The 99,314-nt window shown below is 37.1% G+C and carries 99 protein-coding genes, 1 rRNA gene, 3 pseudogenes and 1 riboswitch (2 of these 104 running past the window's edge); of the genes and pseudogenes, 38 read left to right on the top strand and 65 right to left on the bottom strand.

Annotated elements, in window-relative coordinates; translation table 11 throughout:
• Together KHA94_RS20315 and KHA94_RS20310 are read right to left on the bottom strand one after the other, a co-directional pair.
• Positions 1 to 483: ribosomal RNA gene (locus KHA94_RS20315) — 16S ribosomal RNA — on the bottom strand; it reaches 1,068 nt to the left of the window's first position.
• Between the two features lie 432 nt (positions 484 to 915).
• Positions 916 to 1,791, bottom strand: a complete 876-nt coding sequence (locus tag KHA94_RS20310) for a nucleotidyltransferase-like protein (protein WP_213103897.1) — start codon at positions 1,789 to 1,791, stop codon at positions 916 to 918.
• A gap of 155 nt (positions 1,792 to 1,946) precedes the next feature.
• Between KHA94_RS20310 and KHA94_RS20305 the strand changes: the two genes are divergently transcribed.
• On the top strand, positions 1,947 to 2,294 hold the full coding sequence (locus KHA94_RS20305) for a YgzB family protein (protein WP_213103896.1): 348 nt from the start codon (positions 1,947 to 1,949) through the stop codon (positions 2,292 to 2,294).
• Positions 2,295 to 2,400: 106 nt separating this feature from the next.
• On the opposite strand, the gene perR is transcribed toward KHA94_RS20305, so the two are convergent.
• The 3 genes from perR to KHA94_RS20290 all read right to left on the bottom strand — a co-directional run bounded on the left by perR (position 2,401) and on the right by KHA94_RS20290 (position 4,292).
• Entirely contained in the window at positions 2,401 to 2,838 is a 438-nt protein-coding gene (gene perR, locus KHA94_RS20300; RefSeq protein ID WP_185150673.1) for a peroxide-responsive transcriptional repressor PerR, read from the bottom strand.
• A 506-nt stretch (positions 2,839 to 3,344) separates the two neighbouring features.
• Positions 3,345 to 3,815, bottom strand: coding sequence for a thioredoxin-dependent thiol peroxidase (bcp, locus tag KHA94_RS20295; protein ID WP_213103895.1), 471 nt, complete (start codon positions 3,813 to 3,815; stop codon positions 3,345 to 3,347).
• A 66-nt stretch (positions 3,816 to 3,881) separates the two neighbouring features.
• Positions 3,882 to 4,292, bottom strand: coding sequence for a two pore domain potassium channel family protein (locus KHA94_RS20290; RefSeq protein WP_213103894.1), 411 nt, complete (start codon positions 4,290 to 4,292; stop codon positions 3,882 to 3,884).
• A 197-nt stretch (positions 4,293 to 4,489) separates the two neighbouring features.
• Between KHA94_RS20290 and KHA94_RS20285 the strand changes: the two genes are divergently transcribed.
• Together KHA94_RS20285 and KHA94_RS20280 are read left to right on the top strand one after the other, a co-directional pair.
• Positions 4,490 to 5,785: a glutamate-1-semialdehyde 2,1-aminomutase gene (locus KHA94_RS20285; protein WP_213103893.1), complete on the top strand. Its 1,296-nt coding sequence runs from the start codon at positions 4,490 to 4,492 to the stop codon at positions 5,783 to 5,785.
• Between the two features lie 360 nt (positions 5,786 to 6,145).
• Complete coding sequence (locus KHA94_RS20280) at positions 6,146 to 7,213, top strand: FUSC family protein (protein ID WP_213103892.1); 1,068 nt, start codon at positions 6,146 to 6,148, stop codon at positions 7,211 to 7,213.
• Positions 7,214 to 7,332: 119 nt separating this feature from the next.
• Here the strand turns inward: KHA94_RS20280 and KHA94_RS20275 are convergent, their stop codons facing one another.
• The 5 genes from KHA94_RS20275 to fabL all read right to left on the bottom strand — a co-directional run bounded on the left by KHA94_RS20275 (position 7,333) and on the right by fabL (position 11,709).
• Positions 7,333 to 9,081, bottom strand: coding sequence for an ABC transporter ATP-binding protein (locus KHA94_RS20275; RefSeq protein WP_275950911.1), 1,749 nt, complete (start codon positions 9,079 to 9,081; stop codon positions 7,333 to 7,335).
• A gap of 95 nt (positions 9,082 to 9,176) precedes the next feature.
• A complete protein-coding gene (gene ntdP / locus KHA94_RS20270; RefSeq protein ID WP_213103891.1) occupies positions 9,177 to 9,707 on the bottom strand; it encodes a nucleoside tri-diphosphate phosphatase in 531 nt (176 codons plus the stop codon).
• A gap of 281 nt (positions 9,708 to 9,988) precedes the next feature.
• Positions 9,989 to 10,240, bottom strand: coding sequence for a YgaB family protein (locus tag KHA94_RS20265; protein ID WP_213103890.1), 252 nt, complete (start codon positions 10,238 to 10,240; stop codon positions 9,989 to 9,991).
• 260 nt (positions 10,241 to 10,500) lie between these two features.
• Positions 10,501 to 10,701: a gamma-type small acid-soluble spore protein gene (locus tag KHA94_RS20260; RefSeq protein WP_213103889.1), complete on the bottom strand. Its 201-nt coding sequence runs from the start codon at positions 10,699 to 10,701 to the stop codon at positions 10,501 to 10,503.
• Between the two features lie 258 nt (positions 10,702 to 10,959).
• A complete protein-coding gene (gene fabL / locus KHA94_RS20255) occupies positions 10,960 to 11,709 on the bottom strand; it encodes an enoyl-[acyl-carrier-protein] reductase FabL (protein ID WP_213103888.1) in 750 nt (249 codons plus the stop codon).
• Positions 11,710 to 11,863: 154 nt separating this feature from the next.
• Between fabL and KHA94_RS20250 the strand changes: the two genes are divergently transcribed.
• Positions 11,864 to 12,055 carry a hypothetical protein gene (locus KHA94_RS20250; RefSeq protein WP_213103887.1) on the top strand — a complete coding sequence of 64 codons (192 nt, stop codon included), beginning with the start codon at positions 11,864 to 11,866 and terminating at the stop codon, positions 12,053 to 12,055.
• Between the two features lie 241 nt (positions 12,056 to 12,296).
• On the opposite strand, the gene mutY is transcribed toward KHA94_RS20250, so the two are convergent.
• Complete coding sequence (gene mutY / locus KHA94_RS20245; protein WP_213103964.1) at positions 12,297 to 13,364, bottom strand: A/G-specific adenine glycosylase; 1,068 nt, start codon at positions 13,362 to 13,364, stop codon at positions 12,297 to 12,299.
• 564 nt (positions 13,365 to 13,928) lie between these two features.
• On the opposite strand from mutY, the gene KHA94_RS20240 reads away from it, so the two are divergent.
• The 3 genes from KHA94_RS20240 to KHA94_RS20230 all read left to right on the top strand — a co-directional run bounded on the left by KHA94_RS20240 (position 13,929) and on the right by KHA94_RS20230 (position 15,423).
• Complete coding sequence (locus KHA94_RS20240) at positions 13,929 to 14,909, top strand: metal-dependent hydrolase (RefSeq protein ID WP_213103886.1); 981 nt, start codon at positions 13,929 to 13,931, stop codon at positions 14,907 to 14,909.
• 175 nt (positions 14,910 to 15,084) lie between these two features.
• On the top strand, positions 15,085 to 15,255 hold the full coding sequence (locus KHA94_RS20235; RefSeq protein WP_057774920.1) for a small, acid-soluble spore protein K: 171 nt from the start codon (positions 15,085 to 15,087) through the stop codon (positions 15,253 to 15,255).
• 24 nt (positions 15,256 to 15,279) lie between these two features.
• Positions 15,280 to 15,423 (top strand): YpzG family protein, encoded by a 144-nt coding sequence (locus tag KHA94_RS20230; protein WP_213103885.1) that lies wholly within the window; start codon positions 15,280 to 15,282, stop codon positions 15,421 to 15,423.
• Between the two features lie 117 nt (positions 15,424 to 15,540).
• Here KHA94_RS20230 and KHA94_RS20225 read toward each other — a convergent pair whose 3' ends face one another.
• The gene (locus tag KHA94_RS20225) at positions 15,541 to 15,855 is read right to left on the bottom strand and encodes a YfhH family protein (RefSeq protein ID WP_249365622.1); all 315 of its coding nucleotides are present in this window, start codon (positions 15,853 to 15,855) and stop codon (positions 15,541 to 15,543) included.
• A gap of 187 nt (positions 15,856 to 16,042) precedes the next feature.
• On the opposite strand from KHA94_RS20225, the gene KHA94_RS20220 reads away from it, so the two are divergent.
• Positions 16,043 to 16,720 (top strand): SDR family NAD(P)-dependent oxidoreductase, encoded by a 678-nt coding sequence (locus KHA94_RS20220; protein WP_213103884.1) that lies wholly within the window; start codon positions 16,043 to 16,045, stop codon positions 16,718 to 16,720.
• Between the two features lie 41 nt (positions 16,721 to 16,761).
• On the opposite strand, the gene recX is transcribed toward KHA94_RS20220, so the two are convergent.
• A complete protein-coding gene (gene recX / locus KHA94_RS20215) occupies positions 16,762 to 17,562 on the bottom strand; it encodes a recombination regulator RecX (protein WP_213103883.1) in 801 nt (266 codons plus the stop codon).
• Positions 17,563 to 17,726: 164 nt separating this feature from the next.
• Between recX and KHA94_RS20210 the strand changes: the two genes are divergently transcribed.
• The 3 genes from KHA94_RS20210 (at position 17,727) to KHA94_RS20200 (ending at position 19,115) form a co-directional block, all read left to right on the top strand.
• Positions 17,727 to 18,629, top strand: coding sequence for a TIGR01777 family oxidoreductase (locus KHA94_RS20210; RefSeq protein ID WP_213103882.1), 903 nt, complete (start codon positions 17,727 to 17,729; stop codon positions 18,627 to 18,629).
• Positions 18,630 to 18,705: 76 nt separating this feature from the next.
• Positions 18,706 to 18,831, top strand: a complete 126-nt coding sequence (locus KHA94_RS20205) for a YfhE family protein (RefSeq protein WP_213103881.1) — start codon at positions 18,706 to 18,708, stop codon at positions 18,829 to 18,831.
• Between the two features lie 92 nt (positions 18,832 to 18,923).
• Positions 18,924 to 19,115: a YfhD family protein gene (locus tag KHA94_RS20200; RefSeq protein ID WP_213103880.1), complete on the top strand. Its 192-nt coding sequence runs from the start codon at positions 18,924 to 18,926 to the stop codon at positions 19,113 to 19,115.
• Between the two features lie 54 nt (positions 19,116 to 19,169).
• On the opposite strand, the gene KHA94_RS20195 is transcribed toward KHA94_RS20200, so the two are convergent.
• The 3 genes from KHA94_RS20195 to KHA94_RS20185 form a co-directional block, all read right to left on the bottom strand.
• A complete protein-coding gene (locus tag KHA94_RS20195; protein WP_213103879.1) occupies positions 19,170 to 19,667 on the bottom strand; it encodes a DoxX family protein in 498 nt (165 codons plus the stop codon).
• A gap of 391 nt (positions 19,668 to 20,058) precedes the next feature.
• On the bottom strand, positions 20,059 to 21,894 hold the full coding sequence (locus KHA94_RS20190) for an ABC transporter ATP-binding protein (protein ID WP_213103878.1): 1,836 nt from the start codon (positions 21,892 to 21,894) through the stop codon (positions 20,059 to 20,061).
• The gene (locus tag KHA94_RS20185) at positions 21,887 to 23,617 is read right to left on the bottom strand and encodes an ABC transporter ATP-binding protein (protein ID WP_213103877.1); all 1,731 of its coding nucleotides are present in this window, start codon (positions 23,615 to 23,617) and stop codon (positions 21,887 to 21,889) included. The genes KHA94_RS20190 and KHA94_RS20185 overlap by 8 nt, the downstream gene beginning before the upstream one ends.
• 246 nt (positions 23,618 to 23,863) lie before the next feature.
• On the opposite strand from KHA94_RS20185, the gene KHA94_RS26340 reads away from it, so the two are divergent.
• Positions 23,864 to 23,986 (top strand): hypothetical protein, encoded by a 123-nt coding sequence (locus KHA94_RS26340; protein WP_275950910.1) that lies wholly within the window; start codon positions 23,864 to 23,866, stop codon positions 23,984 to 23,986.
• 39 nt (positions 23,987 to 24,025) lie between these two features.
• On the opposite strand, the gene KHA94_RS20180 is transcribed toward KHA94_RS26340, so the two are convergent.
• Positions 24,026 to 24,508: a hypothetical protein gene (locus KHA94_RS20180; RefSeq protein ID WP_213103876.1), complete on the bottom strand. Its 483-nt coding sequence runs from the start codon at positions 24,506 to 24,508 to the stop codon at positions 24,026 to 24,028.
• A gap of 295 nt (positions 24,509 to 24,803) precedes the next feature.
• Between KHA94_RS20180 and KHA94_RS20175 the strand changes: the two are divergent.
• Positions 24,804 to 24,938: pseudogene (locus tag KHA94_RS20175) on the top strand (IS3 family transposase); the annotation flags it as partial.
• A gap of 202 nt (positions 24,939 to 25,140) precedes the next feature.
• Here KHA94_RS20175 and KHA94_RS26335 read toward each other — a convergent pair.
• The 4 genes from KHA94_RS26335 to KHA94_RS20160 form a co-directional block, all read right to left on the bottom strand.
• A complete protein-coding gene (locus tag KHA94_RS26335) occupies positions 25,141 to 25,266 on the bottom strand; it encodes a hypothetical protein (RefSeq protein ID WP_275950909.1) in 126 nt (41 codons plus the stop codon).
• A gap of 93 nt (positions 25,267 to 25,359) precedes the next feature.
• On the bottom strand, positions 25,360 to 26,055 hold the full coding sequence (locus tag KHA94_RS20170) for a potassium channel family protein (RefSeq protein ID WP_213103875.1): 696 nt from the start codon (positions 26,053 to 26,055) through the stop codon (positions 25,360 to 25,362).
• 504 nt (positions 26,056 to 26,559) lie between these two features.
• A complete protein-coding gene (locus tag KHA94_RS20165) occupies positions 26,560 to 27,063 on the bottom strand; it encodes a hypothetical protein (protein ID WP_213103874.1) in 504 nt (167 codons plus the stop codon).
• 132 nt (positions 27,064 to 27,195) lie between these two features.
• Positions 27,196 to 28,182 (bottom strand): diaminopimelate dehydrogenase, encoded by a 987-nt coding sequence (locus KHA94_RS20160; protein ID WP_213103873.1) that lies wholly within the window; start codon positions 28,180 to 28,182, stop codon positions 27,196 to 27,198.
• Positions 28,183 to 28,421: 239 nt separating this feature from the next.
• On the opposite strand from KHA94_RS20160, the gene KHA94_RS20155 reads away from it, so the two are divergent.
• The 3 genes from KHA94_RS20155 to KHA94_RS20145 all read left to right on the top strand — a co-directional run bounded on the left by KHA94_RS20155 (position 28,422) and on the right by KHA94_RS20145 (position 30,691).
• Positions 28,422 to 29,279, top strand: a complete 858-nt coding sequence (locus KHA94_RS20155) for a hypothetical protein (protein WP_213103872.1) — start codon at positions 28,422 to 28,424, stop codon at positions 29,277 to 29,279.
• Positions 29,276 to 29,851, top strand: a complete 576-nt coding sequence (locus KHA94_RS20150) for a hypothetical protein (protein WP_213103871.1) — start codon at positions 29,276 to 29,278, stop codon at positions 29,849 to 29,851. Before KHA94_RS20155 ends, KHA94_RS20150 begins: the two co-directional genes overlap by 4 nt.
• Before the next feature lie 285 nt (positions 29,852 to 30,136).
• Entirely contained in the window at positions 30,137 to 30,691 is a 555-nt protein-coding gene (locus KHA94_RS20145; RefSeq protein WP_213103870.1) for a GNAT family N-acetyltransferase, read from the top strand.
• Between the two features lie 85 nt (positions 30,692 to 30,776).
• Here the strand turns inward: KHA94_RS20145 and KHA94_RS20140 are convergent, their stop codons facing one another.
• Positions 30,777 to 32,705 carry an acyltransferase family protein gene (locus KHA94_RS20140; protein ID WP_213103869.1) on the bottom strand — a complete coding sequence of 643 codons (1,929 nt, stop codon included), beginning with the start codon at positions 32,703 to 32,705 and terminating at the stop codon, positions 30,777 to 30,779.
• Between the two features lie 317 nt (positions 32,706 to 33,022).
• Between KHA94_RS20140 and KHA94_RS20135 the strand changes: the two genes are divergently transcribed.
• The 3 genes from KHA94_RS20135 (at position 33,023) to KHA94_RS20125 (ending at position 35,198) form a co-directional block, all read left to right on the top strand.
• Complete coding sequence (locus KHA94_RS20135; protein WP_213103962.1) at positions 33,023 to 33,385, top strand: DUF1360 domain-containing protein; 363 nt, start codon at positions 33,023 to 33,025, stop codon at positions 33,383 to 33,385.
• Positions 33,386 to 33,574: 189 nt separating this feature from the next.
• A complete protein-coding gene (locus KHA94_RS20130; RefSeq protein ID WP_249365621.1) occupies positions 33,575 to 34,822 on the top strand; it encodes a CynX/NimT family MFS transporter in 1,248 nt (415 codons plus the stop codon).
• A gap of 124 nt (positions 34,823 to 34,946) precedes the next feature.
• Positions 34,947 to 35,198, top strand: coding sequence for a hypothetical protein (locus KHA94_RS20125; RefSeq protein ID WP_213103868.1), 252 nt, complete (start codon positions 34,947 to 34,949; stop codon positions 35,196 to 35,198).
• Between the two features lie 288 nt (positions 35,199 to 35,486).
• Here KHA94_RS20125 and brnQ read toward each other — a convergent pair whose 3' ends face one another.
• From brnQ to KHA94_RS20110, 3 genes are all read right to left on the bottom strand, one after another.
• Positions 35,487 to 36,833, bottom strand: a complete 1,347-nt coding sequence (brnQ, locus tag KHA94_RS20120; RefSeq protein ID WP_213103867.1) for a branched-chain amino acid transport system II carrier protein — start codon at positions 36,831 to 36,833, stop codon at positions 35,487 to 35,489.
• Positions 36,834 to 37,510: 677 nt separating this feature from the next.
• Positions 37,511 to 38,368, bottom strand: coding sequence for an AraC family transcriptional regulator (locus KHA94_RS20115; protein WP_213103866.1), 858 nt, complete (start codon positions 38,366 to 38,368; stop codon positions 37,511 to 37,513).
• Between the two features lie 514 nt (positions 38,369 to 38,882).
• A complete protein-coding gene (locus KHA94_RS20110) occupies positions 38,883 to 40,268 on the bottom strand; it encodes a protoporphyrinogen oxidase (protein WP_213103865.1) in 1,386 nt (461 codons plus the stop codon).
• 139 nt (positions 40,269 to 40,407) lie between these two features.
• Between KHA94_RS20110 and KHA94_RS20105 the strand changes: the two genes are divergently transcribed.
• Entirely contained in the window at positions 40,408 to 40,782 is a 375-nt protein-coding gene (locus tag KHA94_RS20105) for a DoxX family protein (RefSeq protein ID WP_213103864.1), read from the top strand.
• 134 nt (positions 40,783 to 40,916) lie between these two features.
• On the opposite strand, the gene KHA94_RS20100 is transcribed toward KHA94_RS20105, so the two are convergent.
• The 17 genes from KHA94_RS20100 to KHA94_RS20020 form a co-directional block, all read right to left on the bottom strand.
• Positions 40,917 to 41,477: a hypothetical protein gene (locus tag KHA94_RS20100; RefSeq protein ID WP_213103863.1), complete on the bottom strand. Its 561-nt coding sequence runs from the start codon at positions 41,475 to 41,477 to the stop codon at positions 40,917 to 40,919.
• Positions 41,478 to 41,552: 75 nt separating this feature from the next.
• On the bottom strand, positions 41,553 to 42,743 hold the full coding sequence (locus tag KHA94_RS20095; protein WP_249365620.1) for an anhydro-N-acetylmuramic acid kinase: 1,191 nt from the start codon (positions 42,741 to 42,743) through the stop codon (positions 41,553 to 41,555).
• Between the two features lie 29 nt (positions 42,744 to 42,772).
• Complete coding sequence (locus KHA94_RS20090; protein ID WP_249365619.1) at positions 42,773 to 43,621, bottom strand: MurR/RpiR family transcriptional regulator; 849 nt, start codon at positions 43,619 to 43,621, stop codon at positions 42,773 to 42,775.
• Between the two features lie 93 nt (positions 43,622 to 43,714).
• Positions 43,715 to 44,662: a GNAT family N-acetyltransferase gene (locus KHA94_RS20085; RefSeq protein WP_213103861.1), complete on the bottom strand. Its 948-nt coding sequence runs from the start codon at positions 44,660 to 44,662 to the stop codon at positions 43,715 to 43,717.
• A gap of 52 nt (positions 44,663 to 44,714) precedes the next feature.
• Positions 44,715 to 45,860: an exo-beta-N-acetylmuramidase NamZ family protein gene (locus KHA94_RS20080; protein WP_213103860.1), complete on the bottom strand. Its 1,146-nt coding sequence runs from the start codon at positions 45,858 to 45,860 to the stop codon at positions 44,715 to 44,717.
• Between the two features lie 62 nt (positions 45,861 to 45,922).
• Positions 45,923 to 46,624, bottom strand: a complete 702-nt coding sequence (locus tag KHA94_RS20075; RefSeq protein ID WP_213103859.1) for a PIG-L deacetylase family protein — start codon at positions 46,622 to 46,624, stop codon at positions 45,923 to 45,925.
• 148 nt (positions 46,625 to 46,772) lie between these two features.
• Entirely contained in the window at positions 46,773 to 47,741 is a 969-nt protein-coding gene (locus tag KHA94_RS20070; RefSeq protein WP_213103858.1) for an N-acetylglucosamine kinase, read from the bottom strand.
• A gap of 137 nt (positions 47,742 to 47,878) precedes the next feature.
• Complete coding sequence (locus KHA94_RS20065; RefSeq protein WP_213103857.1) at positions 47,879 to 48,955, bottom strand: MupG family TIM beta-alpha barrel fold protein; 1,077 nt, start codon at positions 48,953 to 48,955, stop codon at positions 47,879 to 47,881.
• Positions 48,952 to 49,635, bottom strand: a complete 684-nt coding sequence (locus KHA94_RS20060) for a YesL family protein (RefSeq protein WP_213103856.1) — start codon at positions 49,633 to 49,635, stop codon at positions 48,952 to 48,954. Before KHA94_RS20060 ends, KHA94_RS20065 begins: the two co-directional genes overlap by 4 nt.
• 34 nt (positions 49,636 to 49,669) lie before the next feature.
• A complete protein-coding gene (locus KHA94_RS20055) occupies positions 49,670 to 50,770 on the bottom strand; it encodes an ABC transporter ATP-binding protein (RefSeq protein ID WP_213103855.1) in 1,101 nt (366 codons plus the stop codon).
• An 11-nt stretch (positions 50,771 to 50,781) separates the two neighbouring features.
• Positions 50,782 to 51,678 carry a carbohydrate ABC transporter permease gene (locus tag KHA94_RS20050; RefSeq protein ID WP_213103854.1) on the bottom strand — a complete coding sequence of 299 codons (897 nt, stop codon included), beginning with the start codon at positions 51,676 to 51,678 and terminating at the stop codon, positions 50,782 to 50,784.
• Between the two features lie 11 nt (positions 51,679 to 51,689).
• A complete protein-coding gene (locus tag KHA94_RS20045) occupies positions 51,690 to 52,613 on the bottom strand; it encodes a carbohydrate ABC transporter permease (RefSeq protein ID WP_213103853.1) in 924 nt (307 codons plus the stop codon).
• A gap of 79 nt (positions 52,614 to 52,692) precedes the next feature.
• Positions 52,693 to 54,066 carry an ABC transporter substrate-binding protein gene (locus tag KHA94_RS20040; RefSeq protein ID WP_213103852.1) on the bottom strand — a complete coding sequence of 458 codons (1,374 nt, stop codon included), beginning with the start codon at positions 54,064 to 54,066 and terminating at the stop codon, positions 52,693 to 52,695.
• Between the two features lie 103 nt (positions 54,067 to 54,169).
• Entirely contained in the window at positions 54,170 to 55,780 is a 1,611-nt protein-coding gene (nagZ, locus tag KHA94_RS20035) for a beta-N-acetylhexosaminidase (protein ID WP_213103851.1), read from the bottom strand.
• Between the two features lie 87 nt (positions 55,781 to 55,867).
• Positions 55,868 to 56,905 (bottom strand): serine hydrolase domain-containing protein, encoded by a 1,038-nt coding sequence (locus KHA94_RS20030; protein ID WP_213103850.1) that lies wholly within the window; start codon positions 56,903 to 56,905, stop codon positions 55,868 to 55,870.
• Positions 56,895 to 57,824 (bottom strand): N-acetylmuramic acid 6-phosphate etherase, encoded by a 930-nt coding sequence (gene murQ / locus KHA94_RS20025; RefSeq protein WP_213103849.1) that lies wholly within the window; start codon positions 57,822 to 57,824, stop codon positions 56,895 to 56,897. The genes KHA94_RS20030 and murQ overlap by 11 nt, the downstream gene beginning before the upstream one ends.
• Positions 57,825 to 57,863: 39 nt before the next feature.
• Positions 57,864 to 58,832 (bottom strand): GNAT family N-acetyltransferase, encoded by a 969-nt coding sequence (locus tag KHA94_RS20020; RefSeq protein ID WP_213103848.1) that lies wholly within the window; start codon positions 58,830 to 58,832, stop codon positions 57,864 to 57,866.
• A gap of 426 nt (positions 58,833 to 59,258) precedes the next feature.
• Between KHA94_RS20020 and KHA94_RS20015 the strand changes: the two genes are divergently transcribed.
• The gene (locus KHA94_RS20015; RefSeq protein WP_213103847.1) at positions 59,259 to 60,155 is read left to right on the top strand and encodes a PucR family transcriptional regulator; all 897 of its coding nucleotides are present in this window, start codon (positions 59,259 to 59,261) and stop codon (positions 60,153 to 60,155) included.
• 88 nt (positions 60,156 to 60,243) lie between these two features.
• On the opposite strand, the gene KHA94_RS20010 is transcribed toward KHA94_RS20015, so the two are convergent.
• Complete coding sequence (locus tag KHA94_RS20010) at positions 60,244 to 61,476, bottom strand: ATP-binding protein (RefSeq protein WP_213103846.1); 1,233 nt, start codon at positions 61,474 to 61,476, stop codon at positions 60,244 to 60,246.
• A 442-nt stretch (positions 61,477 to 61,918) separates the two neighbouring features.
• On the opposite strand from KHA94_RS20010, the gene KHA94_RS20005 reads away from it, so the two are divergent.
• Complete coding sequence (locus KHA94_RS20005) at positions 61,919 to 63,016, top strand: ABC transporter ATP-binding protein (RefSeq protein WP_213103845.1); 1,098 nt, start codon at positions 61,919 to 61,921, stop codon at positions 63,014 to 63,016.
• A gap of 42 nt (positions 63,017 to 63,058) precedes the next feature.
• On the opposite strand, the gene nagA is transcribed toward KHA94_RS20005, so the two are convergent.
• The 3 genes from nagA to KHA94_RS19990 all read right to left on the bottom strand — a co-directional run bounded on the left by nagA (position 63,059) and on the right by KHA94_RS19990 (position 66,242).
• Positions 63,059 to 64,285, bottom strand: a complete 1,227-nt coding sequence (nagA, locus tag KHA94_RS20000) for an N-acetylglucosamine-6-phosphate deacetylase (protein ID WP_213103844.1) — start codon at positions 64,283 to 64,285, stop codon at positions 63,059 to 63,061.
• 234 nt (positions 64,286 to 64,519) lie between these two features.
• Complete coding sequence (locus KHA94_RS19995) at positions 64,520 to 65,536, bottom strand: hypothetical protein (protein ID WP_213103843.1); 1,017 nt, start codon at positions 65,534 to 65,536, stop codon at positions 64,520 to 64,522.
• Between the two features lie 265 nt (positions 65,537 to 65,801).
• Positions 65,802 to 66,242 carry an NUDIX hydrolase gene (locus tag KHA94_RS19990; protein WP_213103842.1) on the bottom strand — a complete coding sequence of 147 codons (441 nt, stop codon included), beginning with the start codon at positions 66,240 to 66,242 and terminating at the stop codon, positions 65,802 to 65,804.
• 317 nt (positions 66,243 to 66,559) lie between these two features.
• Between KHA94_RS19990 and KHA94_RS19985 the strand changes: the two genes are divergently transcribed.
• Positions 66,560 to 66,904, top strand: a complete 345-nt coding sequence (locus KHA94_RS19985; protein ID WP_213103841.1) for a DoxX family protein — start codon at positions 66,560 to 66,562, stop codon at positions 66,902 to 66,904.
• Positions 66,905 to 67,120: 216 nt separating this feature from the next.
• Here the strand turns inward: KHA94_RS19985 and KHA94_RS19980 are convergent, their stop codons facing one another.
• A complete protein-coding gene (locus tag KHA94_RS19980; protein ID WP_213103840.1) occupies positions 67,121 to 67,933 on the bottom strand; it encodes a DUF2262 domain-containing protein in 813 nt (270 codons plus the stop codon).
• A 211-nt stretch (positions 67,934 to 68,144) separates the two neighbouring features.
• On the opposite strand from KHA94_RS19980, the gene KHA94_RS19975 reads away from it, so the two are divergent.
• A complete protein-coding gene (locus KHA94_RS19975) occupies positions 68,145 to 69,548 on the top strand; it encodes a trypsin-like peptidase domain-containing protein (RefSeq protein WP_213103839.1) in 1,404 nt (467 codons plus the stop codon).
• Between the two features lie 90 nt (positions 69,549 to 69,638).
• Here KHA94_RS19975 and KHA94_RS19970 read toward each other — a convergent pair whose 3' ends face one another.
• The 3 genes from KHA94_RS19970 to KHA94_RS19960 all read right to left on the bottom strand — a co-directional run bounded on the left by KHA94_RS19970 (position 69,639) and on the right by KHA94_RS19960 (position 70,954).
• On the bottom strand, positions 69,639 to 70,034 hold the full coding sequence (locus tag KHA94_RS19970; protein ID WP_213103838.1) for a VOC family protein: 396 nt from the start codon (positions 70,032 to 70,034) through the stop codon (positions 69,639 to 69,641).
• 45 nt (positions 70,035 to 70,079) lie between these two features.
• Positions 70,080 to 70,451, bottom strand: coding sequence for a VOC family protein (locus KHA94_RS19965; protein WP_213103837.1), 372 nt, complete (start codon positions 70,449 to 70,451; stop codon positions 70,080 to 70,082).
• Between the two features lie 80 nt (positions 70,452 to 70,531).
• Positions 70,532 to 70,954: a DUF1801 domain-containing protein gene (locus tag KHA94_RS19960; RefSeq protein ID WP_213103836.1), complete on the bottom strand. Its 423-nt coding sequence runs from the start codon at positions 70,952 to 70,954 to the stop codon at positions 70,532 to 70,534.
• 292 nt (positions 70,955 to 71,246) lie between these two features.
• Positions 71,247 to 71,356, top strand: a riboswitch (TPP riboswitch).
• 98 nt (positions 71,357 to 71,454) lie between these two features.
• Between KHA94_RS19960 and KHA94_RS19955 the strand changes: the two genes are divergently transcribed.
• The 5 genes from KHA94_RS19955 to KHA94_RS19935 are packed head-to-tail and all read left to right on the top strand — an operon-like array spanning position 71,455 to position 75,030.
• Positions 71,455 to 72,450, top strand: coding sequence for an ABC transporter substrate-binding protein (locus tag KHA94_RS19955; protein WP_213103835.1), 996 nt, complete (start codon positions 71,455 to 71,457; stop codon positions 72,448 to 72,450).
• 13 nt (positions 72,451 to 72,463) lie between these two features.
• A complete protein-coding gene (locus KHA94_RS19950; RefSeq protein ID WP_213103834.1) occupies positions 72,464 to 72,754 on the top strand; it encodes a thiamine-binding protein in 291 nt (96 codons plus the stop codon).
• Complete coding sequence (locus KHA94_RS19945) at positions 72,754 to 73,515, top strand: ABC transporter permease (protein ID WP_213103833.1); 762 nt, start codon at positions 72,754 to 72,756, stop codon at positions 73,513 to 73,515. The genes KHA94_RS19950 and KHA94_RS19945 overlap by 1 nt, the downstream gene beginning before the upstream one ends.
• Before the next feature lies 1 nt (position 73,516).
• Positions 73,517 to 74,266: an ABC transporter ATP-binding protein gene (locus tag KHA94_RS19940; RefSeq protein ID WP_213103832.1), complete on the top strand. Its 750-nt coding sequence runs from the start codon at positions 73,517 to 73,519 to the stop codon at positions 74,264 to 74,266.
• Entirely contained in the window at positions 74,263 to 75,030 is a 768-nt protein-coding gene (locus KHA94_RS19935; protein ID WP_213103831.1) for a TatD family hydrolase, read from the top strand. The genes KHA94_RS19940 and KHA94_RS19935 overlap by 4 nt, the downstream gene beginning before the upstream one ends.
• 347 nt (positions 75,031 to 75,377) lie before the next feature.
• Here KHA94_RS19935 and KHA94_RS19930 read toward each other — a convergent pair whose 3' ends face one another.
• From KHA94_RS19930 to sstT, 3 genes are all read right to left on the bottom strand, one after another.
• Positions 75,378 to 76,085 carry a M48 family metallopeptidase gene (locus tag KHA94_RS19930; RefSeq protein ID WP_213103959.1) on the bottom strand — a complete coding sequence of 236 codons (708 nt, stop codon included), beginning with the start codon at positions 76,083 to 76,085 and terminating at the stop codon, positions 75,378 to 75,380.
• 190 nt (positions 76,086 to 76,275) lie between these two features.
• Positions 76,276 to 77,283: a hypothetical protein gene (locus KHA94_RS19925; protein ID WP_213103830.1), complete on the bottom strand. Its 1,008-nt coding sequence runs from the start codon at positions 77,281 to 77,283 to the stop codon at positions 76,276 to 76,278.
• Between the two features lie 323 nt (positions 77,284 to 77,606).
• Entirely contained in the window at positions 77,607 to 78,845 is a 1,239-nt protein-coding gene (gene sstT, locus KHA94_RS19920; protein WP_213103829.1) for a serine/threonine transporter SstT, read from the bottom strand.
• A 406-nt stretch (positions 78,846 to 79,251) separates the two neighbouring features.
• Between sstT and KHA94_RS19915 the strand changes: the two genes are divergently transcribed.
• Positions 79,252 to 79,761: a sigma-70 family RNA polymerase sigma factor gene (locus KHA94_RS19915; protein ID WP_338030830.1), complete on the top strand. Its 510-nt coding sequence runs from the start codon at positions 79,252 to 79,254 to the stop codon at positions 79,759 to 79,761.
• Positions 79,762 to 81,066 (top strand): DUF4179 domain-containing protein, encoded by a 1,305-nt coding sequence (locus KHA94_RS19910; protein ID WP_213103828.1) that lies wholly within the window; start codon positions 79,762 to 79,764, stop codon positions 81,064 to 81,066.
• 118 nt (positions 81,067 to 81,184) lie between these two features.
• Here KHA94_RS19910 and KHA94_RS19905 read toward each other — a convergent pair whose 3' ends face one another.
• Positions 81,185 to 81,511 (bottom strand): FtsW/RodA/SpoVE family cell cycle protein, encoded by a 327-nt coding sequence (locus KHA94_RS19905; protein WP_213103827.1) that lies wholly within the window; start codon positions 81,509 to 81,511, stop codon positions 81,185 to 81,187.
• Between the two features lie 60 nt (positions 81,512 to 81,571).
• Between KHA94_RS19905 and KHA94_RS26725 the strand changes: the two are divergent.
• Positions 81,572 to 82,245 (top strand): annotated as a pseudogene (locus KHA94_RS26725) (IS91 family transposase); the annotation flags it as partial.
• Between the two features lie 302 nt (positions 82,246 to 82,547).
• Here KHA94_RS26725 and KHA94_RS19890 read toward each other — a convergent pair.
• From KHA94_RS19890 to KHA94_RS19870, 5 genes are all read right to left on the bottom strand, one after another.
• Positions 82,548 to 84,242 carry a CocE/NonD family hydrolase gene (locus KHA94_RS19890; RefSeq protein WP_249365656.1) on the bottom strand — a complete coding sequence of 565 codons (1,695 nt, stop codon included), beginning with the start codon at positions 84,240 to 84,242 and terminating at the stop codon, positions 82,548 to 82,550.
• A gap of 123 nt (positions 84,243 to 84,365) precedes the next feature.
• Positions 84,366 to 85,052: an ABC transporter permease gene (locus KHA94_RS19885; protein ID WP_213103825.1), complete on the bottom strand. Its 687-nt coding sequence runs from the start codon at positions 85,050 to 85,052 to the stop codon at positions 84,366 to 84,368.
• Positions 85,053 to 85,063: 11 nt separating this feature from the next.
• Positions 85,064 to 85,987, bottom strand: coding sequence for an osmoprotectant ABC transporter substrate-binding protein (locus KHA94_RS19880; protein ID WP_213103824.1), 924 nt, complete (start codon positions 85,985 to 85,987; stop codon positions 85,064 to 85,066).
• 15 nt (positions 85,988 to 86,002) lie between these two features.
• Positions 86,003 to 86,656, bottom strand: coding sequence for an ABC transporter permease (locus KHA94_RS19875; protein WP_213103823.1), 654 nt, complete (start codon positions 86,654 to 86,656; stop codon positions 86,003 to 86,005).
• Positions 86,657 to 86,668: 12 nt separating this feature from the next.
• Positions 86,669 to 87,808 (bottom strand): betaine/proline/choline family ABC transporter ATP-binding protein, encoded by a 1,140-nt coding sequence (locus KHA94_RS19870; protein WP_213103822.1) that lies wholly within the window; start codon positions 87,806 to 87,808, stop codon positions 86,669 to 86,671.
• Positions 87,809 to 88,079: 271 nt separating this feature from the next.
• On the opposite strand from KHA94_RS19870, the gene KHA94_RS19865 reads away from it, so the two are divergent.
• The 5 genes from KHA94_RS19865 to KHA94_RS19845 all read left to right on the top strand — a co-directional run bounded on the left by KHA94_RS19865 (position 88,080) and on the right by KHA94_RS19845 (position 91,767).
• A complete protein-coding gene (locus KHA94_RS19865; RefSeq protein WP_213103821.1) occupies positions 88,080 to 88,637 on the top strand; it encodes a GbsR/MarR family transcriptional regulator in 558 nt (185 codons plus the stop codon).
• Between the two features lie 277 nt (positions 88,638 to 88,914).
• On the top strand, positions 88,915 to 89,811 hold the full coding sequence (locus tag KHA94_RS19860; protein ID WP_213103820.1) for a beta-keto acid cleavage family enzyme: 897 nt from the start codon (positions 88,915 to 88,917) through the stop codon (positions 89,809 to 89,811).
• Positions 89,812 to 89,816: 5 nt separating this feature from the next.
• Positions 89,817 to 90,773 carry an L-carnitine dehydrogenase gene (locus KHA94_RS19855; RefSeq protein ID WP_213103956.1) on the top strand — a complete coding sequence of 319 codons (957 nt, stop codon included), beginning with the start codon at positions 89,817 to 89,819 and terminating at the stop codon, positions 90,771 to 90,773.
• Positions 90,774 to 90,818: 45 nt separating this feature from the next.
• Positions 90,819 to 91,286 (top strand): thioesterase family protein, encoded by a 468-nt coding sequence (locus tag KHA94_RS19850; RefSeq protein ID WP_213103819.1) that lies wholly within the window; start codon positions 90,819 to 90,821, stop codon positions 91,284 to 91,286.
• A gap of 178 nt (positions 91,287 to 91,464) precedes the next feature.
• A complete protein-coding gene (locus KHA94_RS19845; protein ID WP_213103955.1) occupies positions 91,465 to 91,767 on the top strand; it encodes a monooxygenase in 303 nt (100 codons plus the stop codon).
• 166 nt (positions 91,768 to 91,933) lie between these two features.
• Here the strand turns inward: KHA94_RS19845 and KHA94_RS19840 are convergent, their stop codons facing one another.
• Both KHA94_RS19840 and KHA94_RS19835 read right to left on the bottom strand, forming a co-directional pair.
• Positions 91,934 to 92,215: a permease prefix domain 1-containing protein gene (locus tag KHA94_RS19840; RefSeq protein ID WP_213103818.1), complete on the bottom strand. Its 282-nt coding sequence runs from the start codon at positions 92,213 to 92,215 to the stop codon at positions 91,934 to 91,936.
• Between the two features lie 27 nt (positions 92,216 to 92,242).
• Positions 92,243 to 92,530: a helix-turn-helix transcriptional regulator gene (locus KHA94_RS19835; RefSeq protein WP_275950908.1), complete on the bottom strand. Its 288-nt coding sequence runs from the start codon at positions 92,528 to 92,530 to the stop codon at positions 92,243 to 92,245.
• Between the two features lie 74 nt (positions 92,531 to 92,604).
• Between KHA94_RS19835 and KHA94_RS19830 the strand changes: the two genes are divergently transcribed.
• Positions 92,605 to 93,063: a YhfM domain-containing protein gene (locus KHA94_RS19830; protein ID WP_213103816.1), complete on the top strand. Its 459-nt coding sequence runs from the start codon at positions 92,605 to 92,607 to the stop codon at positions 93,061 to 93,063.
• A gap of 21 nt (positions 93,064 to 93,084) precedes the next feature.
• Here the strand turns inward: KHA94_RS19830 and KHA94_RS19825 are convergent.
• From KHA94_RS19825 to KHA94_RS19810, 4 genes and pseudogenes are all read right to left on the bottom strand, one after another.
• A pseudogene (locus tag KHA94_RS19825) lies at positions 93,085 to 93,342 on the bottom strand (IS1595 family transposase); the annotation flags it as partial.
• Between the two features lie 197 nt (positions 93,343 to 93,539).
• Positions 93,540 to 95,024, bottom strand: a complete 1,485-nt coding sequence (locus KHA94_RS19820; RefSeq protein ID WP_249365616.1) for an aldehyde dehydrogenase family protein — start codon at positions 95,022 to 95,024, stop codon at positions 93,540 to 93,542.
• A 1,641-nt stretch (positions 95,025 to 96,665) separates the two neighbouring features.
• The gene (locus tag KHA94_RS19815; protein WP_213103815.1) at positions 96,666 to 98,030 is read right to left on the bottom strand and encodes an MATE family efflux transporter; all 1,365 of its coding nucleotides are present in this window, start codon (positions 98,028 to 98,030) and stop codon (positions 96,666 to 96,668) included.
• Between the two features lie 280 nt (positions 98,031 to 98,310).
• Positions 98,311 to 99,314, bottom strand: the 3' portion of a protein-coding gene (locus KHA94_RS19810) for a S8 family serine peptidase (protein ID WP_213103814.1). It continues 3,148 nt past the right edge of the window; 1,004 of the gene's 4,152 nt are visible here — the last part of the coding sequence; the start codon falls outside the window, past its right edge — the gene reads right to left on this strand; the stop codon is at positions 98,311 to 98,313.

Genomic DNA, 99,314 nt, shown 5'->3' with positions numbered 1-99,314 from the left:
TACCGCCCTATTCGAACGGTACTTGTTCTTCCCTAACAACAGAGTTTTACGATCCGAAAACCTTCATCACTCACGCGGCGTTGCTCCGTCAGACTTTCGTCCATTGCGGAAGATTCCCTACTGCTGCCTCCCGTAGGAGTCTGGGCCGTGTCTCAGTCCCAGTGTGGCCGATCACCCTCTCAGGTCGGCTACGCATCGTTGCCTTGGTGAGCCGTTACCTCACCAACTAGCTAATGCGCCGCGGGCCCATCTGTAAGTGATAGCCGAAGCCATCTTTCAGCTTTCCTACATGTGTAGAAAAGAATTATCCGGTATTAGCTCCGGTTTCCCGAAGTTATCCCAGTCTTACAGGCAGGTTGCCCACGTGTTACTCACCCGTCCGCCGCTAACTTGCGAGAGCAAGCTCTCACAAGTCCGCTCGACTTGCATGTATTAGGCACGCCGCCAGCGTTCGTCCTGAGCCAGGATCAAACTCTCCAATAAGATGAGACTTCCATTACGGGATGTCTTCCCCCGAAATGGTTAGTCGAATCGATCGGGTATTTACGGGCAGTTATCCGAAAGGATATTACTGCTCGTTAATACGCGATAAAGAGTTGATATAGCTCACTTGCACACGGATGTGCTGACGTCGATGTTGCCACAGGACGTGGCGTTCTTAATCGACGATCATTTATAGTCTTAAAAAAGTCTTAGAATTTACGTTGACGTTTTTGTTCGTTCAGTTTTCAAAGAACAATATTTTCCGTTTATCGCTCAGAAGCGACTTTTCTAATATAACATGTGTCGTTGTTACTGTCAACACTATTTTAAAAAAATCATCCGTCAGCAGCTCTTTGTTTATGCTTACAAATCGCAGCGACGGATATTAATATAACAAGTAATAATAAAAAGGTCAATAACATTTTTGTTTTTTTACGATAATTTTTTTCCGAGTTTATAGTAACGATGAAAAATATCTTGACCTTTAGTTTCAATATTAACTATTTCGACAACATGCTTATCAATTAAATATTCAAGAAGCATGCCCAGATCAACAGAATAGAATATCAATTCCTCGTGTTTCATCAGCTCACTAATAGACCAAAATTCTTTTTCTGATAGCACATCAACAAAGTGACTGATTCCACTCTTCGTTTTAGAATGAATTAAAAATTCACTTGCTAGGAAGAGCAGTTCTAATCTTTTCTCTAATGGCTCATGACTATACACCAGTTCTTCATATAACTTTAATATTTCTGGTTCAATCTGCTTAACCTGCTGCCAAACGGTAACCTCCGGATGAAAACCGTGCTCAATAATGGCAAGTCTTGCAAGATGGTGAAGGGAGTGAACAACATGATTATATGTATCTAAATAATGTCCGTTTTCAAAAAATGCTCTTCCGTCCATATAGCGGCGAATTAATTTTGCAAATTCTATTCCCATTTTCAGCTTCCGCCCATTAAACGGGAACTCCCTTAATTCTGTTTTTAGATTGTGAATATATTCATTTCGTTCAAATAATATTTTTCCGTTATATAACCAATCAAAAATTTTCTTGTTAGATCCTAGCAAAAGCCATTCATGTAATTGTTGGTCTGTAACCATATATAAAGCAGATTTCTTATCGTTATAAGTATAATGCTTAACAAATACGTGAGTTTCAGCTTCCTTCACGAGAATAAGTAGGACTGCATCAAACGTGTCAGTAGCTGGAATGTTTTTTTGTTGCTTATTAATTATTATAACCCCTAGGGTGTTCGCTTGACTTGCCCGTTCCTGGTAAATAGGCCGGAGAATGTCTTCCATTATCATTCCTCCATTTTATTGATTAACTATATGTTCGACAATTTTTTTAAATAATCCTCCTTAAGTAGAGAGAAAAAGATAACTTTTATTAACTTTAATTTTTGTTTATCATCTAACAACCGTTATGATATAGTTATTCCTTAGGAGGGACAAGGATGGCTAAATATTCTAGTAAAATTAATAAAATACGATCATTTGCCCTTGGTTTAATATTTGTTGGTTTTCTTGTCATGTACATAGGTATCTTCTTTAGAAATTCCCCTCTTGCTATGACAATATTTATGCTTTTGGGATTGCTCTTTATTATTGCAAGCACTGGAGTATATTTTTGGATTGGGATGCTTTCAACTAAAACGATACAGGTAGTTTGTCCAAATTGCGGCAAACACACAAAAATGCTTGGGCGTGTAGATATGTGCATGTATTGTAAAGAGCCGTTAACACTTGATCAAAACTTAGAGGGCATGGAATTCGACGAAAAATATAACAAGAAGAAAAAATAAAACTCGGCAAAAGGCCGAGTTTTATTTTTCACAAAAAGCCCATGAAAAATGAATAAGCTGTCAGCAACTTGGCCACCAGCTTAGTTTTAGTTTGAGCATATTAATATTAATGCGCTTCTTTACTAGCACAATCTGGGCAGGTTCCATAAATCTCCATACGATGATGGCTTATTTTAAACCCTGTCACATGAGAGGCTAAATGCTCAACTTCATCAAGTCCTGGATAATGGAAATCAACAATCTTACCACATTTTTCACAAATCACATGATAGTGATGTGTTGTTACAAAATCAAATCGGCTTGATGCGTCTCCATAGGTTAATTCTTTAACAAGTCCAACCTCACGAAATACTCTTAAATTATTGTAAACTGTTGCCACACTCATATTAGGAAACTTTCCTTCTAGAGCTTTATAAATATCATCTGCAGTTGGGTGCGACATAGAGTTTATTAAAAATTCAAGTATCGCATGACGCTGTGGTGTTATGCGAACTCCGGTATCCTTTAAAGTATCTAGCGCTTCTTTTAATTGAATATGCGCCACCGCCATGCACCTCTTTTCTAACAAGAATTATTACTTTATAATCTTTATAATTAGTTTACTCACTATTTGCTACTTTTGTCAACATTACAACCTACATTACATTAAAGATGTCCAAAGCATCCTTCATTATCATTGAAGTTATGTTTACTAACCCCCTTCTTTATTTCACTTATCTTGTTTTAATATATGAATGATAAGTATGTTTAAAAACCTCCTTTTGAAAAACTTGACGTTCGCCAAGTCCTTCAGTCGAATGCTTAATTTTCCTTATGCGACCTTTTTGACAGAGTTTAAATCAAAACATCATCATTTTCACTTTAGTACGCTAACAACTTAAATTTTTCTTCTAGCCAAAGAAAAAAAGGCGAATCAATTAAGATCCGCTTTATCATTTATCTGAGGAGGTATGCCCTAATAAAATGATATTCAAAACTTTGGTTTATGAATGGACAGAAGCCTTGTTTATAAAAAAATAGGCAAAAACTAAATATGGTTGCAATTTAAAATTATGAAAGACTTTCCTGAATATATTTCAGGGCTTCTTCGACATGTCCTTTAACTTTAACCTTTCTCCATTCCTTGACTAGCTTGCCGTCCTTTTCAATTATGAAAGTACTGCGTTCAATCCCCATATATTCTTTCCCAAAATTTTTCTTTAGCTTCCAGACATCATATGCTTCTGCAGCCTTATGTTCCTCATCTGCAAGAAGGATAAAAGGTAAATCATATTTTTCTATAAATTTTTCATGCCGTTTCATTGGATCTGGACTTATTCCAATGATAACTGCATTCACTTCTGAAAAACGATCATGCTGATCCCGAAAATCACAAGCTTGGGTTGTACAACCAGGTGTCATATCCTTTGGATAGAAATAAAGAACGATATTTTTTCCACGATAATCGGACAACTTAACCGCTTCGCCTGTACTTGCAAAAAGCGTAAAATCTGGAGCTAATTCTCCTAAAGTAACTGACATCGAAATCCCTCCAATGGGTTTTTCTTAAGCCTATCCAATTTTCAATGGAAACTCAACTTATCTATCCTACAATTTATTTTCCATGTCAAACACTGCCCTAAAAACGAAAGCAGCCGGAATGGTATAACCAATTAATGCCTCAAGCACCGAGATCATTCTTCCAATTCCAATAGGTGCAATATCACCATATCCTACTGAAAATAGTGTAACTGCACTGAAATAAAAACCCGTTTCTAATTGACTAAGGAAATTTTCATCAAATCCTATCGTCCCATCCATAAAAACAGAATACCCATTAAATTCCAGAAGGATATATATTAATCCGAACCCGAGCATGAGAGTTACATATATAAATGCTAAATACATAAAGTTTTCAAATGAAAGCTTCTTTCCTTGTAATCGGTGAGGTATAAATAAGGTTCTCAAACTCATAATCATACAAAAAACGATAAGTACTAGGAATATATAAAAAACCATTACACTCCCTCTCTTCTCTCTCATCTGATATACTATACGCCTTATGAGCAAATGGTATGACAGCTTGTCAAAGAAAAGCGCTGAAGCTAATCAATTCTCAAACTCACAAAAAGTTCAAAGCATCCATTCAAAAAAACATGGTAATATAATAAAGGTTGCAAAAACTCTATTTCCGATCATTGAAGGAGGATCTATATATGCAATTTACCAATTCAGAGCGAATACATAAGCAGGCACTTGAACATATTGTTGGTGGTGTAAACAGCCCTTCTCGTTCATATAAAGCAGTAGGCGGAGGGGCACCTGTTGTCATGGAAAAAGGGCAAGGGGCGTACTTTTGGGATGTGGATGGAAATCAATATATCGATTATTTGGCAGCATACGGACCTATTATTACTGGACATGCCCATCCACATATTACAGAGGCGATTAAGACTGCTGCAGAAAATGGCGTTCTTTATGGAACACCAACTCCACATGAAGTGAAATTTGCCGAAATACTGAAGGAAGCTATGCCAGCATTAGAAAAGGTACGTTTCGTGAATTCTGGAACGGAAGCAGTTATGACAACGATACGTGTAGCACGTGCTTATACGGGTCGAGATAAAATTATTAAATTCGCAGGCTGCTATCACGGACATTCTGACCTTGTTCTTGTTGCTGCAGGATCCGGTCCTTCCACACTAGGTACTCCAGATTCCGCTGGCGTTCCGAAGAGCATCGCTCAAGAAGTAATTACAGTTCCATTTAATGATATCGAGCCATTTAAAGAAGCATTAGAAAAATGGGGAAGCGAGATCGCGGCAGTTCTTGTAGAGCCAATCGTTGGGAACTTCGGAATTGTTGAACCAAAGCCAGGCTTCCTCGAGCAAGTAAATGAATTAACACACGCTGCAGGAGCACTTGTTATTTATGATGAAGTCATAACCGCATTCCGCTTCATGTATGGCGGAGCACAGGATCTTTTAGGCGTAATGCCCGATTTAACTGCAATGGGAAAAATAATTGGCGGAGGATTGCCAATTGGTGCCTATGGCGGCAAAAAAGAAATTATGGAAAAAGTTGCTCCGTTAGGCCCAGCGTACCAAGCTGGTACAATGGCAGGAAATCCAGCATCAATTTTGTCAGGTATTGCATGCCTTGAAGTTCTTAAGCAAAAGGGCGTTTATGAATACCTTGATCAATTAGGTGCAATGCTTGAAGAAGGTATTGAAGCTGCTGCTAAGGAGAATAATATTCCGATAACGATAAATCGCTTAAAAGGAGCTTTAACTGTTTATTTTTCTGATGTAAAAGTTGAAAACTATGAACAAGCAGAAAACACGGATGGAGAAATGTTTGCGAAATTCTTCAAACTCATGCTTAAACAAGGAATCAATCTAGCACCATCGAAGTATGAAGCATGGTTTATTACGATTGCCCATACAGAAGATGACATTCAAGCGACCATTCAAGCAGTAAATCACGCATTTCAAGCATTAAAGGATGCATAATTCCTATTATATTTAATACGATTTTAAGGAGCGATTATTCGCTCCTTTTTCTTTTGCTAATAGGAACTCATAGGACTTAAATGAGTCTATTTCTACAGGCATTCGTTGAAAACGACTTTGCCAAATTATCTATTCTACCTTTCAGAGGAGCCACACAGGATTAACCAATTTGTTAAAAATTTTAATGAAATTCCATTGTACTTCTTTATTTATCCATGTATAGTACATTCATGTTATCTAACAATTTAATCTTGAATCGATTTCAATCATTTTTCGTATATAGATATGTTACAATGAGTGTTCTTACATTCATATTACAAACAGAGGAAAGCTCTTCTGAAAGAAAGGAAACAAATTAGTATGAAGCTTGGTGCCCGCATTTTGAAAACGGGAATCGCAATTGTTCTATCATTATTTTTAGCAGAATTATTTCAGATGCCATCACCTGTATTTGCGGCAATTGCAGCTATTTTCGCAATACAGCCGACTATTTATCGATCCTTCTTGTCGATCATCGAACAAGTGCAAGGGAATGCAATTGGAGCCATTGTCGCAATTGTGTTTGTCCTTGTATTTGGTAATCATATATTCATTATCGGATTGGCAGCTATTGTTGTCATAACGATTAACTTAAAGCTTAAAATTGAAAATACAATTGGATTGGCACTTGTTACATTGATCGCCATTATGGAAACGCCAGGTGATACCTTCATCCAATTCGCGCTTATCCGCTTTTCTACTATTATGTTAGGGGTATTTTCTGCTTTTATCGTTAATCTTCTATTCTTACCGCCTAGATATGAAAAAAAGCTTTACTTTAAACTCTCAGACATTACGGAAGAAACAACAAAATGGATTCGATTAACAATAAGACATGCTTCTGAACATAAATTATTGAAAAACGATATTGGAAAAATGAAAGAAACAGTCAGAAGCCTTGATCATTTATATTTAATGTATAAGGAAGAAAGAAATTATTTCAAAAAAGATACGATCGCTAAGTCACGAAAGCTAGTTATTTATCGCCAAATGATATCTACAATAAAAAGATCACTAGAAACATTACGAAAATTGCATCGCTTTGAAAATGATCTTCAGGAAATGCCGGCAGACTTTCAATATGTTGTTCAGCAGCAGCTAGATTGTCTCATTCATTATCACGAGCATGTAATGTTGAAATTTATTGGAAAGGTTCGTCCACAAGTGGTTTTTGAAGAAGGTGACATTTTTCTAAATAGAAAAGAGCTTTTCAATCTTTTCTTTTCACAGCAAAAAGAAGCTAAATTAGAGGATGATGCGATTTTACCCCATACGATGCAAATCATCTCAGCCATAATTGACTATAATGAACAAGTTGAACATCTTGATAAATTAATTTCTAGTTTTCAAACCTATCATAAAAAGTCTAATGAAGTAACAATTGAATAGAGATCTGTCTTAGAAGGGTATATTTGCTCAAGAATTGAAAGCAGATATGCTGCTATATTGCATGAAAACAGAAGGGCTGTCTCAAAGCCGAAAATTCAGCTTATGAGACAGCCCCTATTTTAATTCTCAAGCTGCTGTACTTGGAATAACTTATAATAATTCCCCTGTTTCTTCATTAACTCCTCATGACTTCCAATTTCTGAAATTTCGCCGTGTTCAATTAAAATAATGCGATCTGCATGTGTAATGGTTGAAAGTCGATGAGCAACAATGAAGGTAGTCCGATCTTTCGCTAGCTGTTCGAGTGCTTCCTGTATTAAATGTTCGCTTTCTAAATCTAAGGCAGATGTTGCTTCATCTAAAACTAAAATTGGCGGGTTCTTTAAAAATACTCTTGCAATGGCTACCCTTTGCTTTTGCCCCCCAGAGAGCTTCACTCCACGCTCTCCAACCTTTGTGTCATAGCCATTTGGCAAGTTCATAATAAACTCATGAGCATTAGCAGCCTTGGCCGCTGCAATGACCTCTTCTTCTGTTGCATCCGGTTTCCCTAAGAGAATATTGGTTTTGACTGATTCACTGAAAAGAATATTATCTTGTAAAACCATCCCGATTTTATCCCGTAAAGATCTTACCTTAAATGAACGGATATCTTTCCCGTCTAATAAAATGCTCCCTTTTGTTACATCATAAAACCTAGGAATCAATCCTACTAGTGATGATTTTCCACCGCCGCTCATTCCTACAAGCGCAATCGTTTCTCCTTTTTTTATATGAAGAGAAATATTTTTTAATACTAGATCTTCCTTTTCATCGTAAGCAAAGCTAACCTGCTCGAAATTGATATCTCCTTTAATATTTGTGCATTCAGCAGCATTTGGAGAATCATCAATATCATATTTCTCATCAATTAATTCAAACACCCTGTCCATCGAAGCTATCGATTGTGTAAGTGTTGTGGATGAATTTACTAATCTTCTAAGAGGGCTGTACAATTTATCGATATAGGCAATGAAAGCCATCATCGTTCCCATAGAGAGGTTACCTTGAATAACTTGGTAACCTGAATAGCTGATGACGAGTAAAGGTGCGATATCTGTTATTGTGTTTACAACAGCAAATGCCTTTGCATTCCATTTCGTCTGATCGATAGCTTTAATTAAAAAATTTCCGTTTTGCTTATTAAACTGGGTTTGTTCATAGTCTTCAATGGCAAAGCTCTTAATTACTGCCATTCCTTGGACACGTTCATGGAGATAACCTTGGACTTCTGCAAGTGCCTGTGACCGAGCCCTTGTTAGCTTTCTTAAATTACCGAAAAAGTACTTCACAGAAAACCCATAAAAAGGAAAAAGAATTAACGAAACGATCGTTAAAGTGATGTCCATTTGCATCATAATCACGACTGCTATCACAATGGTGGCAATATCAAGCCATAGGTTCATTAGTCCTGTAATGACAAACGTCTTTGTTTGCTCAACATCATTAATAACTCTAGAAATAACCTCTCCAGCTCTTGTGTTAGAATAATATTTAAAGCTTAGCTTTTGTATATGTGTAAATAGCCTATCTCGTATATCATATAAAATTTTACTAGCTACCCATTGTGCAAAATATTGTCGATAATATTCTATTGGAGGACGAATGATAGCAAATATTAAAATCATTATTCCCATCATTTTCAATAAGCTGCTTGTCTTATCAGCACTGCTTAAATCAGGATTTCCTATAACATCATCAATGACAAATTTGATTAATAGCGGAATCAATAGAGGAATCGCAAATTTTATGATTCCAATTATAATTGTTAATATGATCTGAAGGCGATAAGGCTTAACAAAATGCATGTAACGCCGGATGCTGCCCAACTTTTTTCCCCCTCTAAACACTTTCCTCTTTTGGCCATATAAAAACCTGTTGATACAACGTCAACAGGCGTTACTTATGGTACCCATCCATTTTTTCATCGTCTGTATGTAAGATATCTTTCATACCAAATATCAATAAAATCCGGTGCAAAAGGACCTTTTCTTTGGCGAATCCAATGAATTAATTGATCTACATTGAATTTTAGAATCCGGTCAATGGGCTCGGGATAATTCATTTCCAAACGATGTCTTTCATATTCATCCTCGTCAAGTAAATTGAAAGTCATATCAGGAAACACTTTAATATCAAGATCATAATCAATATATTTCACTGCTTCCCCATCAAAAATAAATGGAGAGCTCAAATTACAATAATAATAAATCCCATCTTCCCGAATCATCCCAATCACATTAAACCAATATTGGGAATGAAAATAACAAATCGCCGGCTCTCTCGTAACCCATGTCCTTCCATCCGATTCTGTTACAACAGTCCGGTCATTTCCGCCAATTACTAAATTTTGAGTCCCTTTTAATACAGTTGTTTCCTCCCAGACGCGATGGATGTGCCCATTATGTTTATAGCTATGGATTTGTACTGGTTCTCCTTCACTGGGTACTGCCATTCTTTTTCCCCTACTTTCATTTCACCGGGCTTTGCAACCTATTCAAATAAGAAAAACGCTGCGTATCTTTTTTTAGAGACGAGAGGTTAGACATGAGATAATCTAAATTTGACGATTTTTTAATATCCCAACTATAATCCCCTTTAATTTTTCAAATGACTAAAGGCAACAAAGAACGAATCCTTTTTCTATTATTATAACGGTTTTAAGCAAATTTTAAAACAAAGAGCCATTGAAAAACATCAATGGCCTTAAGAAAAATTAATATTAGATAAATTTTTTTATACTGTTACTTTTACTTTTTGATAGGAGCGAATGACTTCTTCTGTCTGGTTTTCAAATAATAGATGAATTTCTTTTAATTCACTCTTCAAATTTGCAATTTCAATTTGAATACTTTCTAGCTCTGTTTTCTGCTGTAAAGAATTTAGTTCTTCTTCTATTTCCTCACAACGCTCAAGCTCACTTTGGAGAAATAATAGTTTTTCCATTATTTGCAGTTGCTCAGATACTAAATAGTTAAAGTTTTTCATCCTTTGTCACCGTCCCGTTAATTATTCATGTCTATGTATTCGCTCATAACTTTACGAACCCTTTGACTACTTCTGTAGACTAGATAGAAGTTTTGTCGAAAAGAAAAGCGAAAGAATCAAATTTTAGATTGTTCCTTTTAAGTTCAAAGGAGCTTTAAGACGGGCCGGCGAGAAGATTTTTTTCTTTAAATCCAACAAAGTAATGCTTTATCCCAAAAAGAAGGTGCCCTTTCGAATGAGGAGCACCTTCTTTGTAAGTATTATTGGCCTTGTTGACCTGCGTTTTGAGCTTTTTTTGCTTCAGCTTGTTGGTTTTGTTGTTTTACATCTTGAGCATTGGTTTCACTTGCAAACTCAGTACCGAATTGGCCTTGAGCAGCACCGCCAGCTGATTGAGCATTTTGTTGTCTTACTTCTTGAATGTTAGTTCCAGCTGTAGATTGATTTGGTTGTTTTGCCATGATTATCACCTCCACGCTCTTTAATTTATCCAAGCGCAGAAATATTATCCTTAGATTTTAAAAAACTAGGGCAAGAAAATTTATGTAATGTGAAACTTCAATCCAAGGGTCGACGACGTACACGATATGCTAGTGCCAAAATTGCCAGAGGACAAGGAAAGCTGAGGCAGGGAGATATCACCTATCTATAGAAAATAAACCCATTTCGAATCAAGCAAAAATTAGAATAACTTGGCATTCGCCAAGTTTCTTTTGTTTTTATACAAGTAATGATATGCCACCATCAACAATGATTGTTTGACCGCGAATCATACTTGATGCATCTGCCAATAAGAACATAACGGTATTTACGATATCATCTATTTCAACCATTCTGCCAGCAGGTGTTTTGGTTTTTGCTTCAGCAAGCATTTCTTCCCTGTTTGGAAAATGCTTTAATGCTTTAGTATCTACTGCACCACCGGAAACAGCATTAACAATAATATTCTTAGGGGCAAGTTCAACGGCTAAGTATCTCGTTAAAGCCTCTAATGCAGCTTTAGAAACCCCAACGGTTGTATAATTTTCTAGATACCGAATGGAACCTAAGGAGCTAATGCTTACAATTTTACCTCCATTATTTTTTTCCATTAGCTTAGCTGCTTCTTGTGCACAAAATAGTAATGCTTTGCTGTTAATATTCATTGTCCAATCCCAATGAGACTCCTGCAGCTCCATCGCAGGTCGCTGAACACCTGAAGCTGCATTACTGACAAATACATCCAGACGTCCAAATTCTCTGTCGATTTCTTGAAATAAGAATTTGATCTTTTCAACATCCCCAACATTTGCCTTTACCGTTAAAACCTTTCTGCCCATTGCTTCAATTTCAGCAGCAACTTCCCCAGCTGCTGTTTTACTTCTTGCGAAATTGATGACGATATCATAGCCTTCTTTTGCTAATCTCAATGCAGTTGCTTTTCCAATTCCTCTGCTGCTTCCAGTTACTAATGCTACTTTTTGTGTCATTACTAACAATCCTTTCTTCAGCGATTGCACTAGAAATATAATTTTTTTGTGCACCACCTTTTTCCTCAATTGCTTAACATTTTATCTTTTTCATGTATATCTAGCAATCCGTTTCAAACAATACATATAAGGGAGTTATGAAAGGAAGAGGATTATGTATAATGGTCGAGACATGACAGAACTTTCAATGATATCAAAAAAAGACTGGAATGATCATGAACTAGCCTATTTTCACCATTCCTTCCAACAGATCGTTCCTTATCTGAATGCGGAGGGGCAATCGATTCAAAGAGAAATTGTGGAGGAAATCCAAAACCGTGGGGGATTAAGGAATACTAGAGAATAAAATGCATCTTCAATCCTGTGGGGCTCTTAGCCCCTTTAATTTGTGATAAAAGCTCTATAAAAAAGATGGGTATTAGCATCACAAACTCGGAAAATTCGACTTATGTGATGTTTATTTGTTAAGAGGAAGATTTATGAGACCACTAAACAAAGAAAATTTGCAAAAAGCAGTCTCATGAGAGTCTCATAAGAGTCTAAAGAACCCCAAAATTAAAGCACACGATTGCAAAGCCCCATCTTTTTTAAGTAAAACTCTCTTTATATTTCTTTAGAATCTTTTGGTGTGAAACGGAAAATGCATATTGCTCTATTTCACTTATCGTTACGAATTTTAATTCCTCTGTTTCCTTTTCAATCGACTGAATACTTCCTTTATACGCATTGATATTCCATGTTAAATGGGAAAAAATATGCTCAATCTGACCGATCATCTCATCTATTTGAACATCTGCATCATAATCGATTTTGAACGCATTCTTTAATTGATCTTTTTCATGTTCAAAAGGGAGCATGACTTCTACATTTAGGAATTCCCATAAATTCGCTAACAACCCAGTATTAGGCCTTTTATGGATGAGTATCCTTCCATCCTTATCTGTTAATACCGCAGCTGCTATCCGAACATGTCGGTTTTTTTTGTTTTTCGTTTTCACCGGGAGCTCGTTTTGTGTCCCTTCATTAAAAGCATCACAATGTTCACGAACTGGGCATAAAAGACAGCTTGGTGAAGTTGGTGTACAAATTAATGCGCCAAGCTCCATTAGTGCCTGATTAAAGTATGATGGATTATCATGGGAAATTAGCTGCCTTACCGCCTCTTCAAAAATCTTTCTTGTCGATGGCTTAGCGATATCACCCCAAATGGATAATATTCTGGAGAGTACCCGCATAACATTACCATCAACAGCCGGTTCGGGTACACCGTAAGCAATGCTTAAAATAGCACCAGCCGTATAGGGGCCTACTCCTTTTAAAGAAGAAATTTCCTTTTGGTTATTAGGCACTTTCCCCTCATATTTTTCATGGACTTCCTTTACGGCTGATTGGAGATTTCTTACTCGAGAATAATACCCAAGTCCTTCCCAAGCCTTTAACACTATTTCTTCATCAGCTTCTGATAATGCCTGAATCGTCGGAAACTGTTCTATAAATCGCTGAAAATACGGAATGACCGTGTCTACGCGTGTTTGCTGCAACATAATTTCGGATACCCAAACTTTATAAGGATCCTGATCTTTTCGCCATGGCAAGTCCCTTTTTTCAGCTTTAAACCATGTAATTAAGTCCTGCTGAAAGCTATTTATATTCATTTTATTGAGTTGATCAATTTCATTCTTATTATCCAACGCTATTCCTCCAAGAAGTTTTCAATAAAGTGAAACCTCCATCAGTGGGGTTTTCCGACGCACAGGATGTGCTAGTGCAGACGTTACGACAGGACGTCGTGTCTTTAGTCTGCGTTCATCCCCCACTGATGGTTAGTTGCGGCCCACAGGAAGTGGGTCACGCAGACGTTGCCACACGATGTGGCGCTTTTAGTCTGTGTTCATTTTATGGGCCTTTACGGGCAGTTTATCCCCACTTAGGTTTCTTTGATTCTCTCGCAACCTTGTAGTGGGGGTCTTACTGCCCGTTAATCTGCGACAAAAAAGGATTGTTTTCCTTTGCTAGGATAAACAACTGTTTAAATGAGAAAATATGATTATCATTTCATTTTTGAATGGTTTGAATTTTTTTCCTAAATACGCACAAGCATATGAACTTTTTTCTTCAATTTTAGCAACTCATATAAATGTAACCTATTTTTAACTGGTCGAACAACATAAATAAGACTAAAATTAAGATAGAAGAATTTCTAAAGGAGGTTATTCCTCTTGGATACCGGTACACATATTGTCATGGGTCTTGCCCTAGCTGGTATTGCGACACTTGATCCTGTAGTGGCAGAAAATTCTGCTGCAACAACTAGTGTTATGATTGGGACGATCGTTGGTTCACAAATACCAGATATCGACACCATCTTGAAGCTTAGAAGTAATGCTGTTTATATACGAAATCATCGCGGTATCACTCATTCTATTCCCGCTGTCCTGCTTTGGCCATTAGCCATTATTGCTATTCTTTATCCATTCTTCCCTGAAGCAAATCTGTTCCATTTATGGATGTGGACATTTATTGCTGTTTTCCTGCATGTTTTTGTTGATATATTTAATGCTTATGGAACACAAGCATTAAGACCTTTTTCATCGAAATGGGTCGCATTAGGTGTCATAAATACCTTTGATCCTTATATATTTGGGATTCATATTATCGGACTAATAATATGGGCTTTGGGTGCTAATCCCGGATATATTTTTATTGCTATATATGCCATTTTGTTTATTTATTATGTGCTCCGATTTAGAGAAAAGCATAAGGTCTATAAAGAAGTTAAAAGGATGATTCCTGACGCCACTGAGATCATCATTGCTCCTACAATGAAATTTAATAAATGGCGAATTGCCGTCATGAACAGGCATCAATTTTTTGTTGGTCGCGCTGTAAATTCAGATGTGGAAATTATTGATCAATTTGACCGTGTGCCTGTACCTAAGATTCCTATTTTAGATGCGGCAAAAAAGGATAAAAACCTTTCTGCTTTTTTATCATTTTCACCTGTTTACCGGTGGGAAATCGATGAATATGATGATTACTATGAGGTTCGCTTTATTGACCTCCGCTACCGCAGCAATGACTATTATCCATTTGTTGCCGTTGTTCAGTTAGACACTGATTTAAAAATTTTGACTTCCTATACAGGCTGGATTTTTAGTGAAGAAAAGTTAAGAAAAAAACTTGATATTTTACCTAGTTAACTTTTTTTACAAGCTAAAAAAGGGAACAAACCATTAGAGTTGGCTTGTTCCCTTTTTCCAATTACTAACCATTATACTGTACGAAGAAAAACAAATACTATATATACGTGAATAGCAATTACTCATCGTGCTTGCTATTCACGCTTTTTATTTTCGGGTAGGAGGCGGCTATATTATGCGTAATAAGGTGACGAACTTCCCAAATCAGAATAATAATAAATTCGAGGGTGAACCACGAGCAAAAGCTGAATATGCTTCCAAAAGAGCAGATGGAACAACCAACACACACCCTCAAGAGCGTATGCGTGCATCAACAAACCGAGATAGCGATACACCTGAATTTTAAATGAATACATGAGGAGGCTTAGTGATGGCAAAACCAAAGAATTTTTTTAATTCAAAAATCAAAGCACCTTGGTATCGGCCAAAACGTTCCCATTCACAAGTAAATGGAGAGACACAGCTTACTCAAGACCTCATTATTTTAGAAGCCATGACAAGAAAAAGATCATAAGCAGAAAGAGGATGTCTCATCCTCTTTCTCAGTTTAACTTAATTTTACGATAAAATTTACTGCTTAGAAAATCTAGGCATTCGCCGAAAGGATAAGACGAGTGCCAAGTTTTTCTAATTATTTTTTCAGCATAGAGATAGGAAGAGCTTCCTCACCATTGCTTCCTTTCAATCGAAACCCCCAAGCAAAAACACCATTCATATAATCAATTTTAAAATATTCGCCTGGAGCTCCTTCAATCTCATAAATCTCTCCAGCTTTATAGTCATCAGGATTTAATAAATATGCTTTGGCCATCACTGCTTTTCTTTCTATAACAGCAAACTCATTCACCATTCCCATTTGTTCTGCCTTCCTTGCCTTTTCATTCAGTTGAGAAATTTCCTGCTGAAGTTCATAAGAAGTCATATCACTATACCTTTTCTCTTGCAAATCATTCACCTTCCCTTACATGTACATTTACTATAAACGAATGATGTTCAATATGTACATCCTAATAACATCTAAGTAAAAGTATATTGAAAAAAGATCTTTAAGAAAAGGAGTAAGATTGAAGGAAATCCTTCATCAATTTGATACAATATGATTCAAGATGATAATAAAAGGTGTGAAGACGAAAATGAAATCAATCATTATTACAGGAGCAGGTTCAGGATTAGGAAAGGAATTAGCCTCATCCTTTGGGCTTAAAGGATATCATATTATTTTAACGGGCAGAACAATGCAAAAGCTAAAATCCGTTGAGAAACAAATCGTGGCAAATAACGGCCATGCCGATTCCTTTTTAGTTGATATTACGAATCAATCTGCTATCAAGCAGTTTATAGATGAAGCGAATAGCAAATTTGACCTTTTTGGTTTGATTAATAATGCTGGAATAGGTCACTTTGGTCCATTTGAACAATTGACTAAACAAGAAATTGAAGAAATGTTGCTCACCAATGTATTTGGAACCATTAACATGTCACAGTCCTTCCTTTCGTCTATAAAAAATAATAAAGAAGGATTGATCATGAATATTATTTCAACGGCTGGACTTAAAGGTAAAGCTAATGAGGCAGGATATTGTGCAAGTAAGTTCGCAGTTCGGGGGCTTACTGAAAGCATGCAAAAGGAATATGAGAATTCAGGCATGCAAATAAAAGCTGTTTATATGGGAGGGATGGATACGCCTTTCTGGGATCAAAACGATCATATTCAAGACAAATCTCGTCTGCGATCACCTGCGGAAATTGCTACTATCATTTTGGAAAACATGGATCAGGAAACGATTATTATTGAATCAAAAGGAAAGTAATTTGCACCATGTAAAAATCACATGACGAAATCATATGATTTTTACATATCCTTATATTCTTGAATAATCTTTTCGATTAAATCGATCGAGAATCCTTTACGATATAAGGCTTGCTTCATTTTTTGCTCATATTCATAAGTATTAATGAGATTTGAATATTTGCGATGCATTTTTACTGCATGCTTTCGTAGTGCATCCATTTCTGCATCCTCAGCTTTATCTATTTCAGATTCAGCAACAACAGCTTGGATGAGTTCATGTGAATACCCTTTCCTCATAAGCATTTGCTCAAGCTTTTGCTTCATGATACGAGAAGAATCATTGGTATTTTTTTGGACAAACTTATCTCTAAGCTTTTTGGCAACCTCAAATTCTTTCTCATAAGGAAATTCCCGTAATGCAGCATCAATCAGCTGTTCAGAAATACCCTTTTCTTTTAATTCTCCACGTATTAATCCTGATCCTTTGTCTGTCGTATTCATGAATGTTCGAACAAAAGCAATGGCGTACTCTTTATCGTCTAAAAAGTGATATTCATATAATTTATGAACTACTTCCTGGATAATGATCTCATCCACTTCTTTATCCTTTAAATACTGGCGAACTTCTTTTTCTGATCTCATCCTTCTTGATAAATATTGGATAGCTGTGTTATAGGCTTTACGTATGTCATCTTGATAAGCAATCTCTGAAAGGGAAAATTCATCTACTTCCATCCCCTTTTTCAACTGGTGGGTGATCAATACGTCTTCATCAACACTAAAGGCATATTTTTCATCTAAAAAAATATTATAACGGTCACTTTTTTTTTGCTGTACAGATATTTTTGTAATAATAGGCATGATTATCACCTCACTTTTAATGTAACACATTAAGAAATACCGTGCCTGATTTTCTAAAAGTTAATGGTGGCTGTCTGCATGATCAAATACCAAGAATTAAAAGGTGTTAAGCCATTATTGTAGAAGTCATATGGTAAGAATTATGTATACGAGGAGGATTGTGTATGAAAATTGCTTTGACTGGTGGAACGGGATTTGTTGGCAGTGCTCTTACTAAGGAATTAATCAAAAATGGGCACGAGATATTTATTTTAACAAGAAGTAATCATTTAAAAAACAGTGCAAACCTTTCATTTGTTCAATGGCTGCATGATAAAAGCCTTCCTGAAAGAGAATTAGAAGGAATTGATGTTTTCATCAATTTAGCAGGAGAATCGATAAACAGTGGAAGATGGACGGAAGACCGTAAGAAAAAAATATTGACCAGCCGTATTACAGCAACAAAGGAAGTGCTGCGCATTTGCGGCCAATTGAGAAAGAGGCCTTCCTTATTAATTAACGCGAGTGCTGTCGGTTTTTATGGAACATCTTTAGAGAAGACTTTTACAGAGAGTTCAAGGGAGCATGGAAAAGACTTTCTTGCTGCCACTGTTCAACAATGGGAGGCTGAAGCTTTTAAAGCAAGAGAATTAAATATAAGGGTTGTTTGTTGTCGCTTTGGCATTATTCTAGATAAAACAGATGGAGCATTGCCGCGGATTGCCCTTCCTTACAAATTATTTGCTGGTGGAACAGTAGGATCAGGAAATCAATGGGTGTCATGGATTCATTTAAAGGATGTCATAAATGGAATAATATTTGCCATAAATCAAACTGATTTTGAAGGGCCCGTCAACTTTACCTCTCCAAATCCGGTATCTATGAGAGAATTTGGTCAGACGCTTGGCGAGGTTTTACACCGGCCACATTGGATTCCTGCACCAGTTTTTGCCCTGAAAGCTGTATTAGGAGAAATGAGCCTTCTCGTACTCGAAGGCCAAAAGGTTCTTCCAGCAGCCTTGACATCTCATGGCTATTCATTTCAATACGATCATTTAAAACCTGCTTTAGTAGACTTCTACAAGTAATGAGTATCAAACTTTTCTAAAAAGGGAAAAATAAGGGTGGTGTGAAGTTTTATCAAAAATTGAAAGGATGATCCAAATGGATAAGAAAACGAAGGATAAGAAGAAACGATCATTATCTGCTACTCAGGAGGTCCTTTACTCACGCGAATTTAAAATGGCTGACCGGGCTGGCGGCTATGTGGACAAACATTCGAAGCATTAATTTCCACAAATAGTTTTTTGTGAAGTGTAGAAAATAATGTATGGAAGCCTTTATTTAGTTTCCGTACTTTTATGCTGAAAGGGGTTTTTGACATGGGGCGTTCACGCGGACAAAGATCTCGGGATAAAAACAAAGCATCACTCCCACAAGTACCTAAAAATATGAAATCCGATGGCATTGATGAAGAATTCTCTGAAGAGCTTGCAGATCGAGATGATCTTGAAGCTCAGGCTCGTGCAAATGCTGCAAACCAAAGAGTAAAAGAAAAGCAAAGGAATAAATAAATGAAATAAAAAGCCGGGGAACCCCGGCTTCTTATTTCTAATCCTGTATTTTATTTAAGCAGTTTGCTTATTAATTTCTTGTCCACCTTTGCCTAGGCGATTCTTAATATATGGGATTGCAAAGCGGTCAACACCCCAGTAATATGCACCACTTCCTGCAAAGAGTAGAATAATTGCTTCAGTGTATAACATAGGGTTAGTGCTTGTAGTTCCTGCTAATAAAAAGTTAAGGTTCATGAATGCACCAGCGATTAAAGCCGGAATTGTAGCTGCCCCTAGAATTAATCCTAAACCTACTAGGACTTCACCATATGCTACTAATGTACTGAATAAATCCGCGTTTGGTAAAGCAAAGTTTTCTAAAAATGCTGCATACCAGCCTTGAACTGCAGGATGATCTCCCGTTGCTTGAGCAATTGCCCCTTGCATGAATCCACTCGCATCAAAGCCATCAGTTACTTTATGCCATCCAGCAGTAAGCCATTGATATCCTAGCCAAATTCTTAATATTGTCCATAATACCGCTACTTGCGGAGTTTTCCACCATTTCATGGTAATCATCTCCTGATTTCAAAATATATTGTGACGGATTCACAATACTTATTAAAAAATTTTTACCTTATAAAGGTTATAAAGCCGGCCAGCTTTTTCAAAGAAAGAAAATTGTCAACTTCGTGAATGTTTTAACTTTCTTTCTACACTTTTAATATACTCGATAAAATCCCTAGTGCCAATGGACTTCACCATTTCTTCACAAATAATTTACAGTATATGACTATTCTGTGAACATAATTTACTAATCACCTTTTGATAGCATGAGTAACTAACTAGAATTTCCTTTCAGTAATTGAGAGCCACAGGGATATTGAATAAATAATAAAGACAGGCATTAGATATATTGCTACAGCCTGTCTTAGATCAATTTAATTTTTTTCATAATTTATCAAATATTAGTTGATGCTTCAGCATTACTATGCAGCTGAAAATAAACTCCTTCCTGCTTTATAAGAAAGTCATGCGTGCCCTCTTCAACAATTCTTCCTTTATCAAGAACAAAAATACGATTTGCATTTTGGACGGTGTTTAAACGGTGGGCAATCACAAAGCATGTTCTTCCCTTCATTAATTCTTTTAGGACTGCTTGAATCTTTAATTCAGTCACAGTATCAATGCTGCTTGTTGCTTCATCCAAAATTAAAATAGTCGGATTGGCAAGAAATGCTCTAGCAATTGATAATAGCTGCTTTTGCCCCTGACTAATACCGCTTCCATCTTGATTTAAAACTGAATCATATTGATGAGGGAGCTTCATAATAAATGAATGTGCATTTGCCAATTTTGCTGCCGTTACGACTTCCTCTTCTGTTGCTGACAGTCTTCCATAACGAATATTTTCTATTACAGTACCTTGAAATAAGAATGAATCTTGTAAAACAAAACCCATATGCTGTCTTAGGCTTTCCCTTTTTATATCAGAAATATCTTGACCATCGATTAATATACACCCACTATCCACCTCATAAAATCGAGAGAGCAAATTAATCATTGTTGTTTTCCCTGCACCTGTAGAACCAACAAATGCCGCCGTTTCACCAGGGAAAACGTGGAGATCAATATTCTTAACAGTTTGATTTTCCTCTTCATAAGAAAAAGTTACGTTCCTAAATTCGACGTCTCCCCTTACATCATTTAGCTCCCGAAGATCATTCTCATGCAGAAACTCATCCTCTTCATCTAGTATTTCAAACACTCTTTCCGCACCAGCAATAGCGGAAAGCAATGTATTAAACTGGTTGGCAAGATCATTAAGAGGACGTGTAAAGGAGCGTGAATACTCAGCAAAAATAACAATCACTCCGATTGATATCATGCCTTTTAAGGCTAGTATCCCTCCTATTCCCGCGATAATCGTGAAGCTAAAATTATTTAGAAAGTTCATCAGCTTTGGTATAAAACCAGAATAGGTTTGTGCCCAATAGCCTGCTCCTTTTAACCGTTCTGCTTTTTCCGTAAATTCAGCTATCACTTTCCTTTCCTGAGAAAAGGTTTTAATAATTCTTTGTCCTGAAATCGTTTCCTCTATGAAGCCATTTAATTCACCCAGATTTTTTTGCTGTTCCTTAAACAATTCTCCTGTTCTCTTCGTGATCCATTTCATCCCGAAAAACATAAGAGGAACGATAATCAATGTAAGTAAAGTTAATAATGGACTAAGCCAAAGCATGACTGATATCGTGCCAATAAGAGTAATTAGGCTCGAAAAAACTTGAATGACAGAGCTGTTTAAGGTTGAACTGACATTTTCAATATCATTTGTCATTCTGCTCATTAATTCCCCGTGCTGACGCTTATCGAAAAAAGCGATCGGCAGCTTATGCAAATGCTGAAATAACTTTGTTCTCATTTCATAGACTGTGTTTTGAGCGATGCCAATCATCCAGTAATTTTGAAACCAAATGGAAAGTGAGTACACAACATAGATTCCCGCAAGTCCAAGGAGAAGCGGAATAAACCCATCACTGCTCTTCTTTACAATATATTCATCGATTGCCATTCCCACCAAAAATGGTCCAAGTAAGCCCAATAAAGAACTAAGGAGTACCATAAAAAGAACAAGTAGTAAAAGCCCTTTATTAAAGGAAAGAAATTGCCAGATTCTTTTTAATGTTTGCTTGTAGTTGTTAGATTTTGGCCTCTTTTTGGTAGACGCTTCTTCTTTTTCCATATTTAATAAAGAATTTCTTTTATATTGAAACGGTCTTTTCAATTCATTAAGCATAATTTATTTTCTCCTCTCTCAATTGAGATCGGAAAATTTGTCTGTACAGCTCCGAGGATTCCAGTAACGATTCATGGTTCCCCTCATCTAATAGTCTCCCATTTTCTAAAAGCAGGATTTTATCAGCTTCCATTGCAGTACTTATTTTCTGGGTAATAATGAGTATTGTACATGTATATGCCTTTAACGCATGGAGCAATTTCGCTTCTGTTCGCATATCTAAGGCACTTGTACTATCATCAAGCAATAGAATCTTTGGTTTCCTTACGATTGCCCGCGCAATAGATAGCCTTTGTTTTTGGCCTCCTGATAGATTAACTCCTTTTTGACCAAGTTTAGTTTCAAGCTTATTTGGAAGATTGTTAATCGTTTCATAGATTTGCGCATTTTTAGCAGCATCAATGATCTCATCCATTGATGCATCTTCCTTTCCCCATGCAATATTTTCCTTGACTGTTCCAGTGAACAGTAATGCTTCCTGCGGCACAAAACCAATTTGACTCCGCAAATTCTCCTGCTTCATTTGGCGAACATCCATACCGTCGATCGAAACTTCTCCAGAACATGCATCATATAAACGGGGAATTAACTGAAACAAGCTGGTTTTGCCAGACCCAGTTGCTCCTAAGATGGCAACTGTTTCTCCTGGATGAGCAATGAAGCTAATATTTTCGAGTGCAAATGTTTTCGTCCCTGGATATTGGAAGGTCACATTTTTAAACTCAATCTTTCCCTTCTTAATCAGCAAGGATGAATCTGCATCCGCATGATCAGATAGATCCACCGCTGTATCAAGAACCTCCACAATCCGTTTAGAAGAGGCACGTGCCCGCGAAAAGGCCATAATTATAAAAGAAAAGATTGAAAAAGCACCTGTAATTCTAGTTGCATAGTTAACAATTGCAACAACTTCCCCTACCTTCACACTTCCAGTATTCACCTGAATATTCCCAAACCACAGAACACCAAGAATGCTTATATTCATAATAAATAGAAGGATAGGCATTGTAACTTCCATTAGTCTTAGCGCTTTCACTGTACGGACCTTCAATTCTTCATTCGCATCAGTAAATCGTTTTACCTCATATTTTCTTCTATTAAAAGTCTTTATTAACCTGATTCCGTTAAGATTTTCTCTCATCACATTATTCATAGAATCTAATTTTTCCTGTACCGTTTTAAATAGCATTCCGCCTTTATTCATTACCCAAGTTAAAAAAATAAACAAAAATGGTACAACTACAGATAAAATCAGTGCTAGCTTTACATTCACAACGAATGCCATGACAAGCCCCCCAATAATTAAGAGCGGGGCACGCAGCATAATTCTTAAACTCATAAATAATGTATTTTGAATTTGTGTAATATCGTTCGTCATCCTTGTAATAAGTGATGCAGCCGAGAACTTGTTAAAGTTTGCAAAAGAAAAGGATTGCACCTTTTCGAATAAACTCATTCTTACATCAAATCCGAAACTCTGACTGGCATGGGCTGAGTAAAAGGAATTGATGACTCCCGCTGCAAAGGAAATGAGCGAGAACCCTAGCATAATGACTCCCCATTTCATAACGATGGCCAAATCACTTTTTAAAATGCCATTATCAATAATCTTTGCCATTAAAAGAGGCTGAACAAGCTCAACTGCGAGCTCAGTGAATGTTAAAAATAATGCAATTGCAACAGCAATCCGGTATGGCTTTAAATAGGACAATACCTTTATCATGATGGAATCCCCCAAAGCATTTACTAGGTTATTAACGTATCTATATAAATAAATAATAATTCGAATCCCTAAATAAATAAGATAATAACATAATCATATCCCTTTTTACAGAATTTTTAAATAACTTAATTTTATATATGACTTATAGCTTTTCGGATATCTGCCTTGGGAATAGCATGTCTTGATTTGATTCATTTAAGCCCACTATTGGTTACCGATCGTGGAAAAAAGCAGGAGGGCATATCTTTGAAGGAACAAAAAAAACAATTCAAAACACTAGTAACGGGTTTCGTTTTGGGAGGGAAAATCCATAATAACAATTCAAATAACATAACAACCAATGATAATTTAAAAAAGCTTAATCACTAAAAAGAAGCACCCAATATGTGCTTCTTTTTGTTGGCTATATTAAAAAACTTCATTACCTATTTTAGTTGTTCTTTCTTCCCAATCACGAATTATTTTTAATCCTTCGATTGTTAATTCTCCTTTTTTCTCGATAACATCAGAGGCTTTATCATCATAAAACTTCAATATTAATGTGTATTTGTAATTAATTGTTCCGTCTTCATTTTCTTTCTCTTTCTCAAGTTTAACATCCTCTAATTCGATACTTTTATTTGTTTTCTTCGCAATATCGGGTGCTATTTGAAAAACTCGATTAGCCATTTGTTTTTCAAACTCTTCGTCTGAGAAGAATCCCTTCACCTTTTCACCAATTTCAATTCCAGATGGCGGGTTAGAAGGGTCTTTGATGTTGTATTGTTCCGCTTTATAATCTTTTACAAAATTTAATACATCCTCTTCTTTTATCTTTACTGTTTCTTTACTACAAGCGATTAAACTTATAATCATTATGAATAAAACCAATATTCCAAATGTTTTTTTCATACTACATCCTCCTCTATTTAATTCTGTGTTTTATATAAATACGATCCGACTGTAAAATAGTTTTATTTTTCTAATAAATACCCTCTATAACCAATAAATGTATTTATGATCGTAATATAAATATCTTTCATTTTTAATACCTTTTCTATAATACCTAATCTAAGGCCCCGTTCTCATGCTACCTGCTTTATGTGACCATAAAAGGGTTATGAAAATATTAACAGAATTCACAAATTAATAGCTAAAAAAAAACAGATGCCACTTTTAAAATGACATCTGTCTACTACTAAATATAGAATTTGAGAGTATGGAGCATTTTAAAGTAGAATTAGAGAAATATATTTACTACTATAATCACAAACGAATTAAGGCAAAATTAAAAGGCATGAGTCCAGTTAAGTACCGGACTCATGCTCAAGTAGCTGCCTAAATTTCTTGTCTAACTTTTTGGGTTCAGATCACTTAGGGCGGTTTTTCTCGTTTCTAATAAATTATAGCAAATTGACAAAATCACTGCATTAAAGCTCCATATCATGCGATTTTCTCTTTTTCGGTTTTGAATGCTGTTTATTTCTCTCTGATTGACGTTTTAAGCCTTCTAAAGAGAATTTGTTCTCTTTCCTAGTAAAAATTTATCTATAAACGCTTTTAAACGCTCTATAAGCCCCTCTAACGCTTTTGAGGGATTGTCTTAGCCTTTTCTTCGCTGCTTCCTCAATTAGCTTTAAATCATCTGCTGTTACTGAATAGGTTTTCATATATAAGACGCCCCTTTTTTATTTTAAGATTATCCCCTGTTTTAGTTGTGAGATAGCGGGCTGTGAAGCGATGGGTAACCCTTTAGCGTATATTCATAATTTCCTTTTCAAGAATAACTGGATAAACTCAATATCCTCTTTTGTTATGTCTTCAATCTCATCAATCGACTGAATTACTTTCATGACTTGCTTATCTCGAGAATCTTTAGGCTTATTACTAAAATAATTAGTAACTGCAGATGTGAATATACCGATAATCGCAATCCCTACCATTAGTAATACAGCAGCCATTAATCGACCTAATACGGTAACAGGCGCAATATCTCCATATCCAACTGTAGTTATTGTAATCAAACCCCACCACAACGCTTCACCGTAAGTTTCAATCGCCGGTTCAACTATAGCAATCGGTATTGGTATGACAAATAACATTGCGACACCAAACTTGAAAGCTGTGTCTAATCCATTCGTTTTTAACACCGCATAAAAATGTTTTAAATAACGAGAACTGATGCCAAGCAATTGAAGAACTTTAAATATACGGACGAGTCTAGCCGCTATTAAAAGGGAATCGAAAGGGATTATAGCTACTAACTCTAAGGGATGTTTCTTTACATAGTGCCACTTGTTTTCTGCTCGTGCAAAACGAACAAAGTAATCCACTACGAATATGAGCCAAATAGTTTGTTGAAAAATCACAAATCGTTTATCAACCATGAGAGCAAGGAATACTGAGATAAGGATCAAAACAATCATAAAAATTTCATATGTAATTACAAGCTTTTTCACTAAATCGACCGCCTATATCAAATAGTTTAATAGAAACAGTGTAGCACATGAGCGAAGAGAGCCAAACCATTTGGTATAGCCTGTTATACCAAATTGCATTTGGAACAGGCTCTGCGAGGCTGTGTCGGCGTCCGCCGAAGCACGCTGCAGCGTACAAAAGACCTTGGGGGGTTCGGGTACTGTGAGGTTATCAATCTAAATTCGCTCCTTATGCTCCCTTCGGTCCGCTACCGCAAATTTAATTGACAACCGCCATGTGTCGCCCTTCTCCCTCAAGTGTCCGCCGAGCAAAAAAAGACACGAGAATAATCTCTCGTATCTCTTGTATCTCACTCTTTTTCTTTGTCAATCTCGGCATTATATTCCTTCAAATTTTTTTCGTATTCTGCCATTTATTTATTGAGATAGTCTCTGTTTATCGTGTATTTTATCGGCTCATCCTTTTCGGTACCTGGCTCTTTATTAGAAATATGTAAAATTTCCGCTTACATGGACCTGCATTCTTTATTCGTTTTTGTAGGCCTCGTATTCTGATAGGATAAACAAATGGAAGATTCGTATTTCTTTTGGGTCACCTAAGGGTGATTCATCTTCAACAATTATAGGCTTTCTATTTGAATCTAACATGATCCAGTTAGATGCCAAAGTATTAAAAATACTATTTATATTCTCACTAGATAACTTAACATTTTCAATTTTGCCTGGGGATGCAGTAAAATCAGTTCCTGCCTCTAAGCCAAAGCATTCCTTCATCCATATCTGCAATCCGCCTAATGTATTAAACTTCATTTTATAGCCATTTTTAATCGTATCCTCTAAATTCTCCCCATGTTTTTCTGCATATGTAAAAAATTCATCATAATGATAATGTTGATCTTCTGCCATTTTCAGCGGGGACGTATCATTTGATTTCAAGCAAGACAATAATTCTTCGTCAGACACACCAAATCTACGGGCCCTTTCTAGTAAAATAGCAGTCATTTGAGAAAGCTTTGTTTTTTGACTCATAAATGATTCCTTCTTTCAAATGGCATTTTTTATTAAAATATTAACACAATTCACATATTAATAGATAAAAAAACAGATGCCGCTTGTTAAATGACATCTGTCTCATATCAAATCTTCGGAGAAAATCTATTATTATAGAAGATCTCTTCTTAATTCTTCAGCCGTTTTATGTGACAAGTAAACCGGTGGTACTTCAAAAACTGATTTTGCTCCAGCTTGTCCCTTTGTATTTAATCGATAAGCAGCGCGTGCATAGGCAACCAATACGCTAGAAGTGAATTCTGGATTGCTGTCTAGATTTAATGAAAATTCTATAATTTGTTTATTCCCATCACCTGTTTTTCCGCCTCGGATAACAAATCCGCCATGTGGAAGCTTGGAATGATTTGCTTTTAATTCTTCTTCGGAAATAAAATGTACCTCTGTTATATAATCAGCAAAATAATTTGGCATTGTTTTGATAGTTTCTTCAATCTTTGCTTGGTCATATCCTTCTTCGGCAACTACATAGCAAACGCGTAAATGCTTTTCAGCAGTTGAAAGTTCAGGGTTGTCTCCGCTTCTAACTTTATTAACTGCTTCTTCTATCGGGACAGTGTACTGAACAGCGCCCTTTACTCCTTCTATTCTGCGAATAGCATCTGAATGTCCTTGGCTCACACCTTTTCCCCAGAAGGTATAAGTTTCACCGACTGGCAAAATAGCTTCTGCCATTAAGCGATTGATTGAAAATAATCCAGGGTCCCAGCCGACAGAGATAATACTGGTTTTCCCGCTTTCTTTTGCAGCTTTATCAACTGAATCGAAATATTCTGGAATTTTCGCATGTGTATCAAAGCTATCAACCGTATTAAACAGTTGTGCAAACTGAGGGCCTTGTTCAGGTAGGTCGGTTGCAGATCCTCCACATAAAATCATGACGTCAATTTTGTTCTTATAATCTTCAGCTTCGGAAATATGTAAAACCTTAGCATTTGTACCCTCTACAGAAACGCTCTCTGGAGAACGTCTAGTGAAAATGCTAACTAACTCCATATCAGTAGTTTGATTTATAGCCGCTACAACCCCTCGACCAAGATTACCATAACCAACAATTCCTACATTGATTTGACTGTTCATTTTATTCCCTCCATAGCTGCAAATATTAAAGGACATTGGTGCCTTGTTGTTTTTCATATTACCTTTTTTTATTCCGACATACAATAACAACTTTAACACAATAAAGTAATAATATGCTCGCTTATTCTGATGTGCCCTACTTCCATCCATAAAAATCACAAAAATAACAAATGAAGGAAATGAGTTTTTAATATTGAATATATACACATATAAAGAAAAATATTTGAAAGGAATGCACTATGAAAATCAAAACATCTTTCCTTTATGCAGGAATGGCAATTGTATTATTAAGTTTATTTGGAAATTACATCGTATATAAATCTAGCCAGCTAAAAGAGCCAATCATGCTGAAGCATTATTATCATATTACTAATCGAGGTAGTATTTTGGAGCTTCATTATATCGCTAACCTCAGCAATGATATAGACATTCAATGGATAACGATTCCAGGATTTGATGATGGTTTATACGGTCAGCCATCATACAGTCAAACCTATACTCATTACCAGTTAAAAACATTACATATTAAGCTTGATGATCGATTTATGGATTTATTGAATGGAAAATCATTTACATTTGATCAAGTTACTGCCCATCTCTCAAATGGAAAGAACCTTACCATGCCAATCGGTGAAATTACAATATTTAATCCAGAATCCTCCACATTGAAAGTTCAAAGTTCAGGCAGTTCAAGTGATAACAGTGGTTTCGAGATATTAAAAGCAGATCATGATTTTGAAGTAACCGGTTTGGATCTTCCATTTGCAGAAGCGTTAGAATCCGCTCTTTCTTTAAAGCTACATAATGCTCGAATGGATCTTCAAGAGTTCAACAGAGAGAAAACAATTAAGGATTCGATCCCGATTAGTTCCGAACCATTTCCTATAACCGTGGAAAAAGGAAAACATTTTCATATTAATTATAAGTTTTCATTTGCCGAAAATGACCCTCACAGATTTAACTTCTATCGCATCGACGCAAAACTACAAGGTAAAGGACAAATTGGACAGGAGTTTACTGATACTTTCTACCTCTCTTATCGACCATATCTCGAAGAAAAAGATGTGAGAACCATCGTTAAGGAGGCAAAAAAATGACAAAAATACCTTCTTCCATCAACAAAATCTTTTGGGGCTTACTAATAGTCCTTATAGACTTCAATATTATTATTGATATAATGCCAGATATCATCGGTTATTTCGTCATTACATCCGGGCTAGGACAATTGCAGCCCTACTCTCAGTATTTTTCGAAGGCAAAATTTTTTTCAATCCTTTTAGCCTTTTTTTCTTTAACTGCCATCATCCAAGGACCTGGTATCCCATTAAATCAATTCCAGCCATCCGATTTTTCGCTATTCTTCATGCTTTCTACAACATTCCTAGGTCTTCTGCACATCGTTCTCATATTTTTTACTTTCAAAGGATTCATTGACATGGCAAAGAAAGATGGTCTTGTGCAGCTTTCCGAAATTGCACAAAAAAGATTGTTCATCTATATTATCGGAGCCTTCCTACCAAAGGCAGCTGTACCATTTGTTTGGAATGTCGACGATACCGGTGCTTTTTACATTCTGAGCCTTAGTGTAATCATTACAGTTATTATGGAGATTATGATCCTTATTCTGATTAGAGATTTTCGAAAGCGATATATGTGGGTTGATCAATAATGATGGAAGTTTCGATTTAGGATCATATAGTAAGATCGTTCGATAAAGTGAAACTTCCATCAGTGGGGGTTTTCTTTCATCCCCCACTGATGGTTAGTTGAACCAATCACGCTCAAAACGCCACGTCCTGTGGCTTTCGCCTGACTAGGACATCGTGTCCGTCGTCGGGCCTTTACAGGCAGTTGATCCCCCACTTAGGTTTATTTAATTCTCTCGCAACCTTGAAGTGGGGGGGCTTACTGCCCGTTAATCTGCGATAAATAATAAAATTATGGTGGTTTTAATATGGGAGAAATTCAACAAAAGCAATTTCTTACTAAAAACGGGAATAAACTTGTCATTCGAACTGCTTTGCCAGAAGATGCAGATAAAGTATTGGCATTCATAAGAAATATTATCATCGAAGCACCGTATTTGCTCACAACAAAAGCAGAATTTAATGTAACGAGTGATCAGCAGAAACGATTATTGCAGGAAGTAGTTGAGGACAATGGAAAAATAGCTATTTTAGCAGAATATGAAGGAGAAATTATTGGGTTTCTAGACTTTCATAATGGAAGAAAGAAGCGGATCGAACATCAGGGATCTTTCGGGATGAGTGTGAGAAAAGACTTCAGAAATCAAGGTGTAGGAAGAGCTTTAGTCTCAGTTTTACTAGCTTGGGCAAAGGAAAACTCGTTAATAGAAAAGGTTTGTCTTGAGGTATTCTCTGAAAATATACAAGCCATTCGCTTATACAAGAGTATTGGATTTGAAGAGGAAGGTTTGAAAAGAAGAGCGATAAAATTAAGTGATCAAACGTATCATGACTTAATCATAATGGCTTATTTTGTGAAATAGTATTTAGTTGTTTTGTTCAATGAGTGGAATTCAGTGAGGGAATTGATCCCCCACTGAGCCACTTCCCGTTAAGATTATTATTGACTTAACGAGTAGTATTCATTATTGCTTGATTAATAAGGTTTGTTAAAGTATTTATCCCTTTTGGCTGTAGATGCACACCGTCTGCGGCAAAATATTCCGGATGGCCAATCGCTGCAGAATACCAATCAACCAATGTAATATTGTCATTTTCTTGGGCTTTTTTACTGAACACAGTATTCACTTTACTTTCCCATGAGCGGGGGACACGAGTATTTACCAAATAAATATGAGCATTCGAAAAAGCGCCAAGTAGTGTGTCAATTTGATTATTAGTAAAGTAACCATTTGTTCCTAGCATAATGATGACTGCTTTATCTGGATGATTGAAATCTATGTAACTAGGTACCAAATCAACTGCTTGTGACACTTGTCTCCCGACTTTAGCATCAATCGTAATGTTTGGATACATCTTCTGCAAACTTGAAGCACTATCTATCAAGACAGAGTCTCCAATGGCAAGTATACCTGTATAAGATTGATGATCAGGTTGAACACTTGTATCATTTTTCTCTTGTTCGGATGTTTCATTGTTCTTCTCATTTTTTGGAGGTACAGCCTTTTCTTCCTCTTGAACAGGTGGAATTTCCTCTGCAATGCTTTCCTTCTTTTCAGAAGAATTCTTATTAGAACTTTTACTGCTAGAAGACTGCTCTTCATGATTTATTTTTACTTGAGTTGGATATGATTTCATTGATTCTAATTTTTCTTCACCTTTTACCACACCGGTGATACCAGCAGTAAATACTAAAAGGATTAGAGATATGAGTAAAGTTGATATCCCTCTAACAAAAGTGAATCTTTTCCAATTAATAAAATTGATTGTAAAATGCTGCCTAAAGAAAGTTCGGAATCCATGCTTTCGAATAGGCATTTCAATATAACGATAGGAAAGTTCCGCAATGATCAGTGTTATGACAAGCTGCAAACTAATACGCCATAATACTGGATTTCCTATATCATGAACAGGGGTTCCCAGCACAATAATCGGATAATGCCAAAGGTAGATCCCATAAGATCTTGAACCGATCCAACGAAGTGGCTTCCAAGAGAGTAATTTCCCTAAAAAGCTAGCAGGATGACAAACACAAGCTAGCAAGATGGCTGTATTTATACAAATGAGCAGCATCCCGCCTCTGTACAAAAACACTTGATATTCATCTACAAAAAATATGCAAAGAATTAAGATGCTAAAAGCAATCATACTTGTAATATTTAATGTATTACTATGCTTAGATGTAAGCTTTTTGGACGTGAGTCTTTTCATTGGCCAAACAAGAGCTAGGCAACAGCCAATAAGCAGTTCAAAAGATCGAGTATCTGTCCCATAATAGACGCGACTTGGATCCGTGCCTGGTTGATAGAGAATACCCATAAGCAAAGCCGAACATAATGCACAAATTAAGACGAAAATGGAAACCCTGCTTCTCTTTTTAAATACATATAGTCCAACTGCCAGCACAATAGGCCAAATTAAATAAAATTGTTCTTCAATCGATAACGACCATAGATTTTTCAAAGGCGAAGGTGAACCAAAACTATCAAAATATGAGAGTTCATGAAAAATGAACCACCAATTGCTTGCATAAAAAATAGAAGATATCGCATCTCCTCGCACAGTATCTAAAAGCTCTCTTTGAAATAATGTCACCCAAACGAAAGTAGCGATAATCATTACTAAGGAAGCAGGAAGTAAGCGTCGAATACGTCCAACCCAAAATTGGCGTAAATTTAATGTTAGATGATTACCTTGTGCGGGTAATAAGATTGAGGTTATTAAATAACCAGATAAAACAAAAAAGATGTCAACGCCAAGGAATCCTCCTCTAGCCCAACTAAAGTTAAAATGGTATGCCAATACAGACAGGACAGCAAAAGCTCGAAGTCCATCCAATCCAGGAATATAACGGTTTTGTGTTGTACCTTGTTGCATTAAAAATTCACCACTCATCTGTGAAATTTCTTCATGTTGTATTATTTCTTTTAAAACATTGTCAGTTTTTTTGCAGAAAACTAAATTATGCATGTATGTATAAAAAACTCTTCTTCACTTGAAAAGTCTCTATAATTCATTATGAATAACAGTACTTAATAGACGTTCCACTCAATCATTTAGTTTTAATTAGTTAATAAAAATGAAAAGTGTGTATTATTAAGGAGATTTCCCCCATTGAAAATAATCTTGCTCATTTCAGGTGATACTGAAAGAAAGATTTATTTGGGGGGAATTTCCTATTGGAGCTATCGTGGATGATGTTTATTATGGTTATTTTAGCAAGTTATCGTTTAACCCATTTAATTGTATTTGATAAAATAACTGAACCATTAAGGAATATTTTTTTAAAGAATAAAGAAAACGAAAAGCATGAAATCAAAAAAGTGCCAAAGTCCAAGCTCGGCTATCTTCTAACATGCTATTGGTGTACTGGTGTTTGGTCTGCTATCCTTCTCGGGACATTATTCATTTGTCTTCCTTCTATTTCAATATATGTTATTTTTATTCTTTCGATTGCAGGTGGACAAGCGATTTTAGAAACTTTTGTTGGCGTAAACATTAAAAAAACTGAGTATTATAATGAACAGATACAGCAAAACAAAGAAAACAATTCCTAATTCTTATTTGTTAAGGGAATGAATTCTTTTCTCGAGCTTCATTCCCCTCTGACAAATCTTTCGTTTAAGATCCCCCTCATTTTTTCGCCTCCCCTTTTTATCATGGAAATCTCATTTACTATATACAAAATTCAGAATCTTCATTATAATAGTTCGGATACCGAAAAATTTATAAATGAGGGATTTTGAATGAACAGCAATCCATTAATGGAGCCGAGTGCAAATCATTCGAAAAGTGCACTCTTAATGCTCGGAATAATATTTGTTGCTTTCACCTTAAGACCTGCCATTACGTCCGTCGGCCCATTAATAAGTGAAATCCGAGCTGATACAGGTATATCGAACGGGGTGGCAGGATTGCTTACTACACTCCCGCTCATTTCTTTTGGCCTCCTTTCACCATTTGTCCCTAAAATTGCCCGAAAATTCGGGATTGAATTAAGCATCTTCATTGGGTTATGTATTCTAGGAGCGGGTATCATTATTCGTTCTACAGATATGATTGCATTGCTTTTTTCCGGAACTATTTTTATTGGATTTGGAATAGCCATTTGCAATGTCTTGCTCCCAGGGATTGTAAAACAATCTTATCCAAAAAAAGTTGGACTTCTTACGGGAATATATACTTTATCAATGGGGATTTGTGCAGGTTTAGCACCTGGACTTAGCATTCCGCTATCAGAATCATTAGGATTAGGCTGGCGTATGTCACTTGGCATATGGATTCTTATTGTCATTATCGCCATTTGTTTTTGGATACCTCAAATCAAAAAACAAAGTTCTTCGCCAGTGCAATTAAAGAGCAAGCAAGCTGGGACTTCTATTTGGGTATCGAGCATTGCATGGCACGTAACATTGTTTATGGGTTTGCAATCACTGGTCTATTTCAGCGTAACCTCTTGGCTTCCTGAAATCCTTCAAAACCAAGGCTTTGACATTGCAATTGCAGGATGGATGGTAACCTTACTCCAGTTTTCTGGTCTTCCTGCAAATTTATTTATTCCCGTTCTTGCTGATCGCCTTCCTAATCAAAAAGGAATTGCCCTTGGAATTGGGCTCGTTAATTTTATAGGATTATTGGGCTTACTGATTAGTCAGAATAAAGTGTTGACTACCATTTGCATTATTTTAATTGGCATGGCACTTGGAGCTGCAATCAGTCATGGATTAACTCTCATTGGTTTACGTGCTGCTAATGCAGAGCAAGCTGCCAATCTATCGGGGATGGCACAATCGGTTGGCTACATATTGGCAGCCGTTGGTCCTTTCGTAATGGGATATTTATTTGATCTTTTTCATACATGGACACTTCCTTTAATGATGCTTTTGATCGTAACATTTTTATACACGATAACTGGAATATTAGCAGGAAGAGATCAATATGTCTTACAGGAAAAAACGAAGAATCGGAAAGAAGTATCATCGAAAATTGTGTAATATGGTTCGATTCAAAATCATGACTAGACACTCCGTGAAGAATGGGAAATGCTCGAGATAAGGTCGCAGTAAGATTTTTTTAGAATGTAATGTTCGAAACTAAAATAAGTAAGGAGACGGTGCAGTGAGCGAAATAGATAAACGAAACAGATTAAGTAAAGAACCTTTTGCTTATCAAATAACGAAAAAAGGAACGGTAGTAATCAATTACGAAGGTAAACAAATTAAAATTGTAAAGGATAGGGAGGCAGAGCGTCTTATAGCAAGAATCAAAGAAGTTGAAGATAATATAACAGAAGTACAGTTATTGTTAGCTAAAATTACGGGTAACTTTAAACGTGGTAATGAGAAATTTGGTAAAAATAAAAGAAAATAAACTAAGCCTTTACTTCGAAGGTCGCAAACAATGTTGGATGGTTTAACGATGGTGGCTAATGACTTTACATAGTTAGTCATTTTTCAAACATTCCTTGAATACATGTCTACAATGAAACAACATACTTTAATTCTGATTTTTTTATAAAAAGGTATTGATAACCCGCCTTATCGGTGAAGATGACTTTACGAATAGACTAAGATTTCAGTTATACTTTCTTATTTTTTGAAAAAGCCACCTATTATTAAAGAAAACTCTTTAATAATAGGTGGCTAATTTTAATCGATATTAAATAAATTGTTCTTCCTCTTTTTCTTTACTTCTTGGTTTAAACATGCCAATAATAATACCCAGAATTGCACCTATAAACGCAGGTAATAGCCAGCCTAATCCAACTTCATATAACGGTAGGATAGACGTAAATAATTGATCAACTGGTTTTACACCAAACCCAGCTGCATTTAATCCGTCAAATACACTTACGATAAATGTGAATAACATACTTAATTGATAAACTTCCTTTTTACCGTTAAATGCATTATGGAAGAAAGTTAGTATCAATAATACGATTGCTAATGGGTAAATGGTTGCTAACACTGGTTCTGAAATAGAAATCAATTGACTTAATCCGAAGTTTGCAACAGCAGCACTAAATACTGCAAAACTGATGACAAAACTTTTATAAGAAACTTTAGGCAAAATTTTATTAAAATAGGTAGCACAAGAGCTGATCAGACCGACACTTGTAGTCATACAAGCTACAATCATGACACCGCCAAGTATGACACCGCCAAATGAACCAAAGTAGACATTTGCTACTCCAGATAATACTGAACCGCCGTTATTTAACATACCTAATTCCGAAACACTACTTGCCCCCATAAATGCCAATGCACTATAAAAGAAAGCTAAAAGAGCAGCAGCAATTAAACCAGCCTTCATTGTAGATACCATAATCACTTTACCTGATTCCACACCTTTAGAGCGAAGGGCATTTATAACAATGACTCCAAACACGAAAGCTGATAAAACATCCATTGTTAAATATCCTTCTGAAAATCCATGAAAGAATGAATTTTCTGTATACCTTTCGATAGGTTCTTGGAAAGGACCAAGTGGGTTAAAAATAGCCACAACAATTAAGAGAAGTATAAAGCTTATTTTAATAGGTGTTAAATATTTACCCACGATATCAACAATTTTTGAAGAATTAAGCGATAAGAGCGCTGCCATGCTGAAGAAAAAGATAGAGAAAACAAATAGACCTATCGTACTCCAAGATTCTGGTAATAATGGACGAATACCAATTTCAAAGGATACAGATCCTGCTCTTGGTATAGCAAATAAAGGACCAATGGTTAAGTATAAAATAATTGAGAATATTAATCCGAACATCGGATGAACTCTACTTGCTAACGATTGAATGTCACTTTTCCTAGAGTAACCTAAAGCAATAACGGTTAATAGTGGTAATCCTACACCAGTAATGATAAATCCAGCTGTAGCTTCCCAGACATTTATACCTGCTTCCTGCCCCATCATAATTGGAAATATTAAATTACCTGCTCCAAAAAATAATGAAAATAACATTAACCCTAAAACAATAATATACGAAGTTGAAACCTTTTGAGTCAAAACTACTACCCCTCTCTCCTAACTTCCCCCTGATATATAATCAATTATTCTGAAAATTGTTATTTAGATATATTTTTTTAAAAGTTCTGGCCCTTTTTCGAACCATATTGATATATTGCTTTAATAAAATAACATAGTAGAATAATGAACACAATATATTATTTTCGTAAAATATTACATAATACATTCTATATGATGTTTAATTTCAGGTCCAACTATAAGTCTCTCTTCTTACTCAAAAAAAACAACTCTTTATCAAAAGTAAGAATCAATAGTCTTACTATGTATTTTGCAAGATAAAATTGGTTCTTACGTATTTAGGTGATTATAGTTGGGCTGGATTTCACAAGGGATTTTCACCAAAAAAACTACGTATTTCCAGCATGCAATATTTCTTCCTTTTATTGGCTATGTCTTTTTAAAACATTCAAAAGTTGAAAAGAGAAAATGATAATGACTCCTTTAACAGGTATAGCATTTTTATCAAGTTTTTTTGTTGCATTATTTAGGCAATAAGAGTCATGCGAAAGGATAGAATGCTGTTCAGCTAAAGGGAGCGATTGTGGAAGATCATGAGTAGAAAATGATCAAACTTTATTTAAAAGCAACAAAGGGGCTGTTTCATTGTTGATATCTCAACGATGAAACAGCCCCTCATCATATTTACCTTTTGGGTATTATTTTACTGGAATCCAAATCTCAGAATAGTAATCTTCCTTATTCGCATCATCATCTGAATACACCTCAAGCTCTGGTATTCCTGCCTGCTTATAGCCGCTCGTCGGAAACCACTCGGAGAAAATTTGCTTCCACTTATTCTGCATAGCTTCTGGCATTGGTCCATTCACTTCAAACACAACCCATTTGGCTGCAGGAATTTCCAATGATGAGAATCCTACCGGTACTTCCCCATCATATTCTACAGCAACCCAATAATCGATCGCTACACCTGGATTCGTTCCAGCTGAACAAACACCAAGCACACCTTTAATTTGACCATTGTTAATGCTTGCTAACTTATCGCATGTTCCGTCTGAATTAACCTGATCCCACATCATAGGAATACCTTTAAGATGCTCATCATTCACTACTGAAAATCCTTTTTTAATCCCTACTACTTTAAAGCTTTCTCTTTCTAACACATTGTATTTCATTGGTTCTGCTCCTTTCAGAATTACCTGTATGATTAGGCGTTCATAAAATTTCAGCTTTCCCATGTACTTCCTTGCATCACTTGGTGTAACTCCATGCTGCCTGCGAAAAGCTTTTGTGAAAGCCTCGGGAGTGTCATAGCCATACTTATAGGCTAAATCAATTATTTTGCAGTTTGTTCTTGATAATTCTTGTGCAGCTAAGGTCAGGCGGCGCCTGCGCATATACTCACCAATAGACATATCGGTTAAGATTGTAAAGGTACGCTGAAAGTGAAACGCCGACGCATTCGCTTCGCTTGCAATTCTTTCAATTGATATCTCTTCAAGCAAATGTTCTTCCATATAATCTATTGCCTTTTGAATCGATTCTACCCAAGCCATATCGCTCACTCCTTGATTTAATCCTAACAGGGGGCTGAAATATTATCCTGTCAATTTATGCTTTGTTTGGACAGTATCCTCAAAAGTCTCAATTTCCCTCTATGTTAATTCTTTTCAAATCATTAAATTTCCTTTTTAGATCGGAACTATTACTTATTTTTGCTGATGATAAAATCCCGATCGTTACCGGCATTTGGAAAAAGAACGATATCGGGCACGATTATCTCTTATTCGTTACCGCTAATCTGTTAAATGAACCATTTTGGGCACGATCATCCCTTATTCGTTACCACTATTCAGTTAAATGAACCACTTCGGGCACGATTATGCCTTATTCGTTACCACTATTCAGTTAAATGAACTACTTCGGGCACGATTATTACCTGTTTTCCTGTCTCTTAGACACTAGTTAGAGGGAATCTTATTCATATTCAGAAAAGAAGGGCTTGACCAACATAAAAAACAAAGCCCTAGCTAAAAACAAGACAGCTACAATATCAGCTGTCCTGTTTTTCTACAAAAGTTCAATAATTTTTTCCGCGACGGATGCTCCGTTTTCGATACAATCCGGGATGCCTACTCCATAATATGAGCAACCAGCGAGCCAAACTCCTGGATAGGAAACTGCGAGTTTGCTCTCTAGCTCTGCCACCGTTTGTGGATGGGAAATTAAATAATTCGGCATACTGTCAGTCCAATTTGTGATTTCCATTGCGATAGGGTCAGCGGTAATACCTAGACTTTTCTTTATATCACCGAGAGCTACCTGAAGTATTTCTTCTTCGTTCATATCTTTTAAAGCCGCATATGCAGGATGACTGCTTTTATAAAACAGCCTTACGAGCAAGTTTCTCGTTTCAGATGTATGCTCCCATTTTCTGCTTGTCCAAGTGCAGGCATTACAAGATAATTCACTCGTGTCAGAAGTGATAAAACCTGTTCCATCAGTAGGCAGAATGCTGTCAGGCACATCAAAGCCTATATACACACTAATAAGAGAACTCGTTTTTAATTGGGAAAAATCTTTTATAACCTCGTGGTTTGTAAATAGCTTTTCCGCCTCTGAATGAGGAATACTCAGCACCACATAATCCGCTTCAATTGTTTCCATATTGCTAAAAATAACTTGATAAGTATTGTCGCCTCTTTCAATTTTACTTACTTTTGTATTTTTTAATATTTCAACATCCTCAAGTTTTTCTTCGTAAGCATCAATAAGCTTTCCTAATCCATTTCTAAATGAGAGGAACTTCTTTTCGCCCCCGCCTTGAAACTTTTGCTTATTTGCTTCAAATCCTTTAATAATGCTGCCGTACTCTTCTTTATAATCAAGTATATACGGGAGTGTAGAGGCAATGGTTAGATCACTTAGCTTTCCTGAATAAACACCTGATAGTACAGGTGCAATTTGTTTTTCGACCAATTCTTTGCCGAAAAAATGTTCTAGAAATTCACCAATTGAATCGTTTTTCGTGAATGACTCATTTTTTGTATAAAAGTCCTTTAATGCCTCCACCTTTCCTTCTGCAGAAACAAGTGTGCTTTTTGCCAAAGACTCTACACTTGTTGGAATTCCGAATACGGCATCGGCAGGAATCGGTTTTAATTCACCATCCGTATAAATAAAGGATTTGCCTGATGCATTATAAACAATTTCACTTTCCAGATTGAGATCCTTTATAAATGACATGGTATTTGCTTTCCGAGCGACGATGGAGTCTGCTCCCGCTTCCATGACAAAACCGCTATCCTTCACAGTACGAATCTTCCCGCCAAGCTCACAGGATGCTTCTGCAAGAAAAAGCCTAACATCTGAGTGATTCGCTTTTTTCCATTTATGTAATTCGAACATGGCGGATAATCCAGTAATCCCTCCGCCAATGACTAGGACTGTTTTCATGATGTACACCTCTGTTTAGTTACCATTTTCAATTATTAAAAGTGTACCATAATTCCTTTTATATACCACATGTTCATCCTTTAACAATTTGTGACTGTTTGTCCTTATTGGTGCATACAGTTTTAATGAGAAGGAGGGGATGGTCATTAAGACTTCCATAATATCTATTAATCTTTTAAGGTATGCAGTGGCTTATGTTTTCATCGTATCTAGTATGTTGAAATTTTTTAATCCTGAAATGGGCGCTTACTTCGTTAATCTTGGATTGCCTTATCCGATTATTGTTATGTATATCGTTGCCATAACTGAATTCATTTGCGGTGCCTTCATATTAATGAATAGAAGTGTAAGCAATGCAACGATCCCTTTAATTGGTATTTTGATCACTGCGATTTTACTAACAAAAACTCCAATGATATCATCTGGCTTTATACAATTTGCAGCTAATGCAAGATTAGACATCGTTATGCTAATTTTGCTGTTTATTTTATATAGGCAGCCTTCGAGGAAATAGAATGATGGCGCAAAGATAAACGGAGTGTTTTATATAAATGGAAAAAGGCCTGCAGGAAAAGACGATTCTCGCGCAGGCTTTGTAATATTTCTTTTTTTGTCCACCAGTAAAAGATCACTATGGCACTCATACGGTTACTTATTTTTTCTCATTATCTTAAAAACAGAAATAAAAACAATAGCTATTACTAAAATCGCTGCAATCCAAATATATAGATGACTGCTTTCCTGTTTTTTAGTTAAATCTACTTCCTCAGTTGGCGGGCTTCCCTTACCGAGAATTTTTAAATCTTCTTGAGCAGAAGCTACTTTAGCAGTTCGATCACATATGCCTGTCACTAATGCCATTTCTCCATACATATCAGATTCATTAGCGTATACTAAATATTCAATACCCTCAATAAAACTAATTCCACAGTCCCCGTCATCTTGCCCAGTTGTAATATAGATCTGCGATTGTTTTACACCCTTCCATGTGTTCGTTACCTCAAAAAGAACTAACTTCGGGCTGTATCCCTTTGAACTTCTCTTTTCACTTACTTTAAGAACTTTTCCGCTAAATACGGCTTGAGATCTTTCAAATTCATCTTCTACACTCGGTAATTCAGCGCATGAGCAAGCATGAACATCTAAAGGATCTATGGCACAAAAATAAAAAATGAAGACTGAGAATATAAGGAAAGGGATTTTCTTCAAACAATCACCTCAATTATGGTTTAAGTAACTTTTATACTAAAAAATCGTTTTTCTAATTTTGAAGTCTTCTATATCTTACCTATCTTTTAATAGACTAGGAATGACGATTTTCCCCATGATTGTCTGCCTTTGTGCACCCGTTACGTTAGGAAGATTATTACAGTTCCCATGTAAACACTCATTCCCGAGGATGGCAAAGGAAATCGCCTCCTTTGCATCACTTGAGTAGCCGATGTCCTCCATTTTCAAGATTTTATATTTCTCGTACGCTGCTAATCCTTTTATGATTGCAGCATTATAAACTCCTCCGCCACTCACAATTACTTCAGATATTGAATTTTTCGGGAAAACATATTGCTCTAGATTGGAAATAACAGCCTCTACAGTATATTGCGTGACCGTTGCAATAATGTCTGAAAATGATATTCCCTGTGAGTTTGCTATATCCCATATTTCTCTTGCCATTTGTTCAGTATACTGCTCTCTTCCTGTACTTTTAGGAGGGGGCAATCGAATAAAAGGATCCTTTGCAATCAAGTCATTCAATATGGAATGATGAATAGAACCAGACATAGCAATATCTCCATTTTTATCAAAAGAAAAACGATTATTTGTCTCTATTTTGACAATTTCATCAATTAATACATTTCCCGGACCTGTATCAAAGCCATAAACACTTTTGGCTCCTCCTGCCTTTGGAAGAATAGTTATGTTGCTCATCCCTCCAATATTTAATAAGACTCTATCTTTTTCTTTACTATGAAAAAGCAAATAATCGGTAAAAGGGACTAAAGGTGCTCCTTGACCTCCAACTGCCATGTCTGATGGACGAAAATCTCCTACTGTTAAGCAGCCTGTTTCCTCCGCAATTACTGCTAGTTCTCCTATTTGCAGGGTAGCATGAAATTCTGGCATATGATAGATTGTCTGCCCATGTGAGCTGATGAAATCAACATCCTTTGGACAATATTTTGCCAGTGCGGTTATTTTCAAAGAGGCCTCTGCAAATTTATGACCTAAATAAACATTCATCCTGCAAATTTGATCGACAGATGAGGTAACAGGATCACATAAACTTTTAATTTTGCTTCTTTCATCCTCAGTGAAAGAAAATGTCTCAAAAGCAACTAATGTAACATTTGTATTTTCACCCTGTCCTTCTAGCTCTACAAGTGCAGCGTCGATTCCATCCATAGAAGTGCCAGACATTAATCCTATCGCTAGCTTCTTTTTTTTATCCATTTGCTTAGCTAGATAGTCTATCATCACATCACCCTATTACTTTAAAGGTCAGTTTATTTCTGACGCGATTTAATATTTTCCCTCAAAAAATCGATCGCTTGCCTTGTTTCATCTAAGTGCTTCACAGTCTCTTCAAACTGCTGAGAGGCGACGCACATAAAAAGAATATCGATCATATGTAATTGGGCAATCCTAGAAGACGTTGCTCCGCTTCGGAAAGCGGGCTCTCTTGTTGCAGACGTATAAAGCCGAATATCAGCTTGGTCAGAAACAAGCGATGCTCCATATTTGGTTAAGCTTATCGTCATTGCCCCCTTATGATTCGCTAGATCCAAGAGCTTAGCAACTTCAATGGTTTGACCTGAAAATGAAATGCCTACTACTACATCATTTTCATTCGCATTTGCAATAACGGTCGCAGCCATATGAAGATCAGAAAAAGCATTTGCTGATTTATTGATTCTTAAGAATTTTTGCTGAGCATCCTGAGCAATTATATTCGAGGCACCTACACCAAAAAAATGGATAGTATTCGCTTTTTGTATAACACTAACTGCTTTTGACAGCTCCTCTAAACTTAGAAGTTCTGCTGTTTCACGGATCGTTTGTATACTGTTGTTTGTCATTTTTTCAATAATTGAAACGGTTGATTCGTTTGGTTCAATATCTCTAAAACCTTGTTCATCTTTCTTTTGTAGATCTCCAGCAATCCGCAGCTTTAAATCCTGGAAGCTTTTTAAATCTAATGATTTACAAAGTCTGATCACTGCAGCACTGCTCGTTTTACTTTGTTTACCTAGCTCACTTGCTGTTAAAGAAAGGGACTCTCGTGGATTTTGTAATATGTATTTGGCAATTTTACTTTCGGATGGCGGGAGCTTATGGAGCATTTCGGTTAGCATCACAAGTCCCCCTGTCATAAATGACATGAACACCACATCTTTCTATTTAACTTTTTACTAAATAGGAGCAGGGTAGTCTGCTCCTGTTTTGAATTAAATCGTTTTTTTCATTACATGGAATGTACGTGTAATTTCAAAATCAGTCTTCTTGTACAAATAACCTGCAGAAGTCTTTTCACCTGTCCACAGGAACCAAGCATTATGCAGGCCCTCTGAACGCATTAAATGTATACATTCATTTAAAAGGATTTTTCCAAGCCCTTTCCCTTGCTGCTTTGGATCAACACCAAAAGGGCCGAACCGATCTGGAATCCCTTCATAGCCTCCGTAAATACAAAAACCAATAACCTTCTCCCCCTCACGAGCAACTAAAATCCGCTCAAGTGGCAGTCCCTGCAAAATCCCTTCGCGAATCGCTCTGCCCCAGTCAGGATTGAACTTAGTATTTGCAAATTGAATCACTTCATAAAGGTCCTTATCCTTAGCAGTACCAAAGGAATATCCCTCTGCTTCCCTTAGTTTCTTTAGCTCTTTTACAGCTTGCGGCACCTGGAATCCAACTAAATTACGGTCCATAGCGACAGGAGAATAAAGCTTTTGAAAACCTTGCTTTTTTAAAAAAACATATGCCTCAGGATATGTATCCTCATCAATTCCAGGAAGAATATAATTAGGAGCATAGGAAGCAAAGAACACATTCGTCCTGCCATTTTCTTTTAAAAACTGAACCGCGTCTTCAACCAGCTTCTTTCCTACACCTAAACAGCGATGGTTTGGATGAACAAAGAAGAATGGAATCCAGCCATTATCTTGCTCTAAGTCAGTTCCAAACATAGGCAGCAATCTTCTAACAGCATACACACAGCCCACTAACACATCATTATGAAATGCTAAACGCAAGCCTTCCGGATCAAAGTTCGCATCTAATAGTACTAAATTTCTGAATCTTTTCGAAGTAATTGAATCCTGTTCTAAACACTCATTCCAAAGACTTACAATCTTTATTTCATCCCCTGAATGATAAAAGCGATAAGTAAACATGTGATAACTCCCCTTTTATTTTAAACTATTAGGTTAGCTTTTCACTACTATCCTATTTATATAATTGATAGGGTTTTATTTGCTTCCTAAACCGTTCTAATTGCTCGCCGCAGCATTCTAAAAATTCATCTGTTTTCTTTTGAAGAATTTTATCTTTTATCTCCTTCGTTCCTGCTAATAAATCGATGGTATACTTCTCATTATGCTGGACAAATTTAAAATCATTCGGATACATTTCCGCAATCGTTTCTAATAACGTTAACCCCGTTCTTAATGAATGTATCGCGTAACGGTCTGCAACATGCAGTTGGACTCCCTCACAAACTTCGTCCCTATGCTTTTGGTATACCGGTTTAAAGGAAACTGGACGTGCCAACACACCTGCTATTTTTTGTTCATTTAATTTTTTTGCTAAACGATAACCGTCAATAAAAGGAGCCCCAATATATTCAAAAGGACGCGTTGTCCCTCTTCCTTCTGACAAATTCGTCCCCTCTACTAAACAGGTTCCGGGATAAAGAATACTCATATCTAATCCTGTCGTGTTAGGTGAAGGCTGCACCCAGAATAACCCCGTCTGATCGAAAAACATCTGTCGTTCCCATCCATCCATCTGAACGACCGTCAACTCACAATTAATACCCATTTCATGCTTATAAAATAAAGCAATTTCTCCTATAGTCATACCATGCCGATTTGGGATAGGGTAAAGACCGATAAAAGATCTGATCCCATCTTCTAACAAATTCCCTTCCATCACTGAACCCGAAATCGGATTTGGCCTGTCTAACACAACAAAATGTTTACCATATTCAGCACAAGCTTCCATTACATAAGCCATCGTGTAAATATAAGTGTAATATCTAGAGCCAATATCCTGGAGATCAAACACAATCACATCAACAGGATCTAACATCTCCTTACTTGGTTTCCTAGAGGCTCCGTATAAACTAAACACTGGTACACCCGTATATGGATCAATTGTGGATTCCACCGCTTCGCCTTCTTTTGCATCCCCGCGAATTCCATGCTCCGGTCCATATAAAGCTGCTAAATGTATATCCGGATGCTCATAAAATAGATCTATCGAGGGGACAAGCTTTTCATTTACCCCTGTCATATTCGTAACCAATCCAACTCGCATTCCTTTGAATGATTGAAATTGGTTTCCTAAAAAAAGATCAAGTCCAAGCCTCATCACTATTCCTCCTTTTATGCGCTTTGATAAAGAACATCTGCTTATTACAACCTTTGTTAAAATTAAACTTCGTATCCAGGAATAATGCCGCCTTTTCTCACGTTCGTTTCAGATGGGAATTTCAGTGTCTGAGCATACTTCGTACGATTCACGCATCCTCTTACTGTCCCAAGCGCCTTATAGTAGTCATAGTAACGAAAGGATTTTGAATTCATAATAAACCAATAATTAGACAATGCTTCTAAATAAGTATCAAATTCATCCGATACATCTACAAATATATCAGGCTCATACCCCTCCATATCCTCCCAGTTTTCACTATGATAAAATCCGTAATAATGAGGTGGCAAACCGTCTAAATCAAAGCCTGGAAGTCCTGCTTTCAATTGCGCTGCCTGAACAATTCTTGGACAAAGTGCATGATCTGGGTGAATACTTTTTTCCCAATGAGTAATGACTACATTTGGCTTTAATTTGCGCATTAGGGTTGCGACACAAGTAATAATTTCATCATTAAAGGTAAGCTCTGCATCTTTGTAATCAAGCGTGATCGTTTTAGCACCCAGAATTTCAGCTACCTTCTCAGATTCTCTCATTTTCTGTTCTCTATATTCCTCAACTGATACACCTGGAGGATTACCTTTTTCACCAGCCGTTAAATGTACAAATGTAACATCATGACCAGCTTTTGCATATTTATGGGCAATCGCACCCGCTTGAATTTCAGCATCACCGCAATGAGCACCTAATACGACTAAATGCATGTCATTTCCCCCTCATTTTTTTGTAATCCTATTTACTTCATAAATAATCTGAATTTAACGGAATCTAATTCGTTTTATGAAGCACTGAGTCACTTGTCCTTTATTGATTAAATTTGTTTCTCATAGAAGCTGCCTTTTTAACACGCCATCATTTTTGAAAATTACTTTCAAAATTTTCACCAATATTCACTCCTTGAGCTAGAATAGCAGCAATCACGGAGCCAGCTACAGGCGGTAAATCAGGCAATATTATCGTTGTTTTTAAGTATTCGAAATTAAGACTTTTTTCAATGACAGGAAGAAACCAATCAGCATTGTTATAAATACCCCCTACTAATACAATGGGAATTTCTTTTTTTGATTGATCATCCTTAAATAATTTTAGGATTAATCTGCGTATATTCATGCCCATTTCGATACCTGCTTGAAGTAGAATCTCCTTGGCAATTTCATCTCCATCCTCTGCCGCTTTCACAACCATTTTACTTAAAGAAGCAATCTTCTCTCTTGACTTATTAAAATCATAGATAACAGAAATCAGTTCTGGAACCTCTGCCATATTCCATGCACTTAATATCGCTGGAGTTAAAATTGTATTTTTCCCAAAGCCATCATATTCATCAAACATTGCTTTCAATGCCCGTTTTCCAATTGAAAAGCCGCTGCCTGGATCATCGAGCATAAATCCCCAGCCACCTGCTCTTGTTCGGATATTACTTTCGTTTATCCCAAAGGTAATCGCGCCCGTACCACTAATGTTAACAACCCCTGGTTTTCCCTGGGTACCTGAATATAAAGCATTGACCGCATCGTTATCGACCATTATTTGGCATCCAACTGGTAAATATTTTTGATATAATTCCATCATTTTTACTTTGTCTTCTTCACGGTCAACACCAGACATACCGGCAAAAAGACTGGTTAAGCCCGCAAATTTATCAGGTTCTTGTAGCTGTAACTCTGTCAGCAAGCACTTTATTTCTTTTTCTACTTTCTCATAACCAAGACTGTTGATATTGGTAGGGCCGACTGTTGCTTCAATGTGGATCCTTCCATCATAGTCACATAGCACGCCTTTAGTCTTTGTACCGCCACCATCTATACCGAGAACATACATTACTATCCTCCTGCCAGCTCATTTATTTTAAATTAATATGTAAATATATAAAATTTTATTTCAAGCACAATATATTTATCACTTTTAAGTGAAAGATATAAAAACTGCTGTCAACCTCGTCAGCAGCCACAACCCTTTTACATATAGAACCGAATCTTCGTTCCACCTGTTAAGTAATCTAAAATATACATATCCTCATCTACAATTCTTGCTACTACATTTACTCGCTCATCAGGAGGTAAATCAGTTTTTATGATTTGAAGCTCTCCCATATAACGATCATACAATTGATTATCAATCGTAATCGATCCCCTTCTTCGAGCTTGACTCTCTCCTCTGTTAACAATCATAAAATTCTTTTCCTCTGCCAAAATTCTGCCGGCAGAGGAGCGATAAACCCATTCGCTTTCGTCTCTCCTTAAAACATGTGGAATATCTATCAATAATCTCTTTTCTTCTTTCGATAAGTCTTTTGCCGGGACAAGCTTTATCCAAATATCTTGTTCCGCTAATGATTTTGTAAATAAGCTTAGCTCTTGTTTAGAAATAAAGGGATCTCCTATATAAACAACGTCTATTCCACCAACCAATTTATAAAAAGAGCTGCTAGAAGGTGCAAAAGACTTCCTATGATACTCTACTGTCGGCAATCCAGCAAATATCGGTCCTCTTTTAAATGCCTCCCCTGCAATAAAGGACCTTATAGGAATGTTATATTGATTGAAAAAATGGCTTTGATCCATTAGAAACTCTAATGAAATACCGCTTTCGATTCGAGGATAATAATTAAATGAAGCAAATAATTGGCTGTGATTAGTTGGCATGCTTTTAAATATAGATTGTTCTTCCTTGCTTAATAATGCATTAATTCCAATTTGAAGATCCTTTTCATTCCAAGTCATTTCAGCAATTTCTTCTAAGCTAAAACCATAATCTAAACGAATTCCGCTTAACCCAAAATCTTTAAAGATGCGGATATCTTTCAAATCCTTGCAGAATTCGTTAAACATTTTATGATTAATATCCGCTACGATCTTTAATCCTAGATCACGACACTTAGAAACCACCTTTAATACTTCTTCTATTTTTCCAAATTGAAATGACGTAAAGACTTCATCCAGCCCAAATTCCTTAGCCATATTTAAATAAAAAATGATTTTATCAATATCAGACTCATTGGAATGATAAAATGAAACCCCGCCTTTTATATTCATATTGTTTGCTCAACTCTATTTTCAGAAATACTTTCTTCTTTTTTTGCAAAATCAAGATTTTTGGATGCATTTAATACAAAGATTGCTAGCATTGAAATATACAATAAAAAGAATCCTATTACTGTAAGGCTAATTAATAGAGTAATACAGATGATTTGAACAAAAAGGCCGATTGTATACCAAGTATTCCCCATAAAAGCTTTGATCGATTTATTCATTGCTTTAATCACTTTACAATCTTCTGCTACTAAAATTGGAATCGTGTACACTTGTGTAGATAGGAATGTTAAACATAAATAGGTTTGAAACACGCTGAAGATAAAGATTAAATAGCTATTATTGATATTTATGTAGTACCACCATTGCGACAGAGGAATCAATACCGCTAAACTAAATAACAATCCAATACGAAATGAACGGGTAAAGTAATGAAAAAATGACTTTATAAACATCCCAAACTTATATTTTTTCCCTTCAGCTATTTGATTCATCACCGCAAATACAGCAGTTGTTGCTGGAATGAATGTAATAGCTAAGTAGGCAATTGCCCAGTAAAAAGGGAGTAAAAAAATAGCAGGAACGATAAATAACGACCAACATATGCTTATTCCCAGTACATTAAGGATATTTAGAAATATTTGATGTCCAGATTTTTTTAGTAGCTTGCTGATCGATAACATATTATCACCGTTCCTTTTCGGATTTTTTGAATCTTTATATGCGCTCTTGTGTGTTCGGATCAAATAAATGCATTTTTTCCATATTTATATACAATTTTACTTTAGAAAGGCTCTTCAGCTTTGCATCCGCACCGACTCTTCCTGTTACCTGATCTTCACCAATATTAAAGTAAAATAACAATTCAGCTCCAAGATGCTCCACTACCTTTAATGTAGGCTCAATAACATTATGATTTGGTTGATGATTTAATAGGTTTAAAGAAATAATATCCTCAGGCCTTATGCCTAAAACAACCTCTTCCTTCTGATAAGCTTTATATTTATCTAATAATCCTACTGGTACTGTAAGTGTATAGTCAGCTGTCATTAACTGATTTCCATCTAATCTTGCTTTAATAAAATTCATTGGAGGAGAGCCGATAAAGCCCGCCACAAACATATTATTAGGATTTTCGTAAAGCTCTTCAGGAGAAGCAATTTGTTGGATTTCTCCTCCATTCATAACAACAATTCTTTGTCCCAATGTCATGGCTTCTACTTGATCATGGGTTACATAAATAACTGTTGCTCCAAGTCTTTTATGCAACTCAGAAAGCTCTACTCGCATTTGCACCCTTAACTTAGCATCTAAGTTACTTAATGGTTCATCAAATAAGAAAACACTCGGATTTCGAACGATCGCTCTTCCGACCGCAATACGCTGCTTTTGTCCGCCGCTTAATTCACGTGGTTTACGATCAAGCAGGTTTTCAATACTTAAAATAGCAGCAGCCTCTTTTATTTTCGCCTCAATTTCGGCTTTTGGCGTTTTTAAGTTTTTCAGTCCAAATGCCAAGTTTTCTTTAATTGTCATATGAGGATACAGGGCATAGTCCTGAAAAACCATCGCAATATCCCTGTCTTTTGGATGCACTTTATTAACCAAGCGATTTCCAATAAAAATATCACCGCTGGACTGCCTTTCAAGCCCTGCTATCATACGTAATGAGGTCGTCTTTCCACAGCCAGATGGGCCAACAAATACTAAAAACTCTTTATCTTTAACGACAAAATTTGCATTATTTACAGCACGCACTTTTCCTTTTTTCTCATCTTCAAATTCTTTAATAACATTGACAAACTTAACTTCTGCCACAGAAATTCCTCCTAACCTTTAACCGCACCGATTGTAATACCACGTAAGAAGTACTTTTGTAATGCAAGGAATACGATAATCATTGGAACCGCACTGCATACTGCCCCGGCCATCATGGCTCCGTAATCTTGCAAGTTTTCAAATCTAAAGCTTGTTAAACCAACCTGGAGTGTCCTCATACTATTTGTATTAGTAATCAAAAATGGCCAGAAAAAGTTATTCCAATGACCTACAAACGTAAATATCCCTAGAACAGCCAGGCCTGGCTTGGCCATCGGAAGTATAATCTTCCGAAATATTCCGAATTCACTGCAAGCATCAATACGACCTGCATCAATTAATGAGCTTGGAAGGGAACTCATGAATTGCTTCATTAGGAATATACTTCCTACGCTGACCATTCCTGGAACGATCAATCCAAAATATGTATTTTCTAATTGCAAAGTATTTACCACTAGAATATACAGAGGGATAAGGGTGACTTGTCCAGGTATCATCATAGAGGATAGTAAAACCCAAAAGATTGTATTTCTGCCTGGGAATTTCAGCTTCGAAAATGCATAACCTGCTAATGAAGCGAAAAATACATTTATGATCGTACTAATGGATGCAACAATTGTACTATTTAAAAACCATCTCGCCATTCCACCAACTTCAAAGATTCTTTTATAAGCATCTAAAGTAGGTTTCTTTGGGAGCAGCTCAGGTGGAACGGCAGTGATAGCCGAAGAATCCTTAAAAGAAGAGCTTAACATCCATAATAGAGGTACAAACGTGAAAACAGCCCAAAGAACTAAAAAGATGTAGATAATGGTAAGTCCAATCTTTTTATATGTTTTTCTTCTAAAGTCTTTCTTTTCATCAAGTAATATTTGATATTGAGGATCGGTTACAGATTTAAGCTCCATATCATTTCCTCCTAGTATTCTACGTCACTAGACATATATTTAAATTGTAATACTGAGATAATTATAATGACAAAGCCCAATATAAAAGCCTCTGCAGATGCTAATCCAAATTGATAATACTGAAAAGCATGCTGATATATTAAGTATGCAATTGTTGTCGTTGCAAAGTTAGGACCACCTTGAGTCATAACATATGTAGCTTCAAAAACTTGGAAGGAACCAATAACTCCTGTAATTAACATATAGAGAGTCGTTGGCTTTAACAGGGGCCATGTAATATTCTTTAATTTTGACCACCAGCTTGCAGCATCAATATCAGCTGCTTCATAGAGTGATTTCGGTATACCACCCATTGCTGCTAAATACAAAATAACACCACTGCCGTGCCCGCCAATGTAAGTCATCAACATTATAGAAAATAGGGCCGAGTCTGAGCTGGCTAACCACATTTGTTGATCAAAACCAAACCATCCTAAAACAATATTCATTAATCCTGATTCTGTAGGATCAAACATCCATAACCAAATTAATGACATTGTAATTCCCGAAGTTACAGCAGGAAGATAAAAGGATGCCTTAAAAAATGTTTGAGAACGTTTATTTATAGGAAATATCATTAATGCTAAGAAAAAGGTGATAAGAATATTTACTGGAACAGTACCAACTGTATAAATCACCGTATTTTTCATTGATTTCCAAAAAATTTCATTTTCTAATAAATACTTATAGTTTTCGAATCCGATAAATTTTGACTCAAGAATGCCGTATTCTTGGAAACTCATGATAAAGGCCGTAATAAGTGGATACACTGTAAAAACAAGAAAAAGGAGAAAAGGAAGAGCAATAAATGCATAGCACCAACCATAATCCTTCATAAATTGTTTAAAGTTTACCCATGACCATTTTTTAGAAGTTTCACTTACTGTTGCGGCCATAGACTCATCTCCTTTTCGCCAAATCTTTATGTAATGAAAGCATATCCGCGTATATGTGCGCGGATATGCTTATAAAGTATTATTTCAATACACTTTCAGCTACCTGTGTCCATTGTTCAACCGTTTCTTCAGGCGATAATTCTCCTGCCAAGAATCCTTGGAATTTCGGTCTAATGCCATCATTTAAGATTTGATCTTGCTTTTGTGCAAGTTCTGGATCTAATTTTGCACCTGGAACAACATAATCTAAGGTTCTCTTAATAAACTGACCATTATCTGTATTTAATTGAAGTAAATCCTTATACATCTCTTGACCAGATTTTCGTGCTGGTGGAATAAATAGCGTTGCTGCAGTAATGCTCGATTTTGTACCTGTGATATGTTTTAATACTTTTGCTGCATTTTCGGTATGTTTGTCACCTTTATATTTCTTTTGTTTGAATAACCACATACCGCCACCACCACCGGTAGCAACTTCTTTTACGCCTTCATTATGAGGGAATGGCAATAGAGCAAAATCAATCTTTTCACCTTCTATTTTCCCAGCATCAATCTCTTTATTTCTATTATCGTTAAAACGTACTTGATATGGACCAGTTCGACCAAAGATACCTGTTTCTCCAGCAGTAAACATATCGATTACTTTTTGTTCATCTAGACCAGCTGTTTCTTTTGGCATAACACCATTGTCCATCATTTTTTTCACAAAGCTTAATGTTTCTACTGCTTCTTCGCCATCCCATTTGAATTCCCCATCTTCTGTCACAGATTTAGGGACACCATTATTTCTCATTAGATGAGTAAATGTCTCTTCGTTTTTACCTTGTGTAGCAAATCCGTATATCTTTTTGCCATCTTTTGTCGTCATTTTAGATATTTTCTCTGAAATTTCGTAAAATTCCTGCCATGTCCATCCATCTTTTTGGATTTTCGCTACATCAGCTCCAGCAGCTTCCAGCAGCGCTTTATTTCCTCCCCATGTATGGATAGAAATCCACTGTGAAATAGCCCAAAGCTTCCCATCAATCGAGAAATTATCAATAGCAAATTGCTCTAAATCTTTACGATCCTCAGCATCAATATAATCATCTAGTGGAACTGCCAACCCAGTTTTTATATATTTCGGTTTCATAGTAGAGAAAAAGATATCAGGAGGATTACCTGAGTTTAACGCGATATCAAACTTTTTGTCTCCTTCTTCCCAAGACAAGATTTCATACTCCACTTTAATATCTTTATTTTCTTTTTCAACTTCGGCTATTAATTCTTGTAAATGCTGCTCATAACTTTTTTGGTTAATTTCTGCATTTTCTCTATAGTGAGGATATGTCCAAATAGTAATGACATCTTTTCCATTTTTCTTATCCTTCGAATCCCCACTTGATTCTTTACTGCAGGCAGTTGCTGAAACAATTAGCAACATTGATAAAAAAATAACTAAAAGTTTCTTCATTTGGTTTCCCCCAATTTCTTTAAAAAGTTTAGAATCATAACTTTCTTACAAAATACTGGACCCCCTTCACCTCCTTAATCAAGAATTAACATTTAATGACTACCTAAATTTGTGAAATATTTTGTGGAATTGAAACAGGCAGCCTTCCTTCAACGGTTTCTCTTCCATAGATTGCACTGGCAGCCATTTTTAGAGCTGGAGTTGTAAATTCATATGTGCAAATATAACCAGGAACATTTGGCAAATAGGCTAAATCATATGGACTCCTTGTTGCTACAACTATGACTCTATTATTTGCTTCATATATTTTTTCTACCAATTTCGTCTGGCTGCTGCCTGCTTGTGCAGACAAGGTCGCTACAATGACTGTATCAAAAGCTTTTGCTTGCTGAGAAACCACTTCCATTTCCTCTTTTGTAGGAGGATTTGATAACTGAACTACGATAGCTGACTGATGAATTTCTTTAATACACTCACCTAACGAAAAAGTAGAATACCTCTTATCTTCCACTGCCATAGTAGAAGTGTTTTCTGGATAGACGAGCAGTACCCTATGATTTACATCTCCTTCTATTGGTAAAATACTCTCCTCATTCTTAACAATCGTTACTCCTTGGCGATAAATCTCCGTCGCCATTTCATGATGCTCTTTGCAGCCTACTAATTCTGGCACTTTTATATACTTATCAAGCTGTAAATCATTCCAATCCAGGTATTTTTCTTTTAACTTTTCTACACGATTGTGTGCTGAATTAATTTGTTCAAGCGGTATCTCACCTGTTTCCACTGCTCGAATAACTGCTTCTAAAGAATTGATTTGCGGTTCATAGGAATGAGAAACCATAATTAAATCTGCTCCAGCTTTTATTGCTTCTACTGCGCCTTTCGGGGTACCAATTGTTTCTGAAATAGCATTCATTTCCATGCAATCTGTCGTTACAACCCCATCAAAATGAAGGTCATCTCTTAGTAAACCCGTAATCACCTTATCGGATAAGGTAGCCGGAACACCTTTACGGCTTTCAATGGCTGGAAAATAGACATGTGCTGTCATGACGGCATCAGCACCATTACTAATACAATCCTTAAATGGTTTTAATTCAACATTTTGCAGCCGTTCCAAATCATGGTCAATAATTGGAAGATCTAAGTGCGAATCAATATTCGTATCACCATGTCCTGGAAAATGCTTTAATGTCGTCATAACACCTGATCTTTGCATCCCTTTCATAAGTTCTTGTCCAAATTCAGAGACATTTTCAGGTGTTTCGCCAAATGATCGAACACCAATGACTGGATTTTTAGGATTATTATTTACATCTAACACAGGAGAAAGATTCCAATTGATACCTAGCGCTTTTAACTCCTTACCTGTTGCATTTCCGATTTTATATGCATTTTCAGGATTATTCGTCGCCCCTAATAGCATTGCACCAGGAAAAACGGTTGTCCCATCCCCTAATCTGCGAACTGCTCCATTTTCTTGGTCTGTACATATCAACAATGGATGTTTATGTCCTGCTTCCTTCGCTTCTTTTTGTAATTCAATTGTTAGCTTTAGTACTTCTTCTGGTGTCCCAATATTTCTGCCAAATAAAATAATGGAGCCAAGATGATAGTCTCTTATTAACGTTTTTATTTCTTGAGTTACTTCTTTACCATAAAAACCAAAAACCATTAGCTGTCCTACTTTTTTCTTAATGGCTGTATCCATCAGATTGATTCCCCCATATTATTATTTTCCTTCACATCCAAATGCCTGAAATATCTATTCCTTTATTAAAAATGATAATTTTGTCATTTAAAGAGAGGATCGAATAATATTATGTAATCTAGGTCTTAAGCGTAAGATTGCATTCTTATTTTCCACATGAACTCGATTCGTCAATAAAATGACATTTAGCTTAATATCTGGATCAAACCATATGCTTGTCCCTGTATAACCTGTGTGGCCATAAGAGTTATTGGAAAATAAATCACCACAGGACGAACCCTGCTTTCCTTTTAGCATCCATCCTAAACCTCTATGCTCCCTATCAAAGAATGTAAAATTTACTTTTGATAAAACTAAGGCTGGACTTGAAATAATTTGTTTGCCATTAAATACACCTTCATTTTCGATCATTGATGAAAAATTCCCTAAATCATTTATGGTGGAAAATAATCCTGCGTGCCCGCTTATTCCCCCCATACTTTCAGCGTTTTCATCATGAACAATGCCTTGCTTATATCCTTGTAAAGCTTCACTGTACTCTGTTGCAGCATATCGAGATTGGCTATGTTTTAGATTGAAGCCTGTTTCCTTCATGTTTAAAGGATTAAATAATTCCCTTTCTACAAATTCTTCAAAATTTTCATTTACAACAATTTCTATAATTTTATAGAGTAATATGAGGCCAAGATCACTGTATAACACTCTTTCTCCTGCTCCAGAAACCAATGCTTCCTTGCAGATTCTATCTACTATTTCGTCTTTATGTAATCTTTCCTTGTAATACTGTCGATGTGCTGGAAGTCCTGATGTGTGGGCTAATAGATGTTTTAAAGTAATTTCTTTTGTGTGAAATGTTGAAAGGAAATACGCGATGGGGTCCTCAAGCCTAATTTCACCTGCATCAATTAGCTTTAATAAGACTGGTAAAGTTGCAACAACTTTTGTTAGGGAAGCAAGATCAAATATCGTATCTTTGCTCATTGGACTTTTTTCTGGATATAGAATACGGTTCCCAACTGCCTCTTGAAAAATAATATCATCACTGTAAGAGATATGAAGAACGGCGCCAGGTATATGTTCTAAATCAATTTCTTGCTGCAGGAATTGCAAAAGTTTATTTTTCACAAATGATCTTTCCCTCCTTTGCTTTTTCAATTGCCTTATGTACAAAACCATCGGTTAAATCGAGCAATTCATTTGCTTCTTCTAAAGATACATTAGCTAAAAGCATTACAATAGCTGGCTTAACTTTATGATCCGTATTCATTAATATTTCTGCTGCTTCTTCATAGGATACATTTGTAATGTTTTTCACTATGTTTCTAGCTCTTTCTACTAGCTTGTTATTACTTGCATGTAAATCAACCATTAAATTGCCATATACTTTTCCAAGCTTGATCATTGTCGCAGTTGTTAACATATTTAAGACCATTTTTTGTGCAGTCGCTGATTTTAATCTAGTAGAGCCTGTCAGTATTTCCGGACCAACTACAACTTCTATAGCTAAATCAGCATATTGACTTATTTCTGCATTTTCATTACAGGACAAAGCGATTGTTTTTGCTCCTAAATGACTAGCGTATTCTAAAGCACCCATTACATAGGGAGTCCGGCCACTAGCCGCAATTCCAACAACAACATCTAGTTTAGTTAACTGCTTCTCCATTAAATCTTGGGCACCAGCTTCCCTTCCATCCTCTGCTCCTTCTACTGCGGTAAAGACAGCATCTCTTCCTCCTGCAATAATACCTTGAACCATTTCATGAGGTGTACAAAATGTCGGTGGGCATTCTGATGCATCTAGTATTCCAATCCTTCCACTCGTTCCTGCACCGATATAAATTAATCTTCCGTCATTAGATAGGGATGAATATATTAACTCAATAGCCAATGAAATTTGAGGAAGCACTTTTTTTACTGAAATAGCAACAGTTTGATCCTCATTGTTCATGAGCTCAACAATTTCCATTGTAGAAAGTTGATCAATTTCCTTTGATCGATTATTCGATTGTTCTGTCATTAATGTTGAAAGATCTACTTTCATTTCCACACGCCCCTCTAAACTTTTACATGCATTATATTATTAAGAGTAATCCACTAAGTTTTTACTAAACTTTGTATAACTTTTCCATTTTTTATAACCTAATTTTCCATAAAACTCTACTAATCCAGTCCAATCAATAACAATCTGATTGACTCCATGGGATCTTAATGCTGCTATTCCTGCCTCTACTATTGCAATACCATAGCCTTTTTTTCTCTCTTCTGAATCCACTCCAAGTGGCCCGATACCGCCTAATTCACCATTCAATAAAGGCGACCAGTATACATTCTGGGCAATAAAGGGTGATTTTGAATCATTTACTCGGCAAAATCCTATTATTCTATTATTCTTTTTTAAGACAACGAATTCTCGGCCTGTTCCACCTTTTTTAAAATAATGTATGGCCTCATACTCCCATCTTCCTGGAAAACAGCGATTCAGGAATGATAAAAGTTCATCTTTTTCTTCTTCCTTTAGCATAGAAAATTCAACTTCATCTAAATCAGGTATTTGCGCATCTATTTTTTGCTCGTAATAAGCAATTAAATCGTGGTCGTATCCGTCGTTTATGTATCCCTTTTTTTCAAACCATGGATTAATATTTTTAAATTCAGCTGGAACGCCAGGAAAATAGTGCCAAGGATCTCTTCCAATGAAAACTTTCTTTACTCCTTCTTTAGCTAAAGCTGATTCTGCTTTTTCCAATAAAACAGTACCAATTCCTTTATTCCTCCAGTTTGAATCAACCAGTAGAGCTTGAATCCAACCATTCTCTTTATTCATTTGAATATTGAGGTTATCCTCATTCCACTTCTTCGCAACAATAAATCCAATTATTTCATTGTCATCATTAATAGCTATTGCAGAACCAGAAAAACAAATATTTAAATCCTTAAAGCTATTTTGTTTAAATAATTCTTTTCTCATCGGATATTGCTCTCTGAGTTCCTTATTCCAAAAATCCACTAATTCTTCTAATCGTTCTTCGTTCCACTCAATTAATTGCAACTTTACCCCTCCAATCTTGCTCATTCATAATTCAAAATAAAATGCTAAAGAAAATGATGTTTTTCTGTAATTTTATTTCAAAAAGTTCAAAAAAATTAGCAAGAGCCCTTGAACTGATGCATGATAACGTTTTTAATCTATATCACTGAATTTTCATAAAATTAATAATCTTACCACTAATGATAATAAATTATTAATTTTTTTTCAACATTTTAAATAAATTATTAAAATTTTATTTCATTTTGGTAAATTAGTCCTCTTTCTCATCATGTACAACATTCGAAAGATACAGCTCACACCACTCTTCTATTCTTTATGAACCCCTTCGTTGTGTTCTTTATAAGTAACATTTTTATCAATTTCAAAGTTTTGTAGTAAGATAAAAGAAATATAGGGAAGATAGAACTTCCATTGGAGAGATCGTAGATGTTAGATAAGTTACATAGCTATTATAAAAATTCCTTACTATTGTCAGAGAAGCCAAACTCTAGCTTCTATTCCCATTACCATTGGTTTAAAGAGGAAAATAGCACTAGTTGGTTAGGGATTCCATTAGAATCCATACATAATCAAGAACTTGAACTATTAAAAACACTTTTTCAGTATGAATACAATACGAAAAGCACTAACACGATAGAAAAAAAGTGGCATGACTTCCTTTTTTCAAGCGGAATGATTCCAGAAGCTGATTTTGAATCGTATTATCGTTTTATACAATTCCAATTATATGGATCGGAATGGGAACAAAATGATATAGAAGAAGCTATGTATGGCTTTTTCCACGACAATTCTATCGTAATTTGGAAAGATCGAGCGAGTGGAGTAATAATAGAGCAAAATCCTGACCAATCAATCAATGTGGAGTTACTACGATCCCTTTCTCAAACACTTGAAAGTGATTTTTTTCTTAAAGCTTTTTTTTACTGTGGAAAGGTACAAGCATTATCAATAGAATCACCAATCCTTTTTAAAGAGGAAAAGCATTTCTTTGAAAACGCTATACAGCTTATGCCCTCAGATCGAGTATATACTTTTGAAAAGTGCTTCCCATATTTGCTATCAGCTCAGCTGCCAAAAAATATGCAGGAATGGATGAGTTCGCAATTGCTCCAGATCATTGCGGATGAACCTGAATTACTGACGGCAGTTAAACGATTTTTGGAAAACAACTCTAATGCCACATTAACCGCAAAACAGCTATATGTTCACCGTAATACATTACAGTATAGATTAGATAAATTTATGCAAAAAACGGGGATAAACTTAAAAGATTTTAATAGTTCGATAACGGTTTATCTCGCTTGTCTTCTAAATAGTCAGTGAATTCTGATTCGGGAAGCATCGCCTAAAAACAACTTAACAAAGCAAAAAGCAGTGAGTCCCGTGTAGCATACGAGGCTCTCTGCTTTTTTTATTGAGAAATTGGCAAAATAATATCAATTTTTGTCCCTTTATACAATTCGCTCTCTACATTTATGAAGCCTTGATGATCTTCAATAATCTTTTTTGTCACGATAAGGCCAAGGCCTGTTCCATCTTCTTTTGTCGTATAAAAGGGTCTAAAAAGATTATCTAAATCAGACTGATCAATTCCACATCCTTGGTCAATAAAGCTTATTGAAATCTGATTATTAGGATAAACAGTGGAAAGGATTCTTATAATACCGCCATCCTGCATAGATTCAATCCCATTTTTTATTAGATTAATAAATACTTGTTTTAGCTGATTCTCATCACACTCTATTAATGGCAAATCCTCTTCCATTTCTAGAGATAACTTCATTTTCTTCTTTAAAGCAAGCAGTTGTGTAATGGAAAGAACATAAGTGAGAATATCCTTGACATTATGCTTTTCAAAATGAGTAGATCTTGGCTTTCCAAGTATGAGAAGATCATTGACGATTGAATTAATGCGAACAATTTCTTGCTCCATAATTAAGTAATAGTGTTGGTCACCTGGATGTTTTTCACGTTGCAGTTGAGTAAAACCTTGTAACGAAGCTAACGGATTTTTTATTTCGTGACTAATTGTAGCTGCAATCTGTCCAATATAGGCAAGCTTCTCCATCTGCCTTAGGTCTTCATGCGAATTGTGCAGTGCATGAATATAAGAAGAGAAACGTCTTAATAAAATATAAGAGATCGCAGACAGAATAATAATCAAAACAATTGGGATGAGCACTACCCCCGACTTTATCATAATTCCGACTAATAAGTATCTAAGTATAGAACCTAAAGTAACTACCCAATAGAAATGCTTATTGATAAAAATGGGAGAAAATAATACAAGAATCAATTCTACCGCGTTCCCACTATTGAAGTTGCTTGGATTATCTGCGAACATTACGGCGTCGCTTATGATTGAAAATATAATATAGCTTAATAAATACATATATTTTATGGCACTTAGCTTATTTATTTTAGCCAAAAAATAAGCAATAGGGATTAGTCCAATAAAGATCAAATACCCCCAATAGCCGATTGCATTTGGATATCCTGTGGCTGTTTTAAGAATATATTTTGGAAAAAAGAAATAGTAAATGAAATCAGACAAGGCATAAGTAATGTAAAAAGAAGTAATATATACAATAAGTGCTCGTTTTTCTTCATGAACTAATAAAAAGTTAATGTTTTTCTTTCTCATTGCGGTTCCTCATAACTTATAAAATTTCATAATAATAACTATCATTATTATAATATACCTTTAGCCCCAAAAATCTGCAAATTTACACTTTTATACGAAAATTTACATTAAATTAGCTAAAAACCCCTCTCAACCTTCTTTTCATTTAGGATTTGTGACGTATACTATGTGTTAGTGCCAACATTTGCACAGGACATGGAAAGCTGAGGCATTCGGGTTAAAAAGGACATGAACCGTGGAATTTTCCGGTTTGTTGTCTTTTTAGCAAGACTTCACACAAAGTCTATTTCGAGGACATTTCTACCGTTAGTCTGTACTAAAGCATACTCAAATGTGAACAGCGCCCAAAATGATGAAAGAAAGTTTGTGCAGACAGCCCATATTCATTTTCCTTCTATTTGGTTTACAATTAATTAAATATTTCAAAAAGGGGCTGTATGAATTGGCTGAATTGAAACTCGATCATATTTACAAGGTCTACGATAATAAGGTTACAGCCGTTGAGGATTTTAACCTTGATATTCTTGATAAGGAATTTATTGTTTTTGTAGGTCCTTCTGGATGTGGTAAATCAACTACTTTACGAATGATTGCTGGTCTTGAAGAGATTTCAAAAGGCAATTTTTACATTGATGGAAAAAAGGTAAATGATGTAGCTCCAAAGGATAGAGACATTGCGATGGTATTTCAGAACTACGCCCTTTACCCTCATATGACTGTATACGACAATATGGCATTTGGTTTAAAGCTGCGTAAATTTTCTAAGGCTGAAATTGAGCGTCGTGTAAAAGAAGCAGCTAAAATTCTTGGTCTTGAAGATTATTTATCCCGAAAGCCGAAAGCTCTTTCCGGAGGTCAGCGTCAGCGTGTCGCATTAGGAAGAGCGATTGTTCGTGATGCAAAAGTATTTTTAATGGACGAACCGCTTTCTAACCTTGATGCTAAGCTTCGTGTACAAATGCGTTCAGAGATTATTAAGCTTCATCAACGGTTACAAACGACAACCATTTATGTTACACATGACCAGACGGAAGCCATGACCATGGCAACACGGATCGTAGTTATGAAGGACGGCTTGATTCAACAAGTCGGAGCTCCTAAAGAAGTTTACGACAACCCTGAAAATGTTTTTGTTGGTGGATTTATTGGTTCTCCAGCAATGAATTTTATTACAGGAAATCTTGAAGACAGCGGATTTAAAGTAGGAAATATGACACTTTCTATTTCTGAGAAAAAAATGAAGCTTCTGCGTGAAAAAGGCTATATGGGCAAAAACATTATTCTTGGTGTTCGTCCTGAAGATATTCATAATGATTCTACTTTTATTGAAGTTGCAAAGGGAGCAGCTATTAGCGCTCAAGTTGATGTTTCCGAACTCACTGGAGCAGAATTAATGATCTATTCAAGTATTGAAGGACAAAATTTTGTTGCACGTTTAGACGCTAATACCAATATTCAAAGCGGACAAAAAATTGAACTTGCCTTTAATATGGATAAAATCCATTTCTTTGATGCAGAAACAGAATTAAGAATTCGATAATAAGAATATAACGAAAAAGAGGAGCTCCTAATGATAAAACCATTAACGAGATCCTCTTTTTTGTATCATGGGTTCTTGACTCCCTTTGTCATAAGCGATTGTTCCATTGCAAAGAGTCATGTAAACATCAAAATTTTCATCCAAAATGACTAAATCGGCGTCCTTACCAACTGCAAGACTTCCTTTTCTATCAAATACATTTAATTGCCTTGCTGGATTAGCTGATCCCATTTGAACAACTTCCTCTAGCGTGCAGCCGGTAAAAGACATCATATTTTTTAAGGCTTGACCAAGCTTTAACATGCTTCCAGCTAAGGTTCCATCACTCAACATTGCCTTTCCATCTTGAACGGTTACATTTTGTCCACCTAAATCATACGTACCGTTTTTCAAGCATTTTGCCCTCATAGAGTCGGTAATTAAGATGAGTCTATCCGTACCTACTAGCTTATGTACCAGTTTTACAACCTCAGGTCTGACGTGAATGCCATCCGTGATAAGCTCTGCCTTCAACTCTTCCCTTAAGAAAACAGCTCCCACTACCCCTGGCTCCCTGTGATGCAAGCCGCTCATTTGATTAAAAAGGTGAGTGGCATGCGTAGCTCCTGCGTCGATGGCCTCAATAGCTTCTGCATAGGTTGAATGTGAATGGCCAATTGAAGCAATAACACCGGTTTCTTTTAAATAGCGAATAAGCTCAAGTCCTCCATCTATTTCAGGAGCAAGTGTAACGAGTTTAATATTTCCTTTCGAAAGCTTCTGCCATTCTTTAAATAATTCCTTCTGAGGGTTGATAATATACTGGACAGGTTGTGCCCCAGCCATTTCTTTATTTACAAAGGGGCCTTCTAGATGAACGCCAAGGACCTCTGCTTTATTTTTCGAGGACTTTGTTTCAATATAATCCCCTACATTTATCAGTGCCTTTTCAATGACAATTTTTGAATGGGTCATTGTAGTCGCCAAAAAGCTTGTTGTTCCTTCCTTTGGAAGCGCAGTTGCCATCCTATCAAGGGCTTCTTTCGTTCCATCCATGACATCTGCTCCGTCTACTCCATGAATATGGACATCGATAAGACCAGGAATAACTGAATAATGCTCGGGTACGGCAAGTTCTTCATAGTCCTTAGTTTTGCCTAATTCCTTCATCGACCCTATTTCAGCTATTTTTCCTGCTTCTATTTTGATATACCCATTCTTGATTATTCCAGCATCCGTATATATTTGTATATCTTTAAGTAAAAATTTACAAAAGTCTAGATCGTCCATTTCAACACATCCTTTAAAATACACACACTTTTCAAAAAATATAACATTATGTCTTTCATGCGTAAATCATTTTCTCTTAAATATTATTTTACGAAAAAAATTTATTTAGAAGTTTAACAATACAAAAAGCGTAGGAAAAAACAAAATGTTTTTTCTTCCCACGCTCTTATTTAGTGGCCTGATTAGACAGCCATGCTTTTTTCAATTATGAATAAATGCTAGGAACTTATTCATTTATTCTTTGAAATGTTGACGCGCTAAAGCAGCTACTTCTTCCGGTACTTTATATGTAAGCGGCTCTTGATGAAGGGCTTGGAAAAAATTCATATCACTTGTGCCAAGTAATCCAATTGTAAATCGTGGAATAAGTCGTACATGAATCGGCTGATTGGAATCTGCATCCATTGAGGCCATTAATGCCATGTTAAAGCTCGCGAACCCTTGCTCTGACATCGTTGCAAACATTGCCTTTAAGCCATCGGCAAAATCTGCCCAATCCTGTTCAGTAATATCATTAATCGTATACTTGCCACGGAAAATTCCTACAAAATCATTTTGACTTTTTGGTGCAAATGCATGCATCCAAGCGACACTTCCCTTTTCCCCAATCCATCTTTCGGCAAGTGATTTTTCTATTTCATATAGAGAAGTAAAATAATCATTATCACCTTTATAAGCATCTGCTTTTTGACTTACAAGTGCCTGATAGTTCGTTGGTGAATCAGAACCGCTGACCTGAATATGTGGATGAAGGACACTCCCACCTGAATAAGGGAGATAATTCCAGTTAATAGATACATAGCGTACCTCTGAATCAATTTCAGCTATTTTTTGAATATAATTCTGTGCTGCTATGAATGCATCCATTATTAATTTCTGTGTAAATTCTTCTACTCGAACATAATGCTGTTCAGAGAAAATGACAACCCCATTATGCTTGCTATAAGGGAAAAGATTTGGGAACAGAACCGCTTCTCCTTGTGAAATTCGACCTTGTTCAGTAATATCCTTTGGAAAAATTGGCGTCAGCTTTAGTAAATTTTCCGGGCAGAACGGACATTTCGCTCCACCCGTTTCCGCAGCCATATCTGTATAATCTGGAGGAGTAAATGTTATCCCAGGATTAAAAATAAGTCGAGATGATTCCCCTGTCAGTGGATCAAAACGAACCTCCGTTTTTCTTTCAATCGCATTTCCTTGCTTATCATAAAACATAAACCACTCTTCTTTTTTCTGAAAATTGATTCCCATTATTCCTCCCCCTTAATGGATAATTAGAAAAACTCGGCGTTCGCCAAGTCCTTTTTGGCAAATGCCTTAGTTTTTCTTATGCGATCTTAATAGCAGATATTTAATTGAAAACTCTCTTTACTTTATTACGTTAATAAACTTAAACTTTCCGATTAGCTAAAAAGAGTACCACAATGATAACTTTAATTTTTTTCGAGATACTCTTACATTGAATAATACCATATTTTGTATATGTGATGATCAATATTTAAACAAATCCGAAACTCTATATCTTTAAACCTTCTTTAACCGCCAAAATCTGATGATCGTGAAAAAATAATTCTTCAATCCTTTCTACATCTACCCATTCTAAGTAGTGGTCGTCATCAATCGGTTCTTGCACATTGTTTAGGAACTGTGCCAAGTAAAAATAACCATCACTTAATATTGGTTCTCTTTTTGTTGAGAGAAAATACCTCATGACTTTTCCTATATATCTACCTATCAATACCTCATATCCTGTTTCCTCTAAAACCTCTCTGCTGAGACACTCCTCGAATGTTTCACTATTTTCAATCCCGCCGCCAGGTAAAAAATAATGTCCTCTTGTTGTTCGAACAGCAGCAATTTTATCTTTGGCAGAGTTAAAGATAACCGCATATACACCTTCTCTTATTTCATAATCAAGACCATCTATTTTTTCGCCAAATACCAAGTTATTTTCCATAAAAAACCACCATTTTAGATTTAAGATATCGACATTAAACTCTATTCTTTCAGTTTTTCTTTTTTCAATTCCATCTTAATTATTTCGTTCTATAAGATTGATAACTCTTATTACATTTTGTGCTTAAATCGGTCTGAAATTTTGTCAATACAAAGAAGATTTCAATAATGGCATCTAACTGTTCCTGCCTATTTTTTAAAATGGGTTCTAAAAGAACAATTATCGATAAAATGGGCATATCACGAATATAACATTGCAAGAAAAAATACATATATTAAACAAATGACAATTGTTTTTAATAAGGAAGGAGGGATAGAATGACGATTTTGGCACAGGTTTTACAAGGTTTATTAGCCGTTATGTTTTTAACAGCTGGGTTTGGAAAGGTGACAGGCTCAAAAATGCACCGTGAAGTCTTCGTTCATTATCGTTTACCACAGTGGTTTCGTGTAGTGACAGGGCTTGTGGAGCTAGCTGGTGCAGTTCTATTAATAATTGGTTATTGGCAACAGGATTACGCAATTGTCGGAGCCCTATTACTTGGTGTGACAGCGATTGGCGGAACCATTACGCATATACGTGTAAAAGATGGTTTTAAAGAAACATTTATGATTGTGTTATTAGGGATAATCTCTTTTATATTGCTATTTATTCTAATTTAACTATATACGTTTATGAAGAGTAGGTGGATTCCCTACTCTTCTGTTTTTAATTATTAGCTAGACTCTATAGCAGTTCATAAACCATTTTGTGCATAAAGCCCAGCACTTGTTGATTGCCAGTAGGTCACTTTATATTTCCCGCTAAGTTACCTTTTCAATTTTCTATCAATCTATTAATATCTTCTATCGTCCATTCATTCCTTTTTTATTATCCTTTTATCCTGCGATTTCAACCGAAGTAAAGTCCCCATTAATATTTCCATTTACAATGATAGAATGTCCCCAAAACATATCTCCATCAAAAAAGAACATCTCAAAATCACCATCTGGATAGACACTGATGCTGCTTAATTCCATGAAATTCATGAACATTTCTTTCGTAATCTCATCGATCTCTGCCTCATCATTATCCTGCAGCCATTCATTTGCTAACTCAACCAGTTCTTCTGAAGCATACTTTCTGATTTTCTGGTTCCATTCATCCTGATCCTTGAAAAGTATATATGTAGTTTCCAATGCTGACTTCATCATATTTTCATCTTCATCCCAATCAAAATACAAACTGCCTTCTTCTCTAGCCCAAGAAATGTTCTTTTCAAAAACTTTAATACTCTTATCCAGTTCAAAAGTGCCCAGCACCTCATCATTGTAAAAAACCGGCTTCATTGATTCCTGCAATATCATTTCCAATTCTTCATCTCTATATGTTGTTTCCAGAACCTTAACAAGCATTAATGATTTTTCTGCTCTTCGCACCTGTAATTTAACAACTGTATTCATTCTCAAAATGTCTCTTGATTGTTCCCATTCTTTATCATCAACCAACCATTCAAGCCGCAATTCTTCTTTAATAACAGGTTCATTGCTATGCATATTTTTCCACGCAATCAAATTAATTGACGCATTCCACATAATGTCTCCTCCTGCTCTTCCCGCGCCAATTCCTAATGCCCCAGTAACAGCTGCCACCTCAATAACATTTTCTGTGAATCTGTTTTCAAATCTACTTCTTTCACTCGTTTTACTCATTTTTACAGACATCCCTTTCGCCTCGATCAGGCACTATTCGCATTGAAAGTGCTTTATGAGTATTTTTAATAAAATTGAATTCTCTATTTTCCTCAATTACATGCTTAATTTACTATGAAAATATATTCCTATAAAAAATTCAAACTATGCACTGATATTAATTTTACTTATAATGACATTATACTAAATAATTGTAAACGGGAGAATGGATATGATAGTAAGAACGAAGGCCTTAAAGGTCAAACTTAAAGAAACACAAAATCCTCTCGAAGATTTTATGCTTATAAATAAAAATGATCATCATTCTGTTACGAAAGAAGTCCTTTTTGTCAGATATATTGGTATTCCTGATACCATCAAACTTTACACTGAAAATATTCTAAAAATGGACCAATATTTTTCTTCAAATGCGTCTGCTTATTTACGGTTGAATGGTCTTGAGAGAATATCAAATGTAGATGAGATTAATAGGCTATCAAACGTTTGGGAGAATTGGGAAACGATCGTTAATAATTCCATCACTGATCCTAAATCACTTAATCAAACAAATCTGTGCACGGGGTTAGACAACGAAATCCTTGAATGGACGAAAAAACTCACCTTTCTGCAGATACTATCCATGTATAAAAAAATCAATCCTCATTCCAGTGCAACTTTACTTAAAAATTTTGTTATTAAATTTTTGTGCTGGATCGAAATCTATTTGCCAAGACTTTTTAATACCGAAACTACTCCTAAAGTCGTTTTTATCGGGGATATTAAACAGCATGAATTATTATTTTTGTATTTCTTATCTAGACTTGGCTGTGACATATGCTATTTGAACCCAAAAGAGGATATTGTCCATTTGGATCATGAAATCGATACATACTCAACATTATATAAGTGCAGCAACCTGTATTCGGATAATGTAAAAATACCGGATTTTTCACCTGCACCGAATTTAGGACATACATCCAAACCCACAACACTGGAGCCGATTTCCCGACCTAAGGTATCCATTACTGTAAAACAGAACAAAGCTCTTGCAAAAACGGAAGAACTCAGTTATGAGCAGTTGGCTGGTCTGTCAAACTCTGTTGTCATGATTACAGTGTATGATAATGAAGATAATATTGTATGCGGCGGCTCTGGTGTTGTCATCCATAGTCAGGGGTATATTGTAACGAATCTACACGTGGTTGCGGGTGGGCATTATTATTCAGTGCTCTACGAAAATGAAACAGAAGAATATATTACTGATAATTTTATTAAATATCATCAGCTATATGACCTGGCTATTATTAAAGTGAATAAAAACTGCGCACCTCTCTCGGTAAAAACAGATGGTCAATTAGTTCGAGGGCAGAAGATTGTTGCCATCGGAAGTCCTTTAGGGTTATTTAATTCCGTTTCCGATGGTATTGTTTCCGGTTTCAGAGATATTGATAATATACCGATGATCCAATTCACTGCTCCGATTTCCAACGGAAGCTCAGGTGGTGCCCTGCTGGATATGAATGGGAGGCTAGTAGGCCTTATTACTGCAGGTTTTAATAAAGGACAAAATCTAAATCTGGCAGTACCTTCGGAGAAAATATATCATTTTGCAGAAAATTTTATTGAACATACTTAAATAAAGTGCCTGACCCCCAGCGAATTAAAACATTTTGGGGTCAGGCACCTTAGCCAGATATATTCTCAGTGATTCAATTTTTTTATTTCCTTATTTAGCATTAACATCAGGCTGATGTAACCCGAAGATATTTCCCTCTGTATCTAAATAATATCCCTGCCATGCCATTCCAGGTAAAGCATATTTTGGCATTGCGACTTTTCCGCCATTCTGAATGATTTTAGCTTCTGATGCATCATAATCTTCTACGCCGATTGTGCAAACATAGGCATTTAAAGCTTGATTTGCTTCAGGTGAAGCACTTTGACGTTGCATTAAAGCACCATTGATTCCTAGTTCATTTTCATCTCCTGTTACAACCCCGAAGTAAGGCATTCGAGCATATTCGCTCCAGTCTTGAAACGTCCAGCCAAATACCTCTCCATAAAATGTTTTTGCCTGTTCCATGTTATTTACGTGAATTTCAAAATGAACGACTCTTCCCATGATTAACCTCCTAGTATATTCAATAGATTTGTACTACTTTTATTTCTACCTGTGTTGATCGACAAGGATTAGATTGCCATCTGGATCCTCAATCATAAAGCTGCCTGGGCCTTCAGTTGCCACATTTGCTTCGTTAATAAAGTTAATTCCTTTTTCTCTAAGTTCCTCCTGTAATACCCTAACATCCTTAAAAGGATTTACTTCTTCAGCATTACTGTCCCACCCAGGATTAAAAGTTAAAATATTCTTTTCAAACATACCTTGAAAAAGGCCAATTATACTGTCTTCATTTTTCATGATTAACCAGTTTTGATCGATATTTCCACCAAAAACGTTAAAGCCAAGTTTCTCATAAAATGTTTTTGAAGCTTGAATATCCTTTACCGTTAAACTAACAGAAAATGCCCCAATACTCATATTTCTTCTCCTTTCACTAGATCGTTAGGATGCTTTTCCACCCTTATATCTTAAAAAATAACACTTGATTCATTTAAAAATCAATTTTTGGGATATTTTTTCGCAAAGTAGTTAACCGTTTTTTCAATTAACTTCTTTAATATTTCTAAATCTACGTCATCTAGTTTATTAATATAAATACAAGCTTTTCCTGATGTATGCTTGCCAAAACTCTCTAGTAATGTTTCTCGTTCTTTTTCTTCCATTGTAAGATATAGACTGATTTTTGCTTTGCGAGGTGAAAAGCCAACAAGTGGTGCATCTCCTGCGTGCCCAGATTCGTATACATAATGGTATGAACCGAACCCAATAATGCTAGGCCCCCACATCTTAGGCTGAAAACCTGTCACTTCCGTAAAGATATCCAACAAATCATATGCATCTTTCCTCTTTTTGACGTTATCGACTTTTTCGATAAATTCAATGACGCTACTATCAGTTTCTTTTGTCTTAAGTTCATACATCTTGGCTTTCCTCCTTTCATACTGATTTTTTAAAATTTATTATTCCCGCTTACTAATCACTTCTCCACTAGATTTTCAGTATTCAAATAAACTATACCGAGTATTAAATCCACTAGCAAGGAAAGGTACTATAGTACTTTCAACTGTATAATCTTGAGGGACATGCTCATTAATGTGATAAAAAATCTCCTTCTCAAGATAAACTTCTTAACACTAGCAAAAAGATTTCATATTTATGCTAGTACGCTTTCTTATTTTTGTTATAATAGAGTATCTGAAAAAATAAATAGCATTAGAATTGTAGGGGAACCGGTGTTACCGGTTGAGATTGGATCTGTGAGGTCCTGACCCTTTGAACCTGATCTGGTTAAGACCAGCGGAGGAAACATATTCGAATGAAGAATAGATATGTTTGTTCATGGACGCGCGGGTTCTCATCCGGGTGTTTTTTATTTTTTCTGGAGTTACCATGAATACAATTCACTTTGGAGGAAAATGTCATGAAAAGGTTAATTGCAACTATGATTACAACCTTGCTTCTCGCAGGATGTGCTGGAGGAAAGGAATCCGCAGATCATGTTAAGGAAAAGCAAGAACAAAATGAGAAGGTAACGGTTGTTCTTGATTGGACACCAAATACAAATCATACCGGTTTATATGTTGCACAGGATAAAGGATACTTTAAAGAAGAAGGCTTGGACGTTGAGATTATTATGCCTGGTGAAGCAGGAGCCGATCAGCTAGTTGCTTCAGGAAAAGCCGATTTTGGTGTAAGCTATCAGGAAAATATTACACAAGCTCGTGTTCAAGGGGTACCTTTAGTTTCAATCGCAGCAGTTATCCAGCATAATACGTCAGGATTTGCCTCTCCAGTGGAGAAAAATATTACTTCACCAAAGGATTTTGCTGGAAAAACATATGGAGGTTGGGGAGCTCCAATTGAAAAATCCGTTATTACTTCATTGATGCAACAGGAAAATGCCAATGTAGAAGATGTTTCCTTTGTGAATATGGGGGATACTGACTTTTTTACAGCGGTAAAACGAGATATTGATTTTGCTTGGATTTATTATGGCTGGACAGGCATTGAAGCAGAACTTCGCGGCGAAAAGATCAATATGGTCTATTTAACCGATTATAGTGAAAAGCTAGATTACTATACACCAGTACTTGCAACAAATGAAAAGAAGCTTCAATCTAATCCGGAACAAGTGAAGAAATTTTTAAAGGCTGTTTCTAAAGGCTACGAGTTTGCGATCGACCATCCATCTGAAGCAGCAGATAGTTTATTGAAAGCGGCTCCTGATCTTGATAAAGAGCTTGTTAAGAAAAGTCAAGAGTGGTTAGCAACACGTTATCAAGATGATGCTCCACGATGGGGTGAACAAAAACTAGAAGTTTGGGAAAACTATGCAAACTGGATGTATGAAAATAAATTATTGGAAAAAGAACTTGATGCCAAAAAAGCCTATACAAACGACTATTTACCACAGTAAGGAGACTAGCAGAATGAACAATGCACTAGTTAGTATACAAATAATTCCTAAAACAAAAAATGGAGAAGACGTCATTCCTTATGTAGATGAAGCGATTAAAATCATTGAAGAATCAGGAGTTACCTATGAAGTTCATCCATTAGAAACAACAATGGAAGGTGAGCTTTCAGAGCTATTTGACATTATTAAAAAAATGAATGAACGAATGATCGAAATCGGCAGTAAAAACGTGATTTCTCAAGTGAAAGTATTATATCAGCCATCAGGCATAGCCATGAATCAGTTAACGGAGAAGTATCGCTAATGAAGAAGAATCGATTTAAGGGATGGAGATCAGTTATCGTTCTCCTTCTCTTCTTTTTTATTTGGGAGCTTGCCGTTAAAATAGCCGATATTCCAGAATGGCTGCTTCCCGCTCCTTCAACCATTATGACCGAAGCAATTACAGGCTTTCCAAGCTTTTCAGAACATTTGCTTTCAACGATAAAATTGGGGATTACGGGGTTTGCACTCGGAGTTGGGTTCGGGCTTTTCGTCGCTGTTCTGCTCTATCTCCTGCCGTTTGTCCGAGAAGCTATTTATCCGTTTCTGATACTTTCACAAAATATTCCCGTCATCGTTCTAGCCCCATTATTAGTTATCTGGTTCGGTTTTGGGATATTGCCAAAAATGATTGTTATTACACTTGTTTGTTTTTTTCCAGTAACGATTGCAGCACTTGATGGATTTAAGCAAACATCTCCTGACTTAAGGCATTACATGAAAATGGCTGGTGCTACGAAGAGCCAATTGTTTTGGAAGCTGGAACTTCCGCATGCTCTTCCCTCCATTTTTTCAGGACTAAAAATCTCTGCCACGTACAGCATTATGGGTGCCGTGATTTCCGAATGGCTTGGGGCAAAATCAGGCATTGGTGTGTATATGACTTTAGCTTCGTCCTCATTCCGAACAGATCGTGTGTTTGTTGCCATCTTTGCAATCATGGCGTTAAGCCTAATATTCTTTGCGGCAATCGTTTTGATTGAACGACTTCTTATCCGCTGGCAGTCAAAAGGAGTAGACTAAAATGAGTGTCTTATCGATACAAGATATTTCGAAAAAATTTGCAGATGTAGATGTCATTAAGCATCTAAATTTACAAGTGAATGAAGGTGAGTTTGTTTCCATTCTTGGTCCTTCAGGCAGTGGAAAAAGTACGCTCTTTTCACTCATTGGCGGCATTCTTGCTCCTGATGAAGGTACGATTATACTGCAAGGCAAAAAAATCAACAGTCAAACAGGTGCAGTCAGCTATATGCCGCAGTCCCCTAGCTTGCTTCCGTGGAGAACCGTTTTACAAAACGTTCTTCTTGGTCAAGAGTTAAAAGGAACAAAGGATACAAGTAAAGCATTAGAAATGATTGAAAAAGCCGGGTTAGCTGAATATGCCCATTCTTATCCTCATGAGCTCTCTGGCGGCATGAAACAGCGGGTATCCTTTATTCGCGCTTTACTTAGCCCGCAGCCCATCATCTTACTTGATGAGCCGTTTTCAGCGTTAGATGAACTCACAAGACTGGACATGCAAAAATGGCTATTGTCCATCTGGGAAAACAATCGTCGAACTGTTTTATTTGTCACCCATAATCTTGAAGAAGCTTTGTTTTTATCCGATCGGATTGTGATTCTCTCCAATAAGCCTGCAACAATTGCAGCTGAATTTGTCATTCCTTTTACGAGACCGCGTAAAGAAGAGCTCTTATTAGAGGACGACTTTTTACAATGGAAACGTAAAATCTATTACGAACTAAAATCATTCATGGAGCAATCATCATGAAAAAAATCATTGATGCCCATATTCATCTTGATCAATACGAAAAACAAGATTTAAGCAGCATTATTGAAGGTGATCCATCAATAGAAGCACTCATTGCCGTCTCTTTTGACTTGAAATCATGTAAAGCTACGCAGGAAATTGCTTCATGCTATCAACAGGTATATCCTGCTTATGGCTATCACCCAGAGCAGCAGCTTCCACATGAAAAAGAGTTTGTCGAGCTTATCAATTGGATGGACAATCATCAAGACGAAATGATTGCAGTAGGCGAAGTGGGACTCCCTTTTTATTTGCGTCAAGAACAGGATCTGGAACGAGCCCCTTATCTTGAATTGTTAGAAGAAATGACCGTCAAGTCGAAAATATGGCAAAAACCGCTTGTACTTCACGCTGTATACGAAGACGCGAAAGTTGTTTGTGACCTTCTTGAAAAGCACTCTATTGCAAAAGCACATTTCCATTGGTTTAAGGGAGATAAGCATACGATTGACCGGATGATTCAGAATGGTTACTTTATATCCATCACTCCTGATGTACTCTATGAAAATGAAATTAAGGAGCTTGTCAAAAAGTATCCACTCGAGCAAATCATGGTTGAAACAGACGGCCCTTGGCCATTCGAAGGTCCTTTTACAGGTAGTCAAACCCACCCATATATGATGCATAAATCACTTGAGGAAATTTCTAATTTAAAGCGTATACCGATCACAAACGTTTATTCTATTGTTAGGAAAAATACAATTGATTTTTATAATTTAAGATAAAGGCAATGTTAAACTTCCCTGTTGATTTCCTCTGCAGGCACTTAGCGATCGCGGGCGGTCCGGAAGCCTCCTCGTCGCTATCGCTCCTGCGGGGTCTTCCTTTGACTCGATTCTCCCGCAGGACGTTGAATAATCTTCCTCGAATAAACATCGCACGAAGGAAATGCGTTAGCATTTTCGAGGAGCTCGCGCCTTCCGCTCCAATCAACAACAAAATAGTATTTTCAACACTGAGCTTTAACACAGCAAAGATGAAAAGGTAATAAACAAAAGAGCGAACTGTGAATAGTCACCGTTCGCTCTTTAAAAAGGTGCCTAACCCCCAGCGCATTCAGGAACACATTCTGCTAAACCGTCATTTTCCAGCTTGATAATGCCAGCCATCTTTCCTGCTCCTTATAATCGGGCATGATTTTTCCAACGAGGCGCCAGAAGGATCGATCGTGATTCAGATGCACCATATGGCACATTTCATGAACCACAACGTAGTCGATAACTTTTTGTGGTGCCATTGCGAGCTTCCAATTGAAGGTTAACTGCAGTTTTGAGTCACAGGTTCCCCACGTCGTTTTACTATCAGAAATACGGATAGAACGCGGTTTTACTTTAAAGTTGTTCTGATAAGAGGAGATACTTTTCGCAACTATTGCCTTGCATTGCTTATAGTAGAATCGCTTTAAAGCTTGTTTGATTTTTTCATCCTCAGGCTGCTTCACATAGATGTGCAACTTATCCCCTTCAAACACAACATAGTCCTGCGCTATATTACGATCATGATTGATCTGTATAGGATAGGCATTTCCTAAATAAAGAAAGCTCTCGTCATGTTCATAGACTCTCTCCTTAGGGCCAAGCATTCTATCCTTCATTTCTTTTGTTTTTTGCTGAATCATATCCCATTTTTCTTCTATTAATTGAACAACACATTCATCGGTTGTCCCTTTCGGAGCCTGGACTTCAATATTTCCATAGAAATCGAAATAAATGCCCATGGATGTCCGATTTTTGTATTTGATTTCAAAACGAATTGTCTCACCTAAGTAGGTATGTATCATTTCATCACCTGTAGTTAAGAATTTCTTGGCATATTTCTCAGAGATCTTTATTAAAGCCACTTTTTTTGCAGTGACTCCTGCTTAAACCAGAGTATATTATACTCTAATTTTCTCAAACTTCCATTAAAAAAAGGCACCTGTCCCCCTATATGTTTACGCATTTGGGGACAGGCACCTTAGCCAAAAAAAATTACTTTTCTCCATTAAGAATGAGATCCATTCTTTGAAGCTTCTTCTTAAGATCCGGGTGAATTTGATTCTCTTCATCTATAATCAAATCGTCACTATCATTTTCTTTAAACACATCATTAATATTCCTTAACTGATTCATTTGCCCTTCTGTTGGCGTATTTTTAATCATTTGGTTTAGCCATTCAATTGTGCTGCCTAAAGAAACACTAAGCTGCGGATTCAATTCTCTAGTAGTTTCAAACAATCTCTGGGCGTTCCAAAGGTTAGAAAGGATTGGGTCAAAGATCGCAGCACGATCCTGAATGTCCTGCAAATCGTTCTCACTAGCTTCCAAAGCTTTCACAGCTTTCTCTGTAAAAGCCTGTTCCATTAATTCGTAAGCATCCTTGAAAAAAGCATAGGAAGCAGGCGGATTATAATGATCATTTATATTTTCTTTTTTATACAAAGTTTCTTTAACAAATCCCTTTGCATTTTGATCGTATGAATATTTGTAAATGGATTTGTCAGAATGCATCATCTTTAGCATCACAATTCCGGGTTTTTCATCGAAGGTTGTCGTACTAAAATCGATTGACCCCAATTGAACATACTCATCAAAAAGGGGATAGGTTTTCTCACCATCTTTTACTACCAACATCCAGATCTGTCCATCGTCCCAGGCAAACACACCATTTTCTCCTTTATCTGCGTTCACATGTAGTTCAATTATTTCATCCTCTCCATCTTGATCGATATCAAGAGTTGTTTTCTTATATAGGGATTGCGGATATTTTTCAATCTCTTTTGCGAGAATAACAGAGTTATCATTGTTCGTCGTTTCCTCAAGGGTTTTCTTTTGTTCCTCCACCGTATTTTTTAATGCATCATTTTCAGATGAAAGCTGCACGATTTGCTTTTTTAATTCAGTTATTTCTTTCGCCGGGTCTGCATTTGTTTGATTGGTGCAGCCAGCGAGGATTCCGGCGGCTAATAAAAATACTATACCAGGTAAAAACCTTTTCACTTTCTATTCCCCCTTTACTTTAAAAAATGACATCTTTCTAATTGGACGAAAATAAAGGGAAAAAGTGTCAATAAATTCAAATATCGTCCATGATAGATCTCTATATATTTTTAATATTAACATAATTTAATTAAGAATTATGAATTAATTGACAGGTAAAAAAGATTAGCTACTCATTACACATCCCTTTACTTAACTATTGCTCTTTTAGCGGAAAAATTAGTGTCTATCTAAAGATATCTCCATCAGCAACTCATTTTGTTTAAAATTGTTTTCATAAAAAAACTGCATCCTAATTAGGATACAGTTCAATCACAAATTCTTTATGCAATTTTCTTAATATCGATTGTTTTTCCTTCTTTACGCCACTCTTTATATTCAGCTGCTGCTGTGAAAAGCACGTCTGTTGATGAGTTAAGTCCTGTTTCAAAAGAGTCTTGTAAAACTCCGATGATAAAGCCTACTCCAACTACTTGCATAGCAACATCAGCTGGGATTCCAAATAAGCTGCACGCTAGAGGAATCAGTAATAAGGATCCGCCAGCAACCCCAGAAGCACCACAAGCACATACAGCTGACAATACGCTAAGAATGATAGCTGTAGGAAGATCGACTTGAATGCCAAGAGTATGAACCGCTGCAAGAGTCAAAACAGAAATCGTAACCGCTGCACCACCCATGTTGATGGTTGCACCTAATGGAATAGATACTGAATAACTATCCTTATTTAAACCAAGATTCTCACATAATCTCATATTTACAGGAATGTTTGCAGCTGAGCTGCGTGTAAAGAATGCTGTAATACCGCTTTCCTTTATGCACTTAAACACAAGCGGGTATGGATTTTGTCTAATATACATAAATACAATGATTGGATTAATAACCAACGCCACAAAAACCATACAACCAATTAATACAGCAAGTAATTTTCCGTAGCTTAGTAGAGCATCCAATCCACTCGTCGTAATAGACTCAAATACTAGACCCATAATTCCTAATGGAGCTAGCTTAATTACCCATGTAACCATTTTGGAAACAGCATCAGAAAAATTAGAAATCATCGTTTTTGTCGAATCAGCGGCATTTCTTAAAGCCAAGCCAAGGAGTATTGCCCAAGATAAAATACCGATATAGTTCGCATTAAAAATAGCCTTCACTGGGTTATCAACAATATTCATCAGCAATGTTTTAAGAACCTCTACAACACCGCTAGGAGGTGTCACACCCTCTGCACCCTTTACAAGCGTTAAGCTTACAGGGAAAATAAAGCTAGCAATTACTGCAATCAATCCAGCTAAAAAAGTTCCTAAAAGATAAAGTATGATAACGGATTTCATATTCGTTTGTTGACCTCTCTTGTGCTGAGCGATGGCCGACATAACCAAAAAGAGTACCAGCACTGGTGCAATTGCTTTCAATGCACCTACAAAAAAAGAGCCAAAAATGACAATAGGCTTTGCTGCATCTGGAATCGTTAATGCCAGGACAATACCAATAATCAAACCTACGATTATTTGTTTTACTAGGCTTATTTGGTTCCACTTTTTCAGTAAGCTTTTCATAGATGTTCCTCCCTATAGTTAAAACCGATAACTTATTCCGTTCCATAAATACATTTGTCTTTATATGAAAAATATTATAAGGTGTTTTTTTATATACTACAATACTATTATCTTTATTAAAATTATTCATAATTAATTTAATATTCAGTTAAATAGTGCGATTCTTCTAGTTTCCTAGCAATTTCTTTGTTTTTTAAAAACTATTACAATAATAGTTTTCCAAATTTCATTATGTCATCCTTTTTCAAAATATGCCGATGATTATTGGAGAACTGATCTCAGATCAATTTTCGCAATTCATTGTAAAATTGCTTTTGTTTTCTGGCTTTGGTGACTAAAGAAAAGATAATGAACGATTTCACCTGCTGCAAAGTCTAATAAGTAGCAGGGGGAAGGAGGCAATGCTGTGGTTGAAATAGATATTGTAAAAAAAGCAATGAAAAGGAATGAGTACGCTCTTTTACAAGTGCTAGAAGCATATGAGGATGCAATGTATCGAACCGCGTTTGCTTATTTAAAAAATGAGCACGATGCGATTGAAGCCATTCAAGAAACGACTTACAGATGCTATAAAAAAATTCATACACTTAAAGAGCCGCGTTATGTCGGAACATGGCTTGTTCGAATATTACTCAATGTGTGCCACGATATGCATAAGAGAAAAAGTCGTATTGAGCTGCGGGAAACGTTGGAGGTCGAAGGACAGTACTATGATTCTCCCAAGCTAGAAATTGTTGAAGCGATTTCGCAATTGCCTCATGAACAGCAGCAATTAATTTATTTAAAATATTTTCAGGATTTGAAAAATATTGAGATTGCGAGCGCACAAAATATTCCTGAAGGAACCGTTAAATCTAGGCTGCACACAGCACTTCGGAAGCTGCGCCATTATTTTAGCGAGAGGAGGGAATTTTAAATGAATGAAAAAGAATATACCACTTTAAAAGACGAGCTTGATTCGATTCCGGTTCCGAAAGAAGCACTCTCTTATGCGAGGACAACCGGTTTAAAGAAAGGACAAAGTGAAAGACGAAATCGCAAAAGGTGGATAGAAGCTTTTACAATTACAGCCGCTCTTATCCTAATCTTTATTACAACAATCCGCGTATCCCCTGCTTTTGCTCAGGCAGTTGCGAAAATACCTGGCTTTGCTCCACTCGTTGAGATGATTGCTTATGATAAAGGAATGGAGGATATTTTAAAAAATGATTATTATGAAGAGCTTAATATAACGGAAACAAAAAATAATTTAACATTTACATTGCTCGGCATTATTGCGGATGAATCGGGAATGATTATTAACTATGAGCTTGATGCCCCATTCGAGATTCATGACCTCGACACGAAAGGCGTTGAGATTAGACAAAATAATAAAGATCTACTAGAAGCTGGTGGATTAACATATAGTTGGCCTGATAAGGAGCCAACAAATCATATAGAAGAGATCATAGAGGTAACCTCTAATAAAAATATCGACTACACAAATCCAAATTTCGAATTATCCATTACCTTTAAAGACAAGCATGAGACAACGTTCAATATTCCTTTTACTTTGCAAAAGAAAATCGCAAAAAGTAAATATTACAAATTGGATCAAACGATAGAAATCGACGAGCAAAAATTTACGGTAAAATCACTGAGGATTTCTCCGCTTCGTGCAAAGCTTGATATCGCCATCGATCCTACAAACACTATGCAAATTTTACAAATGAAAAGCATGCGTTTATTGGATGAGAAAGGCGAAGTATGGGGTACGATTACAAACGGATTTTCAGGTTTTGGAAGAATGCGAGACGCAGAAGCATCACTATTCTTTCAAAGCAATTATTTTAGAGAACCAAAAAGCTTGACGTTGCAAATCAATGATATTCAGGCATTGCCAAAAGGAAAGGATTATATCGAAGTTGATTTTCTAAAGAAAAAAGTTCTCTATATTCCCGATAATGTTAATGTAAATATTAACATTGATAGTTTTAATACAATTCGTGCTAACTATAAGACGAAAGAAGAAGATCATTTCTATCAAATGTTTTTCCAAGCGGTCGATGCACATGGCGAGGCTGTTGATTCTAATGGTTTTAGTCATAGCAATAGAGATGGGATGTCAGAATCAACCTATACATTTGACATAAGTAATAAAACAAATCCAATTCGGATTTATTTCAATAGCTACGAAAATTATTTAAAGGGATCTGCGACTGTGAATATTCCACTAGAATAGCTCAATATCGTATAAAGCTTCCAAATCAATTATAGTAATTAGCAAAAGAGGATAGATGAAGCAATCGCTCTCCCTATCCTCTTTCTTTATGAAATGCTTCTCTGTTATTTGGATTCATTTAGACTGATGCCTCGTATCTGACAATGTCTTTCCGACGATACACACTAAGAAAAATTCCGAAAATAAGCGAATTTAGTATTGTTGGCATTAATCCATAGCTAATAAATGGCAGCGGCATTGCCGTCATTGGCAATAAACCGATTGTCGTCGAAATATTGAAAATAAATTGGACTGAAAAAATGGCTGCCCCACCAACAATTAGAGTTTTTCCAAAGGGATCCTTGATTTTTTCTATACTAACAATCATACGGGCGAGTAATAATGCTAATATCAGTACTAGTATGCCCGCTAAAACCCACCCCGTAATGATAAGTGAAATTAACAAACACAAAATCCGTATGAGAATCTGGCAAAAAATCAATCTTATTTGTATTTACCATCCACACACATTCATACTGTGGTTTTAGCCGGGCGGTCTTACTCATACCAATCAGTGGTGTAACACGAGCCAAAAATTCTTCATACCTGTAAAGGTGTTATCCAAAAAGTTTCGCGGAAAATATCTCTACTATTTGAAGCAATAGTTTGAACAAAATCGACTTGAATTTTTTAATGAAGCAATAGATCCAAGAGTCTTTCAGAATTTTATAGACGAATGCTATAGCTTAAATTGGTACAGCTACACCAAAAGAACTTTTTCAGGTCCTTTAGCAGTCATGGAATACCTTGGGCGTTACACACACCGTAGCGCCATTGCAAATAATAGAATTGTTTCTGTGGGAAAAGAAACCGTTACGATTCAAGTGAAGGATTATAAAAACAATAACCAGAAGGATACAGTTACTATGAAGGGCGTTGAGTTTATACGAAGATTTTTAATGCATATTCTCCCGAAGGAATTTGTAAAAAATTCGTTACTATGGTCTTCTAGCTAATCGTAATAAGAAAACCAAACTCGTCCTTTGTAGGAAACTAACCAAAAGTCCCGTGTATAAGTCCAAATTTGAAGGGTTAAGTACTATTTAAGTTCTTTCAATACTCATTAATAAGGATGTAACTTTATGTCCAGCTTGTAAAAAGTCACACTTAAAAACCGCTTTATCAGGAGCCTCACCTTGATTGGATCAAACTGAATACCTTTTGAAAAAAGCCCCTTTAGTGGGGAGGGGGAAAGTTTACCAAAACTAACTATATTATTCTTAATAAAAAACATTTCGTCAAGTTGAAAATAGTACAGGAAACAAAGAATCAGAGGGAACCGCGACTTCATTCTTCTCAGGCAATCAAAAATTTTGCGTTTAGACCTTGCTCATAAGATAGAACAAAGGCACAGCTAGCTAAAAATCCACTAGTTGTGCCTTTTTGCGCGCAAAACTTCCGATTGTCCCCTATAAGAACCCTCCCCATGGTCAGTCACCTGGTCAACACTGAATGACCGGCAATAAAATATGTGATGGATAGATCTCTTGATGATAGATGGTTTGCTCTGCTGTTTTAAACTTCTCGCTTGATACCATGGTCTCACCTGTATTTAAATTGGTGTCATACCGCGGAAAATTACTGGATGAAATCTCAACTCGTATACAGTGGCCTGGGAGAAACACATTACTTGTCGGCCATAACTCAATCTCATAGTCCAAGATTTCATCTTTAATCCGTTCTCCCCGGTTCTCTCCGTTCCGATAGGTTGCTCGTACAATGCCGTCTGTTAGATTAAAAGCTGTGCCATCAGGGTGAACATCGATTAACTTCGCGGCAAAATCCGTATCCTCCGCACTCGTTTTTGCCCATAGCTTCACTTTCACAGGACCCGTCACTTCAAGAGCGTTTCCCAAAGGTTCACTTGTATAAACTAACACATCCTCTCTTTCCTCCAACTGACGTTGATCCTTCGGTCCCATAGTATGAACTCCTGCATACAAGGTTCCCCCGCCATTGGTTGGGACAGGATTTTCCGGATCATAAACGAAGGTATCCTCCGCTTCTTCCTTCATCGGTTTCTCCAAACTCAAGCCTCCATCGCCAAAACGAGTATTCGCCTTCCCCTTACTATGTAAATAATAGGGAATATAGGAAGCTCTCTCTAACGGCCATTCCTGTTCATCCCTCCATTCATTGATTCCCATGACAAACAATTGGATCGGTGCTTCATCCGCACCCACCGTTTCTTCACCCTTTAACCACTGATCAAACCAGCGAATATGAAGCCCGGTCAAATCATCTTTCCCATCAATCGAGTCGCCGGAAGCATGGAGGCCGAAATTCCTTTCGCCAATCACAGAGCTAAATACCCCATGCCCCCAAGGTCCGACGATTAATTTTTGCACCGCCTGCCCATTTTTCTGCATTTCCATATAGTTTTTTAATGTCGACTGTAAAAGATTATCGTACCAGCCGGCAATGTGATAGGCGGGAAGGTTTAGCTGTTTGTATTTGCCCAAAATACTCATCCGCTCCGCCATATCCTCCGTAACACTGCCATTCAGCAAATCATAGAAATAGCGGGCCACACCAAGCTCTTTCAGCGGTGGCCACTCGTGTACTGGCTTATAGGTGTACCACTCTTCAATCTGATTATAGTAATCAGCCATCTTTTCCATTTTCACAGCGTATTGTTCTGAATCCCCATATTTCCTTTTCAGCTGATCAGGGGCAATCGACTCCAGCGCCCATGTTTCTGAAGAGGCAACCAGAAACTTACCGCCGTTATCGACTGAATTATTCCGCCAATCATTTAACGTCATTGCCGGAACAATGGCCTCCAAATGCGGCGGCTGCTCCGTGGCAGCCAACAATTGCGTATATCCATAATAGGACAAACCGAACATGCCCACTTTTCCGTTGGAATAAGGCAAAGCAGCGGCCCATTCGACTGTATCATAGCCATCTTCTGCTTCATATAAAAATGGATAAAAATCGCCTTCCGAATGAAATCTGCCCCTGACATCTTGAACAATCACGATATAGCCATTTTGTACAAGCCGATTGGTATCAAGATAGCGATGCGAATAGAACGGCAAATCTTTATTATAAGGAAGACGTGTCAGCAGCACCGGAAACTTCCCCTCCTTTTTCGGGTGGTATATGTCTGCATACAGTGTAATACCGTCCCGCATTTGACAAGGCACATGTTTCTCGACTGAAATTTGTCCTATCTCCATTGTAAAAAATTCCTCCCTTTTTCTTTAAAAAATCCATCCCAAATCAACATCAGGATGGATTTCTTAATAAGCAATAACCTACGCGGCCTGTTCGTCTACTTGATTCTGAAGACTGCCTTTTCTTTTTTTAATCGGTGACAGCTTTCTCTCCAGCCACCCCATCACAATATCGGCAATCACGGCCATTAAAGCGGTTGGGATGGCACCTGCCAGAATAATCGGTGTTCCGTTCGTCACATTGGTACCACGCAGAATAATGTCGCCTAGTCCTCCCGCACCAATGAAGGTTCCGATGGTTGCAATCCCGATGGAAATGACTAATGCCGTCCTAAGCCCAGCCATGATCACGGACATGGCCATCGGCAGTTCGACCATACACAGAACCTGAAACCTAGTCATACCCATGGCTTTTCCTGATTCCAATAAAGCATGGTCGACATTGCGTATTCCTGTATAGGTATTTTTAATAATGGGTAATAAGGAATAGAGGAATAAGGAAAATACGACCGTATTGGTCCCGAGTCCCATGACAAGCATGAGTACAGCGAGCATCGCCAAAGCCGGAATGGTTTGGATGATATTCGCCAACGAAATCACCCAAGTGCTTAACTTATTGTACCTCGCAATCAAGATACCTACTGGGATAGCGACAATCGCAGCGAATAATACGCCGTAAGCGGCCATGAGGAAATGCCGATAGAATTGTACCCAAACATAACCAGCATTTTGTGAATAGTAGTTTAGAATATCATTGATGGTCTCCATGAAGTCACCTCCTATTTTTCATTTTCAAAATAATGATACTCTTCCAAAAATTCCTTCGCAATAATGGATGGTTCCTTCATCTTCCCGTCTGCCTCATAATTCAATTCCTGCATTTTTTCCGTATTGATTTTTCCGGAAAGCTTTTGAAGAATGTCTTTTAGTTCCGGATGAGCCTTTAAAACATCATTTCGTGCGACGAGTGAGGTATCATAAGGAGGGAAGAAATTCTTGTCATCCTCTAATACTTTTAAATCAAATGCCTTGATCCGCCCATCGGTGGTATAAGCCAGGACGACATCCATTTTCCCATTCGCTACCGCTTGATAGACTAAACCAATCTGCATCGGAAAGGTTTTGCCGAATGTAAAACCGTATTCTTTGACAAATCCTTCATAACCGTCCCCTTTACGTTTTAGCCAGGCATTATCCACACCAAGTTTCAAATTGGAAGCAAGCGGTTCTAAATCGGAAACAGTTTTCAGGTTTTCTTTTTCCGCAAGCGTCCTCGTCACCGTAAACGCATAGGAATTGGCAAACCCATACGAGTCAAACCAGGTTTGGTCAAATCGCTTTTGGAATTCATGCTGGACAATGTTGAGCGCTTCCCCAGGGTCTTTGACCGGTTCCATCCCCAGTGCACCTGCAAGATCCGTTCCTGTATAACGTGTGGCCGAAATATCGACATCCCCATTTAACATAGCCTGATGCAGAACGATGGAAGACCCTAAATTATTCACCATTTCCACTTGGACATCTGTGTAGTGTTCAATCATCAACCGTACGATATTCCCCATAATTTGTGATTCTGAAGTACCCAGTGTTCCCACCTTAACAGTGTTGTTAGCGGCTCCGCTCAAACCGGGAAGAGAGCAGCCGCTCATGAAAACAGCTAGCGCCATCGTGATGACAATGAGCAAATGATTTCTTTTTAACATAAATATGCCCCCTTCCTAAGCAGCTTCCCGCATCTTTTTCATTCCTTTAGGGGTTACCCACCCTTCGACTTTGCCTAAGAGAAGATCCGTCAATAATGCTAACAACGTCACGGGAACCGCACCGGCAATAATAAATTCTGGCTGATACAGGTTAAGACCGCTAAAAATGTAATCCCCGAGACCGCCGCCACCGATAAAAGAAGCTAAGGTAGCCCAGCCAATTAAATAGACAGTCGATAAGCGAATACCTGCCATCATCACCGGTATCGCAAGCGGCACTTCAACGTAGCATATCCGTTCCCATCCAGTCATACCCATCCCGCGTCCTGCTTCCAGCAAACTTTTTTGAACACCACTTACACCTGTATAAGTGTTCCTCAAGATAGGTAGGACTGAATAGAAAAATAAAGCAATAATAGCTGGTATTTTTCCGACACCTAAAAGGGGAATAAAGAATGCGAGGATTGCAAAACTTGGAAATGTTTGAATCACTCCTAACACCCCCATGACAAAACCGGCCGCTTTTGGAAAACGCGTTAACGCCACTCCAAGAGGAACTGCGATTAGAATCCCTAAAGCTGCAGCAATCAACGAAATATATAAATGCTCCCATGTCTTATAGAGCATTTCACTTCCATATGTACTGAAAAATGGTAAGATCGTATCCATATCATCTCCCTCCTATCCTATTTTTGTCATTTCATCCTCGCCCCAAATCGAATCATAGACAATATCTACTAAACTAGCTCTGGTCACAATCCCGACTAGCCGATGTTTGTCATCGACAACCGGAACATATTTCATCCCTACTTTTAAGATTTTGCGTACTGTATCACGAACAAGTGTGTGTTTCTCGACGGTAAAAATATCTGTTTCGACTACATCTCGAACCAGGCTTGCCTTTTTCCGTTTTTGGTCAATAATTTCCACATCAATAAACCCTTGTAAGACCTTCTTCTCATCCACCACAAGGAGGGAGTCAACCCGATGATGCTTCATTAATTGAATCGCTTCTGATAAGGTTCGTTCTCCCGTAATGGTGATCGGACTTGGATTCATAATTTGCTCGACCGTTTGAATATTCGGCCTTGCTTGCACGAGACGGTCTCTGCCAATAAACTCCTCCACGAATTCATTAGCGGGATTGCGTAAAATTTCATCCGGTGTGTCACATTGAACGATTTGCCCGTCGCGCATTATCACAATCCGGTCAGCCAATTTCAGCGCCTCATCCATATCATGGGTAACAAACACAATCGTTTTTTCCAGCTTCCTTTGCAGCTTTTTGAATTCTTCCTGCAGGGAGTCCCTGGTAATGGGATCTAATGCACCAAACGGCTCATCCATTAAAATAAGCGGCTGATCGGCTGCCAATGCCCGTAAGACACCAATCCGCTGCTGCTGGCCTCCGCTCAATTCATGCGGATACTTTTCTAAATAATCGGGTGTCATGTCAACAAGTGCTAGTAATTCTCGTGCCCGGGTACGACGCTTTTCTTCGGAGAATTTTAGCAATTTCAAAACCAGAGAGATATTTTCTTGAATGGTCATATGAGGAAACAAGCCAATCTGCTGAATAACATACCCGATTTCCCTTCTAAGCTGAACCGAGTCGCCCTCCAAAATGTTTTTACCATTAATATAAATGCTTCCCTCTGTGGGTTCGATTAAGCGGTTAATCATTTTCATGGTCGTCGTTTTTCCGCAGCCGCTCGGCCCGATAAAACAAATGAATTCACCTTTTTCAATTTCCAATGTCAGATCTTGGACCGCTCGTTTTCCTCCTTTATACACTTTTGAAACATGATCAAATTTGAGCAAGTGGTGCACCTCCAATTTTTTAATATGAAAATTAATTTTTCGGAAATATTTCCTAAATTCAGTATAAAGTAAAGTTTATAAAATAAAAAGTTTATATATTGTACAAATTGTATTAAATTTATGTATAATATGTATTGTATAAATTTTATTACAGCCTTTTCTTAAAAATACTCCCAATTGCTCTCGGTTACTATTCGATTCTCCTTTTCGAAATTTTCGTAACTTGTGATATAGTGGCAACATACATGGGTAACCGGAAGGATGAATTCATTTGGATGAACAACCATTAGAGAAGCTTAAACAGATTGAAGAACAGTTTGTGGAAAAGATTGCAGACAACATGCACACATACGGAGTATCGACAACCGTCGGCCGAGTCCTTGGAATCATCTATATGAATCGAAGGCCAATGACACTGGATGAATTATCACAGGAAACCGGAATGAGCAAAACCCGAATGAGTCAAGTCGTCCGAGAAATGGTAGATTTAAATATTGCGGAAAAAGTTTTTGAAAAAGGAACCCGCAAAGATTTATATAATGTAGAACACGATTATTATCAAACCTTCGTTTCGTTGTTCACCTCTACTTGGCAAAAGGCCATTCAGAAAAACAAAATGTTTGAAAAAAAGATGTCTGCTGAACTGCAGGTGATAATGGAAAATAGGACGATGAATGAAGAAATGGAACAAAAGATCAATGTTATGCTGAAGGAAACGCGGGAATGGCTCGATTATTATCAATGGTTAGCCCGTCTAGTTGATTTCTTTGACAGTGGAGAAATCTTTAAACATATCCCCAAGCCTGAAAAGGTGCATAACTTGGATTAGGTTAAAAAGGAAAATGGAAGTTACCCCATTTTCCTTTTTTTATAAATATAAGAGGAAGAAAAGTCTGAAATAAATAGTACAACCACCAATTTGTGCTTGGAAAGGCAATCTACACATATATTTATGCGGTCACTCCACAACCAGAGCAGCCCACTCACCTCCGCGTGATTTGTAGTTAACTATCCCTACGGCTCTATACTAACCATAATTATGCTTGAGACAAACGTATTTCATATCGTTTTGTGCCTTGAGCGAAGCGAAAGGAATGGATATATTTATGAAAAAAAAAGTCATCGTAACGTGTGCGGTAACAGGTGCAGGAGATACAGCCAAGAAAAGCCCCCATGTTCCCATCACCCCTGTGGAAATCGCTCAATCTGCCATTGACGCAGCCAAAGCTGGGGCTACCATCGCCCATATTCATGTCCGCGACCCGAAAACAGGCGGAATCAGCCATGACCCGGCATTATTCCAAGAGGTGGTTGAGCGGATCCGTGAATCGGAGACAGACGTGATCCTCAACCTCACTTCTGGAGGAGGCGGGGACTGGATTCCCAGTGAAAAGAATCCAGTCATTGGCGGACCTGGAACAGACATGCAAACACCGGAAGAACGTCACGAACCGATTGCGAAAATGCTACCGGAGCTTTGTACACTTGACTGTGGAAGCCTGAATTTTGGCGACCAGCTTTACATAAGTACAACGGATTGGCTGCGCAAGCAAGCCCTTCTTATTCAACAATGCGGAGTCAAGCCCGAATTGGAATGCTTTGATACGGGACAGCTTCGCTTTGCCAAACAATTAATCGATGAAGGCTTGATTGACGGTGATCCAATGTTCCAATTCTGCCTTGGTATCCCATGGGGAGCGGAGGCAGATGCGGAAACGTTGATTTATATGCGTGATAAACTTCCGAAAAATGCCCACTGGTCCGCTTTTGGCATTGGCAGAATGCAAATGCCGATGGCCATCCAGTCCATGCTGCTAGGCGGCCATATCCGGGTCGGACTTGAGGATAATCTTTATCTGGATAAAGGAGTTCTGGCAAACAATGCCCAATTAGTCGAAAGAGCGGTTACCATCATGGCGGGACTTGGCACTGCTCCGATGACACCTGAGGAAGCACGAAAACACTTAGGACTTCAAAACCCACACAGAAAGGCGGAAATCTAGTGGACATTCATTCTATTAAACAAGTAACCGTAGTCGGCACGGGTGTGATTGGCAACGGCTGGATTGCCCGTTTTTTATCACAGGGCTATGATGTCTTCGCGACAGACCCCGACCCAACCGCAGAAGCAAGAATGCGCTCAAGCGTGGATCGTGCTTGGCCAGCGCTAGAGAAACTTGGATTAGCGGCAGGAGCTTCACGAGACCGGCTCCGATTCGATCCAGATCTGGCAAAAGCGGTAGCAAGCGCGGATTTGATTCAAGAAAACGCACCGGAACGGGAAGAGTTAAAGCGGAGTTTATTAGCCCAAATTGATCAGCATGCGAAACCAGAAGCCATTATCGCATCCAGTACATCCGGACTCATGCCGAGCATCCTGCAGGCAGACTGCACCCATCCGGAACGAATCATCATTGCCCATCCCTTCAATCCTGTCTATTTAATTCCATTAGTGGAGTTAGTGGGCGGAGAGAAAACATCGCCTGAGGTTGTAGCAGCAGCAGAGCAATTCTATCAATCTATTCAAATGAAGCCGCTCGTCATTTCAGCTGAAATTGAGGGTCATGTGGCCGACCGGTTAATGGAAGCCATTTGGCGCGAAGCCCTGCATCTGGTCAATGACGGAATCGCCACAACCGAAGAAGTGGATGCGGCCATCATCTATGGTCCTGGATTAAGATGGGCATTAATGGGACCCTTCTTAACCTTGCACCTCGCTGGCGGTGAACAAGGAATGAGACACATGCTGGAACAATTCGGCCCTGCCTTGAAACTGCCTTGGACAAAACTCAAAGCACCAGAATTAACAGAGAAACTAAGCAATCAGGTGATTGATGGCTGCGAACAGCAGACAGCCGGTCATTCGATAGCTGGACTAGAAGAGCGGCGTGACAGCTTTCTCATCGAACTTCAGCAATTACTGGGAAAATATTGGCCGGGGGCTAACTTAAACGGGAATATGTAAGGTGATCGATTTTAGAAAAAATGGATGGAAAAGGGGAATAGCTACATGTCTCAAATCGAAAATTATCTCTTGATTGACACGGTTCGCGGGGAATGGATCGATTATAATGGCCATATGACAGACTCTGCCTATTCAAAAGTATTTAGTATGGCAGTAGACCAGCTTATGGTGGAATTAGGAATTGGAGAGGACTTCCGTGAAAACGAACAGTATTCTATTTATACATTAGAAACCCATCTCTGTTATTTAAAGGAAGCCCATGATGGCCAAGAACTGCGTATTACCATGCAACTGCTTGATTATGATGGAAAAAGAATACACGTCTTTTTTACAATGGAAAATAACACGGGCGAACGCCTCGCAACAAGTGAGCAGATGCTCATGGGAATGGACATGAAGACAGGACGTCCCTCCCCCTTCCCTTCCAACATCCTGGCCCATATTAAAAATCTCGGAAAGAAGCACCAAGCCCTGCCAACGCCGAATGAAGCGGGGAGGAAAGTAGGGATATAGAGTGCCATAGGGAAGGGTCTCTCATAGAACTTTTGACGAATACCAGTATGATTGCTGGTGTCATTCCAGCATTTTTACCTGCCCCTCTCCGAAAATGGTATAAGGCGCATAGGTGCTCCACAACACTTAAGCATTTGTGATAGTATGAATTTAATTAAAAATGAAAGGGGTATTCATTATAAAATATTTATTGCAAGTAGATTTTAAAATGGATGGGCCATTTGGTGAAGAAATGTCAAAGTCATTCGCTGACTTAGCGGACAGTATTAATACTGAGCCAGGTGTACTCTGGAAGATTTGGACAGAGAACGCAGCTGCTAAAGAATCCGGCGGGGTGTATCTATTCAAAACAAAAGAGGATGCTGAAAAATATTTAGAGATGCACTCAGCTCGCCTGGAAAGCTTCGGTATTACTGATATTCGTGGGAAAATATTTGAAGTGAATGAAGCACTATCACTAATTAATAGTGCACCAATTTAGCGGAGGGGGGCGGCTTCATCAAAACAAGGAATTGGATGAATGTGATCAGGAAATGTATGATCACTATTTGGATAATAACAAGGAAACGATCCTTTAGATTAAAAGACTCCTACAGTTAAGGAGTCTTTTTATTGGAGGATAACGCACTAACCAGCTTGGAAATGCTTTATGTACCCATGCCAAACGTCACGACCAGAAGTGTGAGCATCATCCAATCAATTCGCGGACGGTGAAGCTGGTTAAGCTCCATTCCTAATTTCGTCGGATTTCCCATCTGAACAGTCGCTTTCTCGTCCGCTTCCTCTTCAGTTAATCCGGACTTTATAAAGGTGCGCTTCGTCTCTTGTATATGATGCCTTAACTCGGCTTCGACATACTTCTTCGCTTCCTTTGATTTAATTTGTTTCAGCACTTCTGTTATGTAGGATTGCTCCTTTTTCAGAATCATTAAATCACCAATCCTTCATCATACTATTTAAAGTTGTCCTTCATATTTCTTCCAACCTTCCAGCAATTCCTTGAATAGAAGCGGCATTTTCACATATTCATCCACCATCGACTGCAACAGTTTTCTCCCATTTTTATTTAACTTGTAAAGTTTAACACCAGACTCATCCCAGCGAGTACGTAAGTAGTTTTTTCGTTCTAATTGATGGATTAACGTGTACAAAAAGCCTTCATTGTTTTCAAAGCTTTTCAATCCTCTCACTCGTAAAAGCTGACCCAACTCATAACCCGATTTTCTAAGTAATAATTTATCCATAGAAACATTGGGAGGATTTGACTCGTCTAATTTAGAAAGATAGTAATTAATAAAACTTTTGGAGGTAATATGATTTGAAAAGAATTATTCTTATGGCGTTATCCATAATATCCATTTCTTCGCTTCTTTTTGCTTGTCAATCGAAAGAAAACACTACTGAAACCTCTGCTAATCCAACAGTTAAATCGGAAAATGATAAAAAACTATCAATCAACAATAATTTTAAAAGCATCAGCGTTTCAAAAACAAAAGGAGTTGATGAAATTACTATCGATGATAAAGAATCTATCAATGCCTTTCAAAGTATATTTTCAAGTGCAGTAAAAGAACCTGGCCAAGTTAATATGGCTGACCCCGAATTTTATTTGGAAGTCGTTTATAACAAAGAAAATCACCAAAGTTTGTATTTGTGGATAGGTGAAAAAGGACAAGGAAGTACATTTATGAAAACGGAAGATTCGAACACCATTTATACGTTTTCAGAAAAGAAGACGAATAAATTGATTGAATTAGTTGAATCACGCTTTAATTAAGACTTCGTATAAGGTCTTTTTTTATGCACTTCTTAGCATTTCAACCGTAGTGTTATTGGATTTTTGACACACAGAAATAAGCATTTGTTCTACTCGTTTATCAAATGCCAAATCTTTCCCTAATTCAAGCGAACAAAACCAGTAAAGATAGTTATCAAGGTATTATTTGGTTACTACACCTTGAAAACGGTCCATCCAATCCTTTAAACGATGGTGGAAGTTATTAACGTGTTGAATATGATATATACCTTTTTTCACGTGTTGTTTTTGCCTTTCATTTGTAAACACCCATTGATCAACACTGGTTTCCCTTTGACCCTTCGAGCTAAATGCCTAGCTGGACAGAAAATAACAGCGCCCCTTTCATCATTTATTAAATCAACGATGAAAGGGGCGCTTAATTATAAGAAATGAACTTTTTCAATGGCCTCAGAATAAGGAGTTGTTTTTTCTCCACCTATTCTATTTTTTATTAATTAGTATAATCCATCTGCATCTTCTTTAGTGCTAATGAAGATGTTTTTCGTTTGTGTGTATGCATCTAAAATTGATTTGTAAGTTTCACGGCCGATACCTGATTTTTTATAACCACCAAATGGAGCACCTGCAGAGAAGTTAGTATATTGATTCACCCACATGCGGCCAGTTTCAATACTACGTGCTACACGTAGAGCTGTGTTTAAGTTGCTAGTCCAAACTCCGCCACCAAGACCATATTCTGAATCGTTCGCCATTGCGATTACTTCTTCCTCTGTTTCAAATTTTATTACAGTTGCTACTGGTCCAAAGATTTCTTCTTGAGCGATACGTAGATCATTTGTACCCGCTAAAATCGTTGGTGCCATGAATACGCCGTTCTCAAGACCCTTTTCTTGTAATTGGTAACCACCTGTTACAAGTGTTGCCCCTTCTTCTTGACCTATTTTCACGTATTCTAAAATCTTATCTAATTGGCGTTGGTTAATTTGTGCACCCATCTGTGTGCCTTCTTCCCATGGTAAGCCAACTTTTACGCTTTCGAATTTCTCTTTTAATGCTGTTAAAAATTCATCGTAAATACCGGCTTGTACGAAAATACGAGAACCTGCTGAACATACTTGCCCTTGGTTGAATAAAATACCGTTTGTTGCACCTTCAACCGCACGTTCCCAGTTTGCATCGTTGAAGAAAATGTTTGCTGATTTCCCACCAAGCTCTAATGTTGCAGGGATTAAGCGATCAGCTGCAGCTTTGGCAACTAAGTAACCAACATCTGTTGAGCCTGTGAATGCTAATTTGGCAAAGCCTTCGTGATGTAGCATATAGTCGCCAGAATACGATCCACGACCAGTTATAACGTTTACAACTCCTGCAGGTAAAACTTGGTCTAAAATTTTAGCCAGTTCTAAGATGCTCAGTGAAGTAGTTGATGATGGAGAGATAACAACTGTGTTACCTGCTGCTATAGCTGGTGCAATTTTCCATGCTGCCATGAGAAGTGGGAAGTTCCAAGGAATAATTTGACCAACAACACCAATTGGTTCTTTCAGTGTTAATGTTAAGTTATTTTCGTCTAATTGTTGAGCTGTACCTTCTTCAGATCGGATAACACCTGCGAAGTAACGGAAATGATCCGCACTCAGTGGCACGTCTGCATTTATCGTTTCACGTAAAGGTTTCCCGTTATCTAATGTTTCAGCGATTGCTAAATGCTCACGATTTTCATCGATTAAGTCTGCAATTTGAAGAAGTAATTTGCTTCGTTCCTCAATACTAACGTGTTTCCACGTTTTAAACGCATTTTGAGCAGCTTCGACAGCTGCATCTACATCTGCATGACTTGCGTCGATAAAATCTGCTAGTTTTTCTCCATTACTTGGGTTGTATGCGGCAATTGTTTTCCCTTCAGAACCTTCAGTCCACTCTCCATTAATATATAATTTGTACTTTGAATCTATAATATTTGACATATCTGTATTCATGAATTTGACACCTCTATAAATTATTCTAGTAAACTTACATTTCACTAGTTAAGGCCAGTATATAGCCGATAAAATGGAATTTCAAACAATGCGCTTGTGAAATATCCAACATATCAGAATAGTATTTTGAGAGAATGATTTGGTATCTTATTAACAAAACTGATCATATACAGGTTGAAATGTTGTAGAACAAGAGCAAGGATATCACAGCGAAAATGAGATGGCTCACCTGGTCTTAGAAAAAATTGCATCGTATAAAGTGAAATTTCATTCAGTGGGGGTTTTCTGACACACAGGACGTGCTAGTGCCAAAATTACCACAGGACGTGGCGTTCTTAGTAGGCCTTCATCACCGACTGAATGTTAGTTGAACTTATCACGCTCAAAGCGCCACGTCCTCTGGCTTTCGCCTGACTAGGACATCGTGTCCGTCGTCGGGCCTTTACGGGCAGTTGATCTTCCACCTAAACTTCTTCGAATCATCTAAAGTTTTGATGCGGGAGTCTTACTGCCCGTTAATCTGCGATAAAAAATATCTCTTAGCAGCGATGCTCTGGGATTTTTGTTTGTTATCTTTGTTTTTCTTGTCATTACTCCTAGCCCCATTGACGAACCATGATTTCATTGTTATTTTTAAATCGTTCAATTCATTTTAATAAGTGAAAAACTAGGTGAAATGATGTTCTACATAATTGGAATTATTGTATTGTTCGCACTTGGGTTTATGTTATGGGGCAAAAAAGGGATTCGTTACGCTTTCTACGGACTTATCTTCATTCTTCTATGGAAATCCGGCTTACTGATTTCTATTATTCAAATTTTGCTTAACTTAATTAGATGGCTTTTTGTTATACTTGCCAATTACATTTCGCAAATTTGGGATTATTTTCATTCGGTTAATTTGGATTTAATATATTTCATTTATAGCTAGTAAAAAGCGCACTTTGGGGTTTTCGATAATAAAAATAAAAAATTCCTGAGCACATTATGGCGTTGTGCTTAGGGATTTAGATTCCTTTATATTAACACTCTATCTTAATTAACATTGCTACCTCTTCAATAGATAGTCCGTTAGCTCTATAACTTCTTTTATAGAGAAATTCTTATCAAGCAGCCTTAAAGCAAATTCAATCATTTTTTGCTTTTCGCCCCCAGCATTGCCTTTTTCAATTCCTTTTTCATATACACTTGCTGCTATATAGGATTAAACTAAATTCGTTATTACAAAGGGATTAGGACTCCTTATAAGGTGAAACTTCCATCAGTGGGGGTTTTTCGACGCACAGGACGTGCTAGTGCCGACGTTGCCACAGGACGTGGCGTTCTTAGTCGGCCTTCATTCCCCACTGATGGTTAGTTGAACCAATCACGCTCAAAACGCCACGTCCTGTGGCTTTCGCCTGACTAGGACATCATGTCCGTCGTCGGGCCTTTACGGGCAGTTGATCCCCCACTTAGGTTTCTTTGATTCTCTCGCAACCTTGAAGTGGGGGTCTTACTGCCCGTTAATCTGCGATCAACTTACAATCTCTTAGATAAGCAAGAGTCTATTTTTCGCAGTAGGGAAACGCAGGAACAGTCCCAATATTTCCCCCTTCTTTATCGTGTATTCACCCGCTTTACACAATTGCCCCATTTTCCTCAATTTGCTGCAATTTCATGCTTTACCGCGTTTTTCTTTAGCCACGGCTTAGATAACCAACGCCTTAGTGCAAAGATTCCACGAATCCATTCATCAAACCCTTGAGCTATCCAAATTCCAAGTAACCCTAATCCAAGGACAATCCCGAAAAGGTAGCTAAATACGACTGCAACTCCCCACATGCAGATAATGCCTATAACTACAGGGAAACGAACGTCGCCGACAGATTTTAAAGACCCCATCAGGACAATGTTCATAGCACGGCCTGGTTCAATAAATACAATTGCCCAGAGAACAGGGAGTCCAATAGAAATAATGCTAGATTCGGCTGTAAACATTGCTAATACTGGCTCACCGGTAAGGGCAATCGCAAGCGACACTGCCAACGTAACAACCATCGAAATTTTTAATGTCTTAAGTCCTCGTTTTAAGGTTCTATCATAGTCCTTCGCTCCAATATAACGCGCAATCAGCAGCTGAGTTCCTTGAGCAATCGCCAGTGTGAATAAATAGCAAAGCATGGAAATATTGATAATATACACACGAGCCGCCAAAGCATCGTCCCCGATCATGGCAACAAAGCTTGTAATCACAATTTGTGAAAGCTGGTAGGAAAGGTTTTCTCCAGCTGATGGAATCCCGATATGAAAGATTTCCTTTATATCTGTTTTATGAATGAAAAAAACATCTTTAATAGAAAACTTTAAATCTAATATTTTATAAACAAAGAAAAGAAGAGCCAGAATGAGAAAAATTCTCGCGATAATGATAGAATACGAAACTCCCACAACCCCTGTTACTGGCAGGCCAAACCAGCCTTTAATCGCAATAAAGTAACCCGTAACACTAATAATATTCATCATAACCGTCATAAGCATGGCTTCTTTTGTATGACCATAGCTGCGCAAAACAGCACTTAACGCAAGGGAAATGGCTTCAAGCACGAGCGAAAAACCGGTAATCGTTAGAAATGTAAGGGCAAAGTCATAAATCTCCCCACTTAGCCCATAGAAGCGTAAAAACACATCACCAAACAAGACAACAACGACAGTCATCGCGACGCCAACCCATAAATTTATTCCAAAAGCAGAGCGTGCAAGCTGGCGTGCCCGTTTCAATTGGTTCGCACCTAGATTTTGACCAATTAATATCATTGCCCCAATAACGGTGACATTAAAAATTAAAATAAAGATATTAATAATCTGATTGGCTACTCCAACACCCGCAACGGCCTTATCTGAATATCCGCTTAAAATTAATGTCGCAATAATCCCCACACTCATATGCAGGGAAATTTCAATAAAAAGCGGCCATGTAATACTAAACAATGATTGATTTTGATACTTGTTATTTTCGCTTGGCACTAGTCAACCCTTCTTTGCTAAGAACATATGGAATTTAGTTTACCTAAAATTTGAATAAAAGGAAATAGGGGGGGGGGACGGTTCTTATAGGGGACAATCGGAAGTTTTGTACGCAAAAAGGCACAACTAGTGGATTTTTAGCTAGTTGTGCCTTTTTTCTATCTTATGAGAAAGGTCTGATCGAAAAATTTTTGATTGCCCGAGAAGATTGAAGTCGCGATCCCTGGCATATGGGATTTCACTCTTTTTGTTCCCAATGATTTTTTTGTTCGCAACATATTTATTTCAATCCTAATTGACTGAGGATACTATCCAATGAAGCCCCTTTGTGGGTCTTTTTTGCATTTGGTGCATTTTCTACCGTAGGATTACTTGCTCCATAGTTTTTAATAATGTAATACATATCCTTTTTATCAACCGTTTTATCGAAGTTTAAATCTGAAGCTGCATGATTGGTGCCCCAATTTTTTTGCAGCTCGATGGCATCCAGCACATCGATGACGTTATCTTTATTCACATCACCAGCCAGTGCACGGTCTAATGAATCACGGAGGAATTTTCCAATCAATTCACCACGAATGTTATCAGATAAATAATCTATCGTTCGATACATTGTAAAATGGCCAGGAACATCTACCTTAATCGTATATGGGTTTGGATCTACCTTAATACCATCCAGCGTATATTCTCCGCCTTTTGTAAATTCTGGCGCTTCCATTACCGTTTTGCCATCATACGAAGATAAGGTTACCTTCGTTCCAAGTGTGCGGTGGTCGATGGCTGGAATTGATTGCCCTGTAACAGGATCTTTTGCTCCTTCCACGTTTACAGCACCGACTAATTTGGAGACTTTTGCCTTGACATCATAAAGTTCGTTAAACGAATAAATATTTTTCGTTTCTACATCTGATTGGTCAATATATGATTCACTTTCTGTGTAGAAGTTTGAAAAAGCAGTATAGCCGTTTTCAAATGTTCTCATATCGAAATTGAATAGCTTTAAATCCTCAGGTAATTCTTTATTACCTGAATACGTAAACGTAAAAGTGTAGGCAGTCTGATAGCTAAAGGCTGTTGGTGATGTCGTAACCGTCACTTCTGCATCACCATATTGTTTTACCGCGTCATTGACAGTTACGTTTTCGATTGTTGCTTGGGTATTAAGAATTTTCAGTGTCATTTTCGCTGATTTCAAATTCTTCATATTATTGGAACGTACGGAATAGTTGACCGTCTCTCCCGCCGTAATCGCTTCTTTATTAGCCTTCAAATAATAATATGGCG

Source organism: Cytobacillus citreus, assembly GCF_018343665.1.
GTDB lineage: Bacteria > Bacillota > Bacilli > Bacillales > Cytobacillaceae > Cytobacillus > Cytobacillus citreus.
The sequence above is the reverse complement of the archived record's forward strand: the minus strand, read 5'-3'. Positions and strand labels throughout refer to the sequence as shown.

Bases quoted from the DNA above. Each gene is read 5' to 3' on its own strand.
- KHA94_RS20310 (WP_213103897.1), bottom strand. From the start codon at position 1,791: ATGGAAGACATTCTCCGGCCTATTTACCAGGAACGGGCAAGTCAAGCG.
- KHA94_RS20305 (WP_213103896.1), top strand. From the start codon at position 1,947: ATGGCTAAATATTCTAGTAAAATTAATAAAATACGATCATTTGCCCTT.
- bcp (WP_213103895.1), bottom strand. From the start codon at position 3,815: ATGTCAGTTACTTTAGGAGAATTAGCTCCAGATTTTACGCTTTTTGCA.
- KHA94_RS20290 (WP_213103894.1), bottom strand. From the start codon at position 4,292: ATGGTTTTTTATATATTCCTAGTACTTATCGTTTTTTGTATGATTATG.
- KHA94_RS20285 (WP_213103893.1), top strand. From the start codon at position 4,490: ATGCAATTTACCAATTCAGAGCGAATACATAAGCAGGCACTTGAACAT.
- KHA94_RS20280 (WP_213103892.1), top strand. From the start codon at position 6,146: ATGAAGCTTGGTGCCCGCATTTTGAAAACGGGAATCGCAATTGTTCTA.
- ntdP (WP_213103891.1), bottom strand. From the start codon at position 9,707: ATGGCAGTACCCAGTGAAGGAGAACCAGTACAAATCCATAGCTATAAA.
- KHA94_RS20265 (WP_213103890.1), bottom strand. From the start codon at position 10,240: ATGAAAAACTTTAACTATTTAGTATCTGAGCAACTGCAAATAATGGAA.
- KHA94_RS20260 (WP_213103889.1), bottom strand. From the start codon at position 10,701: ATGGCAAAACAACCAAATCAATCTACAGCTGGAACTAACATTCAAGAA.
- fabL (WP_213103888.1), bottom strand. From the start codon at position 11,709: ATGACACAAAAAGTAGCATTAGTAACTGGAAGCAGCAGAGGAATTGGA.
- KHA94_RS20250 (WP_213103887.1), top strand. From the start codon at position 11,864: ATGTATAATGGTCGAGACATGACAGAACTTTCAATGATATCAAAAAAA.
- mutY (WP_213103964.1), bottom strand. From the start codon at position 13,364: ATGAATATAAATAGCTTTCAGCAGGACTTAATTACATGGTTTAAAGCT.
- KHA94_RS20235 (WP_057774920.1), top strand. From the start codon at position 15,085: ATGCGTAATAAGGTGACGAACTTCCCAAATCAGAATAATAATAAATTC.
- KHA94_RS20230 (WP_213103885.1), top strand. From the start codon at position 15,280: ATGGCAAAACCAAAGAATTTTTTTAATTCAAAAATCAAAGCACCTTGG.
- KHA94_RS20220 (WP_213103884.1), top strand. From the start codon at position 16,043: ATGAAATCAATCATTATTACAGGAGCAGGTTCAGGATTAGGAAAGGAA.
- recX (WP_213103883.1), bottom strand. From the start codon at position 17,562: ATGCCTATTATTACAAAAATATCTGTACAGCAAAAAAAAAGTGACCGT.
- KHA94_RS20210 (WP_213103882.1), top strand. From the start codon at position 17,727: ATGAAAATTGCTTTGACTGGTGGAACGGGATTTGTTGGCAGTGCTCTT.
- KHA94_RS20205 (WP_213103881.1), top strand. From the start codon at position 18,706: ATGGATAAGAAAACGAAGGATAAGAAGAAACGATCATTATCTGCTACT.
- KHA94_RS20200 (WP_213103880.1), top strand. From the start codon at position 18,924: ATGGGGCGTTCACGCGGACAAAGATCTCGGGATAAAAACAAAGCATCA.
- KHA94_RS20195 (WP_213103879.1), bottom strand. From the start codon at position 19,667: ATGAAATGGTGGAAAACTCCGCAAGTAGCGGTATTATGGACAATATTA.
- KHA94_RS20190 (WP_213103878.1), bottom strand. From the start codon at position 21,894: ATGCTTAATGAATTGAAAAGACCGTTTCAATATAAAAGAAATTCTTTA.
- KHA94_RS20185 (WP_213103877.1), bottom strand. From the start codon at position 23,617: ATGATAAAGGTATTGTCCTATTTAAAGCCATACCGGATTGCTGTTGCA.
- KHA94_RS20180 (WP_213103876.1), bottom strand. From the start codon at position 24,508: ATGAAAAAAACATTTGGAATATTGGTTTTATTCATAATGATTATAAGT.
- KHA94_RS26335 (WP_275950909.1), bottom strand. From the start codon at position 25,266: ATGAAAACCTATTCAGTAACAGCAGATGATTTAAAGCTAATTGAGGAA.
- KHA94_RS20165 (WP_213103874.1), bottom strand. From the start codon at position 27,063: ATGAGTCAAAAAACAAAGCTTTCTCAAATGACTGCTATTTTACTAGAA.
- KHA94_RS20160 (WP_213103873.1), bottom strand. From the start codon at position 28,182: ATGAACAGTCAAATCAATGTAGGAATTGTTGGTTATGGTAATCTTGGT.
- KHA94_RS20155 (WP_213103872.1), top strand. From the start codon at position 28,422: ATGAAAATCAAAACATCTTTCCTTTATGCAGGAATGGCAATTGTATTA.
- KHA94_RS20150 (WP_213103871.1), top strand. From the start codon at position 29,276: ATGACAAAAATACCTTCTTCCATCAACAAAATCTTTTGGGGCTTACTA.
- KHA94_RS20145 (WP_213103870.1), top strand. From the start codon at position 30,137: ATGGGAGAAATTCAACAAAAGCAATTTCTTACTAAAAACGGGAATAAA.
- KHA94_RS20140 (WP_213103869.1), bottom strand. From the start codon at position 32,705: ATGCAACAAGGTACAACACAAAACCGTTATATTCCTGGATTGGATGGA.
- KHA94_RS20135 (WP_213103962.1), top strand. From the start codon at position 33,023: ATGATGTTTATTATGGTTATTTTAGCAAGTTATCGTTTAACCCATTTA.
- KHA94_RS20130 (WP_249365621.1), top strand. From the start codon at position 33,575: ATGAACAGCAATCCATTAATGGAGCCGAGTGCAAATCATTCGAAAAGT.
- KHA94_RS20115 (WP_213103866.1), bottom strand. From the start codon at position 38,368: ATGGCTTGGGTAGAATCGATTCAAAAGGCAATAGATTATATGGAAGAA.
- KHA94_RS20110 (WP_213103865.1), bottom strand. From the start codon at position 40,268: ATGAAAACAGTCCTAGTCATTGGCGGAGGGATTACTGGATTATCCGCC.
- KHA94_RS20105 (WP_213103864.1), top strand. From the start codon at position 40,408: ATGGTCATTAAGACTTCCATAATATCTATTAATCTTTTAAGGTATGCA.
- KHA94_RS20095 (WP_249365620.1), bottom strand. From the start codon at position 42,743: ATGATAGACTATCTAGCTAAGCAAATGGATAAAAAAAAGAAGCTAGCG.
- KHA94_RS20090 (WP_249365619.1), bottom strand. From the start codon at position 43,621: ATGCTAACCGAAATGCTCCATAAGCTCCCGCCATCCGAAAGTAAAATT.
- KHA94_RS20085 (WP_213103861.1), bottom strand. From the start codon at position 44,662: ATGTTTACTTATCGCTTTTATCATTCAGGGGATGAAATAAAGATTGTA.
- KHA94_RS20080 (WP_213103860.1), bottom strand. From the start codon at position 45,860: ATGAGGCTTGGACTTGATCTTTTTTTAGGAAACCAATTTCAATCATTC.
- KHA94_RS20075 (WP_213103859.1), bottom strand. From the start codon at position 46,624: ATGCATTTAGTCGTATTAGGTGCTCATTGCGGTGATGCTGAAATTCAA.
- KHA94_RS20070 (WP_213103858.1), bottom strand. From the start codon at position 47,741: ATGTATGTTCTCGGTATAGATGGTGGCGGTACAAAGACTAAAGGCGTG.
- KHA94_RS20065 (WP_213103857.1), bottom strand. From the start codon at position 48,955: ATGAATATAAAAGGCGGGGTTTCATTTTATCATTCCAATGAGTCTGAT.
- KHA94_RS20060 (WP_213103856.1), bottom strand. From the start codon at position 49,635: ATGTTATCGATCAGCAAGCTACTAAAAAAATCTGGACATCAAATATTT.
- KHA94_RS20050 (WP_213103854.1), bottom strand. From the start codon at position 51,678: ATGGAGCTTAAATCTGTAACCGATCCTCAATATCAAATATTACTTGAT.
- KHA94_RS20045 (WP_213103853.1), bottom strand. From the start codon at position 52,613: ATGGCCGCAACAGTAAGTGAAACTTCTAAAAAATGGTCATGGGTAAAC.
- KHA94_RS20040 (WP_213103852.1), bottom strand. From the start codon at position 54,066: ATGAAGAAACTTTTAGTTATTTTTTTATCAATGTTGCTAATTGTTTCA.
- nagZ (WP_213103851.1), bottom strand. From the start codon at position 55,780: ATGGATACAGCCATTAAGAAAAAAGTAGGACAGCTAATGGTTTTTGGT.
- murQ (WP_213103849.1), bottom strand. From the start codon at position 57,824: ATGAAAGTAGATCTTTCAACATTAATGACAGAACAATCGAATAATCGA.
- KHA94_RS20015 (WP_213103847.1), top strand. From the start codon at position 59,259: ATGTTAGATAAGTTACATAGCTATTATAAAAATTCCTTACTATTGTCA.
- KHA94_RS20010 (WP_213103846.1), bottom strand. From the start codon at position 61,476: ATGAGAAAGAAAAACATTAACTTTTTATTAGTTCATGAAGAAAAACGA.
- nagA (WP_213103844.1), bottom strand. From the start codon at position 64,285: ATGGACGATCTAGACTTTTGTAAATTTTTACTTAAAGATATACAAATA.
- KHA94_RS19995 (WP_213103843.1), bottom strand. From the start codon at position 65,536: ATGGGAATCAATTTTCAGAAAAAAGAAGAGTGGTTTATGTTTTATGAT.
- KHA94_RS19990 (WP_213103842.1), bottom strand. From the start codon at position 66,242: ATGGAAAATAACTTGGTATTTGGCGAAAAAATAGATGGTCTTGATTAT.
- KHA94_RS19985 (WP_213103841.1), top strand. From the start codon at position 66,560: ATGACGATTTTGGCACAGGTTTTACAAGGTTTATTAGCCGTTATGTTT.
- KHA94_RS19980 (WP_213103840.1), bottom strand. From the start codon at position 67,933: ATGAGTAAAACGAGTGAAAGAAGTAGATTTGAAAACAGATTCACAGAA.
- KHA94_RS19975 (WP_213103839.1), top strand. From the start codon at position 68,145: ATGATAGTAAGAACGAAGGCCTTAAAGGTCAAACTTAAAGAAACACAA.
- KHA94_RS19970 (WP_213103838.1), bottom strand. From the start codon at position 70,034: ATGGGAAGAGTCGTTCATTTTGAAATTCACGTAAATAACATGGAACAG.
- KHA94_RS19965 (WP_213103837.1), bottom strand. From the start codon at position 70,451: ATGAGTATTGGGGCATTTTCTGTTAGTTTAACGGTAAAGGATATTCAA.
- KHA94_RS19960 (WP_213103836.1), bottom strand. From the start codon at position 70,954: ATGTATGAACTTAAGACAAAAGAAACTGATAGTAGCGTCATTGAATTT.
- KHA94_RS19955 (WP_213103835.1), top strand. From the start codon at position 71,455: ATGAAAAGGTTAATTGCAACTATGATTACAACCTTGCTTCTCGCAGGA.
- KHA94_RS19950 (WP_213103834.1), top strand. From the start codon at position 72,464: ATGAACAATGCACTAGTTAGTATACAAATAATTCCTAAAACAAAAAAT.
- KHA94_RS19945 (WP_213103833.1), top strand. From the start codon at position 72,754: ATGAAGAAGAATCGATTTAAGGGATGGAGATCAGTTATCGTTCTCCTT.
- KHA94_RS19940 (WP_213103832.1), top strand. From the start codon at position 73,517: ATGAGTGTCTTATCGATACAAGATATTTCGAAAAAATTTGCAGATGTA.
- KHA94_RS19935 (WP_213103831.1), top strand. From the start codon at position 74,263: ATGAAAAAAATCATTGATGCCCATATTCATCTTGATCAATACGAAAAA.
- KHA94_RS19930 (WP_213103959.1), bottom strand. From the start codon at position 76,085: ATGATACATACCTACTTAGGTGAGACAATTCGTTTTGAAATCAAATAC.
- sstT (WP_213103829.1), bottom strand. From the start codon at position 78,845: ATGAAAAGCTTACTGAAAAAGTGGAACCAAATAAGCCTAGTAAAACAA.
- KHA94_RS19910 (WP_213103828.1), top strand. From the start codon at position 79,762: ATGAATGAAAAAGAATATACCACTTTAAAAGACGAGCTTGATTCGATT.
- KHA94_RS19890 (WP_249365656.1), bottom strand. From the start codon at position 84,242: ATGCGGGACGGTATTACACTGTATGCAGACATATACCACCCGAAAAAG.
- KHA94_RS19885 (WP_213103825.1), bottom strand. From the start codon at position 85,052: ATGGAGACCATCAATGATATTCTAAACTACTATTCACAAAATGCTGGT.
- KHA94_RS19880 (WP_213103824.1), bottom strand. From the start codon at position 85,987: ATGTTAAAAAGAAATCATTTGCTCATTGTCATCACGATGGCGCTAGCT.
- KHA94_RS19875 (WP_213103823.1), bottom strand. From the start codon at position 86,656: ATGGATACGATCTTACCATTTTTCAGTACATATGGAAGTGAAATGCTC.
- KHA94_RS19860 (WP_213103820.1), top strand. From the start codon at position 88,915: ATGAAAAAAAAAGTCATCGTAACGTGTGCGGTAACAGGTGCAGGAGAT.
- KHA94_RS19850 (WP_213103819.1), top strand. From the start codon at position 90,819: ATGTCTCAAATCGAAAATTATCTCTTGATTGACACGGTTCGCGGGGAA.
- KHA94_RS19840 (WP_213103818.1), bottom strand. From the start codon at position 92,215: ATGATTCTGAAAAAGGAGCAATCCTACATAACAGAAGTGCTGAAACAA.
- KHA94_RS19835 (WP_275950908.1), bottom strand. From the start codon at position 92,530: ATGGATAAATTATTACTTAGAAAATCGGGTTATGAGTTGGGTCAGCTT.
- KHA94_RS19820 (WP_249365616.1), bottom strand. From the start codon at position 95,024: ATGAATACAGATATGTCAAATATTATAGATTCAAAGTACAAATTATAT.